Here is an 83,178-nt window from a genome sequence, read left to right as displayed (position 1 = left end):
CACGCCATCTTTCTATTTAGCCAACTCGCTGAAGTATGGTGACGAAGGCGCAAGGCCGGGAGGGGTTATCTAAGCCGACATCCCGCAGCCGCGAAGCGGCGAGGACGTCGGCGTGATAACCCCGCAGGCCCCGCGGCCGGTGGGAGCAACGCTACTTCACGACCAGAATGTCGCAGTCCGTATTGCGCAGCAGGAACGTCGAAATCGAGCCGAGTAGCGCGTACTTAATTGAGGACAGGCCGCGGGCGCCGCAGAGCACCAGATCGGGCTTGACCACGTCGAGCATCTCATCCTTGAGCGTCTCACGAATGCGGCCGGTGCGAATCATGACCTCGACCTCGGGAATGTCGGGATTGGCTTTGGCCTCCTCGAGCTGCTTGGCGATGGAGTTGTTAAAGGCCTCCTCCAAGCCGTTGACCAGGTCGACCGGATAGGAACCGGCGCTCTCGAGCGCGGTGGAGTCGATAACGTGGCCGATGATCAGCTTAGCGCCGTTGTTCGCGGCGACCTTGATGGCGCGTGCGAGCACAAAATCCTGCTGCTCAGTACCGTCGAGTGAAACAAATACCTTGGTATAGCCCTCGTTCATGGTTTCCTCCTTGGTCTATCGCACGGGCGCGGGGCTCGTGCGTCGGGCGGGCGCGGGCGCGTTGGCCGCCGGACACTTTATCTTGTTGCAGTTATACCCAAGGATTCGGATTTGACCGCTCGCAATTCTGTGAACGGGCGAGTTTTTTGGTAAGGGTAGGCACAGGCGTGCCGCCAACGGTTGATAATGGGACATCGCCCGCACCGTCCGCAGAACAATATCGGCGGGTGTCTAACGAGGGGGTCCCTTTGGATATCATCGAGCTTCTAAAATCTGCCTTCATGGGCCTGGTCGAAGGCATCACCGAATGGCTGCCTGTTTCGTCGACCGGTCACATGATCTTGGTGGACGAGTTCGTCAAGATGAACGTGAGCGAGACGTTCTGGAATATGTTCCTGGTTGTGATTCAGCTTGGCGCCATTTTGGCCGTCTGCGTCCTGTTCTTCTACGACCTTAACCCGTTTTCTCCCAGCAAGGGCAAGGAGGGCCGTCGCGACACCTGGGTGCTGTGGGGCAAGATTGTGCTCGGCTGCATTCCCGCCGCGGCGATCGGTCTGCCGCTCAACGACTGGATGGAGGAGCATTTCTACAATGCTCCCGTCGTGGCGCTGGCGCTCATTGTGTACGGCGTACTGTTTATCGTGATTGAGAACTGGCGCGCGAGCAAGCGCGAGGAAATGGCCGTTGCCGGTTCGTTTGGTTCGCGTGCTGTGGTGGCGGGCGGACGTCCCGCCGGTGCGCACTTTGCGGCGCCCGCCGCGGCTACCGCTGAGGATGAGGACGATGACGAGGACCTGGACTTTGGCTCCATCGCCACGCTCGAGGACCTGAGCTGGAAGACTGCGCTGGGTATCGGCTGCTTCCAGGTGCTTTCGCTGGTGCCTGGTACGTCTCGTTCCGGTTCTACCATCATCGGTGGCCTGCTTTTGGGCTGCACACGTTCGGTGGCGTCCAAGTTTACGTTCTTCCTGGCCATCCCTGTCATGTTTGGCGCGAGTGCGCTCAAGCTGGTCAAGTACTTCATCAAGGGCGGCACGTTCGGCTCCAACGAGGTCGCTATCTTGGGCGTGGGCTGCGTTGTGGCCTTTGTGGTTTCGCTCATCGCCATCAAGTGGCTCATGGGCTTCGTCCGTCGTCACGACTTTAAGTGCTTCGGTGTTTACCGCATCATCCTGGGCATCGTAGTGCTCGCGTACTTCTTTGTCCTGGAGCCGATGCTCGGCCTGTAACTTGGTTGACGCTGCGTGGCGGCCAGAGCGACAACTTGTCATTCAAAGAGGGCGGCATGACCAAAAGGTCTATGCCGCCCTCTTTTCATGTCAATTTGTTCGCTCTGGCCGCCGCTCGCTGCTGCTGCCATGACATCGGCGGTTTCGTGATTGTCAATAGATTGGTGCAGACTAACCTGACCCCATTGCACCAAATCTGCTGGGGTGGGCCTGACGGTGGCGCACGGAGTCGTGGTGTGATTTGCGTCGGTGTCCGCGCGGCTCGGTATACTGGTACGGCTCAAACTATGGCGCTGCCCGCAGGCGCGCCGTCCGTCAGATGAGGAGTCGCCCATGACCCAGCCCCTGCCCTGGGAAAAGAACACTGCCGCGCCCGTGCCGCCCGCGCCGGAACCCGTGCCGCTCGATGCGTACACCGCCCCCGCCGCGCCGGAACCCGAGCTCGTTCCGCTCGACATCTACGATGCCCCGGCTCCGGCGCCCAAACCCGCCAAGCCGCTCGTCGATATCGATAGCCTGAACCCCGCCCAGCGCGAGGCGGTCCTGACCACCGAGGGACCGCTGCTGGTGCTCGCCGGTGCTGGCTCGGGCAAGACCCGCGTCCTGACCTTCCGCATCGCGCATATGCTCGGCGACCTGGGTGTTAGGCCTTGGCAGGTCTTGGCCATCACGTTTACCAACAAGGCCGCGGCCGAGATGCGCGAGCGTCTGGCGGCACTCATTCCCACCGGTACCCGCGGCATGTGGGTGTGCACCTTCCACGCCATGTGCGTGCGCATGCTGCGCGAGGACGCCGACCTGCTGGGCTACACCGGTCAGTTCACCATCTACGATGATGACGACTCAAAGCGCATGGTGCGTGACATTATGCAGGCGCTCGGCATTGAGCAAAAGCAGTTCCCCATCAACATGATCCGCAGCAAGATCAGCTCGGCCAAAAACGCCATGATCGGCCCCGAGGACATGCTCAAATCCGCCGACAGTCCCAATGACAAAAAGGCCGCACAGGTCTACCTGGAGCTGGAGCGCCGCTTGCGCGCCGCCAACGCGATGGACTTCGACGACCTGCTCGTGCGCACGCTCGAGCTGCTGCGCACCCGCCCCGAGGTGCTCGACAAGTACCAAGAGCGCTTCCGCTACATTAGCGTCGACGAGTATCAGGACACCAACCACGTCCAGTACGAGATCGCCAACCTGCTGGCCGCCAAGTACCAAAACCTCATGGTCGTGGGCGACGACGACCAGTCCATTTATAGCTGGCGTGGCGCCGACATCACCAATATCCTGGACTTTGAGAAGGACTTTAAAGACTGCAAGACCGTCAAGCTGGAGCAGAACTATCGCTCTACGGGCCATATCCTGAGCGCCGCCAACGCCGTGGTGCGTCACAACTCGCAGCGCAAGGACAAGCGCCTGTTTACGGCCGAGGGCGATGGCGAGAAGATCCAGGCCTTCCAGGCGAGCGATGAGCGCGACGAGGGCCGCTGGATTGCTGGCGAGATCGAGAAGCTGCACGCCAAGGGCACGAGTTACGACGACATCGCCGTGTTCTACCGCACCAACGCTCAGTCGCGCATTCTCGAAGATATGTTCCTGCGCGCGGGCGTGCCCTACAAGATCGTGGGCGGCACGCGATTCTTCGACCGTGCCGAGATCCGCGACGTTATGGCATATCTCAAGATGATCGTGAACCCGGCAGACGAGATGAGCGTCAAGCGCGTCATCAATACGCCGCGCCGCGGTATCGGCTCCACCTCGATCCAAAAGATTGAGCAGCTGGCGCGCGACAACCGTTGCTCGTTCTTCCAGGCCTGCGAGATCGCGTGCGCCGAGACCGGCATGTTTAGCGCCAAGGTCCGCAACGGCCTGTCGAGCTTTGTGTCGCTGGTGCGCGAAGGTCGCCGCATGGACGGCGAGCTCAAGGACGTTGTCGAGATGATCGTCGATAAAACGGGCCTTCTGCAGGCCTTCCGCGCCGAGGGAACCATGGAGTCCGAGAGCCGCGCCGAGAACATTCAGGAATTCTTGGGCGTTGCTGCCGAATTTGAAGAGACGCACGAGGATATCGAGGGTACGCTTGAGAGCTTGGAAGAGCTGCGCGCAGCCGGTGTTGCTGACGTGCCTGCCGAGCCCGAGTCTGTCGTGGTGAGTGCGCCCGCGCCCGAGCCGGGACCGTCCGCACCGGCATCCTCGTTTGAGGCACTCGTCGGCGCGCGCGATGCCGCAGGTTCCAATCCGCTCGATAGCCTAGCCGCCCCGGCGCTCTCGCCGCAGGATGCCCTGGCTGCTGCCATCGCGGGTAACGCCTATGCCGCGCCGACGGAGCTACCGGCGGGCGCCGTGCATGCCGACGAGATCGAGCGCACCTACGGTCCGCTCACCTGTAAGGCGCTGCCCGCTCTCATGGAGTGGCTTGCCCTGCGCTCCGACTTGGATTCTTTGGCAGGCGAGACGCATGCCATTACCATGATGACCATCCACTCCGGCAAGGGCCTGGAGTTCCCCGCGGTGTTCGTGGCCGGCATGGAGGAGGGCATCTTCCCGCACGTGCACGACTTTGGCGGCAGCGATGACCCGGGCAAGCTCGAGGAGGAGCGTCGCCTGGCCTACGTTGCCATCACGCGTGCCCGTAAGCGACTGTTCTTGACCTATGCGGCCACACGTCGCACCTACGGTTCGACCTCTGCCAACCCGCGCTCGCGCTTCCTCAACGAGATTCCGTTTGAGGATATCGAGTTTAGCGGTATCGGCTCTGCCGGTTTTGAGGGCACGGGCTGGGAGAAGCGCGGCGACCGTCACGGCACCTTTGGCTCGGGCATGGGCTCGGATATGTATGGCGGCAAGGTGTTTGGCTCGCATACGCGCTCGACCGGCGGTTCCGGTTCGCGCGGCGGATCGAGCTTTGATGACTTCTTTGGCGGCAGCAGCTATGGGACCGAGCGCCATCGTGGGGTCTCGCCCGACGCTGGTCGTGTTGCCTCGACCTTTGGCTCGGGCGCGCCGCGAGCCAAAAAGCCGTCATCCAAGGTATCCCCGACGGTGGAGCGCAAGGTCGATCGTGCCAGCGCATCGCAAGACTTTGCCGCGGGCGATACCGTGAGCCACAAGACCTTTGGCACGGGTACCGTGATCTCGGTCGCTGGAGACATGATCGAGGTTCAATTCGAAAAGACCGGCCAGACCAAAAAGCTGATGAAAGGTTTTGCGCCAATCGTCAAGCTGCAGTGATCCCGGCGGACCTGGGCGGGCGTATAGGGCAACATCGCCTGCTCGGGCAGTCCTGCGCAAGACGGAGGCCACATTAAGTGGCCTCCTTTGCGTGCGGAACTCGCGATCGATGTTGCCCTATACGCCCGCCCAGGTCCTTGGGTAACGTTGCTAGACGAGCGTTGCTTTGCTCGTTCGCTTTTTGGTCTGGAGAGCCGGGTGGGCTGATATATATGGACAAGGGGCTCCCCCGTTGGTGAACGGGGGAGCCCCTTGTTGCGTTTGGGTTGTTGGTGCGAACTAGAGGTGGCTGATGATCAGTTCCATCTTGCCTTCGAGGTCGATGGAGCTGACGGTGCTCGGGGCCAGCAGGTGGCTTCCCTTGTGGACGGGGTCGCCGCAGACGGTGCCTTCGCCGTCGATGACCGACAGGCACATGAAGGGCCAGCGCTGGTCGAGGGTCTTGCTGCCGTTGACGCGCACGCGATCGACGGTGTAGCAGGGGTTGGACTCGAGCTCGGTCACGCCGTCCACCTCGGGCGCGGTCACCGTGCCGTCGGTCGGAGCCTGAGCATCAAAGTTTATGCAGTCGAGGCTTTGCTCAATGTGCAGGGGACGCAGTTTGCCGTCGGTGCCGGGGCGGTCGTAATCATACAGGCGATACGTCACGTCGCACGACTGCTGCGTTTCCAAAATGAGCGTGCCGGCCTTGATGGCGTGAACGGTACCGGAATCAATCTGGAAAAAGTCGCCCTTGTGGATCGGTACTACGTTGAGCATGTCGTCCCAGCGGCCGTCCTTGATCATCTGTGCGGCCTCGGTGCGGTCTTTAGCACGCTGGCCGACGATGATCGTGGCGCCGGGCTCGCAATCCAGCACGTACCAACACTCGGTTTTACCCAGGCTGCCGTTCTCGTGCTCGGCGGCGTACTCGTCGTTGGGATGAATCTGGATCGAAAGGTCGTCCTTGGCGTCCAGAATCTTAATGAGCAGCGGGAACTCCTTGCCCTCGCAATTGCCAAAAAGTTCACGGTGCTCGGCCCACAGCCACGACAGCGTGTGGCCGGCGTACGGTCCCTCAGCAATCTGGCAATCGCCGTTGGGATGGGCCGAGATAGCCCAGAACTCACCGATGGGACCTTCGGGAATGTCGTAACCAAATACGGTTTCGAGCTGGCGGCCACCCCAGATTTTCTTGCGGAAGAACGGCGCCAGTTTAATCAAATCGGACATATTCATACCTCCATTGTATTGCGCGGGCGCTGCGCAAAGCAGCGCAAAACGAGCGCCCGCATGACTACAAAAACCTACGCTAACGTTACATTGTGCAACTCAAAGCGGTCGCCAACGTTGCGCGAGGTCGAATACTCAAAGGCGGCGCCGCTGTCCAAAAAGCCAATCTGGGTGAGCTCGAGCAGGGGAGAGCCAGGTTTGGTGTCCAGACGCTCGGCTTCTTCCTCGGTTGCTGCCACGGCTCGAATGGTACGGTGAAAGCTCGAAATCTTCAGGCCACATTGCTCTCGGATGAAGCGGTAGAGCGATCCGTACAGGTCCTTCTTTTTCAGCCCCGGAATCAGCTCGAGGGGCATGTAGGTGTACTCGATAACGATGGGCTTCTCATCGGCCTGACGCACGCGCACGACGTGATAGGCAAAGTCATCCTCGGCAATTCCCAGCTGGGCTGCGATGTCCGCCGGTGGATTAACGATCGAGAAATCGTAGACCACCGAGGTCACCTTCTCCCCGCGGTGCTCATACGAAAAACCCTGGGCACGGTCGTTTTTGCCCTGGAAAAACGCCTGGCCGGGAAGTCCCGCCGTGTCCTTAACGTAGGTACCCGATCCGCGCCGGCTGGTAATAAGGCCTTCCTCGGTGATTTGTTCAATAGCTCGTTTGACGGTGATTTTGGAAACGCTATAGAGCTCGCAGAACTCAACGACGGTGGGAAGCTTGTCGCCCGGTTTAAGAGCGCCATCCTCAATACTCCGACGAATATCTGCAGCTATCGCCTCGTATTTGGGAATCATGGAACCTCCTTTCCGACATATATGAAAACAAAAGTAAGTATAACCCTCAACAGGGTACCCATATTACTTTTATCTAAGAAGTTCGAGAAAGAAAAAAGAAAAAGACGCTTTACTTTTAGAATTAGAGCGCTATAGTTTAAGCAACGAACGGAATCCTGCAGCAGACCAGGATTGACCGTTTGGGGACGGTTTTGTTTTGGCAGGTTGGATATCGGTATGACCGGTGCGCGCCCGCGCCGGATAACCTGCCAAAGCAAACCCGTCTCCAACCGGAAGCTCTAGAACACGAAAGCGAGGACTTTGATGGCACAGTATCAGCTGCCCAACGACTTCTTCTTTGGCGCTGCTATGTCCGGCCCGCAGACTGAGGGTCAGTGGAACCAAGGCGGCAAGCTCGAGAACCTGTGGGACACCTGGTCCATCCAGGATCTGGGTTCGTTCTACAACTGCGTTGGCTCTTATGCCGGCAATGACTTTATGGCCAAGTACCAGGAAGACTTTCGCATTTTGAAGGACTTGGGCCTGGATACCTATCGCACTTCCATTCAGTGGAGCCGTCTGCTTGATGCCGACGGCAACCTTAATGAGGAGGGCGCTGCGTGGTATCACGAACTGTTCCGCGCCTCTCGCGAGGCTGGTCTGGAACCGTTCGTCAACCTGTACCACTTTGACATGCCCACCTACCTCTTTAACCGTGGCGGCTGGGAGAGCCGTGAGGTTGTCGAGGCTTACGCGCATTACGCCGACGTCGCCTTCCACGAGTTTGGCCAGGAGATTAAGTACTGGTTCACCTTTAACGAGCCCGTCGTCGAGCCCGAGCAGCGCTATCAGGAGGGCGTGTGGTTCCCGCAACTCCACGACTTCAACCGCGCTCGCACCGTGCAATATCACATCTCGCTGGCGCACGCGCTGGCCGTGGCCAACTATCGTCGCGCCTATGACGAGGGCGCTGTTCGCGCCGATGCCAAGATCGGCATGATCAACTGCTTTACTCCGGTCTACACCAAGGAGAACCCCAGCGAGGCAGACCTCGAGGCCGTGCGTATGACCAGCGGCATCAACAATCGCTGGTGGCTCGACCTTATTACCAAGGGCGAGCTTCCTGCCGACGTGCTCGACAGCCTGGCCGAGGGCGGCGTTAAGCTCCCGTTCCGTGCCGGCGACCAAGAGATTCTCAAGCAGGGTGTTGTCGACTGGCTCGGCTGCAACTACTACCACCCCACGCGCGTTCAGGCGCCGGCGAGCAAGATCGACCAGTACGGTCTGCCGCACTTTGCCGACGAGTACGTGTGGCCCGACGCCGTTATGAACGAGAGCCGCGGCTGGGAGATCTACCCGCAGGGCCTCTACGACTTTGGCATGGACTGCGCTAAGAACTACCCCGATCTTGAGTGGTTCGTTTCCGAGAACGGCATCGGCATCATGGACGAATACAAGAACCGTGACGCCGAAGGAACCATCCAGGATGACTACCGAGTCGACTTTGTGCGCCAACACCTGGAGTGGGTTGCCAAGGCAATCTCCGAGGGCGCCAAATGCCGGGGCTATCACTACTGGGCCGTCATCGATAACTGGTCTTGGGCCAATGCCTTTAAGAATCGCTATGGCTTTGTCGAGGTCGATCTCATGGACGGCTACAAGCGCCGCCTTAAGAAGTCGGCAGCCTGGCTCAAACAGGTCGCCACGACCCACGTGGTTGATTAGCGACCGGGCGAACGCCCAGACCGCGCGCCGCCGCGCGCAACACATGGCACATCTGGTGGCAGAGGGCGACAGACCACCGTGCGCATAGGAAAAGGCCGGATTTGAAAGTTAGGAGCAATCATGGCCAGTGACAACGGAAAGAGCTTCCTCGACAAGTTTGCCGAGGTCTCTGCGAAGGTGGGAAACCAGGTTCACCTGCGTTCCCTGCGTGACGCCTTCGCGACCATCACGCCGCTCTATATCCTTGCGGGTATCGCGGTTCTTATTAACAACGTCGTGTTCCCTCTGTTCCCGCTCGATGCGGCGGGCCTTGCCAACCTTCAGACGTGGGGCTCGGCAATTACGCTGGGCACCCTCAATGTCTCTGCCATTATCTTGGCCGGATTGATTGGCTACAGCCTCGCCAAGAACAAGCGTTTCGATAACCCGCTCGCTTGCGTGGTCGTCGCCATCTCTGCCTTCGTCATCATGATGCCGCAGCAGATCACCGCCTCGCTTGCCGCCACGAGCCCGCTGCTCACCGACAAGATCACCTCCGCCGAGGTCACGGGCGCCCTTTCGACTGCCAACACCGGCACCAACGGTCTGTTCTCGGCCATTATCATCGCTCTGCTCTCCGTCTCGCTCTTCATCAAGATTTCTGGCGTCGAGAAGCTCAAGGTTAAGCTGGGCGAGGGCGTGCCTCCCGCGGTCTCCAACTCCTTCAACGTCATGATCCCGATGCTGCTCAACCTCGCAATCTTCGCTCTTGCCGCAGCCCTGCTCGCCGTGTGCGCCGGCACCGATCTGTGCGCCATCATCTCCACGTGCATCTCCAACCCGCTCAAGAACATCATGAACGCCGGTCCGTGGGCTGTTATCCTCATCTACACCCTTGCCAACCTGCTGTTCTGCGTCGGTATTCACCAGTCCACCATCTCTGGCGCTACCGTCGAGCCGATCCTGACCATGCTTATCGTCGACAACATGGCTACCTTTGCCGCCGGTGGCACCATCCAGCCCGATCACTACATGAACATGCAGATCGTTAACAGCTTCGCTCTCATCGGCGGCTCGGGCTGCACCCTCATGCTTCTGCTCGACACGCTCCTGTTCTCCAAGAACAAGGCTTCCGAGACCGTTTCCAAGATGGCTATCCTGCCTGGTCTGTTCAACATCAACGAGCCGGTTATCTACGGTTACCCCATCGTGTACAACCTGCCGCTCATGATCCCGTTTGTTCTTCTTCCCGACCTGTTCATCGGCATCACCTATGGCCTTACCTGCGCAGGCATCATCAGCCCCTGCATCGCCCAGGTGCCCTGGACCATGCCTCCCGTCATCAATGCCCTGCTCGCTACGGGCTTTGACTGGCGCGCCGGCGTGTGGCAGGCTCTCGAGATTGTCATTGGCATGGCCGTCTACCTGCCCTTTATGAAGATTTCCGAGAAGGCAATCGCCAAGCAGGAGGCTCTCGCCGAGTAGAACGCCTAACGTTCGTCCCTTTCACCTTTGCGGGCGCCGGTACGCGGTGCCGGTGCCCGCGGCTCTCTCCCTTGTGTAAAGATGCAGAGGGGTGGGCACAATAGCCGCAAGGAATACAACCAGTGTCGTCTGCGCGCCGCGCAGTTATAAGGAGGAAATCATGAAGAAGATCATGCTCTGCTGCAATGCCGGTATGTCCACGAGCCTGCTGGTCCAGAAGATGCAGGCCGAGGTTGCGAACCGTGGTCTGGATATTGAGATCGAGGCTCGTCCCATGAACGAGGCCCACGATCACCTGGACGAGTGCGACATGTTGCTGCTTGGCCCGCAGATCGGCTACACCAAGGGTGACTTTGAGAAGGAGGCCGCTGGTCGCTTCCCGGTCGAGGTCATCAACATGGTCGACTACGGCCGCATGAACGCTGCCGGCATTATCGACCACTGCGTCAGCGTGATGGGATAGGTGCTCCGCATGGAGGATATGAACGAACTGCAGATGACCTGCTTTGAGATCATCAGCTACGTCGGTACCGCCAAGAGCATGTACATCAATGCCGTGCAAAAGGCCAAGGAGGGCGATTTTGACGCCGCCGAGGAGCTTATCAAGCAGGGCGACGAGGCCTATAACGGTGGCCACGATGTTCACATGGGGCTTCTGAAGAAGGAGGCCAACGGCGAGCGTAACGGCGAGGCTCCGTTGATTCTGCTGCATGCCGAAGACCAGATGGCCGGTACCGAGACCATGCGCGTCATGGCGACGGAGCTCATCGAAATCCACAAGCAGCTGCAGACACTTAAGGCCTAGTCGGCGTTATCGCCGCGAAGGACCGTGCGGTCCAACAGACAACATAGTCCCTTTGACGGGCGCCGGGAGTCTCCGCCTCCCGGCGCCTTTATTTTTGGGGATGGTCTTGCGCGGCCTGTTGAGCAGCCATTTGCGTTTCCCCAGATAAAACCTGCCAAAACAAACCTGTCCCTTTTTGGTAGGTTTTTGCCTTGGGAGCGGTACCATACAGGCAATGTTTAAACGAGAAAGGTGGGCTCCCATGGAACCTAAGCAGTACTACATCGGCATTGACGTCGGCGGCACTTCGGTTAAGGAGGGCCTGTTCGACGAGGACGGAAACCTGCTGGCCAAGGCCAGCGTGCCCACGCCTCCCATCGTTGACGCTGCGGGCTTTGCTGCGGTGACCGAGGCTATCGACCAGGTGGTCGCCAAGGCACGGATTCCGCGTGCCTTTGTGGCGGGCATTGGCCTGGCCGTTCCGTGCCCCATCCCGGCATCGGGCGATGCCAAGGTCAAGGCCAACATTGCCATTAACCTGCCCGAGCTGAGGATCGCCATTCAAAAGCACTGCCCCGACGCGGTCGTTAAGTACGAGAACGATGCCAACGCCGCTGCCATGGGCGAGGCCTGGCTCGGTTCTGCCAAGGGCGTGCAGAACGTGGTGATGGTCACCATCGGTACCGGCGTGGGCGGCGGCGTTATCGTTAACGGCGATGTGGTATCGGGCGTTGTGGGCGCCGGCGGCGAGATTGGCCACATGTGCCTGAACCCGGCCGAGGAGCGTACCTGCGGCTGCGGTGGCCATGGCCACCTGGAGCAGTATTCCAGTGCCACCGGCGTGGTGAGCAACTACCTTGCCGAGTGCAAGAAGGCGGGCGTCGAGCCCATCGAGCTCACCGGCCCCTCAGATTCCAAGGACGTGTTCCAGGCCTGCCGCGAGGGTGACAAACTGGCGCTGGCAGCTGCCGATACCATGGCCGACTATCTCGGCCGCGCTCTGGCGCTTATCGCCAACGTGGTCGACCCCGAGATGTTCCTGATCGGCGGCGGCGCGTCCGCTTCGGCCGATGTCTACCTCGACGCCGTTCGCGAGTACTTCCAGCGCTACGCGCTTTCCGCCTCGCGTGAGACGCCCATTAAGGTCGCTTCGCTCGGCAACGACGCCGGCATCATCGGCGCCGCCTACGTAGCTCTGCGCGCCGCCGGTAAATAGCTGGTGCAAGGGGGTCAGGTTACTTTGCACCAACATGGTGCAAAAGGGACAGCCTTGGCCCCATACCTGCCCCAAAATATGCCGTGGCCCTTCCGCCTGCGAAGGCTCGGCATCGGCGTGCTACCATAGCTACGTCTAAGTACACATATCAAGTGGAGGAAACCCATGGCAAACGTTCTTGTCTTTGGTCACCAGAACCCCGATAACGACGCCATCATGAGCGCCGTCGTCCTGTCCCAGCTGCTCAACCAGGTTGAGTATGCCGGCAACACCTACGAGGCCTGCGCCCTTGGTCAGCTTCCGGCAGAGTCCGCCAAGCTGCTCGCCGACGCCGGCATCGCCGAGCCTCGCGTGATCGAGTCCGTCGAGGCCGGTCAGCTCGTCGTCCTCACCGACCACAACGAGTCTGCCCAGTCCGTCGCCGGCCTTAAGGACGCCACGGTCTTTGGTGTCGTCGACCATCACCGCATCGGCGACTTCGAGACCGCCGGCCCGCTGCACTACATCTGCCTGCCCTGGGGCTCCAGCTGCACCATCGTCACCAAGCTCGCCGGCGTGCTCGGCGTTGAGCTTTCCGACGTCCAGGCCAAGCTGCTGCTCTCGGCCATGATGACCGATACGCTCATGCTCAAGAGCCCCACCACCACCGATGTCGACCGCGCCGTCGCCGCCAAGCTCGGCGAGCAGGTGGGCGTCGACCCGGTCAAGTTTGGCATGGAGGTCTTCCTCACCCGTCCGTCCGGCTCCTTCACCGCAGCCGAGATGGTCGGCAACGACATCAAGATGTTCGAGCCCGCCGGCAAGAAGCTGCTCATCGGCCAGTACGAGACTGTCGACAAGAGCCGCGCGCTCGGCATGATCGACGAGATTCGCGAGGCCATGCGCGCCTACGCCGCCGAGAAGGGTGCCGACGGCATCGTCCTGTGCATCACCGACATTATGGAGGAGGGCTCGCAGGTCCTGCTCGAGGGCGAGACCGAGGCTGCTCAGAAGGGCCTGGGCATTGCCGACGAGCACGACGGCGTCTGGATGCCGGGCGTCCTCTCCCGTAAGAAGCAGGTCGCTGCCCCCATCATGGCCGCCTGCTAGGTTCTTTTGACCTAACACCGACGACCGGATCGCGGAAGCCCCGCGCTCCGGTCGTTTTTTGTGCACGGCATCGCGTTGTCTCTTGGACAGGCGTGCCCGTGCCGTTGAGCAAATAATGTTCAACCTGTGGTTCCGCTTTTCGGCCACGCCTGCGTGCTTGTCGTGCAGGGTAGGCTAGATGCAAGCGTAATACGTTAGAGCGCGGCGCCGCCACTTGGGCGGGCCGTGCTTTTTTAAGACGGGAGCCTTCCCGTGAAAGGAGCCGCCCATGGCAGCACCCGAGCAGCTGTTCAACGTTCGTGAGCGCAAGCGCTTTGAACGTCACGACATTTGGGAGCGCATCGCCGAGAACGGCACGATTTCCGCCGCCGTCATGGTCTTCGCCGCCATCGCCGCCGTCATTTGCGCCAATACCGATGCCTACGAGGCCATCCATCACTTTTTGGAGACCCCGCTGTATGTGGGTCTGGGCAACCTTACGGCCGGTCTCACCGTTGAGCTATTCGTCAACGACTTCCTCATGGCGATTTTCTTTTTGTTGGTGGGCATTGAGCTTAAGTACGAGATGACGGTCGGCGAGCTCAAAAACCCGCGCCAGGCTATGCTTCCCATGCTGGCGGCCGTGGGCGGCGTCGTCGTTCCCGCCTGCATCTATCTGATCTTTAACCATGCCGGCGCGCACAACGGCTGGGCCATTCCCATGGCAACCGATATTGCCTTTGCGCTGGGCGTGCTGTCGCTTTTGGGCAATCGCGTGCCCAACGGCGTGCGCGTGTTCTTCTCGACGCTCGCCATCGCCGACGACCTCATTTCCATCGCCGCCATCGCCATCTTCTACGGTCAGAGTCCCAATCCGTTTTGGTTGGGCGCCGCCGCGCTTGTGACCTGCGCGCTCGTGTGGCTCAACAAGACGCAGCATTACCGCCTTGCCCCGTATTCGGTACTGGGCCTGCTGTTGTGGTTCTGCATGTTCAAGAGCGGCGTGCACGCTACGCTTGCTGGCGTCATCCTGGCCTTCACCATCCCGGCCAAGTGCGGTGTTAAGCTTGATAGCCTCACCGATTGGCTGGGCGAGTGCTTGCCGCTGCTCGATGACCGCTACGACGACGAGGCGCACATCCTGGGCCAGCATGACTTTACCGTCTCGACTACCAAAGTCGAGCGTGTCATGCACCGCGTGACCCCGCCGCTCATCCGCATGGAGCGCCTGATCTCCACGCCGGTCAACTTTGTGATCCTGCCGATCTTCGCGTTCGTCAACGCACAGGTTCGCCTGGTGGGCGTGGATATGAGCACGCTACTCACCGACCCGGTGACGCTCGGCGTGTACTTTGGCATGCTGCTGGGCAAGCCGATCGGCATCTTTGGCATGACGTTCTCCCTGGTCAAGCTCAAGGCCTGCGAGCTGCCGCACAATGTCAACTGGCATATGATTGCCGGCGTGGGCATTCTGGGCGGTATCGGCTTTACCATGTCGATTCTCATCAGCGGCCTCGCCTTCCCGACGGCCCAGTTTGAGGTTCTGGCTGCCAAGGCCGCTATTCTCGCCGGCTCTGTCACCGCGGCCGTACTTGGCATGATCTACATGAGTGTGATCTGCAAGCACCCCGCGCCCAAGAACGAGTAGGCGCGTAGAAACAGACGCCAGAGCCTGCTCGAGCGCGTGTAAAACGCGGTTTTGAGTGGTACTTGCCACCTGCCGGACACCCCAGTGGCCAAAAAACGCCGTTTGTGAGTACTGTCACAAACGGCGTTTCATTTTAGGCGCGAAAAATAATGTACAAATCTATTCTGTCTGTGCATTAACGATTGCGTGGCTGGACGAAAAATGCCGATGCATCCTTCCAAAACCGGACACAAAAGGCCAAGACTGGCCCTTTTAATTCAAAATCGCTGTTACTAAAAAAGTAACAGTACTCATATTTGCTATTTTTTGACCACAGGCCCCAATGACTAGGTTTATTCCACGGTGCCGTAGATGGCGCCCCAGCCGTGGGCGGCCAAGGCGGAGTTGAGCTGGTCGCAAAGTGACTGGCGGTCGTAATAGCCGGGCGGTAGCAGGTTGACGATTTCCATGAGATCAGGCGCCAGGTCCAAGATTTCGGCCTGTACGATCAGATCCAGACGGTCTATGGCGTGGCGGTCGTAAAACAGTCCGTCGACCAGGCGCTGCAGGTCGCCGAATTCCTCGGCCTGGAACGATCCATACTCCATAGTGCCTCCTTGGGCGCCCCACGCAGGCATGCGCGGCGATTCGTAATTTATTGCGATGGACTTAATCTATCACGGCTTCATAACGTTGCGGCGGTGGCGGTCTATACTTAGACGAACTGCAACGTACCGCTTCGCGAAAGGTCGCACCCATGCAGACGATCTACCAGAAGATGGAAACCACCGAACTCGATGCCGCCATCGAGGTGCTCAAAGCCGAGGTCGCCGAGGTCAAGGCCAAGGGCCTGGCGCTCGATATGGCCCGCGGCAAGCCGTCGCCCTCCCAGGTGGACATCTCTCGACCCATGCTCGATATCCTCAATGCCGATGCCGATCTGCACGACGGCAACGTCGATTGTTCCAACTACGGCTGCTTTGAGGGCATTCCCTCGGCACGCAAGCTGGCAGGGGAGTTCCTGGGCTGCCCCGCTGAGCAGACACTCGTGCTGGGCTCGTCGAGCCTGCTGATCGAGCACGACATCGCCGGCATGTTCTGGCGCTGTGGCTCGTGCGGCAGCGAGCCCTGGGAGGCTTACGAGGCAGCGCACGACGGCAAGAAGGTCAAGTTCCTGTGCCCGGTTCCCGGCTACGATCGCCACTTTGGCATCACCGCCGACTTGGGCATCGAGAACGTTCCCGTCGCGATGACCGACAACGGCCCCGATATGGACGAAATCGAGCGCCTCGTTGCCGCCGACGATTCCATCAAGGGCATCTGGTGCGTGCCCAAGTATTCCAACCCCACGGGTATCACCTTTAGCGAGGACACCGTGCGTCGCCTGGTCGAGATGCCCACGGCCGCGCCCGATTTCCGCATCTTCTGGGACAACGCCTACTGCGTGCACGACCTGTACGACGAGACCGACGAGCTCGCCAACATCTTCGATCTTGCCCGCGCGGCGGGCACCGAGGACCGCGTGGTGGCCTTTGCCTCGACGTCCAAGATCACCTTCCCGGGCGCCGGTATCGGCTTTATCGGTGCGAGCCCCGCGGTCATCGCCGAGTTCTCCAAGCGCCTGAAGGCCGGCCTCATCAGTGCTGATAAGCTCAACCAACTGCGCCACGTGCGCTTCCTTCCCACCATCGAGGCGGTCAAGGAGCACATGAAAAAGCATGCCGAGTTTTTGCGCCCGCGCTTTGAGGCCGTTGAGCGCAAGCTCACCGAGGGCCTGGGCGATACGGGTTGCGCCACCTGGACGCATCCCCGCGGCGGCTACTTTGTAAGCTTCGATGGTCCCGAGGGCTCGGCCCAGAAGGTCGCCGCGCTTTGTGCCGACCTGGGCGTCAAGCTCACGCCGGCTGGTGCCACCTGGCCTTATGGCAAGGATCCGCGCGACACCAACATCCGCATCGCGCCGAGCTATCCCACGGTCGAGGACCTGGAGGCCGCGCTCGATGTGCTGGTGCTGGCCGTTAAGCTCGTCGCTGCCGAGCTTGCGCGTGCCGAGCGCGCCTAACGCGCGGCTTCCCGTACTATCCGCACCTTCGATACGTAAAGGAGCATATACATGGATTTGGGTATTTCCACCAACCCCACGCCAGAGCTCTACACCATTAAGGTAACCGGCGAGATCGATATCTCTAACGCCGATAGCCTGCGCAATGCCATCGACCTGGCGCTCGAGCAGCCCACTGAGGCCGTTGAGCTCGATTTTGCCCAGGTGAGCTACATCGATTCGACGGGCATTGGTGTGCTCGTGGGCGCCGCGCACCACGCGGCCGACCACAGCAAGCGCTTTAGCTGCACCAATGTGCAGCCCCCGGTGATGCGCGTGGTCCAGCTGTTGGGTGTCGACCAGGAGATTTCGATTACCGCTGCATAATCTTTGCCCCCAAAAGGGCGTGCCGTTTGGCATATGTTTGTGATGCGCTCGGACGTTTTGGCGTCCGGGCGCTATACTTGACCGAATGAATAGACGAGTTCCGGCCGAATGGCGCGGTGCGGGCTCGACTCACATCGAGCCTTGGAGGTATGTGTGTTTGGTATTGGAGAGGGTGAGCTCGCGATCATCGTGGTCTTCGGCTTTTTGCTGTTTGGCCCGGATAAGCTCCCGCAGATGGGCCGCACGATCGGCCGTGCCATCCGTCAGTTCCGCGAGACGCAGGAAAAGATGACGGCCGTTGTTCAGTCCGAGATTATCGATCCGGTGAGTGAGGCCGCTTCGGCTCCGGTCAAGCCCAAGAAGGCTGCTGCGACCGACGACGATTCCGATGCGGACGAGGATGCCGCCGAGACGGCAGCTCCCGCCAAGAAGGAGACCTTTGCCGAGCGTCGCGCCCGTCTTGCTGCCGAGAAGGCCGCGAGCGAGGCTGCCGCCGAGGGCGAGGGTGCTGCTGAGGAGTCCGAGGCCGAGGGTGCCGAGCCTGCCGCTGCCGCCGAGCCTGTCGTCGAGCCCGGGCCTGCTGCAGAGCCGGAGTCCGAGCCCGAGCCGGCAGAGCCCACGACGGCCGACCTCTACGCCCGTCGTCCCCGCAAGCGCAAGGCCGTCGTCGACCAGCTCGCTCGCGAGCTCGAGGCCGAGGGCGACGCCGCTGCCGCCGATGCCCCGAAGGGAGGCGATGAGTAATGCCTATCGGACCTGCGCGTATGCCGCTCTTCGATCACCTGGGAGAGCTCCGTCGCCGCCTGACCATCGTGGTTGTGTCGGTGTTTGCCGCCGCCATCGTGCTGTATTTCGCCACGCCTGTGGTGCTCGACATCTTGGAAGACCCCATCCGCTCCTTTGTGCCGGACGGTAAGTTCTACATCACCACCACACTCGGCGGCTTTGGCCTGCGTTTCTCGCTGGCCATCAAGATGGCCGTGGTCATGTGTACACCCATGATTATCTGGCAGATTCTGGCATTTTTCCTGCCGGCACTGCGTCCCAACGAGCGCAAATGGGTCGTGCCCACGGTGCTCGCCTCGACGGTGCTGTTCTTCCTGGGCGCAATTTTCTGCTACTTCATCATCATTCCTGCGGGCTTTGAGTGGCTCATCGGCGAGACCTCGGCCGTCGCTACGGCGCTGCCCGATCTGGAGAATTACGTCAACATGGAGCTGCTCTTTATGATCGGCTTTGGCGTGGCGTTTGAGCTGCCGCTCATCATCTTCTACCTGTCCGTCTTCCACATCGTTTCCTACGCGGCCTTCCGCAGCGCCTGGCGTTACGTATACGTTGGCCTGCTTGTGGGCTCGGCTGTGATTACGCCCGACGGCTCGCCCGTTACGCTGGGCCTCATGTATGGCGCCCTGCTCTCGCTCTACGAGATTTCGCTCGCCATCGCTCGCGTGGTTATTACCGCGCGCGAGGGCAAGGAGGGCTTGTTTGTGAGCCGTCTGGACCTGTTTTCGGACGATGAGGACGACGAGGAGTAAATCGGTATGCATGAGGTTGGCATTGTCAACGGCATACTCGATACAGTGATTCGCGCGGCGCGTGGGGCGGGGGCCTCGCGCGCCGTTTTGGTAACGCTGCGTATCGGGGATATGACCGAGGTCGTGCGCGAGGCGCTCGACTTTGCGTGGGAGACATTTCGCGACGAGGACCCGTTCACGCGAGGCTGCGAGCTTGCCGTGGAGGAGGTCCATCCACAAAGCGAGTGTCTGGACTGTGGCGAGGTTTTCGACCACGATCGCTTCCACTGTCGCTGTCCCCAGTGTGGTGGTGCCAACGTGCGCCTACTGCACGGCCGCGAGCTCGATATCGCGAGTATCGAAATCGAAACCCCCGACGATTAGCCCGCTAGCCATCTGGTGATGGGGTATAAAGGGGCCAAAGTAAGGAGCGCTAAGTATGGCCGAGAAAACGATTGATATCGCATCGCCGATTCTGTCGCGCAACGAGCGCCTGGCAGATCAGCTGCGCCAGCGATTTAATGAGACAAACACCTATGTGATCAATGTGCTGTCGAGCCCCGGTTCGGGCAAGACCACCACGATCCTGGGGACTAACGAGCGCCTGCGCGACAAGGCTGGCCTGCGCTGTGCCGTCATTGAGGGCGATATCGCCTCGGATGTCGATGCCATCACCATGAAGGAAGCCGGCATGCCCGCCATCCAGATCAACACGGGCGGCCTGTGCCACCTCGAGGGCAACATGATCATGGAGGCCGTTGACGCGTTCGACCAGGCCGTCGGTCTGGAGAACATCGACGTCATCTTTATCGAAAATGTGGGCAACCTAGTCTGCCCGGTCGACTTTGACCTGGGCGAGAACCTGTCCATCATGATCCTCTCGGTGCCCGAGGGCGACGATAAGCCCATCAAGTACCCGGGCATCTTCCAACACGCCGGCGCGCAGCTGCTCAACAAGGTCGACGTGGCTCCGGCTTTCGATTTTGACATGGATAGGTATACTAAGACACTCGATGACCTCAATCCGCAGGCGCCGCGGTTTGCCGTGAGCGCGCGCAAGGGCGAGGGCATGGATGCCTGGTGCGATTGGCTCATCGGGCAGATCGAGCAAGCAAGGGCGTAAATCGGCCGCCATACGGGCGGGCGTAGCCGCAGAGACACGAGATAGGAGCCTCTTTTGAAGCTCATCATCGCCGAGAAAAACGACGCCGCGCGTCAGATCGCCGAGCGTCTGTCCACGGGTAAACCCAAAAAGGATAAGGTGTACAACACCGCCATCTACCGTTTTGAGTGGAAGGGCGAGGAGTGCGTGACGATCGGCCTTGCCGGTCACATCCTTGCGCCCGATTTTTGCGACAGCGTGCTGTTCGATAAAAAGCTGGGCTGGTATTCGGTCACTGAGGACGGCGAGATGCTGCCGGCCGACATGCCCGATGGCCTGGCACGCCCGCCCTACGACACCAAGCGCAAGCCGTTCCTTGCCGACGGCATCTCCATCAAGGGCTGGAAGCTCGAGAGCCTGCCGTATCTCACCTGGGCACCCGTCATTAAGCTGCCGGCCGAGAAGGAGCTCATCCGCTCGCTCAAGAACCTCGCCAAAAAGTCCGACAGTGTCATCATCGCTACGGACTTCGATCGCGAGGGCGAGCTGATCGGTTCGGACGCCCTCAACAAGGTACGCGAGGTTGCGCCGGACTTACCGGTCGCCCGCGCCCAGTACTCTTCGTTTACCAAGGCCGAGATCACGCAGGCCTTCGATAACCTCGTCTCGCTTGACCAGAACTTGGCCGATGCCGGCGAGAGCCGTCAGCACATCGACCTCATCTGGGGTGCGGTGCTCACGCGCTACCTGACGCTCGCCAAGTTTGGCGGCTTTGGCAACGTGCGTTCCGCCGGCCGCGTGCAGACGCCGACGCTTGCCCTGGTGGTCGAGCGCGAGCGCGAGCGCATGGCGTTTGTGCCCGAGGACTATTGGCAGATCCGCGGCATGGGCGCCGCACAGGGCGCTGCCGAGGACGACCGCTTTAAGATTGCGCACAAGACGGCACGCTTTACCGACAAGGATGCTGCTGAGACGGCGTACAACCATGTTGACGGCGTCGCGACGGCAACCGTCGCCGCGGTGACCAAGCGCTCCCGCAAGCAGCAGCCGCCCACGCCGTTTGCGACCACCTCGCTGCAGGCCGCCGCCGCTGCCGAGGGCATCTCGCCTGCGCGTACCATGCGCATCGCCGAGTCCCTCTACATGGCGGGCCTTATCAGCTACCCGCGTGTTGACAACACCGTGTATCCCGCGACGCTCGATTTGGGCGCCGTGGTGAGTGACCTGGCAAAGATCAACCCGGCGCTGGCGCCCGTGTGCAAAAAGGTACTCGCTGGTCCCATGAAGCCCACGCGCGGTAAAGTCGAGACCACCGACCACCCGCCTATCTACCCCACGGGCGAGGGCGATCCGTCCATGCTCGACGGCGGCCAGCGCAAGCTCTATGATCTGATCGCCCGTCGCTTCCTGGCGACGCTTATGGGTCCCGCGACCATCGAGAACACCAAGCTCGAGCTCGACGTGAACGGTGAGCCGTTCGTGGCTTCGGGCGATGTGCTCGTGACTCCGGGCTTCCGCGAGGCGTATCCGTACGGACTTAAGCGCGATGAGCAGATGCCGCCGCTGGAGCAGGGCGATACGGTCGACGTGTTCGACATTAAACTCGAGGCCAAGCAGACCGAGCCGCCCGCGCGCTACAGCCAGGGCAAGCTTGTGCAGGAGATGGAAAAGCGCGGCCTGGGCACCAAGTCCACGCGCGCGAGCATCATCGAGCGCCTATATGCCGTGCGCTATCTCAAAAACGATCCCGTGGAGCCGAGCCAGCTGGGCATTGCCATCATCGACGCGCTGACGCAGTTTGCCCCGCGCATCACGAGCCCCGATATGACCAGCGAGCTCGATGGCGATATGACCCGTGTGGAGCGCGGCGAGGATACCGAAGAGCATGTCGTGACGCACTCGCGCGCGCTGCTGGCTGGCGTGCTCGACGAGCTGCTCAAGCACACGCAGGAGCTGGGCGACGCCATCAGCGACGCCGTCACGGCCGATGCGCGCGTGGGCGCCTGCCCCAAATGCGGCAAGGACCTGGTTATGAAGACGAGCGCCAAGACCCGCGGCAGCTTTATCGGCTGCATGGGTTGGCCCGACTGCGACGTTACCTATCCGGTGCCGAGCGGCGTCAAGGTAAGCCCGCTCGAGGGCGAGGCGGCCGTGTGCCCCGAGTGCGGCGCGCCGCGCATTAAGTGTCAGCCGTTCCGCCAAAAGGCCTTCGAGATTTGCGTGAACCCGACGTGCCCCACCAACTACGAGCCTGACCTTAAGGTGGGCGAGTGCAAAGTGTGCGCCGAGGCCGGGCGTCACGGTGACTTGATTGCGCACAAGAGCGAGAAGAGCGGCAAGCGCTTTATCCGCTGCACCAACTACGACGACTGCGGCGTGAGCTATCCGTTGCCGGCGCGCGGCAAGCTCGAGGCGACGGGTGAGACCTGCCCCGAGTGCGGCGCTCCCATCGTGGTGGTCAACACGGCGCGCGGCCCGTGGCGCATCTGCGTGAACATGGACTGCCCGACCAAGGAGAAGAAGCCCACCCGCGGTCGCAAGACCACGACCAAGGCGAGCACGGCCAAGAAGACGACGGCGGCAAAGAAGACTGCTGCCAAGAAGACGACCGCCAAAAAGACGACGGCCAAGAAGTCGACTACCAAAAAGACCGCTGCCGACAAGTAGCCGCACGGTCGAAACATCACCTAAAACAAAAACGAGCGAGGACCTCAAAATCCTCGCTCGTATTTTATCCGGCAGGTAGGGACGTTCCTTTTCTGCCGGCAGTTTAGGAACGTCCCTAACTGCCGGCTCGGGAACGACAAAGCGCTAGTTCACCTCGACAGGCTTGGCGCCGGGATAGCGCTCCTCAAAGTCTAGGCGGTACTTATTGTCATTGGTGCCCGCCACGTTGTCGCGCGACAGCGGCGCCACGATCTCATTCTTGTGGTCCGCAGGCTTGGCGTATTTCAGGCTGATCTCCCAGGCATCACAGATTGCGTCAATGCGGTGATCCAAGTCGTCGTACAGGGCGATGATGTCCTTCCAGGAGCTGTAGTTCTTGGAGCTCGTCGGAACGTCTAGGTCCTCGACGATGTCGTAATACTGCTCGATGGTGTCCTCCGTGCGCTCGGCGACGTCGGCGAGATTTTGACGGGCGGTTCGATCCTCTTCCAGATAACTGCCGTTGAAGTTCTGCGCGCAGCCACGGACGTAGTTGTCGAGGTCTTCGAGCAGGTCGTAGTATTCGCTCAGTCGGCGGTAGAGATTCTGCTCGGAGAGCGTTGCTTCGCCGCCATCCTCGTCGTCATCGTCATCGTCGTACAGGCTGTTGGGATCGCCGAGAGGCTTTAGGTCATCGTCGTCGACGTCATGGTGCAGCTTAGCTACCTCGGCAGTCGTCTGCGTGGCGGCGTTGTCGAAAGGCTTGATCACAAAGAAAACGACCAGGGCGATGATGATCGCCACCAGCACAACGATAACGGCGATAAGCGGCCCGATGCCGCTCTTTTTGGGAGCGGGGGTCTGTAGCGAAGCGGGCGCGTATGCGGGAGCCGGCTGCTGTTGGGGCGAGCCGCTCGCGACGGGTATGCGCTGCGTGGTCTCGACGGCCGCGGGGCCTGCGGCGGGGTCGGGGCGATAGGCGAGGGGGTCGTCCGCCTTGGCTTGCGGCGTATCGAGGGAACCGGTCTGCTCAAAAGCGGGCTGGCTATCGCTTGCGGTTGTTTGCTCAACGGGTGCACCGCACGAGGTGCAGAACTTGGCATTATCTGCAAGAAGTTTGCCGCACGAGGCGCAATACCGAGACATTGCCACTCCTTTCGCCACATTTCAATGCAATACGACGATTATACCCAGCGTCCAAAATTCCCCTTCATAAGTTGCGGTGAAATAGGGACTGTTTGGCGGTCTCAGAGCTTCAATCAGTCCCTATTTCACCGCAACTTTGGAAAGGCACCTTTAGCCATTGGGGACGCACCGAGCACTGGGGTATCATGGCTTGGTTGATATATCTGCATTTACGCGCCTTGTAGGAAGGGGCTGCGCCCATGGCTTTTGTGCCCGCTCAACATAGCTTCATTACGCTCGAGGGTGTCGATGGCGCCGGTAAATCTACGCAGGCGCGCCTGCTTGCCCGTGCGCTCGAGCTCGCTGGCTACCAGGTTGTGAGCCTGCGCGAGCCGGGCGGTACCGCCATCAGCGAAAAGATCCGTGCTCTGCTGCTCGACCCCGCCAATACGGCGATGGGCGACACTTGCGAGCTGCTGCTGTATGAGGCCGCCCGTGCCCAGCTAGTGCATGAGGTTATCGCGCCCGCCCTCGCGGCCGGCAAGGTGGTCCTGTGCGACCGCTTCTACGATTCCACGACCTGCTATCAGGCGTTTGCCGACGGCCTCGATCGCCAGATGGTGCGCGATGCCAACAACCTGGCCGTTGCGGGGACGCACCCGGCGCTCACACTCGTCTACCACATCACGCCCGAGCAGGCGGCGCTGCGCATGGCAGCCCGTGGTGCGGCCGACCGCATGGAGGCTAAGGGCATGGCCTTCCAAGAGCGCGTCTACCAGGGATTTTGCGCCATTGCCGCCGAGGAACCAAACCGCGTAAAGCTCATCGACGCGACCGCGTCCATCGAGGAAGTCTTCGCGCAGACGGTCGAGTGGGTTCGCGCCTACGGCCTCGACATTTCCCAGGACGCCGTCACCGCTGCGCTTGCCCAGGAGGCCGAGTAACATGGCCCCCGCTCAGGCAAGTCTGCTGGCCAAGCTCGACACCCAAGAGCGCGTGCGCGACTTTTTGACCAATGCCGTCGCCAGCGGTCGCGCGTCGCACGCCTACCTGTTTTTGGGCGCGCCCGGCGCGGGCAAGCTCGACGCCGCGTGGGCGCTCGCCCAAGCCTTCCTGTGCGAGCAAGATGGCTGCGGCTCATGCGATAGCTGCGTGCGCGTCGCCCGCCATACGCACCCCGACGTGCACTATTACACGCCCGAGAGCGCCACGGGCTACCTCATCGCCCAGACCCGCGAGCTGCTCGATGACGTGCCTCTGGCGCCCATCCGTGCCAAGGCCAAGGTCTACATCATCGACCGTGCCGAGCAACTGCGCGCCAATACCGCCAACGCACTGCTCAAAACACTCGAGGAGCCGCCCGAGGGCGTTATGTTCATCCTGCTGGGCACCTCGGCAGACGTGATGTTGCCCACCATCGTGAGCCGCTGCCAGTGCGTGCCGTTTCGGCTGGTATCGCCTGCCGTCGCCGCGCGTGCCGTGAGCCGCGCTACCGGTCAGGATATCGCGCGTTGTCGCATGGCTGTTGCCGTGGCGGGGAGCCCAACGCGCGGCATCGAGTTCCTCAAGAGCGCCGAGCGCCAGGATGCTCGCCGCCAGATGGTCCGTGCCATCGATTCGCTCATCGCTGCCGATGAGGCCGATGTGCTCAGCCGCGCCAAGTCGCTCATCGTCGCCGTTAAGGCGCCGCTCGCCGAGGTCAAGTCCACGCAGGAAAAGGTGCTCGAGCAAAACGCCGATTACCTGTCGCGTGGAGCATTGAAGCAGCTTGAGGACCGCAACAAGCGCGAACTCAACGCGCGCGAGCGTTCGGGTATCATGGAAGCGCTGGCGAGCGCGCGGACGCTCATGCGCGACGTGCTGCTGACGCTTCAGGACGAGGCAGCCGACGTAGTGAACGAAGACGTGCGCGACACGATCGGGCGGCTTGCCGCCGCGACCAATGTTGCGGGTGCCACGCGGGCGCTCGAGGCAGTCGCGACCGCCGAGCGCAACATCGCCAGAAACGTTACTCCCCAGCTGGCCATCGAGGTCATGCTGTTCGATATCAGGAAGGCACTGAAATGCCGTTAGTCGTACCCGTTAAGTTTACCTACGCCTCGCGCGACCTGTGGTTCGATCCGCAGGATTTGGATATCCTCGAGGCCGATTATGCCATTTGCTCCACCGAGCGCGGAACCGAGATCGGCCTGGTCACGGCCGATCCCTTTGAGGTGCCGCAAGACGAGATCGGTCAGCCGCTCAAGCCCGTGCTACGCGTGGCGAGCGACATCGACCTACAGCTTGCCGACGACCTGGCCATCCAGGGCGACGAGGCCATGGTCGACTTCCGCCGCCTGGTCAAGGAGCTCGACCTCGAGATGAAGCCGGTCGGCGTCGAGTACCTGTTTGGCGGCGAGAAGGCCGTGTTCTACTTTGCGGCCGAGGAGCGCGTCGATTTTCGCCAGCTCGTCAAGGATCTGTCCTCGACGCTGCACATTCGCGTCGACATGCGCCAGATCGGCGTGCGCGACGAGACCCGCCTGGTGGGCGGCTATGCCCAGTGCGGACAGGAGCTCTGCTGCACGCGCTTTGGCGGACAGTTTGAGCCCGTCTCGATCCGCATGGCAAAAGAGCAGGACCTGCCGCTCAACTCGTCCAAGATCAGCGGCGTGTGCGGCCGCCTGATGTGCTGCCTGCGTTATGAGTTTGAGGCGTACAAGGACTTTAAGAGCCGTGCGCCCAAAAAGAAGACGCTCATCGATACGCCGCTTGGCAAGGCGCGTATTCAGGAGTATGACACGCCGCGTGAGCAGCTGGTGCTGCGCTTGGAGAACGGTAAAGTCTTTAAGGTCAACCTGGCCGATATGACGTGCTCGGAGGGCTGCAAAAAGAAGGCCGCCGAGCAGGGCTGCAGCTGCCGCCCCGACTGCGTGACGCGCGACGTGCTCGAGCGCATCGAGTCGCCCGAGATGCGCCTGGCGCTCATGGAACTCGATCGCGAGAATGGCGTCGACGTGGGCGATGTCCTGTCGAGTGCCGACCGTCTGGCCGGCACGTCGATGCCTAAGCGCCGTCGTCGCGATGCTGAATCCGATGCTCGCGCCGGTCAGGGTCAGGGCGAGGGCCGTGGCCGCGGAAAGGGCCGCGGCAAGGCCGAGGCACCCGAGGCCGAGGAGGCCGCCGGTGCCCGTCGCCGCCGCAAGCGCGCGGGCTCGGGCGATGCTACCGAGGCTGCAGCCGCGGGCAAGAACGCCTCTCGCGAGCGCGAGGTCCAGCAGCCCCAGCAGCAGAACCGCGGCGGTGGCATGAACCCCACACGTCGCCGCCGCCGTCATCTGTCGAGCGAGGAGCGCGAGGACGCCTTCCGCGCCGCAGCTGCTCGCGAGGCTGGTGCCGCTTCCAAGGGTGGTTCGGGTTCCGATACGCCTGCCGACAAGGGTGGCAAGCAGCGCAACGATGACGAGCGCGTCCCGCGTCCGCGCCGTCGCCATTCTTCGGGTACGCAGCAAAAGCCCTCGGTGCCCTCCGTGGTCGATCAGGTCTCGGATGGCGAGGTCAAGGTCACGCGCCGTCGCCCCGGAGATGGCGGAGGGGCGGCCGCCAAGGCCGCGCGCGGCGCTGCTCGTGACGAACGCGAGTCGCGCGAAGATCGTGGTGGCGAGGGTTCGGCCGACCAGGGCCAGAAGCGCCGTCGCCGTCGTCGTTCCCGCAAGCCGCGTCAAGATGGTGGCGAGGGCTCGACCCCGTCTTCGTCCGCACCACAACCGCCCGCCGGCGAATAACGCCCGCGAGCGGATTTAGCCCGCCTTGCCCCGAGCGCATCGGGGTATCATAGCGCCGAATCAACAACCCTCCCTGCGACCGAACGTAGGGAGGGTTGTGTCTTGAAGAGCCATCTGAACATATTGAGCCGTCTGCAGGGTGCCGGTGCCCTACCGTTTGCGGACGAATTGCTACCGTTTGCCGAGCGGGTGGCACGCGAGGCGCTCGAGGCATTGTCGCCAACACGATGTGCCGGCTGCGAGCGCGCCGGTGCGCTTATTTGCCAAGACTGCCTGGCTGCGCTCACGCTCATCGACCCACGTCATAGCTGCACCCGATGCGGCGCCCCGTTTGGGGATTTGCTGTGCACTGAGTGTTCGGTCGAGGGCACGTCCTCGGCAATGGCGGAGGCGCTCGACCGCTGCCTGGCGTGCGCCGTCTATGCGCATCCGCTGCCGCGCATCATTAAAGCGTACAAGGATGCGGGCGAGCGACGTCTGGCTCCGTATCTGGCGGAGCTGCTCTACGACACCGCCCTGCATGCCCAGGTCGTAGCGCCCGATCGCTACGGAGGCGTGCTGTCCGGTGCGGATGCGGTGGTGTTTGTGCCTGCGACGGCGGCAGCGTTTCGGCGGCGTGGTTTTGATCATATGGAGGCTATTGCGCGCCCATTTTGCGAGCTGTCGGGTGTTCCCCTGCTCGATGCTCTCGTCAAGTACGGGCATGGCGACCAGCGCGAACTCGGTCGTGAGGAGCGCCGCGAGCGTGCCCAAGGCATGTACGAGACGGTTGAGGACGTGCACGGCCGCCGCTTGCTGCTTATCGATGACGTTATCACCACGGGCGCGACGATGGCAGCGGCTTCGGCGGAACTCAAGCGCGCCGGCGCCGTAGCGGTCGATGGCCTCGCTATCGCACGCGTTTGGTAGGGGTGGTTTTGTGGCAGTAAAGATTGAGCGGTGCAACGAGCCGACAGGCGAACAGCTAGCGGCTTCCGTAATCCTAACAGGCGCCTCGGCGCTACGCATGATGCGCGCCGAGCGCCGGCAGATGGGCTACATAAGCTGGAGGGACCTCAATCCCGATGAAGAGCGCCGTGTGCTGTGCACGTCGTCGCCCTCGACCGAGGACATCTATCTTCCCGACTTGGTGCGGATTGGGGCCGCAAGCGGCGAGGTGCAAGAAGATCTTTGCTTGCTGGTGGGATCTGCGGCGCAGCGCCGCCGCATGCCTGGCGTGGGCTGGTCCGTATGCTCCGGGTTGCCTGCCGGCTCGATTCTAGAGGTGGAACCGGGGGTGTACAGTCTATCTCCCGAGGCCCTTTGTGTTGCCGTTGCGCGCGAGGCCGGCTGCATCCAGGCATTTGCCCTGGCTCAGGAGCTGTGCTCTAAGATTTCGCTGAGTGACCGCGGGAAGTATCTGCCTCCCTACACCTCGCCTGTTACGAATAAACTTGCAAAGGACAAGGACCGGCCAGCAGATGTGGGCTACTTTGAGGTTGAGCCGGTGCTGACGCCCGATCGTCTGGCAGATTACCTCGCGGTATGCAAGGGGAATGCGGCCAAACAACTGCAGCGTCTGTGTCCCTACTTGTCAGAAAACCTGCGCTCACCCATGGAGTGCATCATGCTCGCCCTGTTTTCGCTTCCGTTTTCCTATGGCGGGTTTGCCTGCGGACCTTTTAAGACCGACTACAAGATTGAGTTCGATGACCGTGCGCAGGCAATCTCGGGGATGCCGCATGCAGTTTGCGATGCGTATCAGGAAGCAGCCCGGTTTGACCTGGAATACAACGGTGAGCTGGGCCATTCCTCTCGGAGGGGACGTATCCATGATGAAAAGCGCAACACGGGCTTGATTACTATGGGAATCGAGGTCGCGACGGTCAACAACGAAATGCTCTGTGACATGGAAGCGATGGAAGCACTCGCATGGCGCATGCACCAGCGTATGCGAAAGCGGTACCGGAATCGTGTCGATGCCCGCAGGAAGAAGCAAGAGGCGTTGCTTAACACGCTGCGGGCGTGTTTTGGGCTTAAGCCGGTCTAATTCGCGTCGAAAATAGAGGGTTAATCATATACCCTGGCCAAAATATGGCAAATATGAGTACTGTCACTAAATCAGTAACAGCAAAATCAAGGAATTTAGGACTCGGAGGCGGCGTAAAGTAAGAAGATAATAAACAAATGTAGAATTACTAAGCATCAGGTCGGCGACACTGAGCGCAAAATCTGTCCGAGAGGCCAAAATTGCCTGTTACTAAATTGGTGGCAGTACTCATATTTGCCATATTTTGACCGGGGCACCCTAAGAAGGGCGCCCCGGAGCTCCCCGTAGGGGAGCTCCGGGCTTCATAGGGGCATGAATAGCCCACTCCGACCTGCAAAATCTGTGCGCGCGATGCGAATGACGCCCTTAACCTTAAACTTCAGCTTGAACTTAGCTATAATGCGCTACGTTCCTACCAGGCTGTGGTTGCGGACGGACGAAATGCCCGTCCTAGTCCAAGACAGACGCGGTCAAAGGGATCCACGTAAGCGACCGCGTGCGCGCGGCGCGATCATGGCGCGTCCTAGATGTAAGCCGCACCGTCCGTTCTACTTTCTTTGGGGCAATACCGCCTCGCGGACGAGCGGGCCAGTCGTGAAGGTGGCTGCGGCCTCCCGAGCAAACACCCCGGTGCGCAAGTGTGGGGTCAAATACCAGGTCAGCTGGTGGGAACAACCTGATATTCCGCGCAACGCACGGATCGTATACGACACAGAAGGCAGGGTAGTGGACATGGTGAGGGGCAGCTTGATGCACGCGGCTCGGTTAGGTGCTGGGACCGCAGCGGTCATCGCCGTTTTGGGCCTGAGCGGATGCGCGTTCAATCCGCTGTCTACGTTCACGACTCCCACGATTGACCAGATCGAGTACGAGACCGTCACGCCGGCGGTGTCGGACGATGCCCTGGTCACTCCCGGAACCCTGACGGTCGCCCTCGATACTTCCGATGCGCCGCAGGCGATGCAGGGCGCCGACGGCGAGCTTACGGGGTATGCAGTCGACGCTGCCCGCGCCCTCGCAAGCCGCATGGGCCTTAAGGTCGCCTTTGTCGATGCGTCCTCGGCAGGTTCCGCGCTCGGCGACAAAAAGGCCGATATCTTTATCGGCGAGATGAACTCCACGGACGGGGACATTAGCTCACTCGGCACCTGCCTGTACGATGCCGCTTCCGTGTTCGGTAAAACCAGCGATGGTGGGTCGCTAAGCGTTTCCACCGATACCCTTAACACGTCCACCCTGGGCGTTCAGACGTCCTCGGCCTCGCAGGAGGCGCTTGCTAAGCAGAGCATCACCGCCAACCAAAAGACCTACTCCAACATCAACGAGTGCTTTGAGGCGCTCGAGTCCGGCGAGGTCGACTATGTGATCTGCGACTCCACGGCCGGCGGCTACCTTGCACGCCTGATGAGCGAGGTCTCCTATGTCGGTGCGCTCGAGGCGCCCTCGACGCTTGGTGTTGCGGGCCTCTCGTCCAATGACGAACTGTGCCGTGCCGTGAGCGATGCCCTCGACGGTATTACGGCCGACGGCACGCTCGAGGCGGTCCACTCTGTCTGGTATGGCACAATGCCCTACGACCTCGCCACTAAGACGGTTTCGGGCGTTAACGTGCAGTCGGGCGACTCTGAGTCCGGTGAGACCATGTCCTCCGGCGATGAATCCTCCGATTCCAACAATGAGACCGCATCCTCCGAGAGCAAATCGTCCAGTCAGGAAGGCACCATCACCGACGACGACATTAACAAGCTCAATAGCTAGTTATTGCTAGGGGTGGTGTCTCCTATACGTTGGAAAGGACACCTCTTCACGGTTTCAACATGCACTGCCGGGCTTCCCCAATAGGGGAGCCCGGCTTTTTCATCCCTATAAAACCAGCAGGTCAAAGCCAATTTTCGGGACCAAATACAAATCTGTCGGCTCCCTCCTATAGCGCACTTTGCCATGGAAAAGTACGAGACTTCGGTATGCGGTATCAAGCAATCGTTATTCGGGTCTTTGGGAATCCGCGTGATTAAATGCACGGCAATGGGTACATAGCCAGTACAGTAAGTCCCCGAGGCAGATTGGAGCCACGTATGGATATCAAGGTTTCTGGACGCAAGACGACGGTAACCGATGCTCTGCGTGCGCATGTGGATGAGAAGATCGGCGAGGCGCTCAAGGTTTTCGATATCGAGCCCATGACGGTCGACGTTGTACTTCGCTATGAGAAGAACCCCTCGAACCCCAACCCGGCAATCGTCGAGGTTACGGTTCGTGCCCGCGGTTCGGTGATTCGCGTTGCCGAGCACGGTGCAGATATGTACGCCGCCATCGACCTCTCCGCCGATAAGGTCACCCGCCAGCTGCGTAAGTTCAAGACCAAGGTCGTGGACAACCGCCAGGGCGGTGCCAGCGCAGCGGATGTCGCACCGGTCGAGCGAGTCGAGGATCTGGCCGACCTGCTGCTGCCCGAGGAGGACGACGACCTGCTCGTCCGCGAGAAGGTCATCGATGTCACCCCGATGACTGAGGAGCAGGCGCTGGTGCAGACCGATCTGCTCGGTCACGACTTCTACGTGTTCGAGAACGCGACGACCGGCCTCATCAATGTGGTGTATCACCGTAAGAATGGTGGATATGGCATCATCAAGCCCCGCATCGAAACACTTGACGAGTAAAATACGTTAACTTGCATGAGTTAACGGTTGGCGGCCATCCCATGCGGATGGCCGCCTTTTTTACGTAAGGAGTCGCTTTGATGGACAAGGCTGCATCTACCGGCCATTCTGACCGCTGCCGCATCGTCGTCGATACCTGCTGCGACTTTAGCCCCGAGGTCGCCGCGAACCTCGATGTCGATATCTTGGGCTTCCCCTTCATTATCGATGGCGAGGAGCGCACGGACGATATCTGGTCGAGCATCACGCCCAAGGAGTTCTACGACCGCATGCGCGCCGGCGCCCGCGTGTCCACCTCGGCTGTGTCGCTCGGTCGCTATATCGAGTTCTTTACCGAGTGCGCCAAAGAGGGCACACCTACGGTCTACCTGTGCTTTACCTCGGCGCTGTCGTCGAGCTACAACTCTGCGTGCCAGGCGGCAGACACCGTGCGCGCCGAGTATCCCAACTTTGAGCTCTACGTGGTCGATAACGCCCTGCCCTGTGCGACCGGCGAGCTCTTGGCGCTCGAGGCCGTCCGCCAGCGCTCGGCGGGACTCACCGCCAAGCAGCTGGTCGACTGGGCAAACGAGGCAAAGACCTACGTCCACGGCTACTTTACGCTCGAGAGTTTCGACGCGCTGGCTGCCGGCGGTCGCATTCCGCCCGCGGCCGCACAGCTCACGGCAAAGCTCGACGTCAAGCCCGAGCTCTCCTACGACCTGGCCGGCTCGCTGTCGCTGGTCGGCGTCAACCGCGGCCGCAAGAAGGCGCTCAAGTCCATCCTCAAGTCGTTCCGCGAGAACTTCGTGCCCGATCGCACCATGCCCATCGCGATCATGACGGCCGATGCCGAGAAGGACGGCGACTGGCTCGAAGCCGCCATTCGCAAGGAGGAAGGCTGCGCCGACGTCACGATCATCCGCAGCTCCGTGGGTCCCACCATCGGCTCGCACGTTGGCCCCGGTATGGTGGCCTGCGCGTTTTGGGGCAAGAATCGCGCCGACAAGGCATCGCTTTCCGACCGCATCGCCCGTCGCGTGCGCGGTCAGTAAGCAGGCACTGCGGCCGTAATCGATCCCAACTCACAGCCTAAACGCTGGCACCGAGTATTCAACCTGGTAACAACATCCAACCCAAAAGGAAAGGTTTCATGGCAAACAAGCTCTCTGTCGCATTTATCGGCACCGGAATCATGGGTGCCCCCATCGCCGGCCACATTCTGGACGCCGGCTACCCCGTCACGGTCAACAACCGCACCAAGTCCAAGGCCGCCGCACTCATCGAGCGCGGTGCCGTCTGGGCCGATACGCCGGCCGACGCCGTGGCGAACGCCGATGTCGTCTTTACCATGGTAGGCTATCCCTCCGAGGTCGAGGAGCTCTACCTGGCGGGCGACGGCCTGCTGGCCTGCACCAAGCCCGGTACGGTCCTGATCGACCTTACCACGAGCTCGCCCGAGCTGGCGCGCGACATAGCCGAAGCCGCCCAGGTTTCCGGCCGCATGGCGTTTGACTGCCCCGTCACCGGCGGCGAGTCGGGCGCGATCGCCGGCACGCTCACGGCCATTGTGGGTGCCACCGAAAACGACATTGCCCCGGTCCGCGACATCCTTGCCACCTTTGCGGCCAACATCTGCTGCTTCGATGGGGCCGGCAAGGGCCAGGCCGCCAAGCTCGCCAACCAGGTGTCGCTGGGCGCCTGTATGGTCGGCATGGCCGATGCCATGGCATTTGCCGAGCTGAGCGACCTTGATCTGGAAAAGACCCGTCAGATGATCCTGGGCGGTACCGGCAAGTCCGGCGCCATGGAGAGCCTGGCGCCCAAGGCGCTCGACGGCGACTACAAGCCCGGCTTTATGGTTGAGCACTTCATTAAGGACCTGCGCCTGGCGCTCGCCTACGCCGACGACCGCGAGCTCGCGCTGCCCGGTGCCGACGTGGCCTTTACGCTCTACGACATGCTCGACGCCATCGGTGGCGCTAAGCTGGGCACGCAGGCCATCACAGTGCTCTACAAGGAGGAGGCCGACGCCATCGCCGCCGGTCTGGACTGGTCGCAGTATCGTCCCGAGGAGCACGGTGCCCACGAGGAAGGCTGCGGTTGCGGCGAGCACGGCGACGACCACGAGTGCGGTTGTGGCCACCACCACGGCGAGGACCACGATTGCTGCGGCGGCCACGGCCACGATGACGGCCACGAGTGCTGCTGCGGCCACCATCACGAGGAGTAGCGCTCATGAGCTGGACGTTCGTGGTGCTCGCGCTGGTACTCTTTATCTTTGCGATTTACATTGGCTTCTTGTGCGGCCAGTGGGCTTGCGAAAAGCGCGTCATCACCAAGCGTGACTACTGGATCGCCAACTTTGCGGGCGCGGCGGCAGTCGTCCTGCTGACCTGGGTGTTCTCGCTGTTCCCGCTGGTGCAGTTTGCGCCGATCGGCTGGCTCGGCGGCTTTATCGCCGGCCTTAAGATGAGCTTTGGCGAGTCCGTTGGCCCGTGGCGCAAGCACGACGAGGTCTTTAACGTCAACAAGGCCCATCGCGCCGCCGCCGAGGCGGGCGACGCCGAGGAGCGCCGCCGCGCACGTCGCAATGGCGCTGCCGACCGACAGCTCATCTCGGTCACCGATGACAGCAAGGGTGCTGGCAAGCACGCTAAGAAATAGTAAGAAGAGGTAACTATGGCAGAAAACAAAGACGAACAGCTCACCGACGAGGAGCTGGCGCAGCTTCAGTTGGCAGAGGAGAACGAGAACGCCGTCGATCGCCTGGTCCAGGAGCTCGGCTGCCCCACGCGCCGCATCCGCCAGTTTGCCGCCCGTGTGCTGCACCTGCTCGCCGAGCGCGATCCTCAGCGTGTCGTGCCCTGCGTGCCCGCGCTGATCGAGGCGCTCGACCGCCCCGAGGCTCAGACCCGCTGGGAGGCCCTCGATGCCCTGGCGGCGCTCGCCACAACCTGCCCCGAGCAGATGGGCGATGCCTTTGAGGGAGCCGAGACCGCGCTGTTCGATGAGATTTCCTCCACGCTGCGCTACGCCGCCTTCCGCCTGCTGTGCGTATGGGGCGCCACGAGCGTCGATCGTTCGCGCGAGGCTTGGCCCATCCTGGACGAGGCCATCCAGTGCTACCACGGCGATCTTGAGTATCGTGACATGCTCGGCTGCCTGTACGAGTTTGGCCAGGGCGAGATTGACGCCGAGATTGCCGAGAAGCTCGCGCTGCGCCTTAAGTTCGACGCCGAGAACGGCAAGGGCAGCTATCTCAAGGCCCGTTCGAGCGAGATTTGCGAAATGCTTGTTAAACGTTTCGGCCTGGATCTCTCCAAAAAGAAGAAGCGTGCTAGCGTTAAAGAATCTGACGACGCCGAAGACGAGGAGTAACAGATTATGGCGCACGATGTAGTCCTGATTCCCGGTGACGGTATCGGTCCCGAGATCACCCAGGCCATGCGCCGCGTGGTCGAGGCCACCGGTGTCCAGATCAACTGGAACGTCCAGGAGGCCGGTGCCGGCGTCATGGACGAGTTTGGTACGCCGCTGCCCCAGCACGTGCTCGATGCGGTCGCCGAGACCAAGGTTGCCATCAAGGGCCCTATCACCACGCCGGTCGGCACGGGCTTCCGCAGCGTCAACGTCGCCCTGCGCAAGCATTTTGACCTGTACGCCTGCGTGCGCCCCTGCCTGTCGCAGCCGGGCGACGGCTCTCGCTTCCGCGACGTCGACCTGGTCATCGTGCGCGAGAACACCGAGGACCTCTACGCCGGCATCGAGTTCGACGAGGGCACTGCCGAGGTCGAGGAGCTTTCGCAGCTTGTCGAGCGCTCGGGTCAGAAGACTTTCGCCGCCGATTCCGCTATCTCGATCAAGCCGATCTCCATCGCCAAGAGCCGCCGCATTGTGGAGTATGCCTTTGAGTATGCCCGCCGCTGTGGCCGCAAAAAGGTGACGGCCGTGCACAAGGCCAACATCATGAAGGCGACCGACGGCCTGTTCCTGCGCGTCGCGCGCGAGGTTGCCGCAAACTACCCCGATATCGAGTTCAACGACAAGATCGTCGACGCCACCTGCATGGGCCTGGTCCAGAACCCCAACGACTTCGATGTCCTGGTGCTGCCCAACCTGTACGGCGACATCGTGAGTGATCTGTGCGCCGGCCTGGTAGGCGGCCTGGGTATGGCCCCCGGTTCCAACATCGGTGCCGACTGCGCCATCTTTGAGGCAACGCACGGCTCCGCGCCCGATATCGCGGGCCATGATATCGCCAACCCCACGGCCGAGATCCTCTCTTCTGCGATGATGCTCGATCACCTGGGCGAGAACGACGCGGCCAACCGCATTCGCGCGGCCGTCTCTGCCACGCTCGACGAGGGCGAGCAGGTTACCGGTGATGTGCGTCGTGCCCAGACCGGTTCCGTCGAGGGTGCGGTGGGTACGCAGGCCTTTGCGGATGCCGTTATCGCGCACCTGGCCTAAGGTATGCGCGCTGCAAACGCCTAAATTGTACTTAAGTGTTTGCGTATAACCTAAGAATCAATACGCCCGGCGCTCCGTCGGGCGTATTCTATTAGGGACTATGTTTCCTAACAAGGAGTAACTGATATGGGTCTGATTCAAAAGAAGGACGAGAAGGACGAGATCGACGGCATCCAGATCATCGAGCGCGGCGAAGGTCCCGACGGTGACGAGGAAGAGAAGATCGACCTGGTCGCCGGCACGTCCGCCGAGCACATCGCTGCCGGTACGACTGCCGAGGAGGAAGACGCCTGTCTGGAGGCTCAGATTGCCGCAGACGCCGCCGACGAGAACCTGATGCCCGACCCGCAGGGCGAGGACGATGATATCCTGGGCTTCGACGAGGACGACCACGCATCCAAGCACAAGAAGACGATGATCGCCGTCTTTGTGGTTGCCGTCGTGATTGCTGCCGTGGTCGGCTTCTTTATCGGTAACGGTGGCTTTGGCGCCAAGGGCATTGGCTCGTCGACCCTGACCGAGGACCAGCTCGGCTCGACCGTGGCAAGCTATAGCTACAACGGCAAGAAGAGCGACATCACCGCGCGCGAGGCCATCGAGAGCCAGTACAGCCTCGATACCGTCAAGGATAGCGATGGCAACTACACCGCCCCTTCCGCCGACGTCATCCTTTCCTACGTCCGTAACAAGATCCTGCTCGACGCTGCCGAGGACGAGGGCATTACCGTCTCCTCCAAGGAGATGAAGCAGTACGCTGAGAATTCCATCGGCACTTCGGACTACGACACCATGGCCAAGCAGTATGGCGTGTCCAAGGACCAGGCCAAGCAGATTGTCCGTCAGTCCGCGACGCTGCAGAAGCTCTATAAGAAGAAGGTGGGCGACAGCTTCGCAAGCATGCCGACCGCTCCGACCGAGCCTTCCGATGGCAACGAGGACACCGCGAGCAAGGATTACGCCGACTACATCATCAACCTTGCCGGCGATGAGTGGGATAGCTCGAAGGGCACTTGGAAGGACGAGGACAGCACCTACGCCAAGGCCTTTGCCGACGATGCCTTTACCGCCGATAGCGCTACCTACAAGCAGGCCATGACCGCCTATTACACCGCCTATCAGCAGTATTCCTCGCAGGCTTCGAGCGCCAGCTCCAAGTGGACCGAGTATGCCAACAGCCTGTACGCCAAGGCCAACATCAGTATCTACGGCCTGTTTGCGTAAAGGTTGACGCGGCGTTACCGAGCACCCCGTCGATTAACTTATAAGCCCGCCAGAACGGACATCGTTCTGGCGGGCTTTTTACGTTGCGGGTATCGGTGGCTTGTTAATTGAAAATCATTCTTTAAGCCCAAAGAGGCTATCGGCTTCATCGTCAGGTATATATTCCAGGACATCGCCCGGTTGGCAGTCGAGTGCTCGGCATATCGCGTCTAAAGTTGAAAAACGCACGGCAGATACCTTGCCCGTCTTGATGCGCGACATATTGACCTGGGAGATGCCCACGCGTTCTGCAAGTTCTTTGGATGAGATCTTGCGTTCGGCCAGCATGCGGTCGAGCCGCAGAATAATCATAGATTCCCCCTAGAGCAACTCGTCATCTTGTTTTTGCAGGATACATCCGTAGCGGAAGACGCTTGCAATCAGGCTAATAATCAGGCCTGCAAAGACCATAGAGGGCTCGAAAAGCTGGCCGGCGAACGCATCAGTAAAGCGGCCGCCAAATCCTGAGAGCATCAATCCCGTGACCGTAGCGCTAAGAAGCCTCACGGCAACGCCGCCGATAAGAAACAAATGTCCTATTCGACGAAGCATGTAGTTGCATCCAAGGTCAAAAGGCCTGCCGGCCTTTTCAATGTTGGAGAATAGGCTGCACACGCTGAGCGCGATGGCAAGTGCGAGGCATGTCATCAAGAGACTCCCCAGGGCAGTGTGACCGTCGTGCGCGACGAGCATAAGCGGGGCCTGCTTATTGGTGCCGACGAGAGCGAGGCACGGTCCTTCGCCGGCATTAAGCTCTATGGATTGGAGACACAAGCCTTGGGAGAGGTCGGGTAATATCAGCAGAAGGTCAATCGCAATGACTGCGAAGAGTCCCAGAGCGAGCAGCGCGGTAATGCAGATTGTGGCCCATTTGCAGATGCAGGCGAGCTTCCTCAGCTCGGCTATTGTCTGTTCGCGGCTGATGGTTTCATTCGATATAGATGCGTTTCGATGGACCATAACCCCTCCAATCGGCGTTTTGGATGATACTTGCATCATATCAGAATTAACGATAAACGATAAATAATTACGGATAGTGACTAAGTAATGATTGAAAACGATTAGCGTGAGCTATTAGCTCATTTTGGATGCCGGAGTTTGGTGCGCGGGGGATGAGGACAAATGCCAAAACTTCCCGCGATCGCGCAAGCGCTCCATCGTGTTCCCTAATTCATATGGATAGACAACTGTAAACGATTGCAATTCTCCGGTGAATGGTCGAAAACTACCGTTCACCGATAATCTCGAAACTGGTGCTAACTGGTATTAAGTCAAAAAGACCAATTCACAAACCTCCATAATGACCTGCATTTTTTCCACATGCGATTTAAAGCCACCCTGTGTTGTTTATTCCGTCGAAACAATGTCGATCGGGTAGTCGAACATTTCAAAACGGTTTCAAAACCGCAGGTAGAAGTGTTAACAAGCGGTGAACGGTCGAAATATCACCGTTAGCGGTGCAAAAACGTTTTACCGTATGAATCAACGAGAGCGAGCTCTTCTGTGGTGATATAGTGACAACAACACGACACGTGGTTACTACCAGTTGAGAGACCACAGGTCTTCGAGAAACGCTTACCAAGAAGCTTTAAGGGCGAGCGCCCGCTGGCTTCCAAAAATTATCGGACTCAGATCGCACACACCTTCGGAAGGGAAATTTGAATGGTTGGCTTTATTCTTACCGGTCATGGACAGTTTGCACCCGGCCTCGCAAGCGCTATCGCTATGGTTGCCGGCGACCAACCCGCTTTTACCGTCGTTCCTTTCGAGGGTGACCAGGCTGCTTCCTATGGTGAGGATCTCCGCGCCGCTATCACCGCCATGCGCGAGGAGTGCGATGGCGTACTCGTCTTTACCGACCTGCTTGGCGGCACCCCGTTCAACCAGTCGATGATGATTGCCCAGGATGTCGACAACGTCGAGATCCTGACTGGCACTAACCTTCCCATGGTTATTGAGCTCCTGTTCCTCCGCGGCAACGCCACGCTTGCCGAGCTTGGCGAGCAGGCCGTGACCGTTGGCCAGACGGGCATCACCGCCCAGACGGTCGCCTCCGTCGCTGGTGCCGAGGAAGAGGATATCTTCGGCGACGAGGACGGCATCTAATGGCCGATTTCGGAGCCAGCGTCCTAAGCTCCTCGGTCGCTCTTTTGGGCCTGCTTGTCATCATGGGTGTTATTTACACTATCTGGTCTCAGATCAACATGAAGAAGAAGCAGAAGTACTTCAAGGAGCTGCACACGGAGCTCAGATCGGGTCAGGAGGTTCTTTTCGCCGGCGGTATCTACGGAACCGTCAAAGGCATTGAAGGCGAGAAGGTCCAGATCAAAGTCCGATCCGGAGCCGTCGTAGATGTTTCGCGTTACGCGATTCAGGAGATCAAGTAACTGTCGTCAGCAAATAACGAAAGGAAGATGATCAACATGGCAGAACCCAACATTCTTCTTACCCGCATCGATAACCGATTGGTTCATGGTCAGGTTGCAACCCAGTGGAACTCCACTCTGGGCTCCAACCTCATCCTCGTCGCCAACGACGACGTGGCGACCAACACCATGCGACAGAACCTCATGAAGATGGCCGCTCCCGCCGGCGTCGCTACGCGTTTCTTCTCCCTGCAGAAGACCATCGACGTCATTGGCAAGGCGAGCCCGCGCCAGAAGATCTTCATCGTGGCCGAAACACCGGAAGACGTGCTTACGCTCGTCAAGGGCGGTGTGCCTATAAAGAAGGTAAACATCGGCAACATGCACATGTCGGAAGGAAAACGCCAAGTCGCCACCTCCGTCGCAGTAAACGACGAGGATGTCGCTGCGTTTAAAGAGCTGCAGGAATTGGGGGTGGAGTTGGAGATCAGGCGCGTTCCGAGCACGCCTGTTGAGGACACGAACAAGCTCTTCTCGTAATCCTCATGATCCACGTTGTCAGGAGTGAAACCCTGACATTCTGTACGTGATATCCAAAGTGCGTACATACATTTTGAAAGGAGGAGCAAGATGGAATACTCGATCATCCAGGTCGCTCTGGTCTTCGTCGTCACGTTCATCGCGGCAATCGACCAGTTCAACTTCCTCGAGTCTCTCTATCAGCCCATCGTCACCGGCGCCGTCATCGGTCTTATCCTTGGCGACCTCAACACCGGTCTTCTCGTGGGTGGTACCTATCAGCTCATGACGATCGGCAACATGCCGATCGGAGGCGCTCAGCCGCCTAACGCCGTCATCGGCGGCATCATGGCAGCCGTTCTTGCTATTGCTACGGGCCTCGAGCCCAACGCGGCAGTCGGCCTTGCCATTCCGTTCGCGCTGCTTGGCCAGCTCGGCGTTACCCTGGTCTTCACGCTTATGTCGCCGCTCATGTCCTCCGCGGACAATATGGCTCACAACGCTGACACCAAGGGTATCGAGCGTCTGAACTACTTCGCCATGGCTCTGCTCGGCCTGATCTTCGCTGTCGTCGTCACCCTGTTCTTCATCGCTGGCGCTACTATCGGCCAGACCATCGCTTCCGCCATCCCGACTTGGCTGCAGACCGGTCTGTCCGCTGCAGGCGGCATGATGCGCTTCGTCGGCTTCGCCGTCCTGCTCAAGGTTATGATGAACCGCGATATGTGGGGCTTCTTCCTCATGGGCTTTGGCCTCGCGCTCATCACCGTTGCCAACGATTCTCTGGCAACCCCTGCCCTGCTCATCCTCGCTCTCATCGGCTTCGGCATTGCTTTCTGGGACTTCCAGCAGCAGACCGAGCTGAAGGGTGCAGCTGTTTCTGACGGAGGTGACTTCGAAGATGGCATCTAATGAGTATGTGATCCCGGAGCACTACGAGGATCTCACTCCTGCTCCGCAGCTCGACCAGAAGACCCTCAACAAGATGGCTTGGCGCTCCTGCTTCCTGCAGGCATCGTTCAACTACGAGCGCATGCAGGCCGCTGGCTGGCTCTACTCCATCATCCCCGGTCTGAAGAAGATCCACACCAACAAGAACGACCTCGCGGCTTCCATGAGCCACAACCTGGAGTTCTTCAACACTCACCCGTTCCTGGTCACCTTTGTTATGGGCATCGTGCTTTCGCTCGAGCAGAACAAGGTTGACATCCCCACCATCCGCGCCGTCCGCGTCGCCGCAATGGGCCCGCTCGGTGGTATCGGTGACGCCCTGTTCTGGCTGACGCTCGTGCCTATCACGGCCGGCATCACCTCCAACATGGCCATCAACGGCAACGCCGCTGCGCCGATCATCTTCCTGGTGATCTTCAACGCCGTCCAGTTCGCTCTGCGCTTCTGGCTCATGAACTGGTCCTACAAGCTTGGCACCAGCGCTATTGACGCTCTGACCGCCAACATGCAGGCCTTCACGCGTGCCGCTTCCATCATGGGCGTCTTCGTCGTCGGTTGCCTGGTTGTCACCATGGGTGGCACCCAGATCAACCTCCAGATCCCCAATGGCACCACCCGTGGCCTCTCCGCCAATACCGTGATCGTCTCCGAGAAGGAGGCCGAGAACTTCACCGGTATGGAGGGCATCGATACCGAGACCGCCGAGGCTGGCACCATGGCCATGACCGATGAGGACGGCAACGCCCTCACCGCCACCGATGCTGACGGCAACGCTGTCGAGTGCGGCGTCGTCGACCTGGGCAACGGCATGGCGTCCGTTACCTACGGCACCGTTACCGAGGATCCGGTCAACTTCTCCGTTGCCGACACCCTCAACACCATCGTCCCGAAGCTCGTCCCGCTTATGCTTACGCTGCTGCTTTACTACATGTTCGCTAAGCACAGCTGGACCCCGACCAAGGGCATTCTCCTGCTCTTTGTCCTGGGCATCCTGGGCGCTGGCCCGCTTGGTCTCTGGCCGAGCATCTGGTAAGGCTCTAGCTTGAGGGGTGTGTCCCTACGCGGCTCACACCCCGACCCCTTAAGCCATGTGTATGTTAAAAGCCGCGTGCTCGAAAGAGCGCGCGGCTTTTGTTTTCTTGATGATTCGGGTGTGGCAGACAGATAATGCTAAACACCCAAGGTAGAAGCTGATTTCGAGCAAATAGGGAGGATAGGATGGCGATCGGAGCGCGCAAGCAACCGCTATACGATCAGCTGGTCGATATTCTGACCGAAAAGATTGACCATGAATATCACGCCGGTGACATGATTCCTTCCGAGCGCGAACTTTCGGAGCGCTATGGTCTCTCGCGCACCACGGTACGCCTGGCTCTGCAGGAACTAGAGCGTTTAGGACTGGTGGTTCGGCAGCACGGCCGCGGTACCTTTGTGACCGACCGTTCGGCAAAGGCAACCAATCTTATGCAGTCCTACAGCTTTACCGAGCAGATGCGCGCGATGGGGCGCGACCCCGAGACCACGATTCTCGAGTTTTGCGAGATGGAGGCCGATAAGAATCTGGCCGAGCATATGGGACTACGTATCGGTGATCGCATTTTTAAGCTCAAGCGCCTTCGTTCTGCCGACAACATGCCCATGATGGTCGAACGCAGCTATCTACCGGTTCGTCAATTTCTGTCCCTAAAGCGACCGCTGCTGGAGCATAAGCCGCTTTACGATGTGATTGAGCAAGACTTTCAGCAAAAGATACGCGTGGCCGAAGAGGAGTTCTATGCGAGCATAGCCCGTCCCACCGATGCCCACCTTTTGGGAATTGTCGAGGGCTCGCCTGTGCTCGATTTGGTCAGGACTACGTATAACGAGTCAAACGAGGTTGTGGAGTATACGCTCTCGGTTGCTCGTGCCGATCAGTTTAAATACAAGGTCTATCACCAGCGCAACGTTTAACGCCTTCAGTGTATTCATATGAGGATTCTTTGCATTTAACTGGTTACTACCAGACAACCAACCGAAGTGTATAATTGCACGTCAGAGGATTACTTCTAGAGAGAGGTATTAGAAATGTTCGAGAAGAGTGTCGAGGAGCTCACCGAGCTCGGCGCCCAGATCACCACGGCCGAGATTGCTCAGCAGCCCGAGCTTTGGCGTGATACGCTCAACATCTATCGCGAGAACAAGGAGGCCATCGAGGCCTTCCTGGCCGATGCTCGCGCCATGGGCGAGGGTCGTCTGTCTGTTGTCTTCACCGGTGCCGGTACGTCCGACTATGTTGGCGATACCTGCGCCCCGTACCTGCGTCACGCCGGCAACACTGATCTCTACGACTTTAAGCCCATCGCCACGACTGACATCGTGAGCGCTCCGCGCGACTTCCTGCGCCCCGAGGATCCCACGCTCGTGGTTTCCTTTGCCCGCTCCGGCAACAGCCCCGAGAGCCTTGCCGCCGTCGCCGTTGCCAAGGAGCTCGTCCACAACGTCAAGTTCCTCAACATCACCTGCGCTCCCGAGGGCAAGCTCGCCGTCGAGTCCGCCGATGACCCCAACGCGCTGACGCTGCTCATCCCGCGCGCCAACGACAAGGGCTTCGCCATGACCGGCTCCTACACCTGCATGACCCTGCTCTCCACCCTTATCTTTGACGAGGCTTCCGACGAGCAGAAGGCCGAGTGGGTCGAGACCATCGCCAAGATGGGCGAGGAGGTCATCGCTCGTGAGCCCGAGGTCGCCGATTATCTGGCTGGCGACTTCAACCGCGTGACCTACCTGGGTTCCGGCTCCTTCGGTGGCCTTGCTCAGGAGAGCCAGCTCAAGATCCTCGAGCTTGCTCATGGCCTGGTCGCTACTTCCTACGACACCTCCATGGGCTATCGTCACGGACCCAAGTCCTTCGTCGACGACAAGACCCTCGTCTTCGTCTTCGTTAACAACGACGCCTACACCCGTCAGTACGACATCGACATCCTCAACGAGATCGGTGGCGACGAGATCGCACAGCACACCGTTGCCGTTCAGCAGGATGCCGCTACCGTCTACGAGGGTGAGTCCTTCACCTTCAAGGGTTACGAGGCACTTCCCGAGGGCTACCTTGCTCTGCCGTTCGTGATGTTTGCTCAGGCCATCAGCCTGCTCAACTCCGTGCGCGTGGGCAACACGCCCGATACGCCGAGCCCCACCGGCACGGTCAACCGCGTGGTCAAGGGCGTGACGATTCACCCCTTCACCGCTTAATCGCGTCCCCCTGTAAGGGCGCCCGTCCGCTCATAACGGCTGGCGGGCGCTTTTTGTTTTACGTGAGCTGGGTATAAGCATCACCACAGTCAACTGCTTTAGAAGCAAGGAGTGCATATGAGCACGTATGCAATTAAGGCTGACAAGTTCTTCTTGCCGGCAGGCCCGCAACTGGGCGGCTATCTTATGGTCGAGGATGGCGTCTTTGGCGCCTGGCAGGCCGACGAGCCCTCTTGCGAGATTAAGGACTACACGGGATCGTGGATCGCACCGGGTATGGTCGATACTCACATCCATGGCTTCTACAACCACTCAACTACCGATAACGATCCCGAGGGCATCGATATCAGCTCGACCGAGCTCGCCCGTCGCGGTACCACCAGCTGGCTGCCCACGACGTTCACCGATGGCGTCGAGCAGATCAAGGATGCCTGTGCCGCCATCGCCCAGGCTGACGAGGGCCGTGGCCCCGACTTCTGTGGAGCCCGCATTCAGGGCATCTACCTGGAGGGCCCCTTCTTTACCATGAAGCACGTGGGCGCGCAGAACCCCGCCTATCTGGTTGATCCCTCCGAGGAGGTCTTCGACCAGTGGCAGGAGGCTGCCGGCGGGCGCATCGTTAAGAGCGCCATGGCTGCCGAGCGCGACGGTGCTGTCGCCTATGCTGCCGCTCTGAACGCCAAGGGTGTCGTGACCAGCATCGGCCACTCCGACGCTACCTACGATGAGTGCGTCGCTGCGATCAACGCAGGCGCCAGCTGCTTTACGCACACCTTTAACGGCCAGCGTGGTCTGCATCATCGTGAGCCCGGTGTCGTGGGTGCCGCTATGGCTACGCCTGAGACCTACGCCGAGATTATCTGCGACGGCAAGCACGTGAACCCCGCCGCTATCAAGGCGCTGCTGCAGGCCAAGGGCTGGCAGCACACGGTGCTCATCACCGACTGTCTGGGCTGCGGTGGCATGCCCGAGGGCAGCTACACCAGTGGTGGCATGGACGTCATCATGAAGGACAACCTGTGCTGGCTCGCCGACGGCAAGAGCATCGCCGGCTCGGTGCTCACGCTTGCCCAGGGCGTCAAGAATATCGTCGACTGGGGCATCGCCAGCGCCGATATCGCCATTCGCATGGCAACCGAGGTACCGGCACGCTCCGTGCACATCGAGGATAAGTGCGGCAGCATTATGCCGGGTCGCGACGCCGACTTTGTCGTGTTCGACCACGAGCTCACCCTCGTAGAGACGTATGTTGGCGGACAGAGCGTCGGCAACGCATTTACCGAGTAACGACAGAAAAAGACGGCGGGCCCGAATTTGCTCGGACCCGCCGTATGGGTTAACGCTCAAAAGCACCTTAACAGTTACAGCTTGTTAGCGATCTTCTTTGCCGTGCGCTTGACGCCGGCTACCAGGCCTCCCGCAGGGTGCTCCTTTTCGTATGCCAGGCGCTTCTCGCGTTTGGCATACTCTTCGACGATGATATCGCCATATTCATCCTCGATCTTATCGAAGAAATCGACGGCACCCTTAATTTCCTCGGCGTTGGGATGGCCTTTCTGGACACCGCCGGTGAGCTTGAACGGCCCCCACGTGTCAAAGCCGGGGCAGCCGTAGACGCCCATAAAGATGGCCTGTTTCATGCGGCAGATGCCATCGATATCCTTGCCGTACCACTTGTTTTTGCCACCGTAGGTCATAAGGCCAAACACCTTGTCCTGCGGCTGTAGCACGTTAGTGAGCACGCGTGCCATGTCCTTGTCGATCTCGGAGTAATAGATGCCCGTGGCGACACCAATCAGGTGATATTCGTGCAGGTCGGGGTACTCGTTTTTGCCGAGTGCCTTGACGTCGAGGGTATCGATCTCGGGGTGCGCCTCGACGATGGCGTCCACGAGCTTTTTCGTATTGCCGTGATGGCGCGAGGCGTAGAGGATGATGGTTCGCATAAGAAGGCCTTTCAGCTGTAATTGCATCAATGTCTGTATGGTACCCCGTTGCATGGTTGGGATACCGGACGCATCGATGAACGTGCGGGTTTGTCCTTTGGTCAGGGCCGAGACGGGTTCTTGCGAGCAAAAAGCAGTTGTTCGAAAGGATGGGCAATGGAATGCGCTCTCTCCAACGATTCGATTTCTATTAAGGTGTCCACGGCTGGTGGTTCGTTTACCTCGATTGAGGCTGGAGGTCGCGAGTACTTATGGCAGGGCGATCCCGCCGTGTGGTCCGGCCAGGCACCAATTTGCTTCCCGATTTGCGGAGGCTTGCGCGATGGTAACGGCATGACGTTTGCCGGGCATCATGTAAAGCTCGCTCGCCACGGGTTTGCGCGCAAACAGGAGTGGAAGCTGCTGAGCCAAGGCGAGAACGAGCTGGCGATGTGCCTGGCATCGGAGGATAACGCTGCATTGCTGAGCGATTATCCGTATCCATTTAAGCTTGTCGCTCGTTATACCCTTGAGGGGGATACCGTGCGCGTCTCCTATGAGGTGACCAACGAGGGCACCGAGGACATGCCGTTCTTTATCGGCGGTCATCCCGGCTTTAGGTGTCCGATCGATGCGGGCGAGGCCTATACGGACTACGAACTGCGCTTTGAGAAAGACGAGGCTGCGGAGCTCTGCACCGCCGTTCCCTCGACTGGCTTGATTGATGTGGACAGGCGCTCCAAGAACCCCATGGTGGGAAAGACGCTGCCCCTGTCGCATGAGCTCTTCGATTTTGCGGAGACCATCTTTGACGTGCTCGAGAGTCGCCAGGTCACGCTTTCCAAAAAGGGCGAGGACAAGGGCGTTCGCCTGAGCTTTGAGGGCTTTCCGTATCTCATCGTGTGGAGTAAGCCCGAGGGCGATTTTGTGGCGATTGAGCCCTGGGGCGGCCTTTCGACCTGCTCCGATGAGGACGACGTGCTTGAACATAAGCGCGGCTGTCTTGTCGCCAAGCCCAAGGAGACCGTCGTTCGCTCGTTCACGATTGAGATTCTTTAATTCCGTTTTATCGACTCGTATCGCGAGGCACAAGGAGCCTGCGAGATAAGGAGCTAAAAATGATCCTCACCGTTACGATGAACCCGTCTGTCGATACGCGCTATCAGCTCGATGAGCTCGTTATCGACGACGTCAACCGCGTGACGCCCGAAAAGACCGCCGGCGGCAAGGGCCTCAACGTGGCCCGGGTGCTGGGTCAGCTGGGCGACGATGTTGTGGCAACCGGCTTGCTCGGCGGTCACATGGGTGCCTACATGGCCGAGCTCATGGACGCCAACGGTATCAAGAACGACTTTGTGCCCATCAAGGGCGAGACCCGCATTTGCCTCAACATCCTCCATGCCGGCAACCAGACCGAGCTGCTCGAGAGCGGCCCGACAATTGCCCCCGAGGAGCTCGATGCCTTTACCGCCAAGTTTACCGAGCTTGCGGGCAAGGCCGACGTCGTCACCATTTCGGGTTCGCTGCCCCGCGGTGTCGAGGTGGACTACTATGCCAAAATCACGGGCATTGCCGAGAACGCCGGCGCCAAGGTGCTGCTCGATACCTCGGGTGCTTCGCTCGAGGCCGCACTCAAGTCCGAGGTCAAGCCCGAGCTGGTCAAGCCTAATCTGACCGAGATCAACGGACTTCTGGGCACGAGCTTTACCACCGACGATGTGGACGAGCTCCGCGCCGCGCTCGCCTCTGATGCCCGCTTCTCCGATATCCCCTGGGTCGTCGTGTCCATGGGCGCTGCCGGCTCCGTGGGCTTCCATAACGGCCGTGCGTTCCGCGCCAAGACGCCCGATATCCCTGCCGTTAACGCCACGGGCTCTGGCGATTCGACCATTGCCGGCTTCGCACATGCAATTGCTGCTGGCGCGGATGACGAGACGGTACTGCGTACCGCCAACACCTGCGGCAAGCTCAACGCCATGGATCCCATGACCGGCCATCTGGTCATGGATCGTTGGGACGAGGTCTACAACGGCGTTGTCGTAACCGAGCTGTAAGAGCTTGGGCGATGGCCCCGGCATCGCTTACTTGCTCATGTCGACGACAAGTGCGGCAGCATCATGCTGGGGCGCGACGCCGACTTTGTCGTGTTCAATCCCGACCTTACCCTGGTCGAGACGTATGTGGGCGGCAACAGCGTCGGTAACGTGTTTACCGAGTAGCCGCCAAAGAGACGATCCGAGAGGGGATTTAGATGATTTACGGTGCATTGGGCGATATCGAGGAGTACCGCGGAATGCTCAAGGGTCTCGACGTGCTGATCGATTGGCTTGAGGAGAACGACCCCGCGGAGCTCGAGGTCGGCAGCCACCCGATTCTGGGCGACAAGGTCTTTGCGAACGTCATGGCTCCCACGACGCGCCCCGAGGCCGACGCTCACTATGAGACGCATCAGCGCTATCACGACCTGCAGATCGACGTCGAGGGTCGCGAGGCCTTTAAGGTTGCCACGGGCAGCCTGACGCTGGTCCAGGAGTTTGACGAGAAGGACGACTACGATCTGGTCGATTCCGACGCTTCGATCGCCGGCGATCTTGCTGACGATAAGTTTGCGCTGTTTGTTGCCGGCGAGCCTCACATGCCCACGCTCGAGTTCCCGGGCGATGGTGCGCAGCCGGTCAAGAAGATCTGCTTTAAGCTGCTTGCCGACGCCTACTGGGAGGAGTAGCGAGCTGCTCGTGAGCTAGCGTGATTCCCCTTGGGGAGCGTGTTCGAGCCCCGTTGATCGCGGTTCCCTTGGGGATTGCGGTTGGCGGGGCTTGTTGTTGAACAGGGGAATTGCCGGCGGCGTTGCGCACAGATTGGCAAGAGCGCTCCAAATCGGCAACAAAAAAGCCGCTCGAAGGCGGCTATCTTGTGCAATGGAGCCAGCGACCGGGCTCGAACCGGTGACCCCCGCTTTACGAGAGCGGTGCTCTACCAACTGAGCTACGCTGGCGGCCATGTGATGACGCAACTGAGGCGTCAACAGTTGTCCATGATACGGGACATCGCAACTCCGCGCAAGTGTTCTGACGGCTTTTCTCACTTTAAATGCACTAATATTGGAGACGTGATGTCTTGCTCTTACGGGTCTCAAACAGAATGGGGCTGAAATGGCTCAACCCAAGATCCTTCTCACACGTATCGATGACCGTTTCATTTACGGGCAAGACGTTGAGCTGTGGAATGAGGCGGTTGGTTCCAACCTCGTCCTGATCGTTAACGACGAAATTGCGGCGGATTCGCGCAAGTGGGCGCCTATGAGGGTCGCGGCGCCAGAAGGCGTGTGGACACGGTTTTTCTCGGTGCAAAGGACCATCGACATCATTCACACCGCGACGCCGCGCCAATGGATCCTGATTATGGTGGCGTCGCCCGCGGATGCATTGGCGCTGGTGAAGGGTGGCGTGCCCATCACCAAGATCAGCATTGGTCACATGCAAGCAGGGGAGGGCAAGCGCCCCATAACGCCCGCGGTTGCCGTGAGCGAGGCAGACGTCGCTGCCCTCAAAGAACTGCAAGAGCTCGGCATAGAGCTAGAAATCCGCTATCTCCCCAGCTCCGACTCCGACCCCATCCAACTAGTCATTCAAGAACGTCCCCAATGACTAGGTAGAAAAACGCCCGTAGGCGGTGGTGCCGGCGGGCGTTGCTGTGCGTTATGTTGCGTTATGGGCTTAGTGCCTCATAAAGTGGTATTCGATCACATTGCTGTAGGGGTGACCCGGGCCCACGATGCCCTGCGGGAACAGCGGCTGGTGCGGCGTGTCGGGGTACATCTCGGCCTCGAGGGCAAAGCCGGCACCCCAGCCATAGTTGGCATCGTCCTTGGCGTGCTCGTCGTCCAGCCAGTTGCCGGTGTAGAGCTGAACGCCCGGCGCGGTGGTGTAGTAATCCAGCTCACGACCGGTCCACATCTCCTCGACGTGCATCGCGCGGCGCAGATTACGGCCGTACTGATAGCCATCGATGCACAGGCAGTGGTCGTAGCCACGGGCCTGCTTAATTTGCGGGTCGTCGGCCTCCATACCGGGGGCAACGGGGCGCAGCTCGCGGAAGTCAAACGGCGTGCCCTCGACCGGAGCAATCTCGCCGGTGGGGATGTTCTGTTCGTTGATGGGCAGGTAGTGGGCGGCGTTGGCCACAAAGAAGTGCTCGCAGTCCATGCCGGCGTTGTGGCCGGCAAGGTTAAAGTACGTGTGGTTGGTCATGGATACGTAGGTGGCGCGGTCGCTCTCGCAGCCGTACTCGATGCGGAAACGGCCCGTCGGCGTGACGGTAAACACGGCCGTAAAGGTGCGGTTGCCGGGCAGGCCCAGCTCACCATCCTCAAGCGAGGTGGTCATACGCACGGCGTTGTGAGTCTCGTCGATCTCAACGTTCCATACGCGCTTGTGCAGGCCGTGCTCAAGGTCGCTGTGCAGGTTGTTGGCGCCCTCGTTGGCGGTCATGTGCCAGTCGGTGCCATCGATGGTGATCGTGGCGCCTGCGGTGCGGTTGGCCACGGGGCCGATGGTTGCGCCAAAGCAGGCGGGGTTGTCAAAGTAATCCTCGAGCTTATCGAAGCCCAGCACCACATCGCGTACGTTGCCGGGGATGTCGGGTACGTCAATGCCCAGAACGGTGGCGCCGTAGTCCATAATGCGAACGCAGATCTCGGGTCCGTTGAGGGTGTAGCGATGAACGGGGGTACCGCACGGCGCGGTGCCGAAAAGCTCGGAAGTGATCATTTGGTTCCTAACATCGAGGTATTTCGGACAAACTGTAGCGCGAACAGGCGAGATTATCACTACACCCCACTAAAGCAGGGGTAATATTCTCAAAAAAGTGATGATTGACTTACTTTGGACGAAAAAAAAGAAACCCGTCGGGATGCGACGGGTTTCTTCCACAGGGGATATTGTGGCAATTGGTTAGGCGTTTGCCTTTGCGGCCCCGGCTTCCTTGGCAGCCTTGAGGTCCTCTTCGGTAAACTTGCCGGTGGTGAGCGGCGAGAGGGTGCACTTGTCCTGCTTAGCGTACTCGATGTTACGGGCGATCATCTGCTTGCGATACCAAGCGAAGAGCGCGACGTAGACGGCGATGGCGACGACGGTGGCGATAATCATGGCCACATCACCCGTGGTCGCCTTGCCCACGAAGAAGGCCAGGAACTTCTCGACAGGTCCTTCCATGGTGGTCTGCGAGATGAGGCCGGTAACACCATCGGGGAAAGCGCCGACGGACTTAGCGGTAAAGGTGACGAAGTCGGCGACGAGGGTGCCGGCGCCCAGGAAGACGGGCAGCAGGACAGCGCCAATGACGACCATGCGAATCACGCGGCCGCGGGTGACAATGAGCAGTGCCGGCGTCAAGCCCATGGCGATGATGCCGCCGAGCGGCAGCAGGCCGTTCCAAGTGCCAGTCGGGGAGAAGGGGCAGGGAACGTTGGCGAGCAGCAGAGCCTCACCCAACATGATGGGGGCAAGGATGTTGGCAGCAGCCCAAATCTCGGCGCGGCCGGCGATGAAGGGCCAGTCGAGGCCGACGTTGAGGGTGCGGCCCTGGAGCCACTTGCTGTTGTTGGCAAAGTCGGAGATGCCCTGAGACAGCGGCTCGACGGCTGCGATGAACCAAGAGCCGATCATCGAGAACAGCTCAAGGCAGGTTGCGGCGGTAAAGGCGAGCGTGCAGATCTGCTGCGGGGTCTGGTGCGAAAGAAGGCCGACGAAGACGCCCAGGTAGATACCGATAGCAAACTTGGAGCCCCAGAAGCCAATCATGTTGTTGAGCTTGGCGGCGTCGAAGTCGTACTTATCGAGGAAGGGGAGCACCTTGTCGATAATCTTGTTGAGCAGCATGGCCAGCGGGTTCATCATGTAATTCATGTGAGTCGTGGTCATGGGGTTCTCCTCGGGAGCACCCAAAAGATCGTTGAACGTGGGCTTCATGAGGTCGGAGTTCATGATCTTCATAACGCCGACGAAGACGACGAGCAGCGTGGCGACAACGATGTTGGCGCCAAAGTAGATGCAGGCAAGGCCAACAAAGGCGAGGTGCCAAACGTCAAAGATGTCGACATCGATGGTGTTCGTCTTGGCGAGCACGATCATCACTATGTTGACGATGACGAGGACCATCAGGAAGTACAGCGTGTAGGGAGAGCCCCAGGTGATGGTGGCCAGCGGTGCCCAACCCACGTCGGTAACGGTGAGCTGAAGGCCGGTGGACTCAACGAACGTCGTCATGGCACTCGAGAAGGCCGTCGTTAGAATGTTGATGATGGCACCGATACCGGTGATGGCGATACCGAGCTTAAGACCGCCCTCGAGGGCCTTGGTAAACTTAACTTTGAAGAGTAGGGCAATAACCGTCAAAACGATGGTCATCATAGGGGCTGCGCCAAGGTCGATCAGCGGCTGAAAGACGGCGTTAGCAAACCCGATTACTGCGTCCATGTCTCCTTCTTTCCTAAAAGAGCAATACCTTTACGTGTGTTGCTTTCAAAAAAAGGAAGATGTCGTTCCCGGCCGCCATCTTCCTTTAAAGCCAAAGAGTGTGCAGTGCGAAGCTGCAAAAGATTAGTTGAGACCCTTTTCCTTGATAATGGCCTCAATCTTGTCGTAAACCGGCTTAGCCATGGCAGGCATGCGGTAAAGGATCGGGCCGGCGTCGACGATCGGGGTCTTAACCTCAAAGCCAAAATCGGTCTTGGCGATCTGGGCGAAGATGTCGTACTGAGAGAGCATCTCCTCGTTGACATCCTTGATCATCACGGCGTCGCAATGCAGGTTGTAGCCACGATTCTTAAACTCGGACTCGATAGCTTCCTTGATCTGATGGCTGGAGTTGACACCGGCGCCACAAGCTGCGAGAACCTTAATCATGATAAATTCCTTTCTCTATGCGGGGTGCCCCGCGGATTCCAAAAAGTGATTGGCTAGTCGGTAGGAAAGTTGTCGACCAAGAACTGGTAGATGGCCTTGGTGTCGGTCATGGAGAACAGCTCCTTGACGCGATCGGTGCCAAGTGCGTTAACGAAGTCCATGATCTTGGCGAGGATGCCCACTTGGGCCTCTTTGTTGTCGTTGAGGATCATGAACAGGAACGAGACGGGGAAGGTCTGCGAGGGGTCGATCATGGAGTGCCACTCGACGGGGGTCGTAAGCTTGACGGGGACGATGCGACGGGTGTGAACGAACTCGACCTCGGTGTGAGGAACGGCAAAGCTGGGCAACTCGGGGTCGACGACAGACATGTCCATGCCGGTGGGGTAGCCCTTTTCGCGCTCGATGATGTTCTCGAGAAACGCGGGCGCAACATAGTTTTTGAGTGACAGCTTATTGGCGATCTCGGTAAAGACATCTTCTTGCGTGGTGCGGTCGCAAACAAATACGGTGTCCTCGAAGAACAGATTGCTCTTTGCGGACATCTCTGCAACTCCTTCAGTTCCATGCAGATCGAACGTGTTCGAATCTGTTTGTTTAAATCGTCTATAATTTAAGTCCTGGGGAATAAATGTGTCAATCTGTTTTCTATTGTTCGAGAAAGTTCAATTTGCTTTATTGAAGCACAATTAATTGAAATAATTTTAAAATAGCAGCTTATTGCACATTTCTCGTTGGTCTCCTGGCGTTGGAGTAATTCGTTATTCTGCGTTTGACATCGAGTTTTCTACCGTTCACCGGGAAAAATCGACCGCTTAGGGAGAGTGACCATAACTGTTCGATTACTATAAATGCGAACAAAACCACTCAAAGGAGCAAAAATGATCAAGGCGGAGCGTCAGGATAAGGTTCGTCAGCTGCTCGAGGAACAGGGAACGGTCTCGGTTAAAGAGATCTCGGACGCGCTGGGCGTCTCGGACATGACGATCCGCCGCGATCTTGAGGAGCTTGCAAGCCTGGGCGAGATTGAACGCGTACACGGCGGCGCCCGCAGCGCGCAGAGCCGTCCCCATGCCATGCTGCGCCATGAGTACTCTCACAGCGAAAAGCGCACCAAGCATGCCGAGGAAAAGCTGCAGATCGCGCGTCGCGCTGTGGAGCTCATCGAGGAGGGCTCGACCATCTTTTTGGGCACGGGCACCACGGTTGAGCAGATGGCCTCGATGCTGCCAGCTTTTCGCCTGCGCATCGTGACTAATTCGCTTTCGGTCTTTAACCTGCTCGAGGAGCGCGAGGACTGCGACCTGTGTCTGGTGGGTGGCATGTACCGTCGCCGCACCGCCGCCTTTGTGGGCCCTACGGCCGAGGATACTCTGCGCGCACTGGGCATCGATGCGGCTTTTCTCGGTGCTAACGGCATTCTGGATGGTGACGTGTCAACGTCCAATATGGACGAGGGCCGCATCCAGCAGCTGGCCTTTAGCAAGGCCGACTCGCGCTACCTGATCGCCGATTCCAGCAAGATCGGCAAGCGTGACTTTTTTACCTTCTGCCGCTTGGACAGCCTGGACGCCGTGGTATGCGAGCCGAGTATTACCGCCGAGGACCGCACCGCCATCGAGGAGCACACGCAGGTCATTTGCTAGTTAGCGTAGCAGGCGATATTTCTGCCCTCTGCCGGTGCGGAGGATAACCACTCCACAATGACGTGTGAAATGACGCGCAAATGCGCTATGGCGAAGTATTCAGCTTGCAAACAATTGCAGCACGTTGTGTCCAAGCGTCCGGTACCAGCGGATCGTCTCGATCTGTAACAGCTAGGACTTAAAAACTCGGCTACGTGTTACAGATCGAGACAAAAGAAAAAGAACATTAGGACTTGAAAATAAAGTTTTGATAAGGGACCCGCCCAGTTAAGACGGTGCGGCAGACAATTGAGATTAGTTTGCCTCCGGAGTCGTAAGCATAATGAGTCAGTTCGATGACCGGAAGTTTTGCAACACCATAATTACTGGCTTCGGAATCGCTAAGCTGACGTGCTCTATAGCTTTCCCTAACAGATTGGATAGACTTGGACAAGTCGTCCATGATTCTGCTAAATGCCTGAAAATCTAACTGGTTATTCGGAACGCGCGACTTTGAAATGAAGAACGTATCAGCGCCTATGAAGCTGCCTTCAAGTTCGTAGGTCAATTCAAGACGCTGAATTTCATCGCGACTTTGACATCCAAATTGTTGGAGCATCATTACGGAAATTGGACGACCTGATGTGAGACCGCCGAAATGTTTGGTGATGGCATCCGGATCAACGCCATCGCAATGGCTTGCAAAGTCAAAGTCTAAAAGTGAATGGAGCTCGCTAACGCGTTTCGGTGCAACAAACGATCCCTTACCTTGGATTCGATAGATACTTCCACGACGCTCCAGCTCACTCATGGCAAGTCGGACGGTTGTTCTGCTTACGGCGTATTCGTCGCAGAGTTCCATTTCTGTTGGAAGTTTATCGTCTGCTTGATATTCATCGACGATCTGCTTGAGCAGTGCGTCGATGAGCTGTAAATAGAGTGGCCGTTTTTCGTGTGTATCGAGCATTAGAGCCTCAGTTTGCATGTTGGTTATACCTGATGGTTGCCTCAGTCGGGATGTAACGTGGGCAAGGTAACCTTAACGTATCACAGAGCGGCTCAGCATGACGATCTGATGCCTGTATCCACGAAGGGCTTGTCCGAGCGTGAAGATATTCTGGGGCAGGCAAATACCGTTCATGGAGTCCCCGATATGCTGGAGGTCAGCGCCGGCTGCTTTTGCTGCAAGGCCTATTTTCTTAATGGTCTCGCTGTCGCAGGAGTCTTGACTCGTCCCGTTCGCCGCCATGACGAGAACCTTCTCTTCAATTGACTTGCCTACGTTGTAGGATCGTACAAAGTCTACGATGGCGCGCAGGTCTGCTTCTTGGAAGCAAGGGACGGTGTAGGGGGCTGGCACGAGAAGGATATCGACGCCGAGGTCAACAAACTTGCGCGCAATTTCGAGCGTCATGACAGGTTCCGCAACGCCCGCTCCATGCATTTTTCCGGCTATGACCAGGCCATTGAAATGCTCTTTGGAGAGTTTAATCGAATGGGCGATTGCATCGTTGGAGACGCCGGTTCCAGGGTTGCCCGTCAGGCAGATAAAATCAAATCCGAGTTCGTTAGCCTTTTCTAAGGTCTTGGGAGAGACGCGACGACCCATGGGGATTTCCGTACGGGATTCAGACATCTCTGCCTCGTTATCAACTGGCTCCAGATTGACGCCGATCGGCCTTCCGCATGCTCGCTTCACCCAAGTGACCGGGTTTTCATTGAGATCATCTGGAATACCGGCAATAACTGGATCGAACACATCGAACGCGTTAAACAGAAGCAGGTCGGCACCTGCGGCACGTTCGATTTCTGCATTAGTAACGCCGCTGAGAAATTGGGAAGAGGGTACGTTTTCCGCCATGATGGTACGTCCCTCGGAGGCCAGAATTGCCTGCTTTAGATCCATGGGTGACGTGGCGGCAAAATCGGATGCGGACATGTTCAGTAATCGTTTGGGCATTGTTACTTCCTTTGACTAGAACGACAGGCTTGTGACATCGTCACTAATATTGTTACAACAATATATTAAATATGTTATATCCAATCGGTGAACGGTTGCAAACTTATTGTACTGCTCCGAAAAAATAGCCTTTAGCTGGATAAATCTAAAATTACGCAACTGCCGTTCACCGAATAAGTATTTGAATTCTTGACATATCGACAAAGCGGAAAAAGAATTGGTTATGACAAATCGCGCAAATGATATTACATTTCGCACGAGAACGTATTCATTTACATACGTGGATACAAACTGGGACGACGACGGTTGAGTCCGGATAAATCGTTGTGTGCCCGGGAAACATGAAAGGATGTCTTATGGACGCTATCGTCAAATTCCTTGAAAAACACCAGGCCCTCTTCGACAAAATCTCAAGGAACATTTATCTGGTGGCGATTAAGGATGGCTTTCTCTCGAATATGCCAATTGTGCTGTTCTCGAGTCTGTTCCTTCTTCTTTCGACGCTCCCTGCCTATGTAGGCATCGCGCTTCCGTCTGAGGTGCTGGATTTCTTTAATAAAATCTATGCATATACCATGGGACTTCTTGGCATTATGGTGGCCGGCACCACGGCGAGCTCACTTGCCAAGTCGATGAACCGCCGCATGCCTTCGGGCAAATCTCTCAACCCCACCTCGTGCATGGTTTGTGCCATGTGCGGCATGTTCTTGCTATCGGTGACGAACGATGTTGTCTCGATTGGCGGAGCAGATACGTCTGTTTTTGAAACCGGCTACATGGGAACCAAGGGTTTTATCGCTGCGTTCGTATCCGCATTCTTGACCGTTAATATCTATAAGGTGTGCATTAGCCATAATGTGACGATCAAGCTCCCCAAAGAGGTCCCTGGCTCTATTGCGCAGAGTTTTCGCGATATCTTTGCGTTTGGGTTTTCGATCCTTGCGTGCGCTTTTATCGATCTCGCGAGCCGTAAGCTGCTTGCTGTGCCGTTCGCCAATTTGGTATCCGCTCTTATCTCGCCGCTGTTCTCCGCGGTCGACACCTATCCTGGCATGGCGCTTATCGAGGGCGCGGTCGCACTTTTCCAATTTATGGGCATTCACGGTGCCTCGGTTGTCATGACTCCGATCAATGCTGCGCTCTACGACAATACCGTTACCAATCTTGCGGTTTACCAAGCAGGTGGACACCCGTCAATTGCTCTCGCGCTGGACTTTACAAACTTCATCGGCGGTCTGGGCGGTTCTGGCTGCACGTTCATCGTTCCTATTATCCTAATCATGTTTATGCGTTCCAAGCAGCTTAAAGCCATGGGCAAGGCATCGATTATCCCGGTGATTTTTGGAGTTAACGAGCCCGTTCTCTTCGGTATGCCGATTGTTCTCAATCCCTATATGTTCGTGCCCTTCCTAGCGGCTCCTATGGTCAACGCTATAATCGGTAAGTTTTTCATTGACGTCATTGGAATGAACGCCCCCATGTATACCATGCCGTGGGCGCTTCCCGGCCCAATCGGTGCATTCCTCACCACAGGTCTTGATGTACGTTCTCTTGTATTGATTGCAGTGTTGTTGGTCGTTGACTTTGTGATTTACTATCCGTTCTGCAAGGCGTATGACCATCAGCTTTGTTTGGAAGAGTCTGCAAAGGAGACTGCAGGAACCTCGGATGCAGATGCTATTGCCGCACAGGAAAATGTCGCAAAAGCTCTCGAGGCGGTAAAGGACAAGGCGGAGCAGATCCGCGTGCTTGTGCTTTGCCAGGGTGCCGGCACTTCGACTCTCTTGGCAAATGCTCTTCGCGAAGGCGCCGCTGCTAAGGGTATCGATCTGGTTTCTCAGTCCGGTGCGTACGGAAGCCACTATGATACGATGGATCAGTACAACGTGATTGTTCTGGCGCCCCAGGCACGCATGTACTATGACGCTATGAAGGCCGATACCGATCGCCTTGGAATTAAACTGCTCACCACAAGGGGCAAGGAGTATATCGACCTTACCAACGATCCCGAAGGTGCAATTGACTGGATCGTTCAGGAGCTGGCCAAATAGTGGATGCACTTCGTCGTTGATTCGTCGGTGTATGGTACGGCCCCGCAGCTTATTGAGCTGCGGGGCCGTATTTCGTTGAGTATCTAATTGAGACAATGAGCGCAACCGTCGTGAGATCGCATTGGCGCTCTCCGAGTCACCGACAAACTGCCTTCCATCTATGTGACCAATTCGCTTTCGGCGTTTAGCCTGCTCGAGGTGCGCGAGGATTGCGAGCTGTGCCTGGTGGGCGGTATGTACCGTCGCCGCACCGCCGCCTTTGTGGGCCCCATGGCCGAGGATGCCCTGCGCGCACTAGGGATTGACACGGCGTTTATCGGTGCCAACGGCATTCTGGACGGCGACGTGTCCACGTCCAACATGGACGAGGGCCGCATCCAGCAGCTCGCCTTTAGCAAGGTCGATACGCGCTACCTCATCGCCGACTCCAGCAAGATCGGAAGGCGATACATCTGCCCCCTGCCGGCGCGGGGGTACCGCTTTACAATGACGCGCAAATAGCTTTGGGCAACAAGGATGAGACTATTCTGGGATATGACTAGACTCCGTATTTCGTCTTTATGTCCCTTGAGAATGAATCGTAGTCTTCATAGAGCCCCTCTCTGCTTTCATCCTCGGCGTGGTTTACTCGTTCAAGGAGCTTATCCTTTGGAGCCTCTTTTGTTATTGCGGCCTCGCCATCGGGTATTGTTGCTTGTAAGAATAGTTCTAGAGCATGGACGTCTTTGAGTATGTAGCCCGTCGAACGACCCGCTCCTGTTTTTTCGATTGCGCTGCAACTAACAAGCTGACCGAGGGTTCGTTTAACGGTTACCTCGCTGATATCGGGGCAGCTGGACCGGATGTCGGATTTCTTAATGACGCCGGGTCTCTGTTGAAATAGAACAGCGATGCGCGCTTGCTTCGACATGGGACGAGTGCTTGATTCAATTAAGGTACGCTGCTCGAGCTGTCGGTAGGCGGCCAGGGTTGTTCCGAGCATGAAACGGATAAAGGGTACTTCGGTGTTTTGATTTTCATTCCATCCAGTGGAGCTTGCAGCGAGGGCGTTGTAGTAGAGCGCCTTGTTGTCTTCAATAAGTCGTTCGATGCTGATGTAACGCGCAGCGTCGTATCCAGTCTTTTCGAGCAGCAGCGTTGTAAGGAGCCGGCTCATCCTGCCATTGCCATCGTTGAAGGGATGAATGCTGACAAAATCGAAGATGAAGCGGAATGATATAAGGAGGGGGTCGCAAACTTGACGAGATAAGGCGTCGTTGAGGGACCGACAGGCTTCTTCGATAAGTCCGGGGGTTGCTAGGGCCGAAGGCGGCCTAAAGCGCACAAATCGATTGCCTTGATTGTCGATGGAGACGATTTCGTTATCGCTATCTTTCCAATGGCCCCCATACGAGATTGCCGTGTGCGCCATGAGGTCACGATGCAACTGCAAAATGACCGATGGCGTTACGGGAATGAAATCGTGCTGCTCGTGAATAAGCGACAGCGCATCTCGGTATCCAGCGATTTCTTCCTCTGCGCGGGAGCTTGGCTTGGCGGAATACGCCATGATTGCTTTGAGTCTATTTTGGGTGGTAACAATTCCCTCAAGTCCGTTGGAGGATCGGGTGCTTTGGATCTTAGCCTCCTCCATTAGGGACGATAGAAGCTCGGGTTTGACTTGACTCAGAGCAAGCTGACGGCCTTTATGCTCGCGTATCGAGAGGAGGAGGTTGGTGATTGGAGTTGCTTCGAGTTCAGCTGGGACTGTGGTGTAATCGAACTGGCGCATGCGGCTCCTTTCGGTATCACGAACATACTTTCGATATCATAATACCATTAAATGATACCGAAAGTATGTTCGTGATACCGAAAACTAGAAACCATGCTTTATAACTGCTTGGAAAGTTCGGATTTGACTATCTTATTGTCTCGATCTGTAACAGTTAGACGGTTAAAAGTGGGCTACGTGTTACAGATTGAGATCTTTCAGCCCTGGTCGCCCGTTCGTCTAAATCTATAACAGTTAGGATTGAAAATCCCTGCTAGATGTTACAGATCGAGATAAACGGCCTGCTCGGGCTCACCAAAAACAAAAAAGGCCGCATGCGAACCCGTGGGGGATTCGCATGCGGCCGACAGGGGATACGCGGCTGAAGTTAGGCCATGAGCAGGCCGGTCTCCGCGACGTTCTTGTACCAGTACGCGCTCGCCTTGGGATAGCGCTTCTGGGTCTCAAAGTCGATGTAGAACAGGCCATAGCGCTTGTTATAGCCGTTGGTCCAGGAGAACTGGTCCTGCAGCGACCACACAAAGTAGCCGTCGACGTTCACGCCGCCGTCAATCGCCTTGAGGATCCATGCGAGATGCTGACGCATGTAGTCGATGCGAGGGGCGTCGTCGATAAAGCCGTCCTCGAAGTCGTCCTTATAGCCCATGCCGTTCTCGGTGATGTAGATTTTCTTGTAGTTGGGGTAATCGTTCTTAATGCGGAGTAGCAGGTCGTAGAGGCCTTCGGGATAGATAATCCAGTCCCAATCGGTGGTGGGTACGCCTTCGCGCACGCATGACTCGCCCACGCCCTTGAGGAACCAGCGCGAGGAGCCCTTGTCACCGGTGCCATTGTGGTTGATGTCGTTTTCGCCCTCGGCGGCACGCAGGAACTGGCACTTGTAGGTGTTGACGCCCAGGCAATCGTTGTAGGGGAGCGCGGCGGTCAGCGCGGCGATGTCCTCGTCGCGGACGTCGAGCTCGCCGCCGGCGATATGGGCCAGCTTGGTCGCAGCCTCCATGGTGTCGGCTGCATAGTGGCCGCGGAAGGTGGCGTCGAGTACCCAGCGGTTGTTGATGACGTCGGCCATGCGAGCTGCCTCGCAGTCGGTGGCGTTGTTGGGGTCGAGGGGATACTTGGGCTCCAGGTTCTGGACAATGCCGATCTCGCCCTCAAAGCCGCCCTCGTGGAAGGCGACGACGGCCTTGGCATGGGCCACCATCATGTTGTGCATGAGCTGGAAGGCCTTATCCAGGCGATACTTCTCGCCGTGCGGCCAGTTGCCGACGATAAAGCTGCCCTCGGCGGTCGCGGGAATCTCGTTAAAGGTAAACCAGTGCTTGACCTCGGTGAACTCGGCAAAGCAGAACTTGGCGTACTCGACAAAGGCGTCGATCGTCGTGCGCGTCAGGAAGCCCTCGCCGCCGTTCTGGTAAAAGGCCTCGGGCGTATCAAAGTGATCGAGCGTGACATAGGGGATAACGCCGGCTTTATTGCAGGTGGCAAAGAGCTCGTGATAGAAGGCAACGCCCTCGGGGTTAATCTCACCAGTGCCGCTGGGGAAGATACGGCTCCAAGCGATGGAGACACGAATGCCGTTGATGCCGAAGCGCTGGCACAGGTCGATATCGACCGGGTACTTGTTGTAGAAATCGCTTGCGGGGTCGGGGGAGAAACGGCCCTGAGCAGCCAGGAAATCGTCCCAGGGCACTTTGCCCTTGCCGTGTGTACGGGTCTCGCCCTCAACCTGGTAAGCAGCGGTGGCGCCGCCAAACACAAAGCCGTCGGGGAACTGCATGGGGTTGGTCATGAGTCATCCTTTCTGTGGGATACGAATAGGGAGAGGTGCCCGAACCGGGAATCCGGGCACCAACAGAGGGAGGAACCTAGTCGAGGTTCTCGCGGAGCCACTTGATGGCGCCGGCGGGGTCGCGAGTAAGGTCGATATATTCCTTACCGCGGGGAGCGAGCAGCTTAATGCCCAGGCGATCGGTGTCGGCCTTCATGTCGTTGTAGTAGCTACGGACCTGCGGGGCAAGCACGATAACGTCGTACTGATCCATGATGGCAGTGTGCTGGCCATAGGCGCCTGCGGAGGAAGCGATGTTCTCTCCGGTCTGCGCAGCACCTTCCTTGATGGCGTTGGCAAGCATGGCAGAGGTGCCGGCGCCGGCGCACAGGACGAGGACCTTCAGGCCATCGACGTCCTTCTTAGCGGATGCGTCGGAGGCGGGCTCGGGCTGATCGGCGACAGGCTTGCTGTCGGCGGCAGCGGCGGTCGGCTCGACGGCAGCGGCGGTCTGCTCGACAGCGGGTGCAGAGGTGCTGGCGGCGATGGTGGCAGCACCATCGGACTCGAGACCCAGCTCGGCGGCGCGCTCGGCCTCCTGGTCGCAGAGCAGCTTATCGTATGCCTTCAAGAACGGCAGGTAGATGATGGCGTCCAGCAAGATGATGATCGCGACAAATACCAGGGCGATAAGCTGGAAGTTCGTGGTGATGAAGATGCCGATGGGGGCAGGGGTAGCCCAAGGCACCACGAAGGAGAAGCCGTTCATGCCCACGTTATCGATAAAGAACTTGGCAACACTCACGTTGACGCAGCCGGCGGCAACAAAGGGGATGAGCATGTAGGGGGTTAAGAATCATCGGCGCGCCAAAGAGCAGCGGTTCGTTGACGGCGAAGGCAACAGGAACAATCGAGGCCTTACCGACGGCTTTGAGCTGTTTGGACTTCATAAAGAGAATCAGCAGAAGCGGCACGATGAACGTGGCGCCGGTGCCGCCGAACTCACCCACGAGCGACATGTTAAAGGTGAGGGAATGGGCGGGGTGGCCACCGGCCAGCAGAACCTGCAGGTTCTCGGCCTGGTTGGCAAGACGGATGGGGTCGATGCCCGGCTGGACAATCGAAGGACCGTGGACACCGATGAACCAGAAGAACGCGGTGGCTGCCTGAATAAGGATGAGTCCGGGGTAGGTCTCTGCCGCAGTGAAGAGCGGGGAGAGCAGCTTGATGAGCAGCTCGGAGAACGGAACGCCCATGAGGTTGCGCACGACGACATCGATGATGCCGCAGATGATGACAGCGCCACCGAAGGGGATGATGTCGCGGAAGTTCTGAGCGATGGCGCCCGGGACCTCCTTGGGCAGCTTAATGGTCAGATCGCGCGAGACACAGAACTTATAGACCCAAACGGTAATGAACGCGGCGATATAGGCCGAGAACAGACCGCGCGTGCCCATGCTGGTGCAATCGAAGACCGAAAGTTCGGAGCCGTTGAACTTGGTGGTGAACTGCGTAACAGCGAGCAGCAGCATGCTGCACTGGGCGGCAACCATGGTGGAGCCGTCGTTGAGCACCTTGCCGGCGGGCATGCGACGGTTCATGGAAGCCGTGAAGTTCTTGGCGGTGGTGCCGGCAACCATGATGCCCATGACGCCCATGGTGAAGTTGTACAGCTTGTTGCACCAGTCGATGAGCGGCTGGGGCAGCGTGATGCCAACGACGCCGGGAAGGGTGGCGATCAACAGGAAGATCGAAGAGGTGAGGACAATGGGCATGCACCCAAGGAATCCGTCTTTGATGGCCTGGAGGTAGATGTTTCTCGAGATCTTCTCGAAGAACGGTTGATGCTTTTCGAGCATCTTCACGATGGCGTCCATAGAGCTCCTTTGCTACTTGATGCGCGATGCATGTGGATGGAACTGGTCGTCGATGGATGGTCAGGACTGCCCGGAAACCTTCCTGCTTAAGGAAGGCATTGCGAAATGACAACGTTGTCATTTCGTTAATGACAACGTAAGACATTTTTGGAAGAGCAACAAGGATTTACAGGTGAACGGTCGATATCGTCCGATAAACGGCTGATTTACTAGTTAGGCAGGTAGTGTATGCTAGAACGCAAAAAACAAGCGATAGAGAACCGAGTGGAGAAGCAGTGGCAACGATGGACAAGAAAAATGTCTCAATGAATGATGTGGCAGTTGCCGCGGGCGTTTCTCTCAAGACGGTTTCGCGTGTGATCAACGAGCCCAATAGCGTGCGAGAGTCGACACGTGATAAGGTCCATTCGGCCATGGAGGCGCTCGGGTTTCGAACCAACTTTGCCGCGCGTTCGCTCAAGTTGGGCCGTTACGGGTGCATCGGCGTCGTGCTGTTTCACTTGTCGGGCGGTGCCGTGGACATGATTGACGGTATCGCCGATGCCGCCGAAGAACGCGGCTTTGCGCTCACGATGATCAAAAAGCGGGCAGGGGAGAAGATGACCCTTGCCGATGCGGCGCGTAGGATGTCGCAGCTGCCTGTTGATGGCATGATCTTCAACCTGCGTCAGATGGTCGATGACTTTGATACCTTTGAGGCACCGAAAGACCTCAAGACGGTGATTATCACGCCGATGGAGCATCCTGCCTGCTCTACCGTTAGTGACGATCAAGAGGGTGGTGCGCGTATGGCGTGCGAGTACTTCTTAAATCGTGGGCACAAGAACGTATACTTCGTCTCTGGTAAGAAAGAGGCGCTGTCGAGCCAGTGTCGTATGAAAGGTTGGCGTGCGGCACTCGAGGCGCGTGGCATTGAGCCGCCCGAGCCTCTGCAAGGCGATTGGAATGCGGATAGTGGCTATGCCGCGGGCCTTGTGCTTGCCGATAAGCCCGATTGCACGGCGATCCTCGCTGCTAACGACTGCATGGCAAACGGCGTGATGATGGCTCTACGTGACAAGGGTCTGAGTGTGCCCGACGACGTGTCCGTGATCGGCTTCGACGATGAGCTCTATAAGACGATTCCCAACTCGATTCTGACGTCGGTGAAGTTTCGCCACCGCGAGCTGGGCGTCCGTGCGCTCAACGAGGTCGTCTCAGGTCTGGAAGCCCCGAGCTCCAGAAGCCGTACGCTCGTCTCGGGCGTGTTGGTCGAGCGCTCCAGCGTAAAGGACCTGCGGGCGTAGACGTGCTCGGCCTGTTTGTCTCAATCTGTAACAGGTAGGGCCGAAAATCTCAGCTAGATGTTACAGATTTAGACAATTCGGTCCGGCTTATTCCGTTTGTCTCGATCTGTAACATCTAAGCGGTCAAAAGTGGTCTACATGTTACAGATTGAGATTTTCGGCTTGGCCTGTGCGTTCATCTCGATCTGTAACAGCTAGGACCGAAAAACTCGGCTAGATGTTACAGATTGAGATGAACAGGAGGACGGGTGCGGTCTAAACAAAATGGCCCGCGCATCACACATCGATGCACGGGCCATTTATTGTCTGCAAGCGGCAGGTGGTGTCAGCGTCTTATGCCTCGAGGTTTTCCTCGATCCAGGCGACGGCGCCCTTGGGATCCTTAGTGAGGTCGATGTACTGTTTGCCCTTGGGCGACAGCAGCGTGATGCCCAGGCGGTCGGTGTCGGCCTTCATCTCGTTGTAATAGGTGCGAACCTGCGGAGCCAGGACGATGACGTTGTACTGGTCCATGATGGCGTAGTGGCTGCCGTAGGCACCGGCGTTGGCGGTAATGTCGATGCCCAGCTCGTCGGCGCCTTCCTTAAGCGCGTTGGCGAGCAGTGCAGAGGTGCCGGCGCCAGCGCACAGAACCAGAACCCTCAGATCCTTGCCCTTAAGGGCGGACGGAGCTGCGGAGGCCTCGGTGGCAGAAGCGGTCTCGACAACAGGAGCCTCAACGGCGGGGGCGGCAGCGGTCTTGACGGCCTTGGTCTCCTCGGCCTCTTCTTCGGCCAGGGTCTCGGCCTCCTGCTTGCACAGGACGTTGTCGTAGGCCTTGCAGAATGGGTAGTAGATCAAGAAGTCAACGACCAGCAGGACGACAACCAGGACCAGAGAGATCGGCTGGAAGTTGGTGTCGATGAAGGTGCCGATCGGTCCGGGGAGTGCCCACGGCATGGCATAGATAAAGCCGTTCATGCCCAAAAAGTCGATGAAGAACTTACCAATGAGGACGTTGGCCACGGGGGCAAACAGGAACGGGATCAGGAAGTACGGGTTGAGGATGATGGGCGCGGCGAACAGCAGCGGCTCGTTGACGGCGAACATCACGGGTACGACAGAGGCTTTGCCGACGGCCTTGAGCTGCTTGGAGCGCATAAAGAGCAGGAAGATGATCGGGACAATGAACGTGGCGCCGGTGCCGCCGAGTTCGCCGATGTAGTTACCGAAGTTCTCGGTCAGGGCGAGGGCGGGGTGACCGCCGGCCTGCAGCGTGGCGAGGTTGGTGGTGATGTTGCCAAACAGCGCGGCGTTGAGGGCAGGCTTAACGACCGAGGGGCCGTGGATGCCCATGAACCAGAACAGCGGGATCATGAACCAGATGAGGGCGAGGCCGGCGTAGGAATCGGCAGCGGCGAACAGCGGGCTCACCAGCGTGGAGATGACGTTGGCAAACGGGACGGCCAAGCAGGTGCGGCAGATAACGTCGATGACGGCGACAAACAGGATGGAGAAGCTGAAGGCGAAGATGTCGCGGAAGTTCTGGGCGATGGCGCCGGGGACTTCTTTGGGCAGCTTGATGGTGATGTCTCGCTTAATGCAGAAGGCATAGATGTTGACCGTGGCAAATGCGGCGACAAAGGAGCTCAGCAGGCCCTTGGTGCCCATGTTGTCGGTAAAGAACACCGAGACATCGGCGCCGTCGATCTTGGCACTCGTCTGGGTAACGGCCAAGATGAGCATAGCGCACATGGCGGCGACCATGGTGCTCGTGGCGTTGATGGCCTTGCCGGCAGGCATGCGGCGGTTCTTGGAGCCGGTCAGCGCGCTTGCGGTGGTGCCGGCGACCATGATGCCCACGACGCCCATCGTGAAGTTGTAAACCTTGTTGCAGAAGTTCACGACGTCGACGTTCCACCAGTCGGGCAGCGTAAAGCCGCCGACCGTGGCGACAACGCCCGGCAGGGTCGAAATAAGCAGGAAGACAGAAGAAGACAGGATGATGGGCATTGCTGCCAAAAAGCCGTCTTTAATGGCCTGAAGGTAGATGTTCTTAGAGACCTTGTCGAAGTACGGCTGACCTTTCTCCAAGAACTTAACGATCGATTCCATAGTTCACGCTCCTCTTTGCATGAAATCTTAATGGCATGGACGTTGAAAACCTATATGGTCTCCCGCTTGCTAAAAGCCCGGGTGCAGGCGGGGTCGGTCCCAGGGGGAGAGAGGGGAGCGGCTGGGTTTGTATCGCATAGGGCCGCTCCCTTCTCGGGGGAAAGCGAGGCGATGCGCTACTGCGCGTCCGCCATAGTGTCGGCGAGCTCCTTGTACCAGAGTGCCGACTGCTTGATGTAGCGTTTTTGCGTGTCGAAGTCGATGTAGAACAGGCCGTAGCGCTTGTTATAGCCGTTGGCCCACGAGAACTGGTCCTGCAGGCTCCAGATAAAGTAGCCCTGGACGTCGACGCCCTCGGCGCGCGCCTGGAGCACCTTCTCCATGTGCTGGTCGACAAAGTCGATGCGCTCGGGATCGGCGACGATGCCGTTTGCGTCGGGCTCGGGGTCCTTGTGGCCCAGGCCGTTTTCGGTGATATAGATGACGGGGAGGTTGGGATAGGTGGCGCTGATGTGCTTGAGCGTGTCGTAGAGGCCTTGCGGGTAGATGAGCCAATCCCAGTCGGTGGTGGGGATACCCGGCATATCGACCTGCTGCCCGACGCCCTTAAACTTAAAGCACGAGGTGCCCTTGTCTCCGGTGCCGTTAAAGCTGTTGGTGGACTCGCCATCGTAGGCGGCGATAAACGCCGACTGATAGTAGTTGAGGCCGAACATATCGTTGCGGGGCGCCGCCTTGGCGAGCTCCTCCATGTCGCTGTCCTCAACCGTAAGCGTGGCGTTGTTGGCACGCAGAATCTCGTTGATGAGTGAGAGGGTGCGCGCGGAGTAGTGACCCAGGAAGGCGCCGTCCATGATGAAGTCGGTGTAGAAGGCGTTGTACAGGTCGGCGGCGTGCTGGTCGGCGGGCGAGTCGGTGGCAGGATATGCCGGCGTCAGGACGTTGACCATGCCAATGCGTCCGCCCAGGTGCTCGGTCTCGTCAAGATCCTTATACAGGTTGACGGCGCGGGCGTGGGCAACGAGCTCGTTGTGCTGGCTCTGGATGCCGCTCGTCACATCAAAGTGATGGTTGGGCGGGAAGTTGCCTTGGATGTATTGGGAGTGCGAGAGGCTGATGAGCTCGTTGATGGTGAACCAATTCTTGACCTCGCGGAACTCGCGGAAGCAGAACTCGGCATAGCGCACATAGGCGTCGACGGTCTTGCGGTTGAGCCAGTCGCCCTGGTTGAACAGGGCGGCGGGGGAGTCAAAGTGATGCAGGGACACATAGGGCTCGACGCCATACTTTTTGCAGCAGGCGAACAGCTCGTGGTAGTGCTTAACGCCCTCGGCGAGGGGTTCGGCATCGTCGCCGTTGGGGAAGATGCGGGTCCAGGCGATGGACACACGAATGGCGTTGAGTCCATGCTCGGCAGAAAGGCGGATATCCTCCTCGTAGCGGTTGTAGAAATCACTGGCCGGGTCGGGCAAAAAGCGACCCTGGGCGACAAGGTAATCGTCCCACATGGTCTTACCCTTGCCTGCCACCTTCGTGGAACCTTCCGTTTGGTACGCGGCGGTTGCGGCGCCCCAAACAAAGCCCTTCGGCAGCTGCTGTACGCGGTTTAGCAAAGACATATGCATACATCCTCTCGTCTCGCTGTTCGATATTGTGCGTTTGCGCTCAGGAGGCTCCCTGGTTAGCGTTCAGCGGTGAAAAAGCCCGATAAACACTATCTTAAAATGATTAGAACCAAAATGAGCACGTGAACATTTGACAATGAGCACGTTAACATCCGGCTGGGATGTATAGAAACAAAACAACTTCAAACAGCTGCGAACGGTTGTATTTGTTCGGTAAGCGGTTTTGATTGACAGAAGTTTTCATGTTGTGGTATATGGCTCGGGTATCATGAGCACGTTATCAATGTATGTACGATGCGCCATGGGCGCGGGGAATAGTTGGGAAGCAGGTTAGCGTGGAAGGCATGGATCAGCAGACAAGGAATGGTCGTTCGGCGAGCGCGGCAGAGGTTGCGGCGCTCGCTGGCGTGAGCCGCCAGACTGTGTCTCGCGTGGTCAACGGTATGCCCAACGTGACGGAAAAGACGCGCAAGCGTGTGCTGGCCGCCATGGAAGAGCTGGGCTTTCGTCCCAATTTTGCTGGAGCGGCGTTGCGCGGCGGGTCGTATCGTTCTATTGGCCTGTGCATGTACAACATCACACGTGTCGGTAACCTGGCGACGCTCGAGGGTATCATGCAAGCGGCGCGCGAGCATGATTTTGCCGTCACTATGATCGAGATGGGCGGCGACAAGCCCTATGCACTTGCCGATGCCTCGCGCCGCATGGTCGAGCGACCCGTCGACGGCATGATTCTCAACATGAACCGCATGGCTCCCGATTTTGAGGAGTTTGTTCCCCAGCCGGGAGTGCGAACGGTCATCCTGTCCATGTATGCGCATCCGCGCTGCACGACGATCGACTCCGACCAGTATGGTTCGTGCGAGCTGTTGACCAATTATCTGCTGGAACATGGTCACTCGAATATGCGGTTTGTGGCGGGTCCGGAAAACTCGATTTCCTCGCGTTTTCGTGAGGCCGGTTGGCGCGATACGCTGGGTCGTGCTCATGTCGATGCCGCTCCGATGCTGCGTGGCGATTGGAGTGCGGACAGTGGGTACGCCATGGGCGAGCGGATTGCGGCCGAGGTGCTTGCCGGCGGGTCGCAGACGCCGACTGCCGTGCTTGCGGCAAATGACCAGATGGCGCTGGGCGTTATCGCCGCGCTCGAGAACGCGGGCCTGTCCGTGCCCGACGACGTGAGCGTGGTTGGTATCGACGACGCACTCGAGGGACTTGTTCCTCACAATCGGCTGACGACGCTGCGATTTGATTTGCGCGGTGTCGGTAAGCTTGCGTTTGAGGCGGCGATTGGAGAGAGCTCGTCTATCGAGGCGATTCATGTGCCGAGCACGCTGGTCGAACGCTCGACTGTTAGGGACATACGGGGTTAGGTCCTACTCCGTCTGTCTCGATTTGTAACAGGTAGACGGTCAAAAGCGGGCTACGTGTTACAGATTTAGATTCTTCGGAAAGAGCAATCCTGTTCGTCTCAATCTGTAACAGTTAGGACCCAAAAACTCGGCTAGATGTTATAGATTGAGATAAATGGCTTCCGACCTGCACAAAAAGGCCGGGGGCGGCGCGCCGTGTGACGTGCCGCCCCCGGCTGAGAAATGGGGACAGGTTATGTGATCGGGTAACCCCGCCAGCCGCTAGTCCAGACGACGGGTCTGCGCCACGTGCTTATACCAGTATGCGCTTGCCTTGGGCGTGCGCTTCTGGGTTTCAAAGTCAACGTAGAAGAAGCCGTAACGCTTGTTGTAGCCATTGGTCCAGGAGAACTGATCCTGCAGGCTCCACAGGAAGTAGCCGCCTACGTTGACGCCCACCTCCATGGCCTTGAGCAGCCAACGCAGGTGCTGCTCGATGTAGTCGATGCGCGGCTGGTCGTCCACAAAACCGTCCTTGTAGGGGTCCTTGTAGCCCATGCCGTTCTCGGTGATGAAGATTTGCTTGTAGTTGGGGTAGCGCTGCTTAATGTAGACGAGCAGATCGAACAGGCCCTTGGGATAGATGATCCAGTCCCAGTCGGTGGTGGGGATGCCAGGCTTGTTCACATGCTCGCCAATGCCCTTGACGCGCCAGCGGCCGGTGCCCTTCTCGCCCGTACCGTTGTGGTGCAGGTCGTTCTCGCCGTCGTAAGCCTTCAAGAAACGGCACTGGTAGTTGTTAACGCCCAGGTAATCGTTGTAGAGCGCTGCCTTGCGCATAATCTCGAGGTCCTCGTCCAGGATCTCGATGGTGCCGCCCGAGACGGCAGCCAGGCGGTTGGCGCACTCGAGGGTGTCGGGCGCGTAGTCGCCGCGGAAGGTGGCGTCGAGCAAAAACTGGTTCTGCAACACGTGCTCGTTGTTGGCGGCTTTGATGTCGGCGGGGTCGTTCTCGTTGAGCGGGTACTTAAACTCCAGCGACTGAATGACGCCGATTTTGCCCTTAAAACCGCCGTTGTGGAAGGCCAGTACTGCTTTGGCGTGGGCGAGCATCATGTTGTGCTCGCACTGGAAGGCCTCGGCCAGATGCGCCTTGACGCCACCGGGGAAGGTGCCCTCGATGTAGGTATTGGAGGCATCGGCCCAGATCTCGTTAAAGGTGAACCAGTAGGTCACCTGGTCGGCGTACTCCTTAAAGCAGAAGGTGGCAAAGTCCACAAAGGCGTCGATGGTCTCGCGGTTGAGGAAGTCGCCCTTCTCAAAGAGGGGCAGCGGCGTATCGAAGTGATGCAGCGTGACAAACGGCTCAACGTGGTGCTTGTGGCACTCGGCGAAGAGGTCGTGGTAGAACTGGACACCCTCGGGGTTGATTTCGCCGGTACCGTTGGGGAAGATGCGGCTCCAGGCGATGGAGAGGCGGATGCCGTTGATACCGAACTCCTCGCACAGCTCCAAGTCGACGGGGTACTGGTTGTAGAAGTCCGAAGCGGGATCGGGGGAGAAGCGCCCCTGGGCCTCCAAGAAGTCGTCCCAGGCAACCTTGCCCTTACCGTGGGTGCGGGTCTCGCCCTCTACCTGGTAGGCAGCGGTGGCGCCGCCAAAGACAAAGTCCTCGGGAAACTGCGCAGGCGGGTTGGTGACGCTAGCGGGGTTAACGGACATGATGATCCAATCGTCTAAATCGAAGGGCCAGCCGGTCTTGGATGGTCGGCTGGCCCTGAGCGTTACTTACTTCGAGAGTTGCTCGCTTACGAAGGCGAGAGACTTGTCGCCGTTCTGGGAGAGCTCGATGTACTGCTTACCGCGGCAGGCGACGCATTTGTTGCCCACGCGCTCGCAGTCCTTCTGCAGGTCGGTCAGGTAGCTTGCGGCCTGCGGGGCCAGGACGACCAGGTCAAAGTCGGGGAGCATGTCAACGTGGTTGCCATAGGCCTCGGCAGCGGTCTCAAGATTGATGCCGCGCTCTTTGGCAGCCTTGGCCAGCGCGTTGGCGAGCAGGCCCGAGGTACCGCCGCCCTGGCAGAGCACGAGCACGCGCTTGCCGTTGAGGTCGCTGGCGGTCGTTGCCTCGGTGGCGACAGCGGCGGGGGCGTCGGCCTTCACGGCCTCGGCAGCAGCGCCGGCGGCAACGCTCTTGGCGTCGGCCTTGCCCTGGAAGGCATCGTTGAGCTTGGCGGCCTTCTCGGCGTTCTTGGCGGCGAGCTCCTCCTGGGAGATCTCGGCCTCCTCGGCGCACTTCTGGGCGTCGTAGGCACGGAAGAACGGATAGTACAGAACAAAGTCGACGACCAGGATAAGGGCGAGCATCACAAAGGCGAGCGGCTGGAAGCCCAGGCCCATGATGGTGCCGATGGGGCCGGGGACGGTCCAAGGCAGGGTGTACATAAAGCCGTTCATGCCCAAGAAGTCGATAAAGATCTTGAGGATCCAGATGTTGGCGATCGGGGCAAAGACAAACGGGACAAAGAAGACGGGGTTGAGCACGATGGGCGCGGCGAACAGCAGCGGCTCGTTGACGGCAAAGCAGACGGGGACGATGGCGGCCTTACCGACGGCGCGCATCTCCTGGGACTTGGCCAGGAAGCAGAACATAAAGACCAAGACGAGCGTGGCGCCGGTGCCGCCCATGCAGACGACGAAGTACTGGGCGCCCTGCGTCAGAACGGCGGAGGCGTGCTCGCCGGCCTGGAATGCAGCCAGGTTGTCGGTCATGTTGGCAACGAGGGCGGCGGCGATGGCGGGCTCGACGATCGAGGGGCCGTGGACGCCGACGAACCAGAACAGGCTCATGGCGCCGTAGATCACAGCGAGACCGATATAGCCGTCGGCAGCGGTGAACAGGGGCTGGAACACCTGGATGACGCCCTGGGCAAAGCAGAAGCCAAAGGCAGCGCGGAAGACGATGTCAAAGACCCAAAAGACGGTGATGCAGACGGAGAAGGGGATGATGTCCTTAAAGGTCTGCGAGATGTTGGGCGGAACCTGCTCGGGCATCTTGACGGTGATGTTGCGCTTGATAAAGAACTTGTAGATGATGCCGGTCACAAACGCAGCGATGAAGGCAGTCAGCAGGCCCTTGGAACCAAGGTAGGTGGTGTTGAAGCCGCTGGCGGCGTCCGTGGCGATGGTGTCGCTCGAAAGGAGCAAGAAGCCGATGATGGCCGCGCACATGCATGAGATAAAGTTGATCTGGTTGTTCTTGGGCAGGTCGCGGTTCTGAGCGTCGGCGAAGTGCTTGGCGGTGGTGGCGGCACAGGCGATTGCCAGGATGCCCATGGAGTAGTTGTAGCACTTCCACAGGGCGTTGTTGATGTCATCGGGCCAGTAGAAACCCCAGATGTTGGGGACCGAGGCTACGAGGCAGAAGATGGACGAGAAGATGATGATGGGGATGACGGAGATAAAACCGTCGCGGATCGCCTTGAGGTACTTGTTGCGGGCGATCGCGTTGAAAAAGGGCTGGCCCTTTTCGATAGTGGCGATGAGTTGCTCCATGCAAAGCTCCTAAGAGTCGGTGGGTTAGCAACGATGGTAGCTTTTGACGTTCGGTTGCCAAAATGTTGACGTTGCCATTTTGCGACACAAAAAAAGACACGAACCGGTGGTTCCTGTGCCTGCGAACCGTCGATTCCTTATGCGTAAACGTTTGAGCCGCCCGGTGGCTCTGTGTTTGCACAATGGCAACGTTAACATTTGGGCGCCAAAAGCCGTTTGCGGAAGCAAAAATGTCGGTGAACGGTAGGTTTTGGGTGGTGAGCGTATGGTGGGGGAGGCGTTGGATATACTTGAAGGCGTTAAAAATGACTGCGTAGGGTGCCACCAATGGCATCGTCGACATAGAAAGATCGACCTATGGCCGCTGTTAAAAAATCGGTTTCCGTTAAGGATGTGGCGCGTCTCGCGGGCGTCTCGGAGCAGACAGTCTCGCGTACGGTGCACGATTCGCCCAGCGTGCGCCCCGAGACCAAGGAGCGCGTGCGTGCCGCCATGCGCGAGCTGGGGTATCGCCCCAATTTTGCCGGTCGATCGCTGCGCCGCGGTAAGTTTAAGACCGTCGGCGTCGCTATGTTCAACATTACCGGCACCGGCAACCTCGACCGTATGGAGGGCTTTGCCGCCGCCGCCGACAAACACGGCTACGCCATCACCCTCACTAAAGTAGATGGGCATCCGTATACCCTCGAGAGCACATCGTCGCGTATGAGTGCACTGCCGGTGGACGGTATGGTTGTGATCATGAACCGCATGCCGGCGGACTTTGGAACCTTTGAACCGCTGCCCGGCATGCAGACGGTGCTCGTTACGATGTTGGAGCACCCGCTGTGCTCGACGGTCGATAACGACCAGTTCGATTGCTCGCGCCAGGTGGTCGAGTACTTGCTGGAGCAGGGGCACAAGACCGTGCACTTTATCTCGTGCCCCGAGCGCTCGCTTTCGGGCATGCGGCGCGAGGAAGGCTGGCGTGAGACATTGCGTGCGCATGGCATTGAGCCACCGCAGCTCGTGCGCGGCGACTGGACGGCGCAGAGCGGATATGCTGCCGGCCAGGTGCTTGCGGATGATCCGACCTGTACGGCCATTTATGCCTCCAACGATGCCATGGCCTACGGCTGCATTCGCGGGCTCGAGTCGCGCGGAAAGCGCGTGCCCCAGGACGTGAGCGTGGTGGGTGTTGACGATAGTCTGGGCGATATCGTGCCCGATTGTCGCCTGACCACGGTGCGCTTTGACAACAAGCGCGTCGGCATGTGGGCGGTCGACAAGATTGTCGGCGCCGAGGGCGTTGCACCTGGTGTAGAGCACATGCTGTTTCCGGGCGTGCTCGTCGAGGGCGATACGGTGCGCGATATACGCTAGGATGCGGACCCGTTTGGTTGCCGATAATTGTGTTTGATAATGTTCGGATTGGTTTAAAAGCCGTTCACGGGTGAAAAGCAACCGTTCATAGCTCGAAATTGCATTTTGCGCTGTTCTTTTTTGTTTGAATGTTACTGTTCCTACCATACACAACGCAACGCGTATGCCCGGACGCGATGCTCTCCATTGGTTCATATGTGAAAGGAACGCAACATGGCAACCAAAGAAGAAATCTCGATGGTTGGATTCGAGATTGTCGCATACGCAGGTGACGCCCAGACCGATCTGCTTGCAGCGCTCGATGCTGCTCGCGAGGGTGACTTTGAGAAGGCCGAGCAGCTGCACAAGGATGCCAGCGATGCACTTATCGGCGCCCACGACACGCAGACCAAGCTGCTTTCGCAGGAGGCCGGCGGTGGCGAGATGGAGATGACCTTCATCATGGCTCACGCTCAGGACACTCTCATGACCACTATGATCCTGGAGAAGCAGGCCCGCTTTACCATCGATGCCTACAAGCGCATCGCCGAGCTCGAGGCCAAGCTCGCCTAACGAGCCCTCACAACCAAGCCCCCTTCCAAAAGCCCTGCCGTTACCCGCGGCAGGGCTTTTTCTGTTCTCCTTCAAGTTGCGGTGAAATAGGGACTGAATAGGGGCCGGCGGGCACAAAACAATCCCTATTCCACCGCAACTCATCCCGAGATAGTCATTGGGGACGTTCTTAAATGACTAGTCATTGGGGACAGTCTTGGTGCGCTCCGTTCGTCTTCCCGTTCGATTTTTGCTCGGTGGGTATACTTCCTTTCGCATTAAACGCCGGAATGAGGAGGTATCCAAATGCCGGATAACGGGTCAATACAAAAAAGAGACGTGCACGAGATGGCTCATGGGCGTCCTGTCCAGATAACCGAGCACACGACGGTAACCGAGCTGCAGCCCAGCCTGTCCGATGTTGTGTGTGCAAACAAAAAGCTGCAGATTGGCTTTGTCGTTGCGCTCGTGGTACTGGCGATGCTGTCGGGTTTTGTGGCTCGTCCGCATTTCGCCGATACCAAAACTTGGGACTCCACCATCGAGGTCATCGATCAAAAGAAGGGCAACGTTTTGGCGCTCACGGCTTCATGCGTTGCTCTATCTGCGGGTATTACGGCGCTGCCGGGTGATACGGGAACGCCGGTTGCCGAACAGCTCGCACAGCTTTCAGGCAACCTTGGTATTGTGCTCGCCGTGCTATACCTAGAGAAATATTTGCTCACGATTTTGTGGTCGGTTGGCTTGGGCATCTTAATCCCGTTTGCGTTGGTGCTCTTTGCGGTGTCGCTCGGCATTCACGGGCGCTGGAGTACGAGCGCTGTTCTGCGCCGTGTGGCGACGCGCGTGCTGGTGGTCGCCATGATCGGCATGGCGTTGGTGCCTGCAAGCGTATGGGTGTCGCAAAAGGTCGACGAAACGTATCGCGTAAGTATTGAGCAAGCTGAGCAAAAGGCTGCGGACGCTGCGGACGCGGCCGACACCACGGACAAGTCAGCCGAGACCAGCTCAAAATCGAACAAGAAAAAATCCGAGGCCACGGAGTCAAAAAATGTGCTCGAGCAGTTGACCGATGGGGCCTCGAGCCTGGTCACGTCGGTAACCAGCGGCGCCAAGCAGATGACCGACGAGATCGTGCAGCAGGTGACCGATCTGATTGAAGGCGTCATCGTGATGATCGTGACCTCGTGCGTTATCCCGCTGCTGGTGCTCGTGGCGTTCCTATGGCTAGGACACGTGCTGCTGGGGATCGATATTTCCGGCCCGGCGAACTATTTGACGGGCCGTTTCTTGAGCGCTCCTTCCAAGCACGTCAAAAAGGGCGGGCAGTCCGAGTAGCTAAAACAGCTGTATATACCGGGGAATACCGCCGAAGGGCGGCCGAGACACGTTCTCGGCCGCCCTTTTGTTTGTTGAACACGTGGTCGCTACGTCCGCGCCGGGTCCAAACGGTCAGCAATCACCTGTGAACGGTATTTGCTCAAAAAAGAACAAAGATAAACAAATAGTTGTTGCAGTTTATGTTCGAATGTGTTCAAATAAACACGAACAGTGAAGAACCGCACGTTCAGATGCCCGGACCTGAACGCGATTCAACACTTCCAAACAGGAACTACGCACCTGCGTATCTCTCAAGGAGGATGTCATGAGGGTTGTAATCGCTTCCGATGCCGACGGTATGTCGATGAAGGAGTCCATCAAGGAGATGCTCATCGCCGACGGTCACGAGGTCGTCGACTATTCCGAGACCCCTGCCGCGGACTTTGTCGATTCCGCGACCGCCGTTGCCAAGGACCTGCTGGAGCACAAGGATTCCCAGGGCTTCGCATTCGATAAGTACGGCGTCGGCTCCTATATGGCCGCCGTCAAGATTAAGGGCATGGTCGTCGCCAACATTTCCGACGAGCGTTCCGCCTACATGACCCGCGAGCACAACGGCTCGCGCATGGTCACCATGGGCCCGGGCGTTGTGGGCACCGAGGTCGCCAAGAAGATCGCCCGCGAGTTCCTGCGCGCCCAGTACGCCGGCGGCCGTCACCAGATCCGTGTCGACATGCTCAACAAGATGGCCTAACGAGAGCCACCGAGAACTCGAACTTCTATCTCAACTTGTGAATTCAGACGAAAGGACGTTCTGATGAAGAAGACCATCGCAATCGGTTGCGACCATATCGTTACGGACGAGAAGATCTATCTGGCCGACCGCCTGGAGCAGGCTGGCTACAAGGTGCTCGACTGCGGCACCTACAGCCACACCCGTACGCACTATCCCATCTACGGTAAGGCCGTGGGCGAGGCTGTTGCCAGCGGCAAGGCCGACTTTGGCGTGGCCCTCTGCGGCACCGGCATTGGCATCACCAACGCCGTCAACAAGGTTCCCGGCGCCCGTTGCGCGCTGGTCCGCGACATGACCTCTGCCCTGTATGCCCGTCGCGAGCTCAACGCCAACATCGTGGGCTTTGGCGGCAAGATTACCGGCGAGTTCCTGATGGCCGACATCATGCTTGCCTTCCTGGAGGAGCCCTACGAGAAGACTCCCGAGCACGATGCCCTGATCGCCAAGATCGATGCTTGCAATAAGGCCGACGCCGATGCTCAGGCTGACCCGCACTTCTTTGACGAGTTCCTCGAGAAGTGGGACCGCGGCGAGTATCACGACTAAGGGGTTCCGGCGTTCTACCGAACGCCGGACCGGCCGACGCTGCGAAGCCATCTGGCGGGCAATCTGCCGTTCAGCTTCGGCGGCATGACCAGAAGGTCAATGCCGCCTCGCTTCACGGCACCTTGCCTCGCCAGCTGACTTCTCGCTGACGTTGGGGGTACCTGTGGGGTTACCGCTGTTGTTGCGAAGCTTTCTGGTTCAGTAAGCTGCTCCGATAACACGTTTGCTTGCTTGGCTTGAGTGCTTCGCTCTTGGCTGTACTTGGCGATTTGCAGCTTTTCAATTGACGGCTCGCGTTTCTGTGAGGAGGCGCGGGCCGGTTTTCTATCAGCCCTATTGACTTGGCGGGCTGTCGTAAGAAAGGGAAGGCTCCTATGGAGTTTGTTCTTGATAACGGTTCTATCCGCGTAGCACTGAGCACGGCGGGCGGGTCGTTCACTTCTATTGCGGCCAACGGCCGTGAGTACCTGTGGCAGGGTGACCCGGCGGTCTGGTCGGGCCAGGCACCCATTTGTTTCCCGATCTGCGGCGGCCTTCGTGACGGTCGCGCAATGACCATGGGCGGCCGCGAGGTCAAGCTCGCCCGTCACGGCTTTGCGCGCAAACAGGAGTGGAAGCTCGAGGAGCAGAGCGACAACATGGTTGCGCTGAGCTTAAGCTCTGCCGACCATGCCGAGTTGCTCGAGCAGTACCCGTATCCGTTTAAGATCGTTGCTCGTTACACGATCGATTCGGAAAAGGTGGCCGTGTCGTACGAGGTGACCAATGAGGGCACCGAGGACATGCCGTTCTTTGTGGGCGGTCACCCTGGCTTTAAGTGCCCGCTTGACGAGGGCGAGTCCTATGACGACTACGAGCTCCGTTTTGAGCAGCGCGAGGCCGCCGAGCTCTGTACTGCCGTTCCCTCGACGGGCCTGATTGATGTTAAGCATCGCAGCAAGAACCCGATGGTTGGCCATGACCTGCCGCTGACCCACGAACTCTTTGACTTCGCGGAGACCATCTTTGACGTGCTCGAGAGCCGCGTAGTTACGCTTACCAAGAAAACCGAGGACAAGGGCGTGCGCCTGACGTTCCCCGATATGCCATACCTGATTGTGTGGAGCAAGCCCGAGGGTGACTTTGTTGCCGTGGAACCGTGGGGCGGCCTGTCCACCTGCTCCGACGAGGACGATATCCTGGAGCACAAGCGCGGCTGCCTGGTGGCTAAGCCGGGGGAGACCGTTACCCGCGGCTTTGAGATCGAGATCCTTTAACGAGCTATCGTATGTTTGGGGCCGCGCGTGTCGTGCCCCGGAAACAGGAGTTCATTATGATTCTGACCGTTACCATGAACCCGTCGATTGATACGCGCTATCAGCTCGACAAGTTGATCATCGACGACGTGAACCGCGTGACGCCCGAAAAGACCGCTGGCGGCAAGGGCCTCAACGTGAGCCGCGTGCTGCTGCAGCTGGGCGACGACGTGCTCGCGACCGGTCTGCTCGGCGGCCACATGGGTGCCTATATGGCCGAGCTCATGGATGCCGATGGCGTCAAGAACGACTTTGTGCCCATCGCCGGTGAGACGCGCATTTGCCTGAATATTCTGCACGAGGGTAATCAGACCGAGCTTTTGGAGAGCGGCCCGCAGATCGCCCCGGCCGAGCTCGAGGCCTTTACGGCCAAGTTTGCCGAGCTCGCAGCGAAGGCGGACGTTGTGACGCTTTCGGGCTCGCTGCCGCGTGGTGTCGATGCCGGCTACTATGCCGAGCTCGTCAAGATCGCCGAGGAGGCGGGCGCCAAGGTGCTGCTCGACACCTCGGGTGCATCGCTGGAGGCCGCGCTGGAGTCCGACGCTAAGCCTGAGCTCGTAAAGCCCAACCTGACCGAGATCAACGGCCTGCTGGGTACGTCCTTTACGACCGATGATGTCGATGCCCTGCGCGAGGCGCTTGCCGCCGATGGCCGCTTTGCCGGTATTCCCTGGGTTGTCGTTTCGATGGGCGCTGCCGGTTCGGTGGGCTTCCATGAGGGCCGTGCGTTTCGCGCCAAGACGCCCGCGATTGCGGCTGTGAACGCAACGGGTTCCGGTGACTCGACCATCGCCGGTTTTGCGCATGCCATTGCTGCCGGTGCCGACGACGTCACGGTGCTCAAGACCGCCAATACCTGCGGCAAGCTCAACGCCATGGATCCCAAGACCGGCCACCTGGTCATGGACCGCTGGGACGAGGTCTACAACAGCGTTGAAGTAACGGAGCTTTAAAGTTACGGCGTTTTACCAAACGCCGTAACGGCTCGACGCTGCGCGGGCCGCATTTGGACAATCTGACGTTCAACTTCAAGGGCGCGACCAGAAGGTCAGCGCCCTTTCGTTTCACGTCACCTTGTCTCAAATGCGACCCGCTCGCTGCCGTTGCCAAAACATCGGCGTTGCCTTGCTTCGGGAATGCGGCAGATAGGGACGTTCCTTTTTTGCCGGCAGTTTGGGACACTCCTTACGGGGCACCCCCCCCTCCACAGCGCCTATGCCAGCTTTTCGATTTGCCCAATCTCCCAGAGCGGAATGTTGACGAGCGTGCCCTCGTCTCTATATGCCGCTAACGATGTTCTCACGCAGCGCTCGAGCTTGAACTTCTCGCAGGCAATCCTCAGGCTCTTTGCTTTGAGATTCTCTGCCGCCTTGACTTCGAGCGGAAGCACGGTCCCCGCATGGTCGATGGCAAAGTCAGTCTCTGCATTGCCGGAGGAGGATGACCAATACGCGGGAGTTTTGCCTTGGAGCAAAAGCTCCTGTGCGACGTATTGCTCGGTCAGCGAGCCTTTGAACTCCGTAAAAACAGCGGGCCCGTTCAGAACAATGGCTGGCGTGAGGCCGGAGAGTGCTCCGAGGATGCCGGTGTCGATGCAGAACAGCTTGAAGCCCGAGAGATCCTCGTAGCTTGTGAGCGGTGCTCTTAGGGCGGAAACACGTGGTACCTTATGAACGATTCCATAGTCCATGAGCCACTGGAGGCTTTCCTCAAAATCGCGTGCGCGCGCCCCGGGACGAAGCGCGCCGTAGACGAACTTCTTGTTTTCCTTTGCGAGCTGGCCGGGAAGGGATTTCCAAACCAGCCTCATGCGCTCGACGATGCGGGCTGGCGCATGCTTGCCAAAATCGGATTCATAAGCTTCGATGATTTGCTGCTGAAGCCTGCGGGCTTCGATGAAATCGTGGGAGGCGGCGAAAGCGGAGACAACTTCCGGCATGCCACCGACAACGAGGTATTCCTTGAGCAGGCGCTCGAGCTTTTCAGAAACGTTTGCCAGCAGGTCCATGTCTGCGGCAAGGATGGCATCTGCGAGCGGATCGCCATCGACGGCACGAACGAACTCGACAAACCCCATGGGGCGCATGGTGAGCTGGTCAATCTTGCCGACGGGGAACGACTCGTTTTCGCGTCGGAGCGCGAGCCCCATATAGGAGCCGGCTGCCACGATATGGTATTCCGGCGCCAGCTCGTTGAAGTATTTGAGCGAGGTGATGCCACGCGGTGCCTCTTGGATTTCGTCGAAGATGATGAGCGTGTCTGTCGGCGTTATGGTCTGGCCGCGTAGGAGCTCTATCTGGGAGATGATGCGTTTGGGGTCAAGGCTTCCGTCGAACAGCGAACGTGCGCCCGGTTCGAGCATAAAGTCAAAGCGGATGACGTTTTGATACTGCTGGCCTGCGAATTCGTTAAGAAGCCAGGTTTTTCCCGTCTGGCGGGCCCCCTTAAGCAGGAGGGGCTTGCGGTTTGCCCTAGATTTCCAAGCGATGAGTTCGTCCATTAGCTGTCGCTGCATACTGCCTCCTAACGATCATGTTTAGTATAAGACTGCTTTGGTCTTTCCATTGAAAAA

76 protein-coding genes and 1 tRNA gene are annotated in these 83,178 nt (G+C 58.9%); 53 read left to right on the top strand and 24 right to left on the bottom strand.

Going from position 1 to position 83,178, the window contains the following annotated elements; translation table 11 throughout:
- Positions 1-151 precede the first annotated feature (151 nt).
- A complete protein-coding gene (locus ARB25_RS02620) occupies positions 152-589 on the bottom strand; it encodes a universal stress protein (protein ID WP_055285548.1) in 438 nt (145 codons plus the stop codon).
- A 248-nt stretch (positions 590-837) separates the two neighbouring features.
- On the opposite strand from ARB25_RS02620, the gene ARB25_RS02615 reads away from it, so the two are divergent.
- Complete coding sequence (locus ARB25_RS02615) at positions 838-1,818, top strand: undecaprenyl-diphosphate phosphatase (protein ID WP_070100721.1); 981 nt, start codon at positions 838-840, stop codon at positions 1,816-1,818.
- Positions 1,819-2,151: 333 nt separating this feature from the next.
- Positions 2,152-5,046, top strand: coding sequence for an ATP-dependent helicase (locus ARB25_RS02610; protein ID WP_055285547.1), 2,895 nt, complete (start codon positions 2,152-2,154; stop codon positions 5,044-5,046).
- A gap of 279 nt (positions 5,047-5,325) precedes the next feature.
- Here ARB25_RS02610 and ARB25_RS02605 read toward each other — a convergent pair whose 3' ends face one another.
- Positions 5,326-6,264: a type I phosphomannose isomerase catalytic subunit gene (locus ARB25_RS02605; protein WP_082421829.1), complete on the bottom strand. Its 939-nt coding sequence runs from the start codon at positions 6,262-6,264 to the stop codon at positions 5,326-5,328.
- 68 nt (positions 6,265-6,332) lie between these two features.
- Positions 6,333-7,052: a GntR family transcriptional regulator gene (locus ARB25_RS02600; RefSeq protein ID WP_055285544.1), complete on the bottom strand. Its 720-nt coding sequence runs from the start codon at positions 7,050-7,052 to the stop codon at positions 6,333-6,335.
- Positions 7,053-7,355: 303 nt separating this feature from the next.
- Between ARB25_RS02600 and ARB25_RS02595 the strand changes: the two genes are divergently transcribed.
- The 7 genes from ARB25_RS02595 (at position 7,356) to nhaA (ending at position 14,936) form a co-directional block, all read left to right on the top strand.
- On the top strand, positions 7,356-8,756 hold the full coding sequence (locus ARB25_RS02595; protein WP_055285542.1) for a glycoside hydrolase family 1 protein: 1,401 nt from the start codon (positions 7,356-7,358) through the stop codon (positions 8,754-8,756).
- A 120-nt stretch (positions 8,757-8,876) separates the two neighbouring features.
- The gene (locus tag ARB25_RS02590; protein WP_055285540.1) at positions 8,877-10,220 is read left to right on the top strand and encodes a PTS sugar transporter subunit IIC; all 1,344 of its coding nucleotides are present in this window, start codon (positions 8,877-8,879) and stop codon (positions 10,218-10,220) included.
- A gap of 160 nt (positions 10,221-10,380) precedes the next feature.
- Positions 10,381-10,683, top strand: a complete 303-nt coding sequence (locus tag ARB25_RS02585) for a PTS sugar transporter subunit IIB (protein WP_055285538.1) — start codon at positions 10,381-10,383, stop codon at positions 10,681-10,683.
- A gap of 9 nt (positions 10,684-10,692) precedes the next feature.
- Positions 10,693-11,025, top strand: coding sequence for a PTS sugar transporter subunit IIA (locus ARB25_RS02580; protein WP_216595101.1), 333 nt, complete (start codon positions 10,693-10,695; stop codon positions 11,023-11,025).
- Between the two features lie 241 nt (positions 11,026-11,266).
- A complete protein-coding gene (locus ARB25_RS02575) occupies positions 11,267-12,220 on the top strand; it encodes an ROK family protein (RefSeq protein WP_055285536.1) in 954 nt (317 codons plus the stop codon).
- A gap of 165 nt (positions 12,221-12,385) precedes the next feature.
- On the top strand, positions 12,386-13,309 hold the full coding sequence (locus tag ARB25_RS02570; protein WP_006235927.1) for a manganese-dependent inorganic pyrophosphatase: 924 nt from the start codon (positions 12,386-12,388) through the stop codon (positions 13,307-13,309).
- A gap of 268 nt (positions 13,310-13,577) precedes the next feature.
- Positions 13,578-14,936 carry a Na+/H+ antiporter NhaA gene (gene nhaA / locus ARB25_RS02565; protein ID WP_055285534.1) on the top strand — a complete coding sequence of 453 codons (1,359 nt, stop codon included), beginning with the start codon at positions 13,578-13,580 and terminating at the stop codon, positions 14,934-14,936.
- 332 nt (positions 14,937-15,268) lie between these two features.
- On the opposite strand, the gene ARB25_RS02560 is transcribed toward nhaA, so the two are convergent.
- Positions 15,269-15,523, bottom strand: a complete 255-nt coding sequence (locus tag ARB25_RS02560; RefSeq protein ID WP_055285533.1) for a hypothetical protein — start codon at positions 15,521-15,523, stop codon at positions 15,269-15,271.
- 149 nt (positions 15,524-15,672) lie between these two features.
- Here ARB25_RS02560 and ARB25_RS02555 point away from each other — a divergent pair, with 149 nt between their 5' ends.
- The 7 genes from ARB25_RS02555 to ARB25_RS02525 all read left to right on the top strand — a co-directional run bounded on the left by ARB25_RS02555 (position 15,673) and on the right by ARB25_RS02525 (position 22,626).
- On the top strand, positions 15,673-16,977 hold the full coding sequence (locus ARB25_RS02555) for an aspartate aminotransferase type Ic (RefSeq protein ID WP_055285531.1): 1,305 nt from the start codon (positions 15,673-15,675) through the stop codon (positions 16,975-16,977).
- Between the two features lie 51 nt (positions 16,978-17,028).
- Positions 17,029-17,343: an STAS domain-containing protein gene (locus ARB25_RS02550; RefSeq protein WP_055285529.1), complete on the top strand. Its 315-nt coding sequence runs from the start codon at positions 17,029-17,031 to the stop codon at positions 17,341-17,343.
- A 153-nt stretch (positions 17,344-17,496) separates the two neighbouring features.
- A complete protein-coding gene (locus tag ARB25_RS02545; RefSeq protein WP_172676307.1) occupies positions 17,497-18,087 on the top strand; it encodes a twin-arginine translocase TatA/TatE family subunit in 591 nt (196 codons plus the stop codon).
- A complete protein-coding gene (gene tatC / locus ARB25_RS02540; RefSeq protein WP_055285525.1) occupies positions 18,087-18,878 on the top strand; it encodes a twin-arginine translocase subunit TatC in 792 nt (263 codons plus the stop codon). The genes ARB25_RS02545 and tatC overlap by 1 nt, the downstream gene beginning before the upstream one ends.
- Positions 18,879-18,884: 6 nt before the next feature.
- Positions 18,885-19,241 carry a hydrogenase maturation nickel metallochaperone HypA gene (gene hypA / locus ARB25_RS02535; protein WP_055285523.1) on the top strand — a complete coding sequence of 119 codons (357 nt, stop codon included), beginning with the start codon at positions 18,885-18,887 and terminating at the stop codon, positions 19,239-19,241.
- A gap of 55 nt (positions 19,242-19,296) precedes the next feature.
- Positions 19,297-19,980 (top strand): hydrogenase nickel incorporation protein HypB, encoded by a 684-nt coding sequence (gene hypB / locus ARB25_RS02530; RefSeq protein WP_006235936.1) that lies wholly within the window; start codon positions 19,297-19,299, stop codon positions 19,978-19,980.
- 54 nt (positions 19,981-20,034) lie between these two features.
- Positions 20,035-22,626, top strand: a complete 2,592-nt coding sequence (locus ARB25_RS02525) for a DNA topoisomerase I (protein WP_055285521.1) — start codon at positions 20,035-20,037, stop codon at positions 22,624-22,626.
- Positions 22,627-22,770: 144 nt separating this feature from the next.
- Here ARB25_RS02525 and ARB25_RS02520 read toward each other — a convergent pair whose 3' ends face one another.
- Complete coding sequence (locus tag ARB25_RS02520; protein WP_055285519.1) at positions 22,771-23,751, bottom strand: zinc-ribbon domain-containing protein; 981 nt, start codon at positions 23,749-23,751, stop codon at positions 22,771-22,773.
- A gap of 239 nt (positions 23,752-23,990) precedes the next feature.
- Here ARB25_RS02520 and tmk point away from each other — a divergent pair, with 239 nt between their 5' ends.
- The 13 genes from tmk to ARB25_RS02455 all read left to right on the top strand — a co-directional run bounded on the left by tmk (position 23,991) and on the right by ARB25_RS02455 (position 37,856).
- A complete protein-coding gene (gene tmk / locus ARB25_RS02515; protein WP_055285518.1) occupies positions 23,991-24,674 on the top strand; it encodes a dTMP kinase in 684 nt (227 codons plus the stop codon).
- 1 nt (position 24,675) lies between these two features.
- A complete protein-coding gene (locus ARB25_RS02510; protein WP_055285516.1) occupies positions 24,676-25,803 on the top strand; it encodes a DNA polymerase III subunit in 1,128 nt (375 codons plus the stop codon).
- The gene (locus ARB25_RS02505) at positions 25,794-27,494 is read left to right on the top strand and encodes a PSP1 domain-containing protein (RefSeq protein ID WP_055285514.1); all 1,701 of its coding nucleotides are present in this window, start codon (positions 25,794-25,796) and stop codon (positions 27,492-27,494) included. The genes ARB25_RS02510 and ARB25_RS02505 overlap by 10 nt, the downstream gene beginning before the upstream one ends.
- Positions 27,495-27,596: 102 nt before the next feature.
- Complete coding sequence (locus tag ARB25_RS02500) at positions 27,597-28,403, top strand: double zinc ribbon domain-containing protein (protein ID WP_253276030.1); 807 nt, start codon at positions 27,597-27,599, stop codon at positions 28,401-28,403.
- Positions 28,404-28,413: 10 nt separating this feature from the next.
- Positions 28,414-29,523 carry a hypothetical protein gene (locus ARB25_RS02495; RefSeq protein WP_055285512.1) on the top strand — a complete coding sequence of 370 codons (1,110 nt, stop codon included), beginning with the start codon at positions 28,414-28,416 and terminating at the stop codon, positions 29,521-29,523.
- Positions 29,524-30,273: 750 nt separating this feature from the next.
- Complete coding sequence (locus ARB25_RS02490) at positions 30,274-31,281, top strand: substrate-binding periplasmic protein (RefSeq protein WP_055285510.1); 1,008 nt, start codon at positions 30,274-30,276, stop codon at positions 31,279-31,281.
- 317 nt (positions 31,282-31,598) lie between these two features.
- The gene (gene hpf / locus ARB25_RS02485) at positions 31,599-32,183 is read left to right on the top strand and encodes a ribosome hibernation-promoting factor, HPF/YfiA family (RefSeq protein WP_055285508.1); all 585 of its coding nucleotides are present in this window, start codon (positions 31,599-31,601) and stop codon (positions 32,181-32,183) included.
- Positions 32,184-32,263: 80 nt separating this feature from the next.
- Positions 32,264-33,217 (top strand): DegV family protein, encoded by a 954-nt coding sequence (locus ARB25_RS02480; protein WP_055285506.1) that lies wholly within the window; start codon positions 32,264-32,266, stop codon positions 33,215-33,217.
- Between the two features lie 98 nt (positions 33,218-33,315).
- Positions 33,316-34,395 (top strand): NAD(P)-dependent oxidoreductase, encoded by a 1,080-nt coding sequence (locus ARB25_RS02475; RefSeq protein WP_055285504.1) that lies wholly within the window; start codon positions 33,316-33,318, stop codon positions 34,393-34,395.
- 5 nt (positions 34,396-34,400) lie between these two features.
- Positions 34,401-34,829: a hypothetical protein gene (locus ARB25_RS02470; protein WP_055285501.1), complete on the top strand. Its 429-nt coding sequence runs from the start codon at positions 34,401-34,403 to the stop codon at positions 34,827-34,829.
- 15 nt (positions 34,830-34,844) lie between these two features.
- Positions 34,845-35,543: a hypothetical protein gene (locus ARB25_RS02465; protein WP_055285499.1), complete on the top strand. Its 699-nt coding sequence runs from the start codon at positions 34,845-34,847 to the stop codon at positions 35,541-35,543.
- A 6-nt stretch (positions 35,544-35,549) separates the two neighbouring features.
- Entirely contained in the window at positions 35,550-36,635 is a 1,086-nt protein-coding gene (locus ARB25_RS02460) for an isocitrate/isopropylmalate dehydrogenase family protein (protein WP_055285497.1), read from the top strand.
- Between the two features lie 126 nt (positions 36,636-36,761).
- Complete coding sequence (locus ARB25_RS02455; RefSeq protein WP_055285495.1) at positions 36,762-37,856, top strand: hypothetical protein; 1,095 nt, start codon at positions 36,762-36,764, stop codon at positions 37,854-37,856.
- Positions 37,857-37,970: 114 nt separating this feature from the next.
- On the opposite strand, the gene ARB25_RS02450 is transcribed toward ARB25_RS02455, so the two are convergent.
- Both ARB25_RS02450 and ARB25_RS02445 read right to left on the bottom strand, forming a co-directional pair.
- Positions 37,971-38,207, bottom strand: coding sequence for a helix-turn-helix domain-containing protein (locus ARB25_RS02450; RefSeq protein ID WP_055285493.1), 237 nt, complete (start codon positions 38,205-38,207; stop codon positions 37,971-37,973).
- A 9-nt stretch (positions 38,208-38,216) separates the two neighbouring features.
- Positions 38,217-38,855, bottom strand: coding sequence for a hypothetical protein (locus tag ARB25_RS02445; RefSeq protein WP_055285491.1), 639 nt, complete (start codon positions 38,853-38,855; stop codon positions 38,217-38,219).
- 702 nt (positions 38,856-39,557) lie between these two features.
- Between ARB25_RS02445 and ARB25_RS02440 the strand changes: the two genes are divergently transcribed.
- The 8 genes from ARB25_RS02440 to nagA all read left to right on the top strand — a co-directional run bounded on the left by ARB25_RS02440 (position 39,558) and on the right by nagA (position 46,249).
- Entirely contained in the window at positions 39,558-40,001 is a 444-nt protein-coding gene (locus ARB25_RS02440; RefSeq protein WP_055285490.1) for a PTS sugar transporter subunit IIA domain-containing protein, read from the top strand.
- Positions 40,001-40,282 (top strand): preprotein translocase subunit YajC, encoded by a 282-nt coding sequence (gene yajC / locus ARB25_RS02435; RefSeq protein WP_055285488.1) that lies wholly within the window; start codon positions 40,001-40,003, stop codon positions 40,280-40,282. Before ARB25_RS02440 ends, yajC begins: the two co-directional genes overlap by 1 nt.
- Before the next feature lie 36 nt (positions 40,283-40,318).
- A complete protein-coding gene (agaV, locus tag ARB25_RS02430) occupies positions 40,319-40,801 on the top strand; it encodes a PTS N-acetylgalactosamine transporter subunit IIB (protein WP_055285635.1) in 483 nt (160 codons plus the stop codon).
- A gap of 90 nt (positions 40,802-40,891) precedes the next feature.
- Positions 40,892-41,692: a PTS mannose/fructose/sorbose/N-acetylgalactosamine transporter subunit IIC gene (locus tag ARB25_RS02425; RefSeq protein WP_055285486.1), complete on the top strand. Its 801-nt coding sequence runs from the start codon at positions 40,892-40,894 to the stop codon at positions 41,690-41,692.
- Entirely contained in the window at positions 41,682-42,764 is a 1,083-nt protein-coding gene (locus ARB25_RS02420; RefSeq protein ID WP_055285484.1) for a PTS system mannose/fructose/sorbose family transporter subunit IID, read from the top strand. Before ARB25_RS02425 ends, ARB25_RS02420 begins: the two co-directional genes overlap by 11 nt.
- Before the next feature lie 185 nt (positions 42,765-42,949).
- On the top strand, positions 42,950-43,681 hold the full coding sequence (locus ARB25_RS02415; RefSeq protein ID WP_055285482.1) for a GntR family transcriptional regulator: 732 nt from the start codon (positions 42,950-42,952) through the stop codon (positions 43,679-43,681).
- A 114-nt stretch (positions 43,682-43,795) separates the two neighbouring features.
- Positions 43,796-44,962: an AgaS family sugar isomerase gene (locus ARB25_RS02410; protein ID WP_055285480.1), complete on the top strand. Its 1,167-nt coding sequence runs from the start codon at positions 43,796-43,798 to the stop codon at positions 44,960-44,962.
- A 117-nt stretch (positions 44,963-45,079) separates the two neighbouring features.
- Entirely contained in the window at positions 45,080-46,249 is a 1,170-nt protein-coding gene (nagA, locus tag ARB25_RS02405; RefSeq protein ID WP_055285478.1) for an N-acetylglucosamine-6-phosphate deacetylase, read from the top strand.
- Positions 46,250-46,323: 74 nt separating this feature from the next.
- Here the strand turns inward: nagA and ARB25_RS02400 are convergent, their stop codons facing one another.
- On the bottom strand, positions 46,324-46,908 hold the full coding sequence (locus ARB25_RS02400) for a flavodoxin domain-containing protein (protein ID WP_253276029.1): 585 nt from the start codon (positions 46,906-46,908) through the stop codon (positions 46,324-46,326).
- A gap of 156 nt (positions 46,909-47,064) precedes the next feature.
- Between ARB25_RS02400 and ARB25_RS02395 the strand changes: the two genes are divergently transcribed.
- From ARB25_RS02395 to ARB25_RS02385, 3 genes are all read left to right on the top strand, one after another.
- Positions 47,065-47,946 carry an aldose 1-epimerase family protein gene (locus ARB25_RS02395; RefSeq protein ID WP_055285474.1) on the top strand — a complete coding sequence of 294 codons (882 nt, stop codon included), beginning with the start codon at positions 47,065-47,067 and terminating at the stop codon, positions 47,944-47,946.
- A gap of 59 nt (positions 47,947-48,005) precedes the next feature.
- Entirely contained in the window at positions 48,006-48,941 is a 936-nt protein-coding gene (locus ARB25_RS02390) for a hexose kinase (RefSeq protein WP_055285472.1), read from the top strand.
- A 197-nt stretch (positions 48,942-49,138) separates the two neighbouring features.
- Positions 49,139-49,612: a NanQ anomerase/TabA/YiaL family protein gene (locus ARB25_RS02385; RefSeq protein WP_055285470.1), complete on the top strand. Its 474-nt coding sequence runs from the start codon at positions 49,139-49,141 to the stop codon at positions 49,610-49,612.
- A 194-nt stretch (positions 49,613-49,806) separates the two neighbouring features.
- Here the strand turns inward: ARB25_RS02385 and ARB25_RS02380 are convergent.
- Positions 49,807-49,882 (bottom strand) — tRNA-Thr (locus ARB25_RS02380).
- Between the two features lie 157 nt (positions 49,883-50,039).
- Between ARB25_RS02380 and ARB25_RS02375 the strand changes: the two genes are divergently transcribed.
- A complete protein-coding gene (locus ARB25_RS02375) occupies positions 50,040-50,534 on the top strand; it encodes a PTS sugar transporter subunit IIB (protein ID WP_055285468.1) in 495 nt (164 codons plus the stop codon).
- A gap of 69 nt (positions 50,535-50,603) precedes the next feature.
- Here the strand turns inward: ARB25_RS02375 and ARB25_RS02370 are convergent, their stop codons facing one another.
- From ARB25_RS02370 to ARB25_RS02355, 4 genes are all read right to left on the bottom strand, one after another.
- Positions 50,604-51,656, bottom strand: a complete 1,053-nt coding sequence (locus ARB25_RS02370) for an aldose epimerase family protein (RefSeq protein ID WP_055285466.1) — start codon at positions 51,654-51,656, stop codon at positions 50,604-50,606.
- A 183-nt stretch (positions 51,657-51,839) separates the two neighbouring features.
- Complete coding sequence (locus tag ARB25_RS02365) at positions 51,840-53,363, bottom strand: PTS transporter subunit IIC (protein ID WP_082421826.1); 1,524 nt, start codon at positions 53,361-53,363, stop codon at positions 51,840-51,842.
- Positions 53,364-53,486: 123 nt separating this feature from the next.
- Positions 53,487-53,792, bottom strand: coding sequence for a PTS sugar transporter subunit IIB (locus ARB25_RS02360; protein WP_055285464.1), 306 nt, complete (start codon positions 53,790-53,792; stop codon positions 53,487-53,489).
- A 53-nt stretch (positions 53,793-53,845) separates the two neighbouring features.
- Entirely contained in the window at positions 53,846-54,337 is a 492-nt protein-coding gene (locus ARB25_RS02355) for a PTS sugar transporter subunit IIA (protein WP_055285462.1), read from the bottom strand.
- Between the two features lie 336 nt (positions 54,338-54,673).
- On the opposite strand from ARB25_RS02355, the gene ARB25_RS02350 reads away from it, so the two are divergent.
- The gene (locus tag ARB25_RS02350) at positions 54,674-55,438 is read left to right on the top strand and encodes a DeoR/GlpR family DNA-binding transcription regulator (RefSeq protein ID WP_055285460.1); all 765 of its coding nucleotides are present in this window, start codon (positions 54,674-54,676) and stop codon (positions 55,436-55,438) included.
- A gap of 226 nt (positions 55,439-55,664) precedes the next feature.
- Here ARB25_RS02350 and ARB25_RS02345 read toward each other — a convergent pair whose 3' ends face one another.
- Together ARB25_RS02345 and ARB25_RS02340 are read right to left on the bottom strand one after the other, a co-directional pair.
- A complete protein-coding gene (locus ARB25_RS02345) occupies positions 55,665-56,384 on the bottom strand; it encodes a GntR family transcriptional regulator (RefSeq protein ID WP_216595100.1) in 720 nt (239 codons plus the stop codon).
- A 72-nt stretch (positions 56,385-56,456) separates the two neighbouring features.
- Positions 56,457-57,377, bottom strand: coding sequence for a DUF7916 family protein (locus ARB25_RS02340; RefSeq protein ID WP_055285456.1), 921 nt, complete (start codon positions 57,375-57,377; stop codon positions 56,457-56,459).
- Positions 57,378-57,733: 356 nt separating this feature from the next.
- Here ARB25_RS02340 and ARB25_RS02335 point away from each other — a divergent pair, with 356 nt between their 5' ends.
- The gene (locus ARB25_RS02335; RefSeq protein ID WP_055285453.1) at positions 57,734-59,428 is read left to right on the top strand and encodes a PTS lactose transporter subunit IIBC; all 1,695 of its coding nucleotides are present in this window, start codon (positions 57,734-57,736) and stop codon (positions 59,426-59,428) included.
- Positions 59,429-59,590: 162 nt separating this feature from the next.
- On the top strand, positions 59,591-59,929 hold the full coding sequence (locus ARB25_RS02330) for a sugar phosphate isomerase family (protein WP_253276028.1): 339 nt from the start codon (positions 59,591-59,593) through the stop codon (positions 59,927-59,929).
- Between the two features lie 37 nt (positions 59,930-59,966).
- Here the strand turns inward: ARB25_RS02330 and ARB25_RS02325 are convergent, their stop codons facing one another.
- The 4 genes from ARB25_RS02325 to ARB25_RS10280 form a co-directional block, all read right to left on the bottom strand.
- Positions 59,967-61,199, bottom strand: a complete 1,233-nt coding sequence (locus ARB25_RS02325) for a Fic family protein (protein WP_070100720.1) — start codon at positions 61,197-61,199, stop codon at positions 59,967-59,969.
- A gap of 367 nt (positions 61,200-61,566) precedes the next feature.
- Positions 61,567-62,988 carry a 6-phospho-beta-galactosidase gene (gene lacG / locus ARB25_RS02320; RefSeq protein WP_216595099.1) on the bottom strand — a complete coding sequence of 474 codons (1,422 nt, stop codon included), beginning with the start codon at positions 62,986-62,988 and terminating at the stop codon, positions 61,567-61,569.
- Positions 62,989-63,064: 76 nt separating this feature from the next.
- Entirely contained in the window at positions 63,065-63,808 is a 744-nt protein-coding gene (locus ARB25_RS10285) for a PTS lactose transporter subunit IIBC (protein ID WP_253276027.1), read from the bottom strand.
- Entirely contained in the window at positions 63,744-64,844 is a 1,101-nt protein-coding gene (locus ARB25_RS10280; RefSeq protein WP_253276026.1) for a PTS transporter subunit EIIC, read from the bottom strand. The genes ARB25_RS10285 and ARB25_RS10280 overlap by 65 nt, the downstream gene beginning before the upstream one ends.
- A gap of 284 nt (positions 64,845-65,128) precedes the next feature.
- On the opposite strand from ARB25_RS10280, the gene ARB25_RS02310 reads away from it, so the two are divergent.
- Positions 65,129-66,130: a LacI family DNA-binding transcriptional regulator gene (locus tag ARB25_RS02310; protein WP_055285451.1), complete on the top strand. Its 1,002-nt coding sequence runs from the start codon at positions 65,129-65,131 to the stop codon at positions 66,128-66,130.
- Positions 66,131-66,463: 333 nt separating this feature from the next.
- Here the strand turns inward: ARB25_RS02310 and ARB25_RS02305 are convergent, their stop codons facing one another.
- Together ARB25_RS02305 and lacG (ARB25_RS02300) are read right to left on the bottom strand one after the other, a co-directional pair.
- Positions 66,464-68,224 (bottom strand): PTS lactose transporter subunit IIBC, encoded by a 1,761-nt coding sequence (locus tag ARB25_RS02305; RefSeq protein ID WP_022094682.1) that lies wholly within the window; start codon positions 68,222-68,224, stop codon positions 66,464-66,466.
- A gap of 176 nt (positions 68,225-68,400) precedes the next feature.
- Complete coding sequence (gene lacG / locus ARB25_RS02300) at positions 68,401-69,843, bottom strand: 6-phospho-beta-galactosidase (RefSeq protein ID WP_022094683.1); 1,443 nt, start codon at positions 69,841-69,843, stop codon at positions 68,401-68,403.
- A 350-nt stretch (positions 69,844-70,193) separates the two neighbouring features.
- On the opposite strand from lacG (ARB25_RS02300), the gene ARB25_RS02295 reads away from it, so the two are divergent.
- Entirely contained in the window at positions 70,194-71,222 is a 1,029-nt protein-coding gene (locus ARB25_RS02295; RefSeq protein WP_055285449.1) for a LacI family DNA-binding transcriptional regulator, read from the top strand.
- Between the two features lie 261 nt (positions 71,223-71,483).
- Here the strand turns inward: ARB25_RS02295 and lacG (ARB25_RS02290) are convergent, their stop codons facing one another.
- A complete protein-coding gene (gene lacG, locus ARB25_RS02290; RefSeq protein WP_055285447.1) occupies positions 71,484-72,923 on the bottom strand; it encodes a 6-phospho-beta-galactosidase in 1,440 nt (479 codons plus the stop codon).
- Between the two features lie 66 nt (positions 72,924-72,989).
- On the bottom strand, positions 72,990-74,756 hold the full coding sequence (locus tag ARB25_RS02285) for a lactose/cellobiose PTS transporter subunit IIB (RefSeq protein ID WP_055285445.1): 1,767 nt from the start codon (positions 74,754-74,756) through the stop codon (positions 72,990-72,992).
- A 357-nt stretch (positions 74,757-75,113) separates the two neighbouring features.
- Between ARB25_RS02285 and ARB25_RS02280 the strand changes: the two genes are divergently transcribed.
- From ARB25_RS02280 to ARB25_RS02250, 7 genes are all read left to right on the top strand, one after another.
- Positions 75,114-76,118, top strand: coding sequence for a LacI family DNA-binding transcriptional regulator (locus tag ARB25_RS02280; RefSeq protein WP_055285443.1), 1,005 nt, complete (start codon positions 75,114-75,116; stop codon positions 76,116-76,118).
- Between the two features lie 213 nt (positions 76,119-76,331).
- Entirely contained in the window at positions 76,332-76,670 is a 339-nt protein-coding gene (locus ARB25_RS02275) for a PTS lactose/cellobiose transporter subunit IIA (protein WP_055252615.1), read from the top strand.
- A 327-nt stretch (positions 76,671-76,997) separates the two neighbouring features.
- Positions 76,998-77,987: a hypothetical protein gene (locus ARB25_RS02270; protein WP_055285441.1), complete on the top strand. Its 990-nt coding sequence runs from the start codon at positions 76,998-77,000 to the stop codon at positions 77,985-77,987.
- A 307-nt stretch (positions 77,988-78,294) separates the two neighbouring features.
- The gene (lacA, locus tag ARB25_RS02265; protein WP_006234830.1) at positions 78,295-78,723 is read left to right on the top strand and encodes a galactose-6-phosphate isomerase subunit LacA; all 429 of its coding nucleotides are present in this window, start codon (positions 78,295-78,297) and stop codon (positions 78,721-78,723) included.
- A 63-nt stretch (positions 78,724-78,786) separates the two neighbouring features.
- Positions 78,787-79,311 (top strand): galactose-6-phosphate isomerase subunit LacB, encoded by a 525-nt coding sequence (lacB, locus tag ARB25_RS02260; RefSeq protein ID WP_055285439.1) that lies wholly within the window; start codon positions 78,787-78,789, stop codon positions 79,309-79,311.
- Between the two features lie 374 nt (positions 79,312-79,685).
- Positions 79,686-80,567, top strand: a complete 882-nt coding sequence (locus ARB25_RS02255; protein ID WP_055285437.1) for an aldose 1-epimerase family protein — start codon at positions 79,686-79,688, stop codon at positions 80,565-80,567.
- 56 nt (positions 80,568-80,623) lie between these two features.
- Positions 80,624-81,559 (top strand): hexose kinase, encoded by a 936-nt coding sequence (locus ARB25_RS02250; RefSeq protein WP_055285435.1) that lies wholly within the window; start codon positions 80,624-80,626, stop codon positions 81,557-81,559.
- A gap of 260 nt (positions 81,560-81,819) precedes the next feature.
- Here the strand turns inward: ARB25_RS02250 and ARB25_RS02245 are convergent, their stop codons facing one another.
- Positions 81,820-83,121, bottom strand: a complete 1,302-nt coding sequence (locus ARB25_RS02245) for an ATP-binding protein (RefSeq protein ID WP_055285433.1) — start codon at positions 83,119-83,121, stop codon at positions 81,820-81,822.
- Positions 83,122-83,178: the final 57 nt, after the last annotated feature.

Source organism: Collinsella aerofaciens, assembly GCF_001405375.1.
In the GTDB taxonomy this organism is placed as follows: domain Bacteria; phylum Actinomycetota; class Coriobacteriia; order Coriobacteriales; family Coriobacteriaceae; genus Collinsella; species Collinsella aerofaciens_F.
The sequence above is the reverse complement of the archived record's forward strand: the minus strand, read 5'-3'. Positions and strand labels throughout refer to the sequence as shown.

Coding starts and splice junctions, on each gene's coding strand:
- ARB25_RS02340 (WP_055285456.1), bottom strand. CDS start 57,377: ATGCCCAAACGATTACTGAACATGTCCGCATCCGATTTTGCCGCCACG.
- ARB25_RS02395 (WP_055285474.1), top strand. CDS start 47,065: ATGGAATGCGCTCTCTCCAACGATTCGATTTCTATTAAGGTGTCCACG.
- ARB25_RS02510 (WP_055285516.1), top strand. CDS start 24,676: ATGGCCCCCGCTCAGGCAAGTCTGCTGGCCAAGCTCGACACCCAAGAG.
- ARB25_RS02250 (WP_055285435.1), top strand. CDS start 80,624: ATGATTCTGACCGTTACCATGAACCCGTCGATTGATACGCGCTATCAG.
- lacG (WP_022094683.1), bottom strand. CDS start 69,843: ATGTCTTTGCTAAACCGCGTACAGCAGCTGCCGAAGGGCTTTGTTTGG.
- ARB25_RS02570 (WP_006235927.1), top strand. CDS start 12,386: ATGGCAAACGTTCTTGTCTTTGGTCACCAGAACCCCGATAACGACGCC.
- ARB25_RS02360 (WP_055285464.1), bottom strand. CDS start 53,792: ATGATTAAGGTTCTCGCAGCTTGTGGCGCCGGTGTCAACTCCAGCCAT.
- ARB25_RS02555 (WP_055285531.1), top strand. CDS start 15,673: ATGCAGACGATCTACCAGAAGATGGAAACCACCGAACTCGATGCCGCC.
- ARB25_RS02390 (WP_055285472.1), top strand. CDS start 48,006: ATGATCCTCACCGTTACGATGAACCCGTCTGTCGATACGCGCTATCAG.
- ARB25_RS02470 (WP_055285501.1), top strand. CDS start 34,401: ATGAGCTGGACGTTCGTGGTGCTCGCGCTGGTACTCTTTATCTTTGCG.
- ARB25_RS02595 (WP_055285542.1), top strand. CDS start 7,356: ATGGCACAGTATCAGCTGCCCAACGACTTCTTCTTTGGCGCTGCTATG.
- ARB25_RS02460 (WP_055285497.1), top strand. CDS start 35,550: ATGGCGCACGATGTAGTCCTGATTCCCGGTGACGGTATCGGTCCCGAG.
- ARB25_RS02585 (WP_055285538.1), top strand. CDS start 10,381: ATGAAGAAGATCATGCTCTGCTGCAATGCCGGTATGTCCACGAGCCTG.
- yajC (WP_055285488.1), top strand. CDS start 40,001: ATGGCCGATTTCGGAGCCAGCGTCCTAAGCTCCTCGGTCGCTCTTTTG.
- ARB25_RS02480 (WP_055285506.1), top strand. CDS start 32,264: ATGGACAAGGCTGCATCTACCGGCCATTCTGACCGCTGCCGCATCGTC.
- ARB25_RS02370 (WP_055285466.1), bottom strand. CDS start 51,656: ATGATCACTTCCGAGCTTTTCGGCACCGCGCCGTGCGGTACCCCCGTT.
- ARB25_RS02620 (WP_055285548.1), bottom strand. CDS start 589: ATGAACGAGGGCTATACCAAGGTATTTGTTTCACTCGACGGTACTGAG.
- ARB25_RS02575 (WP_055285536.1), top strand. CDS start 11,267: ATGGAACCTAAGCAGTACTACATCGGCATTGACGTCGGCGGCACTTCG.
- ARB25_RS02305 (WP_022094682.1), bottom strand. CDS start 68,224: ATGGAATCGATCGTTAAGTTCTTGGAGAAAGGTCAGCCGTACTTCGAC.
- nagA (WP_055285478.1), top strand. CDS start 45,080: ATGAGCACGTATGCAATTAAGGCTGACAAGTTCTTCTTGCCGGCAGGC.
- ARB25_RS02600 (WP_055285544.1), bottom strand. CDS start 7,052: ATGATTCCCAAATACGAGGCGATAGCTGCAGATATTCGTCGGAGTATT.
- ARB25_RS02590 (WP_055285540.1), top strand. CDS start 8,877: ATGGCCAGTGACAACGGAAAGAGCTTCCTCGACAAGTTTGCCGAGGTC.
- hypA (WP_055285523.1), top strand. CDS start 18,885: ATGCATGAGGTTGGCATTGTCAACGGCATACTCGATACAGTGATTCGC.
- tmk (WP_055285518.1), top strand. CDS start 23,991: ATGGCTTTTGTGCCCGCTCAACATAGCTTCATTACGCTCGAGGGTGTC.
- ARB25_RS02270 (WP_055285441.1), top strand. CDS start 76,998: ATGGCTCATGGGCGTCCTGTCCAGATAACCGAGCACACGACGGTAACC.
- ARB25_RS02285 (WP_055285445.1), bottom strand. CDS start 74,756: ATGGAGCAACTCATCGCCACTATCGAAAAGGGCCAGCCCTTTTTCAAC.
- ARB25_RS02415 (WP_055285482.1), top strand. CDS start 42,950: ATGGCGATCGGAGCGCGCAAGCAACCGCTATACGATCAGCTGGTCGAT.
- ARB25_RS02505 (WP_055285514.1), top strand. CDS start 25,794: ATGCCGTTAGTCGTACCCGTTAAGTTTACCTACGCCTCGCGCGACCTG.
- ARB25_RS02355 (WP_055285462.1), bottom strand. CDS start 54,337: ATGTCCGCAAAGAGCAATCTGTTCTTCGAGGACACCGTATTTGTTTGC.
- ARB25_RS02275 (WP_055252615.1), top strand. CDS start 76,332: ATGGCAACCAAAGAAGAAATCTCGATGGTTGGATTCGAGATTGTCGCA.
- ARB25_RS02350 (WP_055285460.1), top strand. CDS start 54,674: ATGATCAAGGCGGAGCGTCAGGATAAGGTTCGTCAGCTGCTCGAGGAA.
- ARB25_RS02440 (WP_055285490.1), top strand. CDS start 39,558: ATGGTTGGCTTTATTCTTACCGGTCATGGACAGTTTGCACCCGGCCTC.
- ARB25_RS02520 (WP_055285519.1), bottom strand. CDS start 23,751: ATGTCTCGGTATTGCGCCTCGTGCGGCAAACTTCTTGCAGATAATGCC.
- lacG (WP_216595099.1), bottom strand. CDS start 62,988: ATGACCAACCCCATGCAGTTCCCCGACGGCTTTGTGTTTGGCGGCGCC.
- ARB25_RS02420 (WP_055285484.1), top strand. CDS start 41,682: ATGGCATCTAATGAGTATGTGATCCCGGAGCACTACGAGGATCTCACT.
- tatC (WP_055285525.1), top strand. CDS start 18,087: ATGCCTATCGGACCTGCGCGTATGCCGCTCTTCGATCACCTGGGAGAG.
- ARB25_RS02445 (WP_055285491.1), bottom strand. CDS start 38,855: ATGGTCCATCGAAACGCATCTATATCGAATGAAACCATCAGCCGCGAA.
- ARB25_RS10285 (WP_253276027.1), bottom strand. CDS start 63,808: ATGCTCATCCCCTTTGTTGCCGCCGGCTGCGTCAACGTGAGTGTTGCC.
- ARB25_RS02280 (WP_055285443.1), top strand. CDS start 75,114: ATGGCCGCTGTTAAAAAATCGGTTTCCGTTAAGGATGTGGCGCGTCTC.
- ARB25_RS02385 (WP_055285470.1), top strand. CDS start 49,139: ATGATTTACGGTGCATTGGGCGATATCGAGGAGTACCGCGGAATGCTC.
- ARB25_RS02255 (WP_055285437.1), top strand. CDS start 79,686: ATGGAGTTTGTTCTTGATAACGGTTCTATCCGCGTAGCACTGAGCACG.
- ARB25_RS02425 (WP_055285486.1), top strand. CDS start 40,892: ATGGAATACTCGATCATCCAGGTCGCTCTGGTCTTCGTCGTCACGTTC.
- ARB25_RS02245 (WP_055285433.1), bottom strand. CDS start 83,121: ATGCAGCGACAGCTAATGGACGAACTCATCGCTTGGAAATCTAGGGCA.
- hypB (WP_006235936.1), top strand. CDS start 19,297: ATGGCCGAGAAAACGATTGATATCGCATCGCCGATTCTGTCGCGCAAC.
- lacG (WP_055285447.1), bottom strand. CDS start 72,923: ATGTCCGTTAACCCCGCTAGCGTCACCAACCCGCCTGCGCAGTTTCCC.
- ARB25_RS02335 (WP_055285453.1), top strand. CDS start 57,734: ATGGACGCTATCGTCAAATTCCTTGAAAAACACCAGGCCCTCTTCGAC.
- ARB25_RS02295 (WP_055285449.1), top strand. CDS start 70,194: ATGGATCAGCAGACAAGGAATGGTCGTTCGGCGAGCGCGGCAGAGGTT.
- ARB25_RS02455 (WP_055285495.1), top strand. CDS start 36,762: ATGGGTCTGATTCAAAAGAAGGACGAGAAGGACGAGATCGACGGCATC.
- ARB25_RS02560 (WP_055285533.1), bottom strand. CDS start 15,523: ATGGAGTATGGATCGTTCCAGGCCGAGGAATTCGGCGACCTGCAGCGC.
- ARB25_RS02550 (WP_055285529.1), top strand. CDS start 17,029: ATGGATTTGGGTATTTCCACCAACCCCACGCCAGAGCTCTACACCATT.
- ARB25_RS02365 (WP_082421826.1), bottom strand. CDS start 53,363: ATGGACGCAGTAATCGGGTTTGCTAACGCCGTCTTTCAGCCGCTGATC.
- ARB25_RS02345 (WP_216595100.1), bottom strand. CDS start 56,384: ATGCTCGATACACACGAAAAACGGCCACTCTATTTACAGCTCATCGAC.
- ARB25_RS02610 (WP_055285547.1), top strand. CDS start 2,152: ATGACCCAGCCCCTGCCCTGGGAAAAGAACACTGCCGCGCCCGTGCCG.
- ARB25_RS02410 (WP_055285480.1), top strand. CDS start 43,796: ATGTTCGAGAAGAGTGTCGAGGAGCTCACCGAGCTCGGCGCCCAGATC.
- ARB25_RS02605 (WP_082421829.1), bottom strand. CDS start 6,264: ATGAATATGTCCGATTTGATTAAACTGGCGCCGTTCTTCCGCAAGAAA.
- ARB25_RS02475 (WP_055285504.1), top strand. CDS start 33,316: ATGGCAAACAAGCTCTCTGTCGCATTTATCGGCACCGGAATCATGGGT.
- lacA (WP_006234830.1), top strand. CDS start 78,295: ATGAGGGTTGTAATCGCTTCCGATGCCGACGGTATGTCGATGAAGGAG.
- nhaA (WP_055285534.1), top strand. CDS start 13,578: ATGGCAGCACCCGAGCAGCTGTTCAACGTTCGTGAGCGCAAGCGCTTT.
- ARB25_RS02580 (WP_216595101.1), top strand. CDS start 10,693: ATGGAGGATATGAACGAACTGCAGATGACCTGCTTTGAGATCATCAGC.
- ARB25_RS02375 (WP_055285468.1), top strand. CDS start 50,040: ATGGCTCAACCCAAGATCCTTCTCACACGTATCGATGACCGTTTCATT.
- ARB25_RS02400 (WP_253276029.1), bottom strand. CDS start 46,908: ATGCGAACCATCATCCTCTACGCCTCGCGCCATCACGGCAATACGAAA.
- ARB25_RS02450 (WP_055285493.1), bottom strand. CDS start 38,207: ATGATTATTCTGCGGCTCGACCGCATGCTGGCCGAACGCAAGATCTCA.
- ARB25_RS02310 (WP_055285451.1), top strand. CDS start 65,129: ATGGACAAGAAAAATGTCTCAATGAATGATGTGGCAGTTGCCGCGGGC.
- lacB (WP_055285439.1), top strand. CDS start 78,787: ATGAAGAAGACCATCGCAATCGGTTGCGACCATATCGTTACGGACGAG.
- ARB25_RS02325 (WP_070100720.1), bottom strand. CDS start 61,199: ATGCGCCAGTTCGATTACACCACAGTCCCAGCTGAACTCGAAGCAACT.
- agaV (WP_055285635.1), top strand. CDS start 40,319: ATGGCAGAACCCAACATTCTTCTTACCCGCATCGATAACCGATTGGTT.
- ARB25_RS10280 (WP_253276026.1), bottom strand. CDS start 64,844: ATGGACGCCATCGTGAAGATGCTCGAAAAGCATCAACCGTTCTTCGAG.
- ARB25_RS02490 (WP_055285510.1), top strand. CDS start 30,274: ATGCACGCGGCTCGGTTAGGTGCTGGGACCGCAGCGGTCATCGCCGTT.
- ARB25_RS02465 (WP_055285499.1), top strand. CDS start 34,845: ATGGCAGAAAACAAAGACGAACAGCTCACCGACGAGGAGCTGGCGCAG.
- hpf (WP_055285508.1), top strand. CDS start 31,599: ATGGATATCAAGGTTTCTGGACGCAAGACGACGGTAACCGATGCTCTG.